Source organism: Psychrobacter sp. 1Y1 (genome assembly GCF_051847395.2).
In the GTDB taxonomy this organism is placed as follows: Bacteria; Pseudomonadota; Gammaproteobacteria; order Pseudomonadales; family Moraxellaceae; genus Psychrobacter.
In genome coordinates, this window is sequence record NZ_JBPYDF020000001.1 from 1,787,815 (window position 1) to 1,903,157 (window position 115,343).

Genomic DNA, 115,343 nt, shown 5'->3' on the forward strand with positions numbered 1-115,343 from the left:
CCCGCCAACGGCTACCGATCAGAGTCTGACGACCGATGAAGACACGGCAGTGCCGGTAGTGCTAATCGGCGATGATATTGATGGTGTGGTTGCCAGTGTCACCGTATTGCAAGTACCGCCTGCCAATCAAGGGGTACTGAGCTATGAAGATAATGGCCAAATGGTTGAACTCACGCCAGGTACTGTATTAACCGCTGACCAAATCACCAGCGTTATGTTCACTCCTGCGCCGAACTTCAACGGACGAGTCAGCAACATCCAATTCAGCACCACCGACGATGATGGTGCCATATCAGCGCCAGCCACCGTTGAGATCACGGTAACTCCTGTTGTTGACATCACTTATGTTGTTATCACGGGAGACGAAAATGTTATTGAAGGTGAAGAGGCTGAATACACAGTCAAGTTTTTAGATGAAAGTGGCAACCCTGTCGTGGTTACTCAAGCCACTGATGTTACCGTCACCTTTAACAATATCAGCACCCAAGACGCCGACACCAACTATAACAATGCCCAAACCATCACGGTTACCATACCTGCCGGACAATCGAGCGTAGCACTTGACGTTGACACCATCGATGACTATCTTGCAGACGATGGCGAAAACTACAGTCTCACCATCACCGGTGTTGGCGCTAACGAATTTGAAGCCGTCGACTTTAGTGACGAGGCGACCAACACCGTCACCACCACCATCGACAGCAATAATGCAGGCGACAGCGCGAATGAGGGCGGACTTGATAGCAATGATGTTGTCTATGTCAAACTAACTGGCGATGACAGCCAAGTAGAAGCAGACGATGCTGTACTGACGCATACCTTATCGCTTGTGGATGCTGATGGTCAGCCTGTTGAAATACCAGTAAGTGGCAGCGTAGTGGTTAATTTATCTTATCTTAACGATGAGACCACTGCGGCTGATTTTGATGCGAGTAGCAAGCTGACTACGGTCACGTTTAATGCCAATACTGGTAATCAAATTATACTGACCAATACGGTGTTAAATGATCGATTAAAAGAAGGCAACGAGAATTATCAACTAGCAATAAGCTCTGTTGATGGTACCAATAGTGGCTTTGAGTCTGTCCAAATTGATACTGAAAATAGCGTCACAGGCGAGATCGTCGATGACGTTGATCTCAAACCTGATGTCAATACTGTACAAGAAGATGGCGTTTTAACCGCGACAGGTAATGTATTAGCTAATGACGAAGTCGGTACCGAAACATCCGTCAGCTTGCAGAGTCAGCCTAGCGATGCAAATGATTATGGCGCGCTGACGCTAAATAATGACGGCTCGTACACCTATGTTCTAAATAATAACAGCTCTACCGTACAAGCCCTTGCCAGAGGGGAGGTAGTTGAACAAGTATTTACTTATAGAGTAGGTGATGATACTCAAACCTTAACCATCACTGTAACTGGTACCAACGACGCGCCAACCTTGGATGTCTCTGGTAATAGTAATACCACTGTCAATTATACAACAGCTTACCAAGAGGGTGATGTCCCTGTTGCTATCAGTGACAGTAGTACCATTGCCGATATTGATAATAACGATACGATTGGTAGTGCATTTATTGTATTAACAAACTCACAAACAGGCGACTTAATTGCTATTGATGAAGGTGATCTACCAGCAGGTATTTCAGCCACATTGTTAGGAAATAGCCGCATTGAGTTGAGCGGGAGTGCAAGCTTAGCTGACTACCAAACCGCTATCGATGCCATCACTTTTGCCAACACCTCTGCTACCCCTAGCGAAATAGACCGTATCATTGAAGTGACAGTCACTGATATAAATAATGCTAATAGTAATACAACAACGACAGTTATCAGTGTGGATGCGACGCCGCAAGCAGTCGATGATTCTGCTCAGGTCACTGAAGGCGGTAAAACTATATCGTCGAATACCACGTCCCTAAACTTACTAACCAACGATGATTTGGGTACGGCAAACACAACCATTACGTCATTCACATACTTAGATGAGAATGGCGATAGTCAAACAGTAGCAGCAGGCTCTGTAGTTGATACTCAATACGGCTCGCTAACTATCAACGCAAATGGCACGTGGACATACACATCGGATGATACATCGGACAATATGGATGGCATTATCGATAGTATCTCTTATACGATTACAGACGCCGATGGTGATACCAGTACCGCTGATTTTAATATCACAGTGGATGACACGCAGCCCACGGCACTTATTCCTGAAGTTACGCTGAATGAAGATGATCTAACTGGCGGTACCGATACGGCGCCTGATGCGCTACGAACGACGCGTAACCTTGGTATCACTAAGGCTGCAGATGACATCAGCGATGTGGTATTCACTGGTGTTACCACAGCAGGGCTAGAGGCCTTAGCGCTTGAGTCCAATGGTGAGCCGTTGACTTACCAGGTGAGCAATGGCGGTCATACAGTGGTTGCTAGTAGTGCCACAGGTAATAGTGTGTTTGCCATTACTTTGACCAGTCCCACGGATAGCACTGGAGATACGCAAGCATTTGTATTTGAGCTACAAGGTCAGCTAGATCACACCGATGGCTTTGATGAAATAACCTTGCCTATCAAATATGAACTTCAAGATACAGATAGCACTAGTGTGCAACAATTTAATGTCTTTATCAAAGATGATGATGTTGAGGCTAAAGATGATACACCTGTAAGTGTGGTGGAAGGCTCGTACATTGATGGTGATGATAGTACATTGCTTACGGGTAATGTGATTGATAACGATAAAGGTGCAGATGCGGATTTAAAAATCAATACCTTTACTTATTTAGATAAAGATGGAAATACGGTTGAAGATTCTACCGAGTTTGGGGTGAGTCTAGAAACGCCAACAGGTACTCTAACGGTTAATGAAGATGGCAGCTGGACGTTTGCCGCTAATAAAGCGATTGATAATCGTGTTCCTGCGCCGCCTCTACCTGATCCACAAGAAGATGGATCATTTAGTTACACACTAATCGACGCCGATGGTGACGTATCGAGCACTGCTAGGCAGCCTATAAGCGTGACAGACACTGCGCCCGTCATTGAAAGCGATGAAAGCGTCATCTTAAAAGAAGACGAATTGTTCCCTAATTCGGGTACTGCTAGCACTTATGTGGTCAAAGTCGATTCCGCATTTACGGTCACTGGCAATGAGGATAATATCTCTGATATTTACTTTACCATGGGTGATGGCGATCTAATAAACGGTCGTTTCCAGAGCAGTGGGCTACCGCTTTATTATCGCTATGCTGAGGTCGATGGCGTAATAGATTATAGCACCCTATATGTGTCGACTACCCAGCGCGGCGAACTGGTTGCGGATACAGTCGATAATCCTAACAACAACGTCATATTCAAAGTGGAAATCAACCCTGAGGGATTGCCTTATACCAGTGCAGATGCCCTGACTTATACTGCCACCCTCTATGATACGATCAGGCACGACAATATTGATGCCGATAATGACGGCAGATTAGACAATATTATATTTGATCTCGATTACGCGGTTGTCGATGAAGATGGCTCGATAACTGAAGATCAATTCGATGTCGAAGTGGAAAATAGACTATTTAATAAAGATCTTGATTTCACTATCAATGAAGGAGACTTTGCGGATATTACTGGGGATGAAAACATCGCTCCAAATGGCAAGAATGCCCTGTTAATCAATGCTGCTGAAAACTTCGATGGCGGTGTAGTCACCATATTGAATTATGATTTATCGTCATCGAGAGTTCTGCAAAGTGGCCAATCTATTTATATTGATGTAAACGGTAATGCCATTGCTACCGATGATCAGGATAACCCAGCCATCGTCGGTAGTTTGAAGAATATCGGTAATGGGCAAATCGAGTTTAATCCAGAAGAGAACTACTCCTCTATCGCGACGCCAAATGATAGAAATGTAGGCACGGCGGAAGCGCCTACAGGTTATGAGCAGACACCTGATTCGTTTGATCCTAATTATAGTGTGATGTTTAACATTCGTCTGCAAGATGGGGGGCAAACTCTAACTAGTAGAATAAATATCGAAGTAGACCCTGTTGCTGATGCGCCTATTATCGTTATTGACGCGGCTGAAGTTGATATCGTTGATGGTGTTTATACAAACGATGTTAAAGAAGATTCATCGACTCAGCTTGGCTTTATAGCACCAATCATTGGTGATAATGGCGGTGAGGCCAGTACGGATTTAAGTATCTATGATGATCCAGTTTATGGTGATGATTATATTAATGGCACTAAGAGCGAGAATGATGACAATACAAACGGTGGATCTGTTGATCGTAGCGAACGTTTTGGGGCGATTACATTAAGCGGATTTCCTGATGGTGTTCAGCTATTTTACACTGATGTCAATGGCGTTCAGGACATCAGTGATAGAATTGGAGAAGATGGTACGATCACGTTTAAACTCACCGATGGTACTCACATTAACAATGAGTTTACGGCTGATGTTGAGAATATGACAAGTGCTGATTTTGAATCATTAATCGTCTCTAACCCAGATCAAAATGCCACTAACTTTACAGTAACCATGAGTGTCACTGAGTATGAAGTTGATGAAAATGGCATCCCTTATCCGCTAGAGCCTAATGACTCCAGTAGTGCTGATCCTGATGGTAGCTTGATAGGAGAAACCACGTCAGTAGATATACTCATCGATGTGCAAGCGGTGACAGATGCATCGATTATTGATTTAGTAGAGCCTGATACACCGCTCCCGCCTGGTACAACTTCTATCACTCTATCAGACGACCCCAACAATGGCATTGATAAAAACGATACGATCAATGCGGTTATCGACGAAGACAGCAGTCTAGATTTGCAGTCTATATTGAATGAAACATTTATAGATGACGATGGTTCAGAGGAGTATTGGTATTCTATTGAAGGGTTCGTTGATGCGCTAAATGGTCAGGTGGTGACGATTAATGGTAACAGCTATACCATAGCTGATGGCACAGTCACTCTTCCAAAAGCGCGAGTGACGGCTAGTGATTTGGACCCAAGCTTTACGTTTACGCCTCCGAAAGATTTTGCGGGTGTGATTAATGCAACACTTACGCTAAATACGCAAGACACCGATGCTGATTCTGTAGGTATCGCCCCTGCCATTCAGACCGCCTCTGTGCAATTGAATATAACGGTCAATCCTACCATCGATGTGACAGCTGTGAATCCACAGGCGGGGGCTGAGGATACAGCGATTGCATTATTTACAACAAATGCTGTTGGCGATTCAGTTTTTACCATTACTGATCAAAATGGTAGTGGAGAATTCTCCAAAGAAGAATTCTCTAAAATAGGTATCTCGCAATCTTCACTAGATGCTAGTGGCGGGACGGTATTGAATGAAAACAATCAAATAGTTGACTTGACTACGCTTGCAACTGAGACGATAGATGGCGATATTTACTATATCTTTGGGAATAATCCAAGTGACGTCGCAGGTTTTACCATTAAGCCGCCAGCGCATAGTAGTACTGATATCAGCTTAACCTATTTTGTAGAGACTACTGATGGTTCAGTCGATAGTGCTAACCCTATTACTGAAAATGAAACCTTTGATGTCACTATTAAGGTCACTCCAGTGGCTGAGAGGGCTGATATCGATAGCGATGGTGACAATAGCAATGATGTCACTCTCAACCCAGACCATACCTATAGCGCACTAGTATTTGAAGACGGAGATGCAGACGGTATTAGCAGTACAGCCCCTGTTTGGTACGATCTATCGACTGATCCGAGTGATACCAACTTTGATTTACTTGATGGTTGGTCAAATGAAGATGATACCAACGACAACAACATTTATACCAAGTCAGAAGAGACCTTTGCCCGTCTGATCGTCCAGATTAGAGCTGAGAACGGTGACTGGGTCAACGCTTCCGGGGCTCAATTCCGTTATGACAGTGCCGGTGAGACGCAGACTGTCACAGCAGGTAAAAATGGCATAGACATACCTGTAGCAGGGCTTAGCAGCTTGGCATTTATTCCGCCTAATAATTATTCAGGCGAACTACGTATTCAAGAGCAAGCGGTCACCATCGACTATGATGAAGATGATGATACCGCAACAGATAAAGTCGTATCTGGCGAGTCTTTTCTTTACCTAACTGTGACGCCTGTTGCTGATGATGTACTGCTTAGCGTGCAACCTGCTAAAGGAGAGGAAGATGCAGGTAGATCTAATGGCAATCCAACCGATGAAGACAGCTATACACCAGATGACACTATTGACAACCCTGAGGGAGGCATTGCGCTTAAGATAAAGGCACAGTCCAAAGATAAAGACGGTTCTGAAACCTTTAATGTCACTATTGATGCGATACCGGATGGTGCCTACCTTTATGTGTGGGATGCTGATAATGGCGCAAATGGTGGCTATGTCTTGATTGACCAAAACTATGGTGCAGTCAATGATGTTACCACAGTAGATAATGCTGATGATACATGGTCGGTCACGTTGACTGATTATCAAAGTGATAAAGTACCATCGTTTATACCGCCACTGAATAGTAATGATAACTATACGCTACAAGTCACTGGTGTATCAGTAGATGGCACGGACACCAGTGAGCCTAGTGCGTCATTGGCATTGCCTATCAAGATTGACACGATTGCGGATAAAATCCTCAATGACGAATTGAATAAAGTTACCTTTGATTATGGTGGGCAAACCTCTGATAACTACGCGGTTATCCTTGAAGAAAGCGCATTGGATGCCGCTAACAGTGAGATAGCCTTTAGGTCTATTTTTAAGACGCCAGAAGATATCCGATCTTACGATGATGATGGATCTGAAATCGTGACCTACGTCATTACTGGTCTCGATGACAGGTTTGCGATGCAGGGAGCAGATGTAACCTTTATCGGTGGTGAAGGCACTGCTAGGCAGTGGGTTGTGACTGATGAAGCGATTAATAATGGCGAGATAATACTCAAAACCGCAGACAACTTCGCAGGCGAAATTAACTTTAATATCAAAGGCGTCAGTACGGAGAAAACAGGCGGTAGTGAGGCAAGTCAAAACCTCCAGCCTGTGCAAATTTTTGTTAAGCCGGATGCGCTTGATAATGATGTGGTTAATCCTACTGCTGAGCAGAATGAAAACGATTCTGTCACGTTAGACTTTGAGCGCGCCTTTAGACGTACGGATAATCCAGATGATTGGACATCAGGTGTTGAAGAGCTAAAGAGTGTGGCTATTAGCGTCACTGACCTTGAGGCACTAGGCGTTCAGCTCACTGTCGGTGTCGGTGTCAATAGCGTTGTTATCACAAGTGCTAACCTCGAAGTTGCTGATGCTGGGTTTTATACCATCGAGCGCGATTCAGAGGGTGCGTTACCTAAGGCTAGTATCATTGCTATTCCAGCTGAGCCTGCCAGTTCTGAGTCTGGTTTTGTCAATTATCAATCAGGCAATGATGTCTATGACTTTGGCATTAAATATACAGTGACTGATACTGTCAGAGCTACGAATAATGAGACGGCAGATATCGTCTATCAAACATCACAAACCCGTGAGACGACATTTGTTGTAGATGTCCTGCCTACTACTAATGTGCCATCATTGGTCAATCTTGCTGAGATTGAGACTTCAGAGACTATTGATATCGATAACGCCGATGTGGCTGATGATGAGGTGATTAAAACGGTCACTCTCACCTCACCAGACCTAGATGGTTCAGAGGTGTTTACACGAGTGCAAGTAGACGGTGTGCCTGATGGTATTTTGGTACAAGTGGATGCTAATGGTGATGGCACCTTCGTTGACGCGGTCAAAGCGGGTGATACCTGGTATGTCGACTTTGATGATGAAACCATAGACACATTTATTACGGCGAGTGTGGACATCAAGTTCAGTGTAAAAGCAGGATATGACGTAGATAATGCAGATGGCTTGACTATCACCGTAACTGCCTATAACCAAGATGCACCTGACGTTGAGAAATCAGCTGACGCAACCTTTGAGTTGACGCTTATTACGGGTATGGACGGTGGTGTGGAAGAGCCTCCTGAGTTGGTAGCAGATCTCATCGTGAAGTCCATAACCTTGACTGAGGATGGAGCCGGTCAATCTTTAGATAACTTTATCATTGGCTCACTTAATCAGGTGGCTTATGACAACCAGACGTCTGCACCGATATCATTCACCATTGCTAACTTGCCTGATGATGTGGTGTTACAAGCGTCTAACGGGGTCTCGTTATCCAAACAAGGCAATACATGGTTGATCAGTGGTAATGTCACCAGTGATAGTGATATTGCTGATTTACTGTCTAATATTAGTATTATTCCCACCAGTGATTACAGTACAAACAACCAAAGTGAGGCAGTTGCTTTAGATATCTCATTTACAGCGACTGACAGTAATGGTGACTCTGAGACTGTGACAGCAGACGATCCAGCGTTTCCAATAGGTGATCCAGACACTAATGACAGCACATTGATTGTGCTGCCCATTACCGATTACTTCGGTTTCCATGAAGAAGATCCTACAGCAGCACAGAATGACGATAATATCGTGATAGCAGAAGATGAGACTAGGACATTAACCTTAGATCTGACCAAAACTGCTGATGTAGGTAATGTCGAAATTATTGGTGGTAATGTCTATCTTCAGTTCGCTGACAATGCTTCCGTTAATGGTACGCTTGAGGACTCTAACGGCGTGCCTTTAGCTACAGTCTCTAATCCTGCAGGATTGCCTATAGGAGAGTATTTTGTGTTGCCAGTAGGCGCAAACAATCCTACGTCTGCTAACTTCAATTTCATTCCTGAACGGAACGAAGATGGCGCGACTGTGATTGAGACGTATGTAGTGCATAAGGAAACGACAGATATCCCAGATCATGACATAACCACGCTAGTATCACGCAAAGACTTTGAAGTCACTGTGGAAAAAGGCGCAGATCCTTTGCTGTTCGTCGTCAATGAGGCCGCGTCAAACTTAACTGTAGATGAAGATCAGGGCGAGATCGGTGACACTACTGACGTCAATGTCGTTAGTATTGTGTATGACACCGTACAAACTGATGAAGATGAAGGTGATAACGATCAGCCTGCTTCCTTCATAATCAACAATATCAATGATAACTTTACCGTATACTATGTCAATGATAGTGGAGATATCGTCATAGCCAACAAAACAGGGACAGGGTCGTGGAGCTTGCCAAGTACCGAGACAAATCCGACGCCCGAGATATTTATCCAAGCACCAGAGAATTATAGTGGTACGAGTAGCGCAGTTATTTCAGTATTAAGTACAGACGGCCTACAGGGTGACACCACGACCGTAGATCTAGTATTTAACCCAATAGCTGATGGTGTTGAGTTAACCCCGCAAAACTCAGCTGGCAAGGCCTATACATGGGTCGAGTTAAATACCAATGCTAAGATGGAAGACACCGATGGCAATGATACTGGTGAAGGAGGCAGTGAGACATTAACATTGACGATTACTCCTGAAGATGGCAAACCCTTCGACGAGTCCATGCTATTTAGGATTGGCGACACAGGAGAGGTCATCGGCTTACGTAATGCCGATAACGATGGCGATGAGGTATCTGTTGAATTTGTAGCGGGTAGCTATGTATTAAGTGGCGTGCCTAGCAGTAGTATTAACGATATACAGATTCTGTATCAATCGTATAACGGCACTATCACTTATACAGGCAAAACTGTCGAGACCTCAGGCCCTGAACAAGTCTTTTCTAGCGAAGAGAACAAAACTGCGGATCTGAACCTGAGTGATTCTGTCGCTATCGAAACAGGGGAACAGAACGATACCATTGCCACCACCAATAGTAGTACTACTGTAAACTCTGGTGCAGGCGATGATCGCATCACTGGCGGTGCTGGTGATGACTTCCTCGATGGCGGTACTGGTGTCAATACACTAATAGGCGGCGCTGGGAATGATAAGTTAGTATTCTCTTTTGATAATTCTTTAATGGATGGCGGTGACGGTATCGATACTCTATTGATCAATGTGGCTAATACCACTATCGATTTTGGTGGCTTTGATAGTGGCGTGATTGAGAACATAGAGATGATTGACCTAACTGGGAACGATGCGCAGTCATTAATTAACATCGGTACCAATGACGTTATTACCATGACCGAAAGCAATAATGAGCTATTTATTAATGGTGATGACGAGGATAAGATATCTTTGACCGCGGAGTTTGTCGAGCAAGAAGTATCTGATCAAGCAGATTACATCCAGTATCAAAGCACAATAGATTCAACGGTTAACTTATACGTCCATGAAGATATCACCATACTATAAGTAGGGTAGTTCAGAGTCGATGCTTTTAGATTACTTTCTTAGGAAAGTGTTAGTAGCTTGCAAAGGCGTCTAAGAGAAGAGGGTACTTCTTTTAAAGCGTTGCTATTGGAAGTTTGAAAAAAGTTAGCTTATAAATACTTAATAGAGCAAAGGTTATCAGCTACAGATACGGCATTTTTACTTGGTTATCATTCTAATAGTCAGTTTTTTGGTGCTTTTAAAAGTTGGTTTGGGATGACGCCAAATAGTTCGGCAGATTATGGCCTGCATTGGGAATTGCCTACCAACTGGCAACAAGCAGACTTTGATGACTCTAGTTGGCCGAACGCTACTACCTATAGTAACCAAACCATTGGGGTAAACAATAAAGCAGCTTATACCAATTTCATAGATGTTTTTGATAATGAAAAATCAGATGCTGAATTTATTTGGTCAACCAATGTCGTACTCGATAATGAAGTTATCGTACGCTATACAGTCAATGGATTATAGAATTTTATTTAGATTGGTCAGCCTTTATGAAAGCTACTAAGCAATAAAGTTTTAGCTATTAAACGCCTATGTTAATAACATTGTCTAGTAAAACTGAACTTTATGTCTGAGTACTTTATACTTGTAGCTAATAGTGATCAGACATTCTTTGCTCTGATTAAAGCGAAGTCGACATATATGATTATTATCGACAAACACTCTCATTCATCTTTGCTTATTCACATCAAAAACAAGCTTATTACTCAGCAGTAGTAAGCCTGTTTTTGATGTAATGATTCTCGCAAATGCGCTACAAGCAGTTTCAACTTTTGGTCCGGTTGCCGTGCCTTGGGGTAAACCGCATACATACCCATTTTCTTTCGTGTAAAGCGCTGCAAAATCTGAGTAAGCGTGTTTTGCTGCATTTCTTCATAAACAAGTGCTTGTGGTAAAAAGGCGATACCTAGGTCGCTGAGAGTCGCTTGTTTAATCGCATTAAGATGATTGCTATGAAACCGACCCTGTACAGGAAGCAGTTGCTCCGTGCCATCTATATATAGCGGCCATATACCATTCGCCGTATGATCAAACTTATAGACCAAACACTCATGACTCCGTAATTGTTCAGGGGTTTGAGGTGTGCCATGTCGCTCTAAATAGTCTGGTGTCGCACATATGACCCACTGGCTATCTATAAGACGTCTTGCAATGAGTGATGAGTCTTCAAGCTCTGCTGTCCTTATCGCCAGATCAAACCCTTCTTCTATCAAATCAACCAATCGATTGGTAATCTGTAAATCTACTGATATTTCTGGGTGTTGTTTACAGAATTCGGCAATGGATTCGCTCAATATTAGATTTGCAGAGACCGCTGGCATAGTTATACGTATGTTGCCTTTCATGTCCTCACCATAGCCTGTTACGGCATTTTCAGCTTCTTGAAAGGCAAATTTAGCGATTTTAGCTTTGTTATAAAGCGTCCTTCCTGCATCGGTTAAGCTTAACTTTCTGGTTGTCCTATAAAGCAGCTGTGCGTTTAAGCTCTCTTCTAATCTTGCAATGCGTTTGCTTACCACTGAATTCGTTAATGACAGCTTTTCAGCGACCCGAGAAAATGAGCCTTCATCAACCACTTGGACGAATAAAACCATATCGTCAGCTTTGCCCATACTTGTTCCCCAATTGGTGTAATACGTTTTGGATTATAGCAAAAAAAGAAAATAACATTGTCCTTTGATGCAATATATCAATGTATTGACAAGGCGTAGAATATTTTAGGTAATTTTGAGCATTTGTTTATTTAACCATTCTATTAATCATGTCACTGACAGAGATTGTCTTCGGCTTCGTCTGACCGACAGCGTGAAGTTATAAAAACAAATGCTTAAATGAAGTTGTTCAAGGAAGATTACACGATAAAAAAAGGACTATGATTTTGAATCAAACAATATATGGACTGTTGGCATTACTGCCAATCGTTCTCTGTGGTATTTTTTTGATAGGGTTGCAATGGTCAGCCAAAAGAACCATGCCAATCGTTCTGGCTGTTACTGCCGCGCTTGCCCTCTTTGTATGGGATATGACGCTTAATCGCGTGTCTTCATCTATTATTCAGGGAATGGTCATTACGGTTTCAGTATTGTGGATCGTATTTGGGGCTATTTTCTTATTGAATACGTTGAAGCATACGGGTGCCATTGCCGTTATCCGTGCTGGGTTTACCAATGTATCGCCAGATAGGCGGGTGCAAGCCATTATTATTGCTTGGTGCTTTGGTTGCTTTCTTGAGGGAGCGGCTGGTTTTGGTACAGCGGCCGCTATTGCCGCGCCTTTACTCGTCGCAATAGGATTTCCAGCGCTGGGTGCTGTGTTGATGGGAATGATGAGCCTGTATCGTTTGGGGCAGTCGGTACGCCTATCGTTATTGGAGTAAACAAGGGGTTAGATACAGTAGCCATTAGCGCCCAACTGGCACAACAAGGACTAGAGTGGGGCGATTTTTTACAACTAATTACCAGCCAAGTAGCCATTATGCACGGTGTCATTGGTACATTTATGCCACTTTTTATGGTGATGATGCTCACGCGTTTTTTTGGTAAAAATAAAAGCTGGAGAGAAGGCTTCGCTATTTGGCCATTTGCTATTTTTGCGGGTTTGGCATTCACAGTCCCTTATACCCTAACAGGTATTTTTTTAGGGCCAGAGTTTCCATCATTGGTCGGCGGTTTGGTCAGTATCACTATCGTTGTTAATGCGGCAAAACATGGATTTTTAGTACCAAAAACCACATGGGATTTTGAACCGAAAAAAAGCTGGCCAAGTGAATGGCTTGGTAAGCTAGTGGTCAGCAAAGAAGACATCACTCCTGCGTTGAGTGATAAAAAGATGTCCACGGTCATGGCATGGTTCCCTTATTTATTGGTTGCCCTTTTATTGGTGTGTTCTAGAGTATTAACAGGCTTTCAGTCTTTGCTGAACAGCGCGACAGTAGACCTAACCTCGATTTTAAGTGAGGTAGATATCAGTGCCAGCTTTAGTCCTTTATACTTACCAGGCGGCTTGTTATTAATCAGCGCCTTGGTTGCTGCCGCTTTTCAAACCAAAAGACCTGCCAGTGCACTAAACAATGCATTTAAAGAATCAGGCAAAACTGTACTAGGGGCCGGATTTGTCCTTATTTTCACGATTCCAATGGTTAGGATTTTTATTAATTCAGGCGTAAACTTATCAGATGTGGCGAGTATGCCTGTCGCCAGTGCAGAGTTGTTTGCGGGTACTTTTGGTAGTGTTTTCCCTCTGATTAGTGCAACCATTGGTGCGTTAGGTGCTTTTATCGCGGGGTCTAATACCGTATCCAACATGATGTTCAGTCAATTCCAATATGAAGCCGCCATGAGCTTACATATTTCACCTTCTCTAATCATCGCGGCTCAAGCAGTTGGTGCCGCTGCTGGTAATATGATTGCAGTACATAATGTTGTGGCTGCATCGGCAACGGTAGGCCTACTCGGTATGGAGGGCGCCACACTTAGACGTACTATTTTACCTACTTTATACTATGTATTGTTCTGCGGAATAATCGTTATGGCTACCATTTACATTTTCGGTTTTCAAGGTCCTTTAGCACCATAAAGCACATGTAACCTCCAAGATAAAGAGATTGATATGCATTCATCAAACCTTTTCTCATCAAATATGCCTTCTCAAGACATCATTAGCCCTGATCAAGTGTTAGACAAGCTGACGAACGTATTAGGTGCTAGCAATGTACAAGCAGATCCAGAGAAAAACGAACACTATAGAATGGGGTGGCGCTCTGGTGGCGGCAGCGCTTTGGCTGTTTTGTTTCCGCAAACGTTGCTGGAGATTTGGCGTAGTTTAGAAATATGTGTGGAAGGCGACTGCATTATTATCATGCAAGCAGCAAAAACGGGACTGACTGAAGGCTCAACCCCGAGCGGTAACGACTACGATAGACCAGTGGTTGTGATCAATACCCTTGCAATGAATCAGTTGTATTTGGTGAATGATAACGAGCAAGTGATTAGCTTACCTGGCGCCACGTTGCACCAGTTGCAAAGTCAGCTTAAAGTCGTAAATAGGGCGCCTCACTCCGTCATCGGGTCCTCGACATTGGGTGCGTCTATTATTGGTGGTATTTCTAACAACTCCGGCGGTGCGCTGGTTAAAAGAGGTCCTGCTTATACCGAGCTGGCATTGTTTGCCCAAATAGACAAGCACGGTCAGCTAGTACTGGTTAACCACCTAGACGTAGAATTGGGCGACACCCCAGAAGAAATACTCACTAATCTGCAAACAGGTAATTTTGATAAAAGAGAATTACCTAACACTGGCAAGATGGCATCTGACAAAGAATACATCGCCAGAGTAAAAGACGTTAATGCAAGCACACCAAGTCGTTTTAATGCGGATAAGCGAAGACTGTATGAAGCAAGCGGCTGTGCTGGCAAGCTGGCGGTATTTGCAGTACGTCTTGACACTTATCCAACGGCCGTAAAAGAGAAAACCTTTTATATAGGCACCAATAGTGTGAGTGAGCTTGCACAGCTCAGAAGACAGATATTATCAAGCTTCGATAATATCCCTGAAGTTGGTGAGTATATGCATCGTGATATATTTGATGTATCTGCTAAATACGGAAAAGACACGTTCCTGAGTATTAAGCATCTCGGTACCAATGCTTTACCTCGACTATTTTCTATCAAAGGCGCTATGGATGCAAAACTCCATAAATGGTCATGGATGCCAAAGCATTTCACTGACAAAGTCATGCAGTTCATCGCCAATATATTTCCAAAGCATTTACCGAAGCGAATGCTAGAGTACCGCGACCAATATGAGCATCATCTCATTTTAAAAATGAGTGATGAAGGTATAGCTGAAGCACAGGATTTTCTGAAGGTGTTTTTCGACGCTTCAAATACGGGTAACTATTTTGAATGTAGTCAAGAAGAATCAGAAAGCGCTTTTTTACATCGCTTTGCCGCTGCAGGTGCCGCACTAAGATATGAAGTCATACATGAAAAAGACGTCGGCGATATATTGGCATTGGATATTGCTATACCACGTAACGAATTAGAATGGCTCGAAACCCTACCTAAAGACATTGAACAGCATTTGGAAAAGAAACTCTATTATGGACACTTCTTTTGTTATGTATTTCATCAAGACTATATTCTGAAGAAGGGTAGTGATGCACATCTTGTTAAAAAAATGATGCTAGAGCTACTGAGCGCACGCGGAGCCAAATATCCTGCTGAGCATAATGTCGGACACCTATACGAAGCGGAACCTGATTTGCAGAACTTTTATAAAAGTCTAGACCCAACCAATACCTTTAATCCGGGTATTGGTAAAATGTCGAAAACCAAACGCAATTGCTCGTGTTGTCTATAACTGACCTCTATAACTGATATTTAAAACTGGCCATGGGCTGATTATTTATCAGTAGCTAAGTAGCTAAGTAGCTAAATAGTTCAGTGTTTGTCCATTATAAATTGTTCGATACACCCTCAGAAGCACTGCCAATGGGTAGTGCTTTTTTATTATTTCTCGGTAAATGTATCAGTGGCCTCGAGTTCAGAAGCATATTTATTCAAAATGATTTTGTTATCTATTGTTAAATACCAGTCGATGCTATGTATAATGCAGCACTAGCATAGCTTTCACTTAGTATGGCTTTCACTCATATGCCTTTAATAAGAAGATTACATTATGTCAAACAAGCGTCCTTTATATATTCCTGTTGCTGGACCCGCTCTTTTAGAGACACCTTTATTGAATAAAGGTAGTGCTTTTTCATCAGAAGAACGTAGTAGTTTTAATTTAACGGGGCTATTACCTCATAATATTGAAACGATTGAGGAGCAATCATTACGTGCTTATCATCAACTAAGCTCATTCACTGATGCGATGGATAAGCATATTTACTTGCGTAACATCCAAGATACCAATGAAACCTTATTTCATCATCTAATTGAGCAGCATATCGAAGAAGTCATGCCGCTCATTTATACCCCAACCGTTGGTCAGGCGTGTGAAAAATTCTCGCAAATTTATCGTCGTAAACGTGGCTTGTTTATCTCATATCCTGAGCGTCACAAAATCGACGATATGCTACAAAATGCCACCAAACAAAACGTCAAAGTGATCGTTGTTACTGACGGTGAACGTATCTTGGGCCTAGGGGATCAGGGTATTGGCGGTATGGGCATTCCAATCGGTAAGTTGTCTTTATACACGGCTTGTGGTGGTATTAGCCCAGCCTACTGTCTACCTATTTTGCTGGATGTCGGCACCAATAACCAACAGTTGCTTGATGATCCTATGTATATGGGCTGGAGAAATCCGCGCATCTCTGGCGATGAATATAATGAATTTGTGGACTTATTTATTCAAGCCGTTAAGCGCCGTTGGCCAGAAGTGTTATTGCAATTTGAAGATTTTGCTCAGGAAAACGCGACACCATTATTGAATAAATATCGTGATCAGCTATGCTGCTTTAATGATGATATTCAAGGGACTGCTGCGGTATCGGTTGGTACTCTGATTGCAGCGTGTCTAAATAAAGGTCAAAAACTTAGCCAACAGAATATCGCATTTTTAGGCGCAGGATCTGCAGGTTGCGGTATTGCTGAGCATATTATTCGCCAAATGCAACGTGAAGGATTGACTGAAGAGCAAGCTCGTAGTCAAGTGTTCATGGTTGATCGTTATGGCCTGCTAACAGATGGCATGACAGAGCTGCAAAAATTCCAAGAACCATTAGTACAAAAGGAATCAGCTATTGCAAGCTGGGATAAAAGTAAGAAACTCGGCTTAGCGCAAGTGGTTAAACAAGCAAAAATCACCGTATTATTTGGTGTTAGCGGACAAAAAGGTCTGTTCACCCAAGAAGTGATCGAGTCGCTATGTGCTAATACTGAGCACCCAATTGTACTACCACTTTCAAATCCAACGTCTCGTGTGGAAGCAACGCCGCAAGAAGTCATGAATTGGAGTAAAGGTAAGGCAATTGTTGCGACGGGTAGTCCGTTTCCTTATACCACTTATAACGGTCAGTCTTTTGAAGTGTCTCAGTGTAATAACAGCTATATTTTCCCTGGTATTGGTCTAGGTGTTTTAGCAGCACGTGCGTCAGGTATCAGCGATAATATGCTAACGGCAGCAAGCCAAGCCCTTGCAGATATATCAATGGAATACGAAAAAGCACCTGGTGCCATCTTACCGCCGATCAAAGTTATCAGAGAGATTAGTGAAAAAATAGCGTATGCAGTGGCATTACAAGCAGCTCAAGATAAGCTAGCATTACCTATCACATCGGAGAATTTACAACGCCGATTAAAAGCGAACTTCTGGTTACCTGAATATCGTAACTATCGCCGTACTTCTTTCTAAGTTAGACATTAGATAGTTAGCTATTATCAATATTGCAAACACTATAAAAAATCACCTTAACTTGAACAGTTAGGGTGATTTTTTTCTATGCCTTAATATAAAACTATAAGGTCTGTATGGTCGCTTAGCTTGTTTCAGTAATGTGTAAGTTAATGATTTTGACGGTATCTTATTTGTCGATATTGGTCGATACCGTCAAAAGTAACCAAGATATAATTTTATTATTCCTTACTAACCTTGCCTATTAACCCTTGAATATAAAAAACCCCTTGTAGCACAAGGCTTACAAGGGGTTTTTTATTACTTCTAATATTATTGGATGGTGCGCCCACCAAGACTCGAACTCGGATCGATCGCTTAGGAGGCAACTGCTCTATCCTGTTGAGCTATAGGCGCATTATGGAGTGACATTGTAGAAAAAAGCAGTCATAAAAGCAATCAACAAAAGACAAATAGAGACAATTTATCTTTACTCACCATTGCTAAGCGCGTCAGTGACATCTACAGCATGATCACCTGATGCATTTTTTGCCTGTGAGGTTGGTTTAAATAAGTCATTTACACTGTTCTTATAACCACTAATGTTCTCATAATCATATTTTTTTAGTATATCTTGACCTGTGCTCGATAGTAAAAAATTACGGAAGTTAATAGCAGTTGTATCGTCTGTCAGGATGACACCTTCAAGCGCCTGTTCATCTTTTAGCGCATAGTTAAAGGGGTTTAGAGTGTGTATCTTTTTATCTTTATCATGCGTACTATTATCACTATTTTTATCAGATGCATTACTTATATCACTGGCCTCAGTACTTTTCTGACTTTGACCATTTCTATCTTGTGCCTGTTGCAATTCTGACTGTAGGAGTGATACTCGTTCTGTAGATAGGCTATCGTCATTGGTAATAATCATATCTGTATCAAAGACAAAGAGTTTGTCTTTGGTAGAACCACTACTTGGTACTGTAAGAAGGTCGTTAGAGAAGACATAGCTCGCTAACACTTGTACGTGCGGATAACGAGATTCAAAACTCACAATGATATCGTCCAAAGGTATCTGTAACTTCTCCTCTGCTCGAATGTATAAAACACTGTCAGCAATCTCTCTTGATTCATCACCTTTCGTACTAGAGTCTGCTTCACTTTCACTTGCCATGATTGGCAATGGGTCTGTGTTTTTGCGATTACTGGTCCACAACCAAATGAAGACCGCGATAAAGATTGTGAGCAGTAGCAAGATTAGCCCAGCCAGCAGTAGTTTGTAGTCTTTCATATATTACTGCTCTTTTATTATTAGTTGATTCATAGCAACGTTTATATACAGGGTAGTATCTATTTTTTAAAGCTTTTGTTCTAGTACTTCATCGGTTAATTCAGCCAACATGTCTGCAAAGATATCCGTGTCTGCAGAAGGGGTAGATACTTGTTCTTCATTAACCTCACCACTTTCATCAGTATGGCCATTGGTTTGGCAATCTGTTAGAGGATCAGATTGGTCGTTTAATACCTTGGCAGCAGGTGTAGTAGTTTGATGCGCTGCTAACGGCGATTCACCGGTTAATAGTCTGTCTTTTAACCATCTAAACCCATGTGCCTCCCACCATGCTTCAAAACGTGGCAACGTGCTACCACGTACCGCTACAGGTAGATCTAGCGTTCTCAATTTCTGCGCAAGGATAGGGTTGCTGATAGCTTGATGGATGCTCAAATAAAGTGAGCTACTATCATCGGTATAGGGTCGTCTGTTTTGCCATGATCTCTCATCGATTTTCATACGTGGCAGTTGCCACAACTCACCGCGATAATACACGACGTATAAGCGTTGTTTTGGATGGACAAAAATAGCATCAATGGGACGCAATGGCATAATATTAAGTAATCCCGTCAATAGAAAGTGTTATTTAGATACAGGTTGTAAAGGCCAATTTAAAAACCGCAATGAGATTATTTCATTGTAAATATGAATGATAGTATAAAACGACACTAAGTGTCGCAAGCTTATTATAATATCGGCATCTACACTAGTAAACGATAACCATCAATGGCACACTGATAGCAAATTTGGCATGTCAACGTTATCAATGGATATGTAGAATTTGCTACTATGGTTGTTTTTGTTTAGGGCCCTCATGCTAGCAGAAATGCATCATAGTAACGACCATCAAACATGGATTGATGAGTATCGATTTTTGTTTTGTCTGGATGTTGTATAGCGATTTTGACATTGGATACAGACATCTCATCTATAAGTGAAGCCTTCTTTATTAATCCTAATACCTCACCTTTATTGCAATCAGATTATTGTCTATGTTCACTATTATTCAGTCGCACCGTACCGAAAACCTCGTTGATCAATTGCTCGTACAATATCAGTCCAAGGATCAGCCTGTTTTTGAGCCTTTTATTGTCATTGTACCGTCAATGGTATTGGGTGATTGGTTGGATAAAACTATTGCTAGCCGTGCTGGTATTAGTACCTTGGTGCGTACTAAATTTTGGGGCCAGTATCAATGGACGTTGATGCAAGATGTATTGACCCGCCATAATGCATACTTACTGGCGCAAAACCCTGAAGCGACAACTCTAAATGTACCCGAAGTGGCGGTGTTGTCACCGACAGTAATGCAGTGGCGATTGTTTGGGTATTTGACTTATTATCAAGAGACAATCGTTGCAGATGAAAAGCATCCAGTTCATCCATTGTTAGCGTCTTTGATTGATGACCCACAGGCAAGCGCTCAACAAGACAGCTTACAACAGGATAAGGCGCAACAAGATGCCCGTATTTGGCAGCTGGCAAGCGATTTGGCTAGGGTGTTTAACCGCTATTTGACTCATCGTGAGGATTGGTTGGCATTATGGTCGCAAAACAAGCCGTTGAACGTAAGTGAGTTGATAGCGGATAAAGACGCCTTATCACTGCGCTTTGATAAGTATGCGCGCGGCACACCTGAGTGGTTGGTCGAGCATTATGTTGAGTTAGAAATCGCCCAACGATTCTTGTGGTCGCATTTGTTTGCCGATGTTCATCTACACCGTGTGGCACTAGAGCGTGCGTTTTGGTCAGCTTTAAAAGGTAACAAGGCGAATGAGCGTGACCAATTGCCCAAAGTACTGCGTATATTTACCATACAGCAACTGCCACAGACCGAGCTCGACTTTCTACAGCGCCTGTCGCAATACATGAATATCACGCTATTGCACTACAATCCATCAAAGCTGTTTTGGGCGGATATCGTCGATAAGTCTTGGTTACAGCGTCAGCAGATTATCAACCCTGAGAGTGTCTTTTTACGTGATTATGGTCATAGTTTGCTGTCGCGTCTCGGTAAGCAGTCGCGCGATGCGTTTGCCATGCTTGCCAATTTATCAGGTAATGAGCAATACGACGATGCGCTAGTCGAATGGCAAGATAACTTTGATAATGGTGTAGATGATGCGCTCGTTCATGGCATGTATGAAAGTGTCGTCCCTGCTGAAGACGCTGTCAGTACTCAAGATGCGCAAGGTAACCTGAGCTTATTAAAACGTTTGCAAAATGATGTGTTGATGCTTGATGAGCAATCGACCCAGCAGGCGACAGCCGCTACAGTCTCACAAGCGATAAGTAAGCAGATAGAGTCAAGTCTTGATGAAGAAAAGCCAGCAACGGCTTGGTATGAAGATGAAGCGTTAGAGAATAAGCGTTTTGAGAAAGACCGTTTTTGGGCAATCTCTTCCCAAGATAATAGCCTAAGCATTCATTCGTGTCATAGTTTGCAGCGTCAGCTTGAAGTGCTGCGTATTATGATTGGTCGTTGGCTAAATGAACCTATCAAACTAGGTGAAAAGAAACGCCATATCTCCGACATTGTTGTACTGCTACCTGATGTTGAACGTCATCATGCATTGATTGGGTCTATCTTCGTCAATGGTAAAGGTCAAGACGGCTTGACTTTGCCTGCTAAAGTGACTGGTGTTGTTGATGCCGACATTCGCCAGTTATGGGAAGCCATTATCGGTTTTTACAAACTATTGGGTAGCCATAGTGCCCGTTTTGAAGCAGCTGAAGTCTTAGACTGGCTCATGTTACCGCCTTTATTTGAAAGCTTTGGGTTGACTCATGAGCAAATGAGCCGTGGCTGTGATTTGTTGGTAGAGGCGGGCTTTATTCGCGGTTTTGACGAGCTGCATCTTAAGCAAACGTTGGACGGTAATGATTACGACTATCGCTTTAGCTTTGCACAGGCATTAGACAGATTAACTTTAGGTCTGGTCATGCCAGAGGCTGAATTGAGCGACTGCTTATATGATCTAAATGACGATGAATGGCCAAGCACTGCGTTACCAGAAATGACCTTACCGTTACCACAAGTGAGCCTAAATGATGCGCTGATCGTTGAAGCGCTTTGTCGTATTTACACGGGCTTAGTTGCGCGTCGTGATGATCATACACAAAAAATGAAAGCGGAAGATTGGCTCGACCAGATTGAGACACAAGTTATCCATCGCTACTTTGGCGATGTGGATCAAACGCGTACCATGCGCGCCATCTACAATGCGATGAATGGCTTTAAATCAAGTCTGCGAGCCAATCGTCACTATAGGCAGTACGCTAGTGGTGATGTCGATAACAGAGAAGTGGAGCAGAAGCTGGCGGGTGTGGAGCAATTGCCGCTCAAGCTGAGCTTTATGCTAGACAGTATCGAAAACGAGCTTGAAAGTCAGCAGGTCAGTGCGGAGCCGACGGGTGTGATTACCTTTGGTCGATTCGGTGCACTAAGAAACGTGCCATTTGAGCTAGTGGTGATGCTCAATATGGATCTCTCTGAGTTTCCTGGGCGTGACCGTGACAACCGCTATGATTTGATGAAAGCGACCAATGCACGCCGCGGTGACAGAGTTAGTGAAGATGATGACAACGGTGCATTTTTAGATGCGCTACTGTGTGCGCGCAGTGCTTGCTGGATGTTCTATAACGGTCAAAGCTTGACGGACACCCACGAGCATTTGCCAGCCAACCCAGTGAGTGAGCTATTACAGTTCTTGCAAGGCGAGGTGCAATGGCAGGTGAACTCGCTTGAAACATTGCCTGAGAATATTGATCCCACTACCGAGAGTCTCAAGCGCTACTTACCTAAATTGATTAAGCAGTGGCTAGTGACTGAGCATCCTGCACTACCTTTTCATGAAAGTCTGTTTGAAACGGCAATCGAAGGCATTGATGTTTTTGAGCAAGTGTCTCTTGATATTGATGGCAATGCTAATGCCAACGTTAATAGCAATGTTCAGGATACCAGCCCTGTCGATATGATTGACGAGCTGGATGCTTTATTAAATTCAGCCATGCGCAGAACCAAGCTGGCTCAGAAAAAGCAGTTTCCGCCTGCGCCGCTTTGGCAAGCGGTGTTTGACACATTAAAAGGTCGAGTATCTAGTGAGCATAAAGAGTTGGTGGGCTTACCCACGAAGGCGCAGTATGAGTCAATCGCTCAGGTGCTTGGTCAAGGCTTGGGTCAGCTAGGTCAAGTAGACAATCAAACCTTGTTTGCATTGGTCGAACTATTGGCGCTAGATATAGCTGTTGATGCTAGCGACGTCAGTGGTATGACAGAGGCATTATCTGATAGCATATTTAATGTTAGTGAGATAGATATTGAAGGGGCATTGGCTTACCAAGTACGCCATCCTGCCAAAGCGTTCTTACGGTCTCAAAAGGTGCATGTGGTGCAAGGTGAAGAAGCACTGTCGCAGCAAGAGCCGCTATTCTTGGACAGTCTGACTACCTATCAAATCAAAGATCATTTGATTAAACAATTGGTTACTGATGAGAATAAGAAAAATGATAGTAATGCAGCGGATGAAACTACCACTCCAACTCTAATGTATCAAAAAATTATGCCTGCTGGTGTCGCTCGCCAAACCACGCTACCCAATCAACAAAAGAAACTGCAACAGCAATGCTTGGAATTCAAAGAGCAATTAATGGCTAATGGCTTTGATGAAAGCAGTATTCTCAACGAGAGTAAGGCAGATAGCAGCAGTGTATTGCAGCTACTGACGCCAACCGCTGAGTATCCCGTTCAGATAGAGCTAAAAAATATACTTAGTAGCACTGACAACGAATCAAGCAATCAGACAGATATAGAGGGTATAGAAACACTGCTTAAGCTGTTGCCAAAAATCATTAAGATCAAAGGTTCAGTACCAATATTAGCACCCATATCAATTATTCAGGCGGGCGTGCCTTATGCTCAGCAATCACCCAAGCAGTGGTTAAATATATTGCCCAATTCTGCCAGCCCTAGGCATTTACTCAAGTTTTGGTTGTCACATTTGTATTGGCAAGTGGCTAGACGTACCACTGCCGAGCAAGTAGTATTAAATGATGGCGTGAGTATTTGGCGCTTTAATAAGCCCAGCTCACAAGTCAAAAAGTATGACAAGGTCATTACATTCAAACTGAGCCCGATTGTGTATGAAGATGCTGTGATTGAGCTGATAAAATGGGCTGTTTTTGGTAAGTTAACGGGTCAAGTGCCTATTACGTTATTACCAGAATATGCACTTAACTACCTTGATAAGTATCTAAAGCATGAAGAAGGTGACAGCAACCGCTACTGGCCAAAACGAGCCGACTTCTCAGACTGGTTAAGACCTAACTACAACTCAGACACGGTATACGATACTTGCTCGCAGCATGCTATTTGGCAGTACGTACTACGAGACCAAGATGCATTCAAAGCGCTATCGGCAGCGTTGACTACATTAGCCCAACCACTGTATGAGCCGATGTTTAATGCGTTAACTAACTTAGATAGTTAGCCAGTTATTTAGAACAGCCTCTAATTAGTTTTTGCTATTTTGTTTTGATAAATAATAATTAAAAGTATGCGCCCATATGACAGACCTTAGCGATCCAACCAGTACCATTGACTTGTCTACACAACCGAATTTATTTGATGAATATTCAGATGAACTGACTTTATCTGCTGTGCCTGAGCGTAAAAATGATGTCATACCGGCAGTTGAGGTTGATCTAACGGGTAAACACCTGATTGAAGCCTCAGCGGGCACGGGCAAAACTTGGACGTTGACCGGTATCGTGCTGCGCCTACTGATCGAAGCGCGACGTGCACCAGAGCAAATCATTGCCACGACTTTTACACGAGCCGCCGCTGCCGAAATGCGTCAGCGTATCCATGATCGTTTGGTAGATTTTTATCAATTATTACAATGGGTTAATAGCCTAAGTGCCGATACTAGCAATAAAGAGAGTCTCTATCCCAATATATTGCAAGTCTTGCCTGAAAGTAATAAAGACACACAGGCAGGCAATGGTTCAAGTACTAATGCAGACGCTGAAACAGATATTGACGATTTAAATCAAGACCTTGCTACTGATAAGCAAGCGGCGGCAGAGAAACGTAAACAAGCAAAAAAAGACCGCGAAGATTGGCTGGTTAATCAGGCCAAATATGTGCGCTTAGATGGCATCATGCAAGATCCTATTAACTTGCATCTCGTCGGCTATTTGCTAGATCACGTGTACAGTTACCCCATGGCGGAAGCTATTAGGCGTACGGCACTGGTACTAACCACATTGGATAAGCTGTTTGTAGGTACGCTCGATAGTTTGGCGCAAAAATGGTTGACGGAGTACAGTAGCGAAACTGGTCACCAGCAGGGTATGGGGATTATTGAAGACAGCAGTATTGAACAGGTAACTGACAGTATTATCCATGATGAGCTGCGTCAGTTTCAGAGCCGCTTATACTATGAGCAGCCTAAGCTTTACGCGCTAATGGATCAGCAAGGCAAACTGTCTGCAGTGGGCGATCATAAGAAATATGTAACGCGCTCGCTTAATTTTATCTCTGCGCCGATTGATGAAATAAGACTTGATAAAAGCTTTGACTTTGATGCATACGAAAAGCTAATCAATGAGTTCTCTCAGTTAGATTTAGCTGATATCCAGCCTTATTTAAATCCTGATTATAGAAAGTCTCAAGGGTTTCGTGGTGGTTCTAATTTAACCAAACAGTTTAATGCCATTATCGAGGTGCATCAAAAGATATCGCAGTATCAGATGACATTTAATAGCTATTTAAATGAGAGCGAAAACAAGATTCTGACATCATTGCAGGATTCTAGATATCCCGATGAAGATGGCAAAATTAAGAACTTTAATAAGAATAAAGAAAAAGAGCATCAGACGCTTTTTGAGTTAGAGACTATTAGTAAGTTAATGGCTATCTTAGAGATGCTTGATAGTTTGAATCAGCATATTTTGTTGGTATTAGCCAATCTTAACCGTCATATTGTGCTGGCTGTGCGTAATAGACTACCAGTAATTTTAGAAGAGCGCGGCGAGACGACCTTTAGTTTGCAGATGGTACGCTTAAACCAAGCATTGACTGGCCGCCAAGGAGATAAGCTGGCGCGTTATATTCGTCATCATTATCCTGTGGCATTGATTGATGAGTCGCAAGATATCAATGGCGAGCAAGCCATTATGATTGAAAGCATTTATTTGCCAAAGAATAAGCGTAAACAGTCGGACAATGACAAGCAGTCAACCACTAAAAAAGCCAATAATGAGTTTTTGCTATTGGTTGGTGACCCCAAGCAAGCTATTTATGGGTTTCGTGGTGGCGATGTGGCCAACTATAACTATATGAAAGCCCAGTTTGATAAAAGCGCCCTTTGGACGCTTGATATCAACCGACGTTCTAATGCCGGTGTGATTAACGCATTGAACTGTTGGTTTGGTATGGCTGATGCCACAACTGCTGAGAATAAATTAGCTCAATTAGGCACAGGTATTTATTACCAACATATCAAAGCGGCAAAACCAGAATATGAGCTGTCTTGGTTTAATGAGTCAAATAGTCTGGATGATGTGCTGGTGACAGAGGTGCTTTCTGCTCAGCCAGTGAGCTTATTGCACCTGCCTTATGATAAGGACAAAGAGTTTGATTATGATGAGCATGAAATAACAGCTCGCCATATAGCCACTTTGCTTAATAGTGGTCAGACACTTAAAGGTAAGCCGATTCAGCCGAGTGATATTGGGGTGCTAGCACGTGCCAAAAAAGATCTGAAAAGAGTCGAAGACGAGCTAGTAAAACTCAATGTGCCGACCTTGACCACCAGTGATGTCAGCATATTTGAGACTATCATGGCAGAAGATGTAGCGGCGCTACTGAGTGCTATGCTATATCCGTATCGTCATGACATGATTAATCGGGTATTGACCAGCCATCTATATGGACTAAGTATCAAAAACATCAAAGCCATGATGACGGATCATGAGTCAGGCATTACCGAGGGTAGCAGTACACCAAGCGCCCGTTCAAATAAGTCTAATTCGAAAGAATTCTCAGCGAATGAAGCTGCTGATACTAAGAAAAGCTATCAAGACTTTATTACCTATCTAAAAGAAGGGGCACAGCGTTGGCAGCACTTTGGCATCTTATCAGCGCTACATTATTTATTAGATAAAAGTCCCGTGCAGCCGCAAGGCGTTTGGCAGGCCCTAGCTGCTCATCCAGAAGGTGACCGTCATATCATGGACTTGCGTCATGTGATGGACATCTTGGCGCAGTATGGTCTAGGTATGGGTGAGTATGAGTTGCTGGCGTGGTTCAGGCAGCAGATAGATAAAGCGCCTAATAGTGATTGGGCTAAGCAATATCCGCTACCGACAGAGTCTGGCGTGCAACTGATGACCATTCATAAGTCAAAAGGGCTTGAATTCCCTATTGTCTATGTATTGGGAATGGGTGATGCCAGTAGGAAGTCTGGTAATAAAGAAGACTATGGGCTGTATTTATACAACGCGCAACAAGCGCCCTCAGCGCTAGTGCGGCAGCCGATAGACAGTCAATCGACGGGAAATCAGCGCCGCTTCTCACCACTGCAAGGCTCTGCCACGGTTGAGGATTACTATACTGATATCGAAACACAAGAAGGTTTTGATGAGATAAGGCGGCTTGGTTATGTGGCATTTACTCGGGCCAGTGAGCAGCTTTATGTGGTGCTGCGAGATCCGAGTAACAAGACAGGGTTTGAGCTAAAGCCAGTGTTTTATTGGTTTGAATCGTCAGAAGCAAAGTTCGAGCTACCTGATAGGCTCAAAGGCATTGTAGGCATGCTCAGAGGGCATAAGGTTAATGAGTTCTATGACAATAATTACGCAAGCAATGGTGCTAGCTCAGCAGGTATAAATGACAAAGTTCATATGGCTGCTACCAAGTCAAATGCTCATAAGCCTACGACAGAAGCTATTGAGTACGCGCCTTTTGCAGAGGTGATGAAAACCAATTATTTTTATGGTTGGGCTAAGACCAGCTTCACCGCTTTGGCGCGTCAGCTAGATGAATCTACACAAGCAATGGCGATAGTGGATGAGCGTATTGATGATGCGATAGACATTGATATGACAGAGTCTTCTGTTTCAGACCTTTCTTCACTGAATAGCAAAGAGTCTCTCGAACAAGACAGTGAACTAAGCCTCAAGTCAGAAGAGGATATCCGCTTTACCTTTGTAAAAGGTGCCAATGCCGGTACGTTTTTGCATGAGATATTTGAACAAATCGATTTCACTAATAAAGCCCAGTGGCATCAGGTTATTGATAGAGCGATTAATAGCTATCAGTTACCGCTGATATATAGTAGTGCTGAACAGCAGAGCCGCAGATCACAAGGAAGGAAGAAAGGAATCAACGGTGTCATTGATTTCGATTCAATAGATACAACCAAGCATGAGGCATTAATCAATTGGATTGAAGAAGTGTTGCATGCGCCACTGTTGGCTTCCAATCAACCCTTGATTGCTCTTGATAAAGGTAAGCGATTTGCCGAGTTAGAGTTCAACATGGGATTGTCAGAGAATTTCAAAGCACAGGATATTAGTCAACTTTTTCAACGGTATTTACCTGACGAGACAGATAAACACGTTACTCTAGTGCCACAAAATAAAGCACATCTATATCGTTATTTGCGTGGTGAGATTGACTTGGTGTATGAGCATGCTGGCAAGTATTATGTGGTCGATTATAAGAGTAACTTTCTAGGAAATAGCCTAAGCGATTACAATGAAGATACGCTCAAGAAAGCAATGTCCAAGGCGGGGTACTGGCTACAAGCAGCAATCTATCAAGTAGCATTGCATCGGTTCCTTGCTATGAGGATCAGTGATTATACGGGTAACGAAGATAAATATTTAGGCGCTGTAGAGTACGTATTTTTACGCGGTGTGTATGACCCGAATGCTCAGGCAGCTACTATGCCTACATCGCAAGATGTGGTTCAGTCTAATCACGATAACTTGAGCAGTAATAGTTGCTATGGACTGGTTACTTGGGATATTCCCATCGCATTCATTAAAGGTCTAGATGCCTTGTTTGGCCTGCCTGATTAATAAACCTTATATAGCAATTAGATAGATAAAAATTGTTATAGCAGTTAATCAGATTAAAAAGAGATAAATATACGATGAGTAATGATAACAATAAGAGCAAGTCAGCCATTAGCTTACAAGAGAGCTGGGCTAGTAACATCAGCGATTATATCTTGTTGCGTCGTCAGCAAACACATGTAGCATATGACGCGGTAGATGCAAAGACAAACGATAAAAACAGAAGAATCGATAAGTCAAAAGATAGCGATTTATTTACGGCTCTATTCGTTATTTTAGCGGCTCATTTGGAAGAAGGGCATACTGTATTAACCATTAATGCAGCCGATCATGAAGCTCCCATGCAAGGGCAAATTAATGGGGAAGTGGTCACGTTATACGCATGGCAGCAGCAATTATTGGGGATACTGGCAACACCAATTTTTGCACTGATTGATACTCAGATGAAAACGCAACTAGACACGCAACCAAACACGCAACTAGACGATGATACTACAACGGAGACATCGCTATTTGTATTACTGGACACTTTGTTTGGTCAGCGAGATTACCTGTGGGCGCAGCTAGCACTTAGTAACCATGAAAAAGAGACGTTGATCAAACGTTTTGATGCGATAACTACGTTATACCAGCGCTTGAAAAATAGCGACTTAAATACTTTCGTTCATTCAATCCATGAGCATGCTTTATTTGCTAATGTTAAGGCGAACAGTAATTGTAACAACAATCAAAATAGCCTAAGCAAAGATAATCAACCAATTATTTATAACATAACTAAGAATAAAGAGACCCAAAGTTCAAAAATCACATTTTGGCTACACCGCACATGGCAAGCAGAATTTAACTTAGCACAGCATATCAATCATATTTTGAATCAGCAGATAGTGCCTTTAGACATAGCCATGCCTGAGAACTTAAATGACCAACAGATAGCCGCTATCAATGTGGCGAACAATAATGCATTTAGTATCATTACTGGTGGCCCAGGGACAGGTAAAACCTACACTGTTGCTCAATTGGTTATCGCGTTACAACAGGCGACAGAGAATAGGGGAGATGAGTCTGAACATATTAGGTTTAGCACAGACAGTGCTAGTCTAGCATTAGCAGCGCCAACGGGTAAGGCGGCCCAACGTATGCAGGAGTCTCTACAGGCGGCTTTAGACGACGCAAATGTAGAGCTACAGTTGCAAGAGGCAAAAACCATCCATCGTCTGCTAGGTATCGGTCGAACGGGTAGACCGCGCTACGATGCCAACAACCCACTCGGTGAAGATATTATCATCGTTGATGAAGCATCTATGCTCGGAGTTGAGTTAGCCAATTATCTTGTGAGCGCAGTAAAGCCAGGTGCTAGGATAATACTATTAGGCGATGCTAATCAGTTAGCAGCCGTCGATGCAGGAGCAGTATTGGCTGATCTCTGTCGCATTCCGCTACTGCAACCCATACATGCAGAACTAACCGAGAGCCGCCGATTTAGCGCCGAGTCAGGTATCGGTAAACTGGCCACTCAAATCAATAAAGCAGAGACAAATCTTCAAGCTATTTGGCAATTATTAAGGCAAGACGCTGCTTTGAGTTTTCAATATGTTAACTTGTTACAAGCAGAGTCTATATTAAATAATAATATAGAAAATAGCCTAAGCAAAGAAAAAGCTATTTCAAAAATCTCCAATAATTACCAATCATACATAAGTAAAATTAGAAATTTACTAAAGAATCCAATAGAAAAATCCGTGCCAGAATCAGTTAAAAATACTACCTCTTCGTTAATGGAAGTATTTAATCAATTTAGAATCCTCACTGCTGGCCATAATGGTGAATGGGGCGACCACTATATCAATAACTACCTCACTCAATGGCATCTTGCTGAGTTAAAGTTACCATTGGGACAAAACACGTGGTTCCATGGACGTCCTGTTATGGTGCTACAAAACAACTATGAGCTTGGGCTATTTAATGGGGATATCGGTTTCTGCTTACAAACATCAGATGAAAGGAGCCAATTAGAAGTATTCTTTGAAAATAAGACACAAGGGATAGCTGTTAATTTGCTAAATGAAGAGGTGATAGCCACAGCGTATGCAATGACTATTCATAAGTCACAAGGATCTGAATTTAATCATGTTGCTATTACTTTTGATAATAGTCATGCAAGATTGCTGAGCAAAGAGCTTATCTATACGGCAGTGACTCGTGCTAAGAAGCAGGTAACGATATATAGTACCAAGCACGCCTTAGAAAAAGCAGTTCAAACACCAACTGAGCGGCATACTGGTTTGGCATTACAGTTTTAACGATTCATTCAAGTTGTTGTCGGCACAATAAATCAGCACAATAAAAAAGCATCCAATTTGGATGCTTTTTTAGGACTTAACTATTTTAATCAATTAAGTCTAGAATTAAACTTTGTCTTCTTTGATTGCATAGATACCTGGCAGGTGACGCAAGTAACCATGGAAATCCATACCACAACCGTAAACATAGCGATCTGCAACATCAATACCCACAAAATCTACATCAAAATCTGAAACTTTGCGATCATGTTGTTTGTTAAGCAAGACACAAGACTCAAGTGATAGAGGCTTTTCTTTGCTTAATTCTTCAACAACTGCTTTTAGGGTAATACCTTCGTCAAAGATGTCGTCGATTAACAATACGTGCTCACCTTCGATACTAACATCAGGCTTGAATTTCCAATCAAGCTCATTAGTACCTTCGTTATCGCGATAACGAGTCGCATGGATATAATGCATGCGATGGTAGAACGTAAGATGTGTCAGTAGCTGACCAGCTGGGATCAAGCCGCCGTTCATCACGACCATAACAATTGGGTTTAGACCAGCATAATGTAGATTGAGCTGAGCGGCCAAACGCTCATAAGCAGCAGCTACTTCGATACTGCTAATAAGGCACTCTGAGTTGCGTAAGGTTTTTTCAATTTCTTGGTTACTGATTTGGGTCATCGGGTGCGCCTTGGGTAAAAAGTGCCGCTTATTTTAGCAAATTTTAGTGAATTTGCCCAACGTCATATGACTTTTGGGACAAAATTAATCCAACTTTTGGGGTTATTCTGGCTTTTCTATAATAAATGGACGGTAATAATTGGCCAATCTATTCAATGAGTCATTTGGTAGGTCAGGTAATAGCTTATTAAGTGCCATACTCATGCCTTTATCAATTGCGGATTTGGCAACTGGAACTGACTTACGCTTGATCATGCCTAGCTTTAATGTCTCGGCATAACGACTGATAAAGTGGGTCAAAGTTTCTTCGTTCATGGTTTCGAGTGCTGTTTTAAATTTGGCTCTATCCACATGTTCAGGCGTGATAGCAGCAAACCCTTCAGTGATGGTATCGGCATCTTTTTCTGACAGTTTAAAGCCGACACGTTTAACACCTTCATTATCAATAAAGGTTGCGTGATCTCTTAGAAAATGAAAACTTGGTAATACGTCTTTGTTGTTTTCTTTACCTAGTAAGATATTGAGTAGAGTATCTGTTGCGCGTTCAATCGTTCCAACAATTTTACGCATAGAGGCTTGGCGCTCAGGGTTAGGAATAATATCTACCAAACCAACCAATAAATTATCAGTAAGATCGCGTGCTGTCTGATGCGTAAGAGCATCGCGATAAGGGTAGTACTCTACATTCTCATTTGAAGCAACGACTTGTTCGGCCTCACTGATTAAAGCTTTTAGTTTATCTGAGGGTACGAATCCAAAATAATGTGCCATTGCACTTCCTTTATTTGTTGTTTTTTATGTCTTACTTACGTTACATTTATCACCAAATCGGTTATTATTCAAACAAAGTTTCAGTCTCAGGCTCATCAAACCAAATGCTGATTAGTGACATGCCCTAGTTATAAGATAAATGACTTTGTTGATTGGTAATAATTTTGCAAATTGCTAGAATTTACCTAAACGATAGATGAGCTGAGTCACTCATCGCACACTAATTTAGCATATTTTTCATATTTTAATTCAAAAAGCTTGAACTTATAAGGCTATTGACTACTTGTCTAGGGAGAGATGAGATGAATAGTGCTATCGTACTACTATTCGCCGTTGCCGCTATGCTTTGCGGCTACGTGTTTTATTCAAAATTTATCGCCACCAAAATTTTAGCATTGGACAACAGCCGTCCTACACCCGCACATACGATGAAAGATGGGATCGATTATGTTCCCACCAATAAGTATGTATTGTGGGGGCATCACTTCACGTCAGTGGCAGGGGCTGCACCAATTATCGGTCCTGCCATTGCGGTTATTTGGGGCTGGGTGCCTGCTATTATTTGGGTAGTGGTAGGTACTATCTTTATGGCTGGTGTACATGATATGTCTGCTATTTGGGCAAGTATGCGTAATAGAGGGCAGTCGATTGGCTCTATCGCTGGTACTGTCATGGGCACACGTGTCCGCAGCTTGATGATGGTTGTTATCTTCTTATTACTACTGATGGTCAATGCTGTATTTGGCGTAGCTATTGCCAATATGATGATCAAGACGCCATCTGCGGTATTGCCAGTTTGGGGTGCCTTAGTGGTTGCCTTTATCATCGGGCAGTGTATCTATCGCTACAATATGAATTTGGTCTGGGTTTCCATTATCGGGGTAACGGCCTTGTACGGGCTTATCTATCTTGGCCCTATGTTCCCGATTGTGTTACCTGAAACCGTCATGGGTTTGCCTGATAACGCAGTATGGATCTTGATCTTGTTCGCCTATGCGGCGATTGCATCGTTGTTGCCTGTATGGATGCTACTTCAACCTCGTGATTATATTAATGGCTTACAGTTATTTGTCGGTTTGATTTTATTATATGCCGCTATTTTTATCGGCACGCCTAATATTGTCGCGCCAGCCGTTAACACTGCATTACCAGCGGATACACCGTCACTTCTACCATTATTGTTTGTGACAATTGCTTGTGGTGCCATATCAGGTTTCCATGGTTTGGTTGCAACAGGGACCACTTCTAAGCAGATTGATAAAGAAGAAGACGTTCGTTTCGTTGGTTACTTCGGTGCATTGGGTGAGGGTATGCTAGCGCTTGGAGCAATCCTTGCAGCAACCGCAGGTTTTGCGACTCTTGGTGATTGGCAAGCGGTCTACCAAAAGTTCGGTGATGGCTCTATCGGTGCGTTCATCGACGGCGGTGCGACCATATTAAATGCCGGTGTTGGTATCGATATGGTGCTATCACAGACCATGCTTACGGTAATGGCTGCATTGTTTGCTGGTACTACGATGGATACTGGCGTACGTTTACAACGTTATATCTTCCAAGAATTTGGTGAATTTTATAATTTGCCCGTATTGAATAAGAGTGTCGTTGCAACGTTACTTGCTGTCGGAAGCTGTTTGTTATTAGCGTTCGGTGCTGGTGGTATCGATGGCGCGGGCGGTATGATCATTTGGCCGCTATTTGGTACAACCAACCAGTTAATGGCTGCCTTAACCTTGATGATCGTTACCATCATCTTATTACGTAAGGGCAAGCCAGTTTGGTACACCTTGGCACCATTGTCGTTCTTGTTGGTTATGACTGTCTTTGCACTATTGATTCAGCTCAAAACCTTCTTTACTGATGGTAATTGGCTACTTATTATTATGGATATTATTATCTTAATCGCGACCATTTTGGTGACGTTTGAGAGTTTGTCTGTACTACGAAAAGAGTGGTCACTACATAAAGGTAAAAGCGGTGAGGTTTAAACATTAAACCATATTGAGTATCTGTTTAATAAAAAACGCTAGCAGCAATTGCTGGCGTTTTTTGTATCATATAGGCATGATAGATCATAAGAATTAAGTAAAATACGAGCACATTATGGGAAATGAAAACACATCGAATGATATAGAAAATGTTCAACCATTAGAGAGCACTCAACCATGGTGGCAACGGTTTAAGAGTGGATTAAATGAGTTTTATCATGCGCCTTATCGTCAGACAATGGCACGCGCGGCACGTGATGAAGAAGACTTTTTTATGTTGCTTATGTTTGCTGAGAGTTTGGGTATTGATAATCCCGCCAGCTTTTATACATTAGAGCTACAGCCATTATTTTTAGAGAACTTTCATGAGTGGCATACACGTATGGGGATGGATAGATGTCCATTTGACCACGTTGGGTGCTGCTAACAGTAGTGGATTGACTATATAAAAAAGTAGCTAAGCATTTATTAGATAATGAGACAAAATACGAGATAACAATATGGCATTACACCCTTTACATGGATTGGTAGAGCAGTTGGAGACACAGCCGATTATATTTATCGGCGGCAAAGGTGGTGTAGGGAAGACTACCACTGCAGCAGCCCTAGCCAGCTACTATGCAAGCCAGCAGCAAAAAACCTTAATTGTCTCAACCGATCCGGCACATAGTTTGGGCGATGTACTAAATACCCAGCTCAATAACGCAAAAACAGTAATATCACCTTATCTAGATGCGATTGAGTTAAATCCTGATGTGATTGTCGATGAACATTTTGCTCAAGTTGAACGTACAATTAGAGCTTATGCCAACCCAGATATGATGCCAAAAATTCGTGAGCATCTGAGGCTATCTAAGTCGGCACCTGGCGCCCAAGAAGCTGCGATGCTCGAATCCATGTGCCACCATTTAGTCGAAGTGGCAGATGCTGGGTATGAACACATTATCTTTGATACTGCGCCGACAGGTCATACTTTGCGATTGTTGGTATTACCAGAAATGATGGGGGCGTGGACAGATGGGCTGCTTGCACAGCAGCGGCGACAGGCCAAATTACGTTCGGTGGCGACGCATTTGGACAGTCACAATCAGAAAAACAGCGCTCAAAAGAACGATGTAGCCAATCCGTTTGCCGCAAAGAAATCAGATCGCTGGGAACAAGCCGTCTCAGTATTAGAAAAGCGCAAGCAATTGTTCCGCCAGGCAGGGTTGCTACTACATGACCGTACACAAACAGCGATTGTGTTGGTGATGACCGCTGACGTCTTACCATTGGCTGAGACCAAGCGCGCTATCGAGCAATTGGAAGATAGTAAGCTCATGCCAGCAGCAATCGTCGTTAATCAGCTGATATCAACAACGCAGTCGGATGATTTTTGGCGCCGCCGCGCTGAGCGTCAGCAGCATTTGCTGCAGGATATCGAACAAAGCTTTACCAAGTATCCGCTGTATCCGATTTACCTGCAACAGACAGATGTACGCGGTACTGATGCATTAAGTGCGTTGTTAAGTGTATAGAGTGCATAGATAGTTCGCTGGTAATTTATGACTTACGCTTATACGACTGTAACTTACCTGACAGAGACCATGCCATGTCTGTACGTAACAACTGAGCTTGTTCGGACTTACCGCTACTAAGCGACGACCATTGTGGTTTACCACGCGCTTTTTTGAGTTCACTTGGTAATTTATGAGCTGGCCAGACAGTAATTGGATTATTGTCTTCATCTGCATGATCACTGTCGTCAGTTAACGACGTTCCAAGACTGTTTTTTTCGCCCTTATATAATAACTGAGTGGCATCTGTAGCAGCATGACCACGATGGCGTAATGCAGTAAGTAAGTCTAATGCTCGTGTTGCTAATAGCGTCAATGTTGCAGGATCGATATATAAGCGTTTTACCCCAGTAATCCTATCGGCAATACTGCTGGTATTCGATAGCAGCCCGCCTGCAATACCACCTATTGCGGCACCCAATCCCAGTGTCGTACCTAAGGCTGCTGCATCGATACCTAGTCCTAGAAGCGCACCAGCTGCTGCACCAGAAGTGGTACGAATGCCGTAGCTTTTGAGAAGTTCAGGGTCGAATGGGTCTTGTTGATAGGCTTGTAGTTCAAGCGGCGTTGCAGCGACGGCATTGTCATAAAACTTATAAAGGTTAAGTAAGTTGTGCTGCATCGCACGCTCACTTTGTCTAACGGCTTCTTGCATTTGCTGTAACACAGGCAGTGGGTCGTCATCTTCATTGATCTCGCGTACAAAGGCAGCAACATTCAATAAAAAATCAGCGATGATGATATTGGCCTCATCATACAGCTGCGCCCAATCCTCAGTCCGTCGTTGCATCAGCTGCTCAAGCATCTCAGAGTGGGTGAGCATAGTGGCCAGGTTTTTCCATAGACGCATCTCATCTTCAAACTCAAACGCGACCGAATCGAAACGCGTTGAAATATGCAGATTGCGTCTTGCCAGCATCGTTTGCCAGTCGTCGATATTGGCATTCTGACTGTCGGTAAAATTAAAAACAGGCATCACAGGAATCGCAGCCCAAGACAAAATCGCTAGCTCGTCTTTATATTTACCCAATACAGGCTCACGAGCATCTACCACGTAAATGGCCATATCACTTGTCAGCAGCTGACGAATTACTTTGGCTTCTTGACTATAATCATAGGGCAAGTCATAGCTGTCTGCACCTTGAGCGACATCCGCCGCCAAAAACTGTTGCAAGCGCTCAATACCATCACGGCGACTGGCAGTGTTGTCCTCTAGCCAATCCATAAGCCCTGAAGCATCTTCCAGACCGGGTGTATCGTATAATGCCACTAGCACATCACCAGTGCGACTGTCTGTCAGCTGTGCTTGCTCGACGTGACGTGTAGTTGCAGCTTCGTTTTTGACTTCACCAAAATATACGTCACGCAATAACGTGCGCAGTATAGAGGTTTTACCTGTATTGGTATGACCAACGACCGCCAATTTAAGCGGTTCACCACTAGCGATGGTTTTCTTTGTCATCTTTGACACTGGTGCTGTCGTTGCTGATGCTTCGGTTGATACAGGTTGATTATCCTGAGTAGCTATTGACTGAGCTACTGTGAATTTTAAGGTGTTGTCTGAAGGAGTACTTGAGACATCAGGGGTCGGCTCATAGGCCTTATCCGCAAAGAGACCTGCAGGCTTATTATTCTCATGATTATTTTTATTGTCATTATTCATAGTAACGTCTTATATTTATTGATGGCAAAAACACACAGTAGCCATTTATTGTAAAACAAATCTGATTGAGTATCGGTTATGAATGCGTATTGTCATATCATAAATCGTAGTCCACGCATTTGTAATCATGCTCTAGTCGGTTCAATATACTTTGGCTACAAGGAAGACGAGTGAAAGCACTACAAATAGTAGGCTAAGCGAGACTGACACCGTATCCAATGTATAGAGAATTGACTATATTAGACAGCACTAGGTGGACGCAGCAGTACCTTTAGCTTTTTCTTAACACCTTTAGCACGAAAAAACCGCTGCCACATACGGTAAAAGACGCCAAATATTAGGCTGATGATATTGTCATGACTGGTTTCACCAACGGCACCATATTTGACGGGGTTATTGATGGTATCTTCTTCTACATAAGTACCAAACCAGCGATCAAAAATAATGAGAACACCGCCGTAATTTTGATCAATGTATTCGTCGTTGGTGCCATGATGGGCGCGGTGATTGGATGGGGTATCAAAAACATACTCAACCCATTTTGGAAATTTTCCGACTGTTTCGGTATGGATAAAGAATTGATAAATCAAATCTAAGGCGTAAAAGAAAAATACCCACACAGGATGTACGCCCAACATCATCAGCGGAACAAAAAACAACCACCAACCCGTCACTGAGTACAGCAGGCTTTGACGCATGGCAGTGGACAGATTCATAAGATCGTCTGAATGATGCACGACATGCGCTGACCAAAACCAATTCATACGGTGTGACGCGCGATGGAACCAATAATAGCTAAACTCAACCGCGACGAATATAGGGATGGCGGTAAGCCATGTCACCTCAATAGTAAATAAGCGATATTGATATAACCATAAGCAGATAGGTATGACGATAAGCGCTTGGACAATCAATTCAAACCCTAGATAAGAGCCGCCCAAACTAAAATTGGTCATCGCACGGCGCCAACTAAAGCTTTTACTATTGCCACGCTTGGACTGATACAGCCATTCTGCTAAAAATAACAAGAAAAATGGGCCACCAGCCAGCGGTAGCAGCCACTCCTGCCAATACGCGGGTAGAATGCTTGCCAGCATTGGCTGCCACGACTCTGGCGCAGCCGTTAAGATACTTTGGTTTAATGCCTCTTTGTAACCATCCAATAGTTGACCATATTGACCTAGGGTCATAAGGGGGCTGTTTAAAGAGTTATCTGCTGCCATCTTGGGCTCCTAGCCACTATAAAACATCCTTGTCGTCTTGATATGACGTCACAGCCATTAAAACGTATCTTAACAACTGTTATATCAATAAGTCTTTAGACCTGCTTAAGGTGATAGACCTATAATATTTATTTATTGTATATCATGCGAGTCATAACGATAAGTTCATACTTGAGTAACAGATTAAAAATTAAAATGTGTTAAGTAGCTATATCAACCAAGCCAATTTTTCGTGCAGAGAGCGCCGTTTGCCACTGCTGATAACGAACCGCTTGTTTGTCTAATGGCTCATCATCGGTACGTGCGTTAGTCAATCCTGTAGAAACGCTTTTATTACCTAGCAGTTGTACGATAAGCCCATCTTTGGCGTGAGCAGCGATTTGATCAAGTTTACGTAGCGTACCGCGGTCTGGCAATGCATTGCTATGAATCCCAAGCAAGACCTGTACAGGATGCGCATCTAAGTAATTTTTGAGCCGTGCCATATCATCACGGTCATCGACGATACCAAAATTCTCAACCTCGCTTGATTGTTCAAAACCATGATGACTGCCATCAAGCCCTGACTGCCACCATTTATCCTGATCTGCAGGGTATTCAAGCAGCACAACTAACTTCTTGCCCGCACTGACTGTCGCTTTTGGTGCGATAGGGGCTGGCGCCTCAGTAAAATCATCAGCATCAACCACATGCCGCTGCCAAAAATTTAGGATTTTTTGATAATAGGGTTGTTTGATATCCAAACGCATTTTTTTGCGGCGGAATATCAATGCACAAAATGCCCATGCTATCGCTCGCGGTACAATGCCGTACATCAGCAAGCTACCAACTAGTAACCCTGCCCATTGCCGTGCAACAGACAGCGGCATGGCTTCGGTGACAAGCCTGCTCTGTGCGATCGCTGTACTGTCTGGCACACCAAATCCCACCATACTAGGTAGCCAACCTAATATCTGAGTCAGGCTCACAAGCGCCTGATCAGAGAGTAAGGTTGACTCCCAGCTAAAGCTATACTGACGCACAATCAGTAAAAATATAATTGCAAGTAGCATACCGGTCAATGTCGCGAGCCACAACTGATGGCTAAACCGCCCCAAATACCAACGCATACCGCTGTGCTGTAACTGGCGCTCATACAGATCGACGGCCGCCTTGGTCACATCGTCCTTACCGCGTATGAGATAACTTGGACTGACAAAGCTCGCAAACCAACTGGGCGATTGTTGATCTCGATTGACAAGGGTCATGGCAAGCCAGCCACCAAGCATAATGGTATGAAAGCCAAGCAGACAGACCAACACATAAAAGAAATTCACAACATTAGACTGCAATAACGTAAATAACCCCAAAAACCCTGAGATACACCACACCACGCTCATAACGATCATAATACCCTTTATGCGACCATCAATCTTGCCTAGCACACGCTCAAGCGCCCCGTTACTATCTATACGTGACGCCCGTCGATGCAGCTTTTGAATAGGCGTGCCATCCTCGCCCTGTAGTTTTTCCGTGATTAATAACGGGTCAGTGGCAAAGACGTGCTGATCGGTCTCTAAGGCTCGTACCAGCTCGGTCAGTTGATCTTGGGGTGATAGCATAATGCGATAATATCCGTATGAAGGCGTCAATATAAGAAATAGGAAGCAAAAAATGCGCGTTCTAATCGTTATAGATTATTGTAGCGTATATAGAATGAGGATGACTTTTATTATTTTTATCATAGTAAACGCTTATAAAGTCAGCCAAAATGAATAAATGAAACCCAATCGTGTCAAAAAGCGTATAAAAGAGACATATCAAAAAAAGGAAGGTGCCATATGAATAACGAAATGAATAATAAAACCTATCTTATCATCGGTGGAACAGGCGGCATTGGTCAAGCCATGATACAGCAGCTAATACAAAAAACGACTGTGAGTCAGACGGACAGTCAATCTCATCAAAGCCATCGCACACAAGTATTTGCTACTTATCATCGAAATGAGCCAAACATTGAAGCAGAAAACCTGCATTGGCTGCCAATGAACGTCAGTAATGAGGACAGCATCAAAAAAGCTGCCGATACCATCAAACAGACAGTCGGTCATGTGGATTGGGTAATCAACTGTGTGGGATTACTACATACAGAGACAGCGCAGCCAGAAAAGGCCTTGCGACAGATGGAAACGGAGTTCTTTTTGCAAAATATGCAAATCAATGCGCTAGCCAGTTTGCTGATAGCCAAACACATCAAACCGTTGCTCGCCAAGGCTAATCGCAGCGCCAATCATCCTGCTATTTTTGCGACCGTATCAGCCCGCGTCGGTAGTATCACTGACAATCAGCTAGGCGGCTGGTATAGCTATAGAATGAGCAAGGCGGCGTTAAACATGGGGATGAAAAACTTGAGTATCGAATGGAGCAGATCACTTAAAGATGTATGCGTGGTAGTTATGCAACCAGGCACCGTCAATACCCAACTATCCGCGCCGTTTCAAGGCAATGTTGCTGATGGACATCTGTTCTCGCCAGCGTATAGTGCGGAATGCTTATTGGAGGTGCTCTCAGAGATGACTGCTACCCAGTCAGGCAGTTTTGTCGATTGGGCTGGAGAGTCAATACCTTGGTAGCCGTCAGGAGACTGGCGCTAGCGTACGTAGTAATGATCCATGAATCTAATACGCTTCAAACAGCGACATAAACTCATTAACCGGCGTCTGCTCTAGCCTTTCTTGATCGTCGCATAACTCAATGATCTGCTGACAGCGACTTTCGATAAAACGAGTGGCTAGACTGGCATGGAACTTGGCTTCCAGTACAGGGATACCTTCGGCACGTCGACGTTTGTGCCCGATGGGATATTCAACAGCCACTTGTTCCGTACTGCTACCATCGTTAAAGAAAACTTGAATGGCATTGGCAATAGAGCGCTTACTAGGGTCGTGGTAGTCTTTTGAATACTGCTCGTTTTCTTCTACAACCATCTTGCTGCGCAGCTCATCGATTGACAAATGTTGTTCGTGATAGTCGTCTTCATAGTTCTCTGCCATCAGATCGCCTGTCAGCAGCGGCACAGCCACCATATACTGCAAGCAGTGATCTCTATCTGCTGGATTGGCAAGCGTTCCTTCTTTTGAGATAATTCGAATTGCTGAGTCATGGGTAGTTAGGACAATTCTTTCTATATCGTCGATTCTACCTTTCACATGTGGGTGCAAAATGACTGCGGCTTCACAGGCAGTTTGCGCATGAAATTCAGCAGGAAAACTTATTTTAAATAAGATATTTTCCATCACGTAACTACCGAAATCACGCTGGAATTTAAAGCGACGTTCGCCTTCAGGCTTGGTCACTAGATCCTTATTGGTATGGCTAAATAGCACATCATAGAATCCCCACTGCGGTGCGGTTAATGCGCCAGGGATACCCATTTCACCACGTACCGTTATATCGACCAGACGTACCGCACGACTGGTCGCATCACCTGCTGCCCATGATTTTCGGCTGCCAGCATTGGGTGCATGCCGATAGGTGCGCAGTGCCTGACCATCGACGATGGCTTGTGAGATGGCTGCCATGATGCGCTCACGTGGTAGCTGATAAAGTTTTGCGACGACGGCTGTTGATGCCAACTTGACCAAAAACACATGATCAAGACCCACACGGTTGAATGAGTTTTCGAGCGCCAGTACGCCTTGAATCTCATGCGCCATGATCATGGCTTCAAGCACTGCTCTCATGGTTAATGGTGCTTGTCCTTGGCTGATATTTTTTTGACTAATATAGTCGGCGACTGCCAAGATACCACCCAGATTATCAGAAGGATGGCCCCATTCAGCAGCAAGCCACGTATCGTTATAGTCAAGCCAGCGCACCATGCAGCCAATATCAAAAGCGGCTTTGATAGGATCTAGTTTATAGGAGGTGCCAGGGACGCGAGCGCCATGCGGCGTTATTTGATCGGGGCAATCAGGCCCCAAGTGCTTGGTGCACTCAGGGAAGCGCAACGCCAATAGACCGCAGCCAAGCGTGTCCATCAGACAGTGGCGCGCGGTATTCCACGCATCAGTAGGGTTTGGGGATTGCCTATCTATTGAATAGTTGAGAACGTAATCGGCAATTTTTTGAATTTCATCGTCATATTCTGGACGGATGTTGCTCTCTACCGTCGCATCATTTTTATTTGAATTGGCTATATCTACATTGGCTGTATTTGAATGGTTATCTAAGTGATTATTTGACATGGTTGGTTCCTCATCCTGAGTGTGCTACTTCCTTGGCTGATTATCTCAGCCATCCTTTTAAATGAATCATTATTTGAAAGTAGCATACTCAATACGGAACAACCAATTTGAATTATGTTAAGAATTAAGATGTTAGCAGCGATCTAAATCATTAAGTACAACAGACCTAAAACAAACAAAGCGGCCATGATAAATAGCAGGAAACTTAACACTTTGGTCGTAGTTGACGCAGTATCCGTGCTCTCTTTTTTGATTTTGTTTTTCTTAGCAACGTATAGCACCATCTTTACATGCTCGATATTGTCCTCGAGATAATGCTCGCCTTCAGGTACAAAACCTAACGACTCATAAAAACTCAGTAAGTAAACCTGTGCCGAGATGATAATCGGGCGCTTTTTACCATACTTTTTGCGGCACTGTGCAATAGCCTGATTCATCATTTGCCGTGCTAGGCCATCACCTCTATGCTCCGATAGCACAAGCACTCTACCGATAGCAGGCATCGCGGTGTGGTTGGTCTTAATCGCAGGATCAGCTACTGATAGATTGGATTTTAGCTTATTAAACTCAGGTGGAATGATACGGCAATAGCCCACCAGTGCTGCATTTTGATGAGCGATTAGGTGCAAGCAATCAAAATCCACTTCATCCATATCTTGATAAGCACAGTTTTGTTCGACGACGAACACTTGCGAGCGTGCCTTTAGGATATGGTAAAGATCAACTGAGGTCAGCTCGTCAAAGGTTTTTAAGGAAAATTCACAAGTCATAATAGTCTAGCTTCTGGCGATAGGCGGTAAAATAGAGGCATTATAACGATTTAGGTACACATTAACCATTCCTAACCGTTTAGGGTCTGGCTGATTTTGTCTAAGTTTAGGCTATCAGACATGGCGCTAAAGATTTCAAAATATTTGCCGCGCTGGGCATAAAGTGCCTCGTGCGTACCTGTCTCAACCACTTCGCCATTTTCTATCACCACGAGATCATCCGCATCGATGATTTGGGCAATATTGTGCGAGACCATAATGACGGTACGGTCTTTTTTGATCAGATCTAGGCTTTTTTTGACTTGTTGGCTAGCAATGGCATCGAGGCTGGCTGTCGGCTCGTCCAAAAACACAATAGGCGGGTCTTTTAAAAACATCCTTGCCAGCGCGATACGCTGCTGTTGACCACCTGATAAGGATTTGGCAGTACTCTCATAGCCATCAGCTAACCCTATGATCTGCTCGTGGATAGAGGCTTTTTTTGCCGCCACGATGATGTCATTTTCGCTGGCATTCATATCACCATAGCGGATATTTTCACTGATCGTACCCGAAAAAATATGATTGCTCTGTAGTACTAGGCCGATGCGCTGGCGCAACTCGTGGGTATCACAGTCGGCCAAATCATGCCCATCTAGGCAGATCGTGCCAGCGTCTGGGGCATAGAACTTGACCAATAGATTGATAATCGTGCTCTTGCCTGCGCCAGAGAGGCCAACCAGCGCCGTGATACGGTTGGGCTTAATAGTGAAGCTGACGTCTTTGAGCGCTTGCGTCCCATTCGGATAAGTAAAATCGACATGTTTAAGCTCGATATGACCTTTTAAGTTGTCGCTACTGATACCAGCGATGCTCTCGACTTGGCTGTCATCTTCTAAAATATCAAAAAAACCTTCGGCATAGGTCAATGCATTATTTATCTGGTCGTAGATGCGGTGTAATTGACGGATAGGGGCGGCGACATTTTGAAACAGCATGACATGAAACAAAATCATACCAATGGTCATCTCACCTTGTAGGACAAAATAAGCGGTGAGAAGGATGATAACCACCACACCAATCTGCTCGATAAAGGTTTTGATGGCATCATAAATAAAGCCAATACTACGAATGCGTAGTTGATTGTCGGTCATTTCCTTTTGAATGGCTAAGTGCTTCTCAGCCTCGATGGACTCACGGACAAAGGATTTCACCACGCTGATTGAATTAATCAAAGAGATCACTAAACCGCTTTTGGCTTCTCGAAACCCGCGCATCTGCCGACGAAAACCTTGTAGACGCCGTGCTTGCTTTTGGCTAATAACAAAGTAAATGGGTATGATAATAAGACCCACCATGCCAACCCAAAAATTGGTCGAAAACATGATGATAAGTGCCACAATCGCATTGGCAAATAACGGCAGCATGTCGATAAAGAAGTTTTGCACGAGGCTGGTTAAACTACTAACACCATAGTCAATACGGGTTTGCAGTTTACCACTGTCATTTTCACTACTGGTATAAAACGCCATGCGATAGGTAAGGATGCGCTCAATGATTTTTTGGGACAAGTCACGAGATAAGTTGATACGAATCTTTTCACCAAAAAAACGCTGACCAAAAGAGATGAATATCGACAGGATCTCTTTGGTCAGCAAGACCGCGCTAATAATACCTAACATACGCAGACCTGCTTGCCATGGCTCGGCAAGCGTAGCAATTTCGGTCAAGGTATCAACGGTATAACGTAGTACAAACGCATTGACCTGCGCGGTAAAGGAGCCTAAGACGGTCAGCACTAAAGTAGCAATGATAAGCAGGCGATAAGGTTTAGCAAATACTGCCAGTTTTTTTAGAATATCCCACAGTAGCGCCCGCCGTTCTTTCTTTTCGACGGGAGGCTTTTTGTCTAATTGTACGCGGCGGGATTGGGGAGATGTTGGCATAAGATCTTATTAAAAATTAAAATAAGCCGTGTCTACGCTTAAAACGCATCCGCTGGCACAAAAACTTCGCCAACCATGATACGCCTTGCTGAGCGACTCATCGACACTTTTTTGGCTTGCCAGCGCCCATCGACCAGTTCGGTTTTTCCGCCAACGAGCAATGTACCTGATGGATGGCCAAAACGCACCTCTGTCAGCTCACCAGCGCCTGCTGCTTGATTGACGAGCGTGCCTTGTGTGGTTGCCGCAGCGGCGATAGCGACTGCTGCTGTACCCATCATAGCGTGATGCAGTTGACCCATACTCATAGCACGTACCACTAAATCAATCTCTTCTACATCGACCGACTTACCACTAGAGGCGGTATAGCTCTGTGCTGCGCCAACCCAAGCGACTTTAGGAATGTGTTGGCTAGTCTGTGCTTCAGAGACATCTTGGAAAAATCCCATAGCAACACCGCCTGTGGCACGGATTTTCTCAAGCTTGGCAAGTAGCTCACCGTCGCTATTGATGTCGCCTTGTAGCTCAGTACCCGTAAAACCTAAATCTTCTGCTTTCATAAAGATGGTTGGGATACCAGCGCTAATAAAGGTCGCTTTGACGCTATCGGTATTTAAACCGCAGCCAGTAACATCGAAGTCATCGACCAAGTTGCCAGTAGGGAACATGTCGCTGGTGGCATCTACAGGATCAATAAACTCAATTTTAACTTCAGCCGCTGGAAAGGTTACACCATCTAATTCAAAGTTGCCCGTTTCTTGAACTTGTACTTTATCATTCGCGTCTTTATAGACTGGAATATGCGCAATAATCGTTTTACCGATATTTTCTTGCCAGATACGCACTTCACAAATCCCGCTTTCAGCATTGTCATCGATACTATTAGCAATTTTGTCGGCATCAACTAGACCCATATTAATGGCACAGGCACCGACGGCTGCAGTTAAGTTACCACAGTTACCCGCCCAATCAATCATAGGCTTTGCGATATTGACCTGCCCGAACAGATAGTTCACGTCATGATCTGGTCTGTCAGAGGCCGATAAAATAACCGTTTTTGATGTGCTAGAGCTGCCATTGCCGAGACCGTCAATTTGCTTACCGTAAGGATCAGGGCTACCGATGACACGTAATAGGAAGTTATCCCGCGCAGAGCCTGCGACTTGGCAACGCTCAGGTAAATCAGACAGTTTAAAGAATGTCCCCTTTGAAGTACCACCGCGCATATGAGTAGCGGGGACAGATAGTTGTGGGGCGAATGTATTTTTATTATTTGACACCTTAAAGTCCTTTTAAATATTTTGTGATGGAAATATTGATTTTAAATAAGGTCTTCGCTCATAAATCATGTTTGTTGAATGAAGATACGATTAACATAGGTTTACCCTCAATGAGCGGGCTAGTTTCTTGAACATTCAATTTTTCAACAGATTCTATAAAGTCTGTTGAAAAACTATTGCTATAAAGTGTTACAGACAAAATATCATACCAGTTTGCAGTTTCAGCATTTGAGTAGAATAAGGACTTGTTTTTCATATTAAGCCCTATGCTTTTCTGATTCATGGCATTATTGGTCTCCATAATATGGATATTTTGTCCTTTAATAGTTTCAAATAATTTCAACCATTCTTTGTCTAGCTCAGGGAATGTTGCTAATTTAGCCAGTTCGTTTAAAGCCAATACAGCATCTTTTTTTAAGCGGACAGTTTTTACGCTTTTACTCCAACCAGCAGAATTAAGGTATTCCAAAGTGCTTAAGTCAATGGTTTCAGGCATTGTTTGTATGATACGACAAGCATTAGCAAACTGCTGATAATAAAAGAGCCATTGGTAGGGGGAAGAAATATGGTCTAACGTTAAGAAACTGACACTATCGTACTTGAAAAGTTCAACTATTAAGCTCTGATATAAAAGGTCAGCAATCGTTTTTGACTCCCAATCACTGAAAGTAAGAAAATCACAATTGTTAGCAGCGATTCTTAAGATAAGCGATAAATTGTCTTCTGGAATATAGCAATACGACATAGTTAACAGCCTTTTTGTCAGGTGAGCTATAAAAAGATATAAACGTTGCATCAATAAACGCTTTTACTATCTAGCTATATTCGCCCCACCAGTAGAATTGACAGATACGATCTCAAGCCCCGTTAGTGTTTTTTTTATACTCAATATTTCATGGGTTTTGCTGCTGATTGAACCCAATGTGCCCATTTTGACATTATTGATTTCATCAAAACTGGCACGGGCTTTTTGCCAAGGGAAGCTTGTAGTCACTTCCATGTTTTCAAAATACCCTGAAGTACTGGCTTGCGTCACGACCAACGCGGCTTGGGATTGTTTCATATAGCCGCATAGCTCATCCTTACCGCCCTCGACTTCCTATGTACCTTGAAGCGTATTATGATTAATCATTACTGTCACATCATCACTATAATTGTCACAAGCAGCAACAGGATCGTTCATAGCAAGCGCATTATTATGCGCTAAGAATTGCTCGACATGATCTGATGACAGTAAATAATAGCTTTGACCCAAATATAATACGATCACTGCAATGAATAGTTTGAACCAGCCCATAAATTTCTCAACAAATAGTAATAATAAATAGAAGCGTTATTATGCATAAAATATTGATAAATGTTGAGTAAAGTATAAGGCTACTTGCTTGGTTAATAATGATAGCGACAAGAGATAATCGTCAGATAATTATCATCGACGGCATATACCAATCGATTGGCGTCATCGATGCGTCTTGACCAAAATCCAGATAGGTTTTCTTTTAAAGGTTCAGGTTTACCAATCCCTTCAAACGGATTACGCTTACAGTCGGTGATAAGTTTATTAATACGCTTGAGTGTTTTTTTGTCTTGGGTTTGCCAGTACAGATAGTCTTTCCACGCAGCGTCTGTCCATGCTAGTTGTTCACTCATTGTTAGACCCTTTGGATTGATTAAAGCCTTTGAGTTCAAGCACTCTCAATATCGCCATCCGTATGTTCATTATTATCGCTGCTACCATCACCTTTATCACTATCTTCTGCCGTATCAATTAGCTCACGCGTAACCGTCTTGCCAGCTTTATATTGGGCAATAGAGTCCGCTAAGTGCGCCGCATTGGCAGGAGATTTTAGCAGATAGACGGTTTCCATCAGGCTATTGTAGTAATCAAGTGACATCACAACGGCATCATCAGCGTCACGGCGGGTTACGATAGTGGCATTGGCATCATCGTTTACCGTATCTAGGACAGATTTTAGGTGCTTTCTGGCTTCTGAAAAACTAACGACTCTCATGGTTTACTCCTTTCATAATACGCTTCATGACTTGTACAATATATGGTACATATTACGCCATTGGTTAAGCAAATTCAATATTTAGCTGCTATCTAGTACTTAGGAGTAAGTAACAAAACTCAGTGTATAGAACGCAAAAGCAAATAAAAGCCGACGTCATATAAGGTTATACAACATCGGCAACTTTTATTCTTTATTGCTTATCACACTAAAACCTAAGGATAGCCCTAGACAATATCCAGCGTACCCTCTATAAACTCTTTAGCAAAGCGTTGTAGCATGCCGCCAGCATTGTACATTTTGACTTCATCAGCCGTATCTAAGCGGCAGATAATAGGCGTCTCAGTGGTACTACCATCGGTACGATGAATCACTAGAGTCATCAACCCGCCAGCAGAGACTTCACCTGTGACATCAAAGGTTTCCGTACCATTGATATTTAGCGTATGGCGAGTCGTACCTTCTTCGAACTGTAAAGGTAGCGCGCCCATGCCAACTAAGTTTTGACGATGAATACGCTCAAAGTCTTCAGCAACGACGGCTTCTACGCCGGCGAGACGCACGCCTTTGGCAGCCCAGTCACGGCTCGAGCCTTGACCATAGCCATCACCTGCGATGATGATCAGCGGCTGCTCACGGTTCATGTAGGTTTCAATCGCTTCCCACATGCGCATGACTTGACCTTCTGGTTCGACGCGCGCCAGTGAGCCTTGGACAACTTCGCCATCTTCATCGCGTACCATTTCGTTTAATAGCTTAGGGTTGGCAAAGGTGGCACGTTGCGCGGTTAAATGGTCGCCGCGATGGGTCGCGTATGAGTTATAGTCCTCAGCAGGCAAGCCCATAGTATCGAGATACTCGCCAGCTGCTGATGAGCCCAGAATAGCGTTTGATGGTGACATATGGTCGGTTGTGATGTTATCACCCAATACTGCTAATGGACGCATACCTTTTAGTTTGTTCATCGCTGCCATTTGACCTTCCCAATACGGTGGACGGCGAATATACGTGGTCATTTCACGCCAGTCGTACAGTGGGCTTAACGCTTTGCCCGTGTCTTTTTTGGCTTCATCAAACATTGGGATATATACGGCATTGAATTGCTCAGGCTTAACAGCAGCTGCAACAATGGCATCCACTTCTTCATCATCAAACCAGATGTCTTTTAGATAGACGTCATTGCCGTCTTGGTCTTTACCCAATGAGTCTTTTTCAATATCAAAACGGATGTTACCAGCGATGGCATAAGCGATAACCAGTGGCGGCGATGCTAAAAATGCTTGCTTGGCATACGGATGGATACGACCGTCAAAGTTACGGTTACCAGATAGCACTGCCGTAGTGAACAAATCATTGTCGATGATTTCTTTTTCGATATCAGGGTCTAGCGCACCGCTCATACCGTTACACGTGGTACAGGCAAAGCCGACTACATCAAAGCCAATCTCTTGCAATTCTGGCATCAGCCCTGCTTCTTCTAGATACATTTTAACGGTCTTTGAGCCTGGTGCTAATGATGACTTCACCCAAGGTTTACGTAATAAGCCTTTGGCATTCGCATTACGAGCGACAAGACCTGCTGCCACCATGTTGCGTGGGTTTGAAGTATTGGTACAGCTGGTAATAGCAGCGATAATCACCGCGCCATCTGGCATCAGGCCATCTTTTGGTTCAGGCAGTTTTTCGTCAGCGCCATGAGCGATACCTTTGGCAACCAAGTCGGTAGTCGATACACGGGCATGGGGACGCGACGGGCCTGCCATATTACGTACGACTGATGACAAATCAAACTCAAGGACGCGTGCGTATTCGGCTTTTTCCATGCCGTCAGCCCATAGGCCCGTTTGCTTGGCGTATTGCTCAACCAGTTTAATCTGTTCCTCAGAGCGCCCCGTCAGACGTAGATAGTCAATGGTTTGCTCATCGATATAGAACATCGCGGCAGTGGCACCATATTCAGGCGTCATGTTGGAGATAGAAGCGCGGTCACCGACACTTAGCTGGCGTGCACCGTCACCAAAGAATTCGATATAGGTAGAGACCACACCTGCGTCGCGTAAGAACTCAGTCATTGCCAGTACAAGATCCGTACCAGTGATGCCTTTTTGCAATTTTCCCGTTAATTTGACACCCACATAATCAGGTAGGCGCATATATGATGGGTTACCTAGCATGACGCTTTCGGCTTCTAGACCGCCCACACCGATTGAGATCACACCTAGGGCATCGACCATCGGCGTGTGACTATCCGTACCGACCAACGTATCGGCAAACGCGACTTCTTCACCCGCTTTATTGTGTACGACTTGTACAACAGGTGACATTTTCTCTAAGTTAATCTGATGCATGATGCCGTTACCAGGCGGTACGACGTTTACATTGTCAAAGGCATACTGGCACCAGTTGATAAAGTGAAAACGGTCATCGTTGCGGCGCTCTTCAATCGCGCGGTTTTTCTCAAACGCGTCGTCTTCGAAGCCTGCATGCTCAACGGCCAATGAATGGTCAACGATAAGCTGAGTTGGCACGATAGGGTTTACCTTAGACGGATCACCGCCTTGCTCAGCGATGGCATCACGCAAACCTGCCAAATCAACAAAGGCCGTCTGACCCAAGATATCATGACAAACGACGCGGGCAGGGTACCAAGGAAAGTCTAGATCTTGCTTGCCTTCGATATGCTGCTTTAGCGCATCGGTTAACTCTTCTGGTGGGCAACGGCGTACTAGGTTTTCACACAATACTTTTGAGCAAAATGGTAGCTTGTCATACGCGCCAGCTTCGATGCTCTCGACGGCCTCACGGGTGTCAAAATAATACAAATCAGTACCGGGAAGTGGCTTTTTAAATTCATCGTTCATTGGTTGTACTAGGGCGTTGTCCATAAGTCACCTTTGGCTGTTGGCTAATTATAATAAGTAGTTAAGCGTTGATATCGGGTAAAAATTCATTCCTTTAGCAAAATCATCGTTCGTTATTATAGGCTTTGCTAAAGAAGCGATATTGAAAATTAAAAGGGCATAGTTTATAAAAAAGATAGTGTATGACGATTAAACCTGAAAAACTCATAGCAAGGCTCAATCATCATACCTGTATCAGCTAGCACTGCCGCTAGCTGATAAGATTACTTAGCAAAAATCATCTTAATAATTGATAAATAACAGCCGTTTAACGAGCACTCATATCTGGTACTGGACGCAGATCTTCACCAGTGTATTCTGCGCTTGGGCGAATGATACGGTTATTAGCACGTTGCTCAAACACGTGAGCAGCCCAACCAGTCAAACGTGAGCAGACAAAGATTGGTGTGAATAGCTTGGTCGGGATACCCATGAAGTGATAGGCAGATGCATGGAAAAAGTCAGCATTACAAAACAGTTTCTTCTCACGCCACATCACTTCTTCACAGCGTACCGAGACGGGGTATAACACTTCATCACCAACATCAGCAGCCAGCTTCTCAGCCCAGCCTTTAATCACCACGTTACGCGGATCTGATTCGCTATAGATTGCGTGACCAAAGCCCATAATTTTGTCTTTACGAGCCAGCATACCCATCATTTCTTCTTCAGCCTCATCAGGTGAACTAAAACCTTCAATCATATCCATCGCTGCTTCATTCGCTCCGCCATGCAATGGACCGCGTAGTGAACCGATTGCACCAGTGATACAAGAATGAATATCAGATAAGGTAGATGCACACACACGAGCGGTAAAGGTCGACGCGTTAAACTCATGCTCTGCATAAAGGATAAGCGAGACGTTCATTACTTTTTCGTGTAGCTCGTTTGGTTTTTCGCCTTTGAGTAAATGCAAGAAATGACCGCCAATCGTGGCATCATCTGTATCGGTCTCGATACGTACATTATCGTGGGTAAAACGATACCAATAGTTGATAATCGATGGAAAGGCCGCTAGCATACGGTCAGTTTGATCGTTTTGCTGAGCAAAATCAGTTTCGGTCTCAAGGTTGCCAAGCATAGAGCAGCCCGTACGTAGCACGTCCATTGGATGCGCATCAGCTGGGATACGTTCAAGTACGTCTTTTAATGCTTGTGGTAAGCCACGCAAGCTTTTGAGTTTGGCTTGATAGGCATCAAGCTCGCTTTGAGTAGGCAAGTTGCCATATAGCAGTAAATACGCCACTTCTTCAAAAATACACTTATCTGCCAGCTCTGATACATCATAACCGCGATAGGTCAGACCAGAGCCTGATTTGCCAACGGTAGATAGAGAGGTTTTACCAGCGACTTGTCCACGTAGACCTGCGCCTGAAAGTTCTTTCTGTGCTGCCATGTTTACATTCCTTTTGTTGGTAGCTTTTTTGAGTGAAAACGGTGTTTCTGATAATAAATTTATTGGTTAATGACTGACTATAGCGCCAGTCTAGCGTTACGCAGGCTGTTCAGGCTGTGGACCGTCTAAATCGACGTTACAACGCTCAAATTCAGCTTCAATAGGGCCATTTAAGACTTCCATTGCACTGCCTTCGCCTTCTGCGTTATTGATCTTCATATATTTGGCACCCAGTGGTGACTCCATAAATGTCTGAATCTCAGTCATTTCTTCTGGGGTAGGGTCAGCCATTGGCGTTGCTACTTCTTCGCCATTCATGACACGCAATTGCTCATTGCCAAAAGCAAGCAGTTTTTTACCCACATCCGACGTATAAAAGTCATCTAATTCTTTTAACTCTGCATCAGTAAACTGACTCTTATAAAAACGATCGACTTCCGCTTTACCCAAGTCTTTGTCACGTGACTCGAGGCAGCTGACTTGCTCTTCACTGAGCGCGCCGCTATTGATAATTGGTGCAAACAATAGGCTGTTGACGGTATCTAATGTAATCGTCGTCATGATCAAGTCATTTTGAGCATCAGTCTCTGAAGGTGCAGCTTCGCTTTCGCTAACCACAGTCTCGCTCGTATCACTGGTAGTATCGTCAACGGTTTCTGGTGTTTTATCACAGCCTGTCATGAATAACAGCGCCGCAAGCGTGCTACTAAGTAGTGAGGATTTGACAACCGTATGAGCAGTAAAAAATGACATAAATAACCTAAAGGTAAATAAAGACGGATTTTGAAACGATAAAGCACACAGAGGTGGTTTATCGTTTCGGCGTTGCTACTTGGCAGTTATTAGTTATTAACTACTTATTATCAGCAAATAGCTTGTCTAGTGTCTGCTCAAACTCATGATAATTCAAGAAATCGTAGAGCTCCATACGGGTCTGCATAGTATCGACGACTTTGTCTTGAGTGCCATCATCTAATAAATGCTGATAAACGTTCAATGCCGCTTTGTTCATAGCGCGGAAAGCGGATAGTGGATATAGCACCATCTCGACACCCACACTATACAACTGATCAGTGGTATATAGATCTGTCTGACCAAACTCTGTCATGTTTGCCAGTACTGGAATATCGAGTACATCAGTGAACTTACGATACATCTCGATATCGGTTAGCGCTTCTGCAAAGATCATGTCTGCACCCGCTTCTTGGAAGGCAACGGCACGTTCAACAGCAGCATCCAGACCTTCTACTGACAGGGCGTCTGTACGAGCCATCACTACAAAGTCAGGGTCAGTCTTGGCATCCAATGCCGCTTTTAGACGATCAACCATCTCTGAGATACTAACGATTTCTTTATTAGGGCGATGACCACAACGTTTTTGTGCCACTTGATCTTCGATATGTACTGCCGCGACGCCTGCTTTTTCCATCTTTCTGATGGTTTGAGCGATGTTAAACGCGCCACCAAAGCCCGTATCGATATCGACAAGCAGCGGGGTATCGACTGCATCAGTAATACGGCGTGCATCTTCTAGTACGTTATCAAGGCTGGTCATACCTAGATCAGGCAAACCAAATGAGGCATTGGCCACGCCAGCACCAGAGAGGTACAACGCTTGATGACCAACTTGGGTCGCCATCATCGCTGTATAGGCATTGATAGCGCCTGCAATCTGTAATGGTTGGTTGTTATCATTTTTTTGAGTGAGGGCACTGCGAAAGCGCGCGCCTGCTGAAGATGAAGTCATATGGTGATCCTTACTTAGAGGGAAAATATTCTAATTGTTGTATCTGATTATACTCAATTATTCATGCCTGAAAAGTTTGGGTTCTTAATTAATATTTAATTTAAATAATAATTAAATGTAGTATATTTAATAGTATTTATAATTCAAATAGCATTATGCAGTTATTGGTAATTTCCTATGATAAGTATTCATATTGCTTAAAATTACAGCTTTTAAAACCTTCTATTTTTTACATTTAGTTACAATTACTAAGTTTGCTACTTCATGATTACTGTTTTATTAATTTAACGACAATCATCAAAAAGCCCCAACAGCTAGGCTATTAGGGCTTTATTCCATTCAAATAGAATGATTAAGCAATGAGTCTTATATTAATCAAAGGTTAAGCAAATAAACCTGCCATATTGGCCAAGAACAATAACGCGAAACCTGCTAAGAATATCAAGCCTGCGATAGACAGGGCGTTCATACCTGCTGACAGTTTCTTATGCTTTTTAACCAATGAGTAGTTTAACCAACCAAAAATAGGCGCAGAGACGAACGCCGATATCATGGCAAACTTAAGCATAGCGCCTAATTGTCCTGTGAAGAAAGTGATAATTACTAGACCACCACCGATGGCATAGGTCGTCCAAAAAGCGATCTGCTTTTTATTGATTTCGCTTTCACCTTTTAGCAGGCGCCAGCATTCAGCATTAGCGCGTCCATAGCCATCAGCACAGGTAATGGTCGTGCCGAACATACACATAAAGGCGACGAAAGCGACCAGCAGTCTCGACCATTCACCAATGGTTGCGGTATACATATTGATCAACTGGTTGATATAAGCACCGCCGACCAATTCAATCTCTTGTCCTGATCCGTACTGGACAAACACACCTAACGATAAGAAGAACAACGCCAATATCGCTGAGACTGCATAGCCAACATTAAAATCTAACAAGCCTTGGCTATGCGTGGTGTGATCTGCTTTGACTTTGGCAGAGGTCCACATAGAGGTAATCGCTGCAAACTCTAGCGGTGCTGGCATCCAGCCCATGAGTGCTACGATGAAGCCCAACGTGGCTAGGTTCCAAGGAGAGGCGGCAACAAAATCTACTGCCATAACCGTTGGCTTACCAGCGGCAATAACGACCGCTGCTACCGTTGCTGTGGTAAGCGCAATCATAATCCACTTGGTCACGCCATCGAGCAATTTATAATGCCCTGCAATCAAAAAGAACCAAGAGACCGCGACGATAATGAGAGATAACGCCATCGTCGACAGACCGAATGAGGCGGGTAGCATAAAGCCTAAGATCACAGCGGCAATGAGTGAGACCGCACCCGTACTAATAACGGCTGACAAGATAGATAGAATGAAATACACCCAAAGATATACCTTTGAGCGTTTGGCATAGCCTGCAATCAAACTCTCGCCCGTATCATAAACATAATCGGTTGCGAATCGAAAAAACGGATACTTAAACACGTTGGCCAATACAATCATAATAGCCAACTGCCAGCCATAGATAGCACCGGCCTGTGTTGATGAAATCAGATGTGAGCCACCAATGGCAGCAGTCGCCATCAAAATACCTGGGCCAAAGATGCGCCAGCTAAAGCCCTCTTGTTGCGAGGCAACGCTATCGTCAGGGGCGCTTGGGTTATTGAGTTGTTGTGTGGACATGAATACCTCGAAATGGTTAAAACAGCAAATTATCACTTACCTGTGTCAGCTTGCCAATGATCAGAAAAGAACGTCCTATAAATCGCCTAAATATAAAACGATTTACATCGTATCGACTTTATCACACCAACACTGTCTAGGAGAATGATTATTCTAGTTATTATTACTATTTGTTTGCATTGCTATTCTTGTTAGTTAGCATACTTATAAAATAATATCAATATTTAAAATGAATTATTTTTGGCGGTTCTTTATAACACAATATTCAACGGATATCTGCCCATTTAGGCCTGTGACACAAAATTTTGCTGCCGATAAGTGATGCCGCGCTGTTCGTAGACGTGATAAATGGCTGTGAGCAAGTCAGGTATTTTTGGGTGTACAAAGTCTTTGAGGGTGTGTAAATAAATAGGGGAGGTGACATTTTCATGAACCAAACGTTGGTAGATGATCTGTTCCGTACGTACGGTTTGCAGGCTGGCAGGCACCAATGTAATGCCTTCGCCTGCCGCGACCAGCCCCAATGCGACCTGCAAATCGCTGACTGTCGTGGTCATGAAAGGTGAGATGCCATACTGGGCAAATAGATGTAGTAAAGGCTCAGTAATAGGATCGCTAGACGCTGCTTCATGAGTAGCAGCACGGTTGACTCTATTTGTAGACAGCTTATCGTTCGCTTGGGTCACTACCTCTGTCGTCACCGTGGACGATACTGGCAAATGTGTTTGATGATATAAAATTAAGCGATTGTTCGCTAGGTCTATCAAGCGCTGCTTACGTACATTGGCAAGCGGATGTGATTTTGGCAATGCCACCACGTAGCGTTCATGACGTAGCAGAATCTGCTGAATCCATGGGTCTTGATGGGCAAATCGGCCAAAACCAATATCAATCTCACCAGACTTCAGGGCATCCATTTGTTGATATGAGCTAATGTCTTTTAAATTAACATCGATATCAGGGCTGAACTGTTTAAGCGTGGCAATGATTTCAGGCAGTAGGCCATATAGCACTGAGGGCACAAAACCTATATTTAAAACGCTGCTTGGTGCTGATAGACGCTGAGTCATACTGGTCACCGTATCAATCTCGGTCAGTATGGTGCTTATTTTATCGTAGAAAAAACTACCCGCTTCAGTCAGATGTAGTGGTCTGTGGTAGCGATCAATAAGCACCACGCCCATGTCAGTCTCTAACTGTTTTAGCAAGCGACTCAGGCTCGGCTGTGACAGTCCTGTTTTGGTGGCGGCAGCGCTAAAGCTGCGCAAGTCGGCAACCGCGATAAATGCATTGAGCTGTTTTAAATCCATACTATTGAGCCTGTCATAGTCTATGCTATCTCTACATAGAACAGTTCTTAAGGTTGATTTATCATATTATTTAGAATAGTTCTTATCAATATTAGCGTTATCCCATAAATTGTGCTTGAAGATAATAGGTTGAGCAACTATATTGGTGGCTAATAACACTGTTACACTATAGTAAGAAAATTCATTCTAGCAATCATTTAACACCAGTAGAAAAAACTGGTTTGGTATTATTCTATGAGCGACGAAAAAAAAGACGCTGGCACCGATTTTGATGAAAAATTGGCTAGAATTATTGACCAAAAGTCGCGTAAGCGTAATAACAACGACATCTATGAACGCTTTATTAATCGAGTTCATGGTTCTGAAGAGAACGATCAGGCTGAATTTGAAACACTAGAGAGTGCAAAGAACCTTGCCGCTTTCGAACCTTTGAGCACAGAAGAGTTGCAACTGTTTGAAGATCAAAGCAGTGAGCAAGAATTATTGCTAGAAACAGAAAATGCTACAGCAGCAAACACTACCTCTGAAGCTTCAGATACAAATGTAGTATTTGAAAATATATCTGAAAATAATGTGCTGAATATCGCTAACGATAGCGACAGCATTAGTATCGATGTCAATGATGTCAGTTCAGATACAGAAGCCTCAGAATATATAGATCGCAACAATATGGATAGTAGCAATCAAACAGAGTCATCCTCTACGATTGACTATAGTGAATCTAACATAAATGAGATATCGGTTGATGATTCTTTAGACGTCTCTTTAAACATAGAGAATGTGTCTGAATCAGTTATCGAAGAGCCAGTCATAGACAATAAAGTGATCAAAAGCAAGAAATCTCTCATGATGGCTATGGCGATTGGTTTAATCGTATTGGTTGCTATTGCATTAATGCTTGTATTTTCAGGAGTCTTATCTACTTCTGCGGTTGATAGTATAGACAACAGCACTGATGGTAATGTAGAGATAGACAGTACACCAGCTGTTAGTGCTGATCCAGTACTGTCTACTGACAGTCAAACAACTACGGATGGCGTTGACCCTGTAAGTACTGTAAGTACGCAACCAGCCACTACTCAGCAAGATGCTTTGGACAACAATAGACAGGACCTGCCAGCTGCTAATGAGTCAGAGTCAACTTCTAAAGATCCTACACCAGAAGATGATGCCACTGTTATAGCTACTGAGGAAGCTGCCATAACTTATGAGGACTTTAGACAAGAGTCGCAGACTACCTTGTACCGCGAAACCAATGATTAAAGGGGCTATGTTTTATACCATTTCAAACAGTTAAATAACCGCCTATCAATTTATTCGAGACGTTCGTACTAGAAATTGTTGCAATACAATATAAAATTCGTATCATTATGTAAAAGGCACAGTTGTTTGCCGTTGATGATATAAATTAGATGGTACGTAACTATGAATGAATCAGAAAACGTGAATAATGATATCGAGCCAAAAAGCATCAGACCTCGTAGTCTTGTTTTTGCTATTATCAGTGTCATCTGTATTGTTCTAATATCCGCCTTCTATATGTCTAACCGTATCTCTTCCACGCTATCTCAAGCGTCGACGACTAATAACGGTTTAACAGTCAGCAACATTACTAAAGAGGCTAATGCTAATCAGGCTGCACAGCAGCATTCGAATAGCCAAAACCAGCCTAGCAGACCTATAGTTATTGACGGTCATGAAGATGACACTGTCATTAGCTATCATGACTTCAAGCAAGAAGCGCAAAATGTGCTATTCCGTGAGGAAGAAAAGATCATACAAGCCAAGTACAGTGCACATGGTATAACGCCTGCTGTCAGCGCTGAAGACTTTAGAATAGAAGCACATAAAACCTTATATCGTGAATCCAGTTATTAGGGCTGCTATTAGCACTATAAGATTATGATAACTATAAGTCAGTAAGTGAATAATATTAAGCCCCATTTCTCTTCTCTCATGTTTAGAGAGGAGAAATGGGGCTTTTTTTGTGGGCTCAGTGCTCCATGCTTTAGCGTGGTGTTATTTGTGAAAGGTCGTACATCTGCTTGATAGAGCGCTTGTATTTTTCATAAGGGAACATGAAGGGAAGCAGCTTAGAGTCATCAACAGACACCGAGGCCAAGTACTGATGCTGTTGCTCTTGCTATTTATATTACAATCACAGCATCCGTTAGCTTGCAGGTCGTGTTAAGCCAGTTGCTTTTTAAGCGTTCTTAAGCGACTTTTAAATTCTGAGCGGTCAACATAACAGCCTTTGAGACGACGCTCACCGACGTTTTCATCAAATGCGTTACGCCCATGTAGGACTCGGCGGTTATCAAAAACGACCATTTGACCAGCCGCTAGCTTTAACTCAATCTTATAGCGACTGTCTTTTAATCAAGCCATCAGCTCTCGATAAGCAAGGTAGTAGTCGTACATAATATCGCTCGGCAAATCAAAAACATCTGCAAGATGCGCGTTGTATTTGATTTCCACAATATTGCCAAAGTTGTCTAGATTGATGACGGGGTGGTGCTCACGGATATCATGGGCGCTGTCATGAAAACGAAAGGGGATGGCATATTCGGCAAGCAAGCGAAAATACTCAGGCTGCTCTTTTCGTAACCCTTCTAACACCTTTAACCCATCTACGAAAGTAGATTCGCCACCTATGCTTTCATTACTCAAAAAATGCAAAAATTGATAGCCTGGAGGCAACTCCTGATTTGGCAAGTCGGTATGCAAAGGTAATGAGAGTGACGTATAAGCCAAATTAATCGGCGATTTTTCTGATATCACATCAAAGGTCATACCGAAATTAGTCTGCCGTAAATAGTCGACTCGCATGGCTGTCTGCACACCCGCATCAGCGTCATCTGGCATATTATCAATGATAGTAAGCCCATATTTATCCAGCGCACTCATCCACTCATATAAAGCGCTGTCACTGGTCATGATGCTCTGCTGGTCATACATGGGGATGTGGTCAATTCACCTAATAGGCAATATCAATCAACGCAGTACTAAACTGCGATTGATATCTGGCGAGATATTTTTTGAAGGGTTTTGAATAATATTAAGGCTTCGCAAACGAAGCCTTAATATTTGCGACAATTGGTATAAGCTTTTTATTTATCCGAAAGCTACTTATCGAAAAGCTACCCTAACCAGTATTACGTAAACCCGCTGCCAATGCATTGATACTACGGATTAATGGGTCTTCTACATTAAGGTCGTCATGTGCCGCATCGTTCAGGGTGTCCTGTTGTCTGGCACGCTTTAACAGTTCAATCTGGATATAGTTAATAGGATCTAGATAAGCGTCTCGCCACTGCAGGGATGAAGCAAGATTCTGCTGATTGGACAATAAAGAATCTTGCTCAAGCAGAGAGTTTAATCCTGAATTGGTCAGCATGTATTCATCGGTGACCGCTGTCATGATTTTTTCGCGTAACGGCTCATCATCACATAGTTGGCTATAAGCCTCGGCAATATTCATATTGGCTTTGGTAAAAGCCATCTCGATATTACTGATAAACACACTGAAAAATGGCCAGTGCTTATTCATCTCTTTCATCAATGCTTCGTCTTTTTTGACGCTATCTAGCGCACTACCAACGCCATACCAAGCAGGTAGGGTAAAGCGTGCCAATGACCAGCCAAATACCCAAGGAATCGCTCGCAAGGTGGTCTTACTTGGTAGGCCTTTTTTGCGATGAGCAGGACGTGAGCCAATGTTTAACAGAGAGATCTCTTGTACTGGGGTGACCTCGGAGTAGAATTTATAAAACCCTTCGGTATGATCGGTCAGCTCGCGATAGCGTTGTTCACCTGCGTCTGCTAAGCGTGCAAACAGCGCTTCATACTCTGGCAACTCAGTCGGTTGTACCACAAACCTTGTCGAGCAGGCTTTGAGTGTGCCTGTGATCGCCATGGTCAGCTCAAATACAGCGGTATCTGTATTGGCATACTTGGCATAGAGCACTTCGCCTTGCTCAGTTACTTTAATCTGACCATGTAGCGTGCCAGCTGGCTGTGCCGCAATGGCTTTGTGCGTTGATCCACCACCACGGCTCACAGAACCGCCACGACCATGGAACAAGCGTGTTTTTATGCCATATTTCTCAGCAATGTTATTAATGGTTTGCTGTGCACTATAAAGCTGCCAAGCAGAGGTGATAATACCGCCGTCTTTTGATGAGTCTGAATAACCTAGCATAATCTCTTGCGTGTTGTCCGTGTTCTGTAGCAGTCCACGATACAGCGGATTGTCTAACACGGCAGGCAAGATTTTATCGATATTTTTGAGATCTTCGATGGTTTCAAACAACGGTGCGACAGGTAGGTCAGCAGACAACTGACCTTCGTCATCAATTCTGCATAAGCCTGCAAACCGCATGAGCAGCAATACTTCTAGTAGCTGGCTAGCATTATTGGTCATCGAGATCACATAGCTACCAAAAGTAGCCTGTCCCACCAGTTTGCGTAGAGTAGCGACCGAATTCATCAGTGACAATTGCTCACGCGTTTTGTCTGTCAGGTTGTCAGTATAAATGAGCGGCGTGCCAGGTTTTTCTAGCAAGCGTGTGAGCCACTCTTGACGTTCGGTTTCGCTTAACGTCTGATAATCAGGCAGGTTGGAGGCACTAGCAAAGATATCGGCAATCACTTCGCCATGGTATGACGACTCTTGACGGATATCGAGCGCCGCCAAATGAAAGCCGCAAGTTTTGACCAAACGAATGACATCTAGTAGTAATCCTTCTGCGTGTGCTGTATCGTGTGTATTGACACTTTGACGGATAATGCGCAGGTCTTCTAGTAATTCTTCTGGATTGGCATAGGCATCTTTTTCAGCTTCGATGTCCGTGCCTTTGCTTTGGATACGGCGATTGGTGGCTTTGACTTTAGTCAGAATGATAGAGAGCAGGCGACGATATGGCTCATTGCCATAGTCATCGAGGTTATAGTCGAACACTCGCTGATCGAGCTCATCATAACTTTTGATTTTGGCATATACGTCAGGTGAAACGGTGACAATAGTGTCACTATGAATCAGCTGTCGGCGCAGTTTTTTGAGTAGTACTTGATAGTGACGCAGCACGGTATCAGCATGCATCAATACAGCAAGTTCTGTGGTCTCAAAAGTCACAAAAGGATTACCATCTCTATCGCCGCCAATCCATGAGCCAAAGCTCATAAATGCGGGTAGTGGATAGTCTGTGAGCTCTGGATAGATATCGACAATGGCTTTTTTGATATTACGATATACTTTAGGAATCGCATTGAACAAACTGGCATTAAAGTAATGTAGACCATTGTTAATTTCATCATATACCAATGGCTTACGAGTGCGCACTTCATCTGATGACCATAACAGATCAATCGTTTGTGCAGTTTGCTCTTTGGCTTGCTCGTAAGCAAAGCTGTTTTCAGTTAGGTCATTTAAAGCATCGCTGTGAGTGAATAGACTTTGTAAGATATTCATCGTTGTACGGCGACGCGCTTCGGTAGGATGTGCGGTAAACACAGGCGTAAACTTTAGCTGGTCGATGAGCTCTTGCATTTGAGCAGGCTCGATATTGCGCTCACGACACTCGAGCAACGTACGACGAAATGATCCTTCCCAGCTTTGCTCAGATTGCATACGCTGCGCATGACGCTGCTCACGCAAATAATTCTCTTCACTTAGATTGGCTAGGAAAAAATAGATAGAAAAGCCGCGTATGACATTTTTTAAGGTTTGATTGTCCAAAGAAGCAATAAAATCGATAAGCTGCTGTTTGTGTGCCTCATTCGGCTCACGACGCTGTTGAATAAATCCCTTACGTAGCTTCTCAATCGTATCTAGCGTTTGTTCACCAGATTGGCGAGAAATAGCATCGCCTAGCAATGAACCTAACAAGCTGGTGCGTTTACGTAGTACGTTGTTATCTAGTGTCATCTTCAACCTTCCTATCAAATGAATGGATACAATACTATGGCTATCTGATACATAATATCCTTATAGTTTTTTGCAATTTAACATAAATAGGTGAGGCCTGCTTGATGTTGATAACAACTTTTTTTGCTAATCAACCTTTATGACACTATTACTAATATATGGCGAAGTCTGTTTTTCAGCAGTTATTAGAAAAAACTTATTTAGATTATTTCTCTAACGACTCCGAAGATTATCTATATAATCTGCCCAATCTTGCATCATCTGTACCCTAGTGTCGATTTCATCAAGTCTATTGTAAGCCCCGCCATGTGTGTCTTTGATTCGATGACCTAGCTGTAACTCTGTGACGATGTCAGAATAGCGTAGCTCAGGCTGTTCCATGAGCAAAGTTTTAGCCGATGCTCGAAATCCATGCGCACATTGCACGTCTTTATATCCAAGTCGGTGAAATATCTGCACCAACGTCGCCTTACTGATATAGGCATTGCTTGAACCGCGCATCGACGCAAATACATGCTCTTTATGCCCAGTAATTGACTGAATGTTTCGTAATCGCGAAATTACTTGCGTGGCTAAGGGAACAACTAAGTGCGAGACCATATCGTCACGACCTTCGCCTTTGGTCGGGGAGAATGCCCATGTATTATTGTCCCAATCGATGTCATCCCAACGCATCGAGCGTAGATCGATGCTACGTACAAACACGTAAGGTAATAAGTTCATTGCCTCTAATGTGATCTTACTTGCGCCTTTAAAATTGGACATATCCTTTAAGAGAGTCGCAAATTGATCTGGTTTGGTGATGGCTGGCAAGTGATTGCCTGAATTGGCAGGTGCAAGCTCACCACGGGTATCAATCGCCACATTTCTATCACATAATCCTCGAGCAACAGCGAATGAAAACACTTTTTCAGTATACAAACGAGTGCTTGCACCAACGAAAGTTGCTTGATTTTCATTGTTTTGGATAGACTCACACACACTCAGTATCATCTCACTGGTGATATCGTCCATTCTTAAATCACCAATTTCTTGGCACATATATCCTAGACATAAATCCCAAAACTTGAGGGTTGACTCACTGTATGACGGTTTTTTAGATTTACTTTGATTGCGACCTGCTGTTTTGTGTTCTCGCCATGCTTGAGCAATGTCAGAAAATGGCGCGTTTTTTAGATGAGTATATTTATTGGTTTGCTCTTTTTGTTGGATAGCTTTTGGGTCAGAACCTTTGGCGACCATATCAAGAATGGTGTCTGCTTTATACTTAACCTCATGGAGACTGACATCCTCAATCTTACCCAACATCATCCTAGGTCGTTTGCCCTCGATATGCGGATGGGAATAACGTAAGTAGTATTCCTTTTTACCATTTGGATAAATACGAAGACTTAGGCCAGCCACACCTGAGATACTGACAGAATAATCTTGGTCTCGGTATTCGAGCTTGTTGATATCGTTTGCAGTGTCGATAGCCATAATGTATATCCGTAATATGATAATTAAGGTTGATGATAGGTTTATGATTGATGACTTATAAAAAGTCTATTCTGTAGAAAAACATAGAATATTGGACACTATCATGGACACTGGTATTCGTTAGTGTTGTTAGTAAAGCCTTTTAGATAATAGTTTTTAAGACGTAATTATCCCCAAGGTTCACTTGGGGATAATTATAGCATAGTGACCAAATAGTGAGTAGGCCATACGCTGAGAGGGTTACATGGCATTTCTACCAGTTATTTCGGTACATAGTTAAATGCGATTATCGTTTCCATGATTGATTCGGCAAGGAGTTGAGCATATTTTCTACAAAGCATATGCTCCTGTACTCGCACAGAATATAAAAATCAGGGTCATAGTACTGTTCTGTGCAAATTTAGAATGCACCAATTTTGAGGGGTTTATAGAAAATATATAACGAAAGGCTGAATATATTAAAAAATATCAATAGATAGCTCATTCATCTTAAAAATAGCTTGGTAACAATAAATAGAGGGCTACTGTTTATAGGTAGATAAAATTCATCATTCTGCAAGAATAAATAGCGTCAGTTCTAATGATTTAACAGTCTGTCTATGATTTAAATTTAAAAGGTTATACGTGATGACTTGGGTATAGCGTTTGAAGGCTAGATAAGATTAGAAATATTCGAAGGAGTTATATCGTTTGGCTGAGTTTTTGCAATTTAATCTATTTTGGCAATATTAGAAGATATCTAACCATACAAATGATGGTTATCAAAAATAGGCTATTAGCATATCTATATTAAAGACTTAGCCGGTGGACACGGATAATAAATAAGCTATCGCAGACGAATAGCCATGATCATATCGAAGAAAAAGCTAATGATGGGTTTGGATGTAGCCATTCGTATTATCGCAAATCATAAAATATTAATAACCAGTCATACAGAGCATTCAAACCTTAACGTCTAATAAAACGTTAAATGATTGACGTAATAATATACCTGTCAGAGATGTTTAGAAGTAAAACTGATCAAGCGTGAACTATCATCCAAAAGATTCGGTTGAATTAACAGGACAGAGTTAGTCGGTGAGAGCTAAATAGTTTGGTAGGATGTTTATACCTAGCAGTATCAGAAATGTATGATCGTCATGATTCTATAGTTAGTAAGGCTTAAACCTACGATCTAATAGACTTCATTTAACATAATATACATTATGCGAAAACAAACCAACGGTTTTAGTAGTTAGGCGAAAAACCATTTATACCATGTCATTCTGATACCTTAACTCGGATTTGATATTAGTTATAGACTTTTACTAACGACAAGTTTCAAGCAAATGCTGACGTAACGTTTTGTCATCCTGATCTAAAACCACATCTGCAACTTGGCAATTTTTATCATTATCGTCACATGACAGCTCATAATAAATATCGCTACCTTGTGCCAAGCTAACCTGAACCAATCCTTGAGCAGTTATTGAAAACTTCTTGTCTTGCGTATAGTCAGGATCTTGCGAGTTCCAAAGCACATCGTAATCTATATTGCAGGACGTCTGAGTTTTATCAAAATATTCTTGCTCAAGTTGCATGGCTGCTTGCAAGTCAGCATCTGCATATTGCTGCAGCACTACAGGATTACTCATACCTTGGTCATCAATATCTTGTTGGTACATTTTCGTGATAGTCGCAATCTTTATATCAGCCATGGCATTTTGTTTCTGATCTACTTTTGATACATCCGCTATAGCGTGACCGACAGGCATCAGTCCTATGGTCAATAGTAATGTCAGCGATTTATATGTTGGCATCTTATTCTCTGCGAGCTTTTATCCTATAAGTGTTACTGACTATTACATCATACCTATATTCGGACTCTGCTGTATTATCGTATCATTCAGGTTTACTTACCAAAATATCGATTACATAGTGCTTTTATGGTATTTTTTACCAGTTCCCATGACAATTTATAGTGATGTTTCTTTCGCTAATAACTGTGCTAAGGATGATTTTATGATGATATTACCTACTTTTTTTAAGGAAAAATCTGCGACATTAGCCTCTAGCAGCCTTCTGTTATTTACGCTAGCTGTGACGGGTTGTCAGTCTGCTTCTGAGTCCAGTGAAGCCATTGTATCTCAGCCAACCAGTAGCTCATCAACACCTAGTAATGCTGATATCAGCCAGCAAACCCTTAGACAGCAAGCGTTACGTATACAGCGCGCACTGGCAAATAAGGATTTTTCTCGAATCACTAATGATATCCATCCAACACGTGGTGTTCGTTTTTCGATGTACACTTATGTACGGCCTGAGTCAGATAAAGTCTTTAGCCGCGGGCAATTTGCACAGTATTTACAGCAGTCCAACATTCAGTTTACTTGGGGCGAAAAAGACGGTACTGGCGATCTTTTGGTCACACCGTTGCCTACTTATTTGGATACTTGGGTGGATGGCAAAAAGTTCAATAATGCTAGCATCAATGTTAATGAATTCAAAAATAATGGTAATTCTATCAATAACTTAAAAAATATATACCAAACATCAGATGTTGTAGAATTTTATTATAAAGGCACGGATGAGTATGATGGTATGGACTGGCGGGTATTACGCTTAGTATTTGATGAGTATCAAGGCAAGCGATATCTGGTGGCTATCATTAATGATCAATGGACGGTTTAAGGTGTAGAGAAAGATTGCTCGACAACTTTTATAAGGCTTGTTTAAACTGACTGGCTGCTCTATCTGGTTATAAATGCCATATATATTCAAATAAATATATATATCGCAACTTGTGTTAAATAGTTTTTGGTATGGTTTTTAATGACAAGCTTTGTCAGTTTTAAACTCGGGACTTTGTGCGGTTTTTTTGATTAATTTTAGCGCTTGTTGTAGCTCGCTTGAGTTTTTATAGAAGCGCTGTTGATTGAGCGTATAGCCTTGTACTAAGTATTTACGTAGTCGCTGCGTTGCCCAACGCCTAAATTGCACGTCTTGAGGAGATTTGATTCGTTAGCCTACTGATATAACCACATCTAAGTCATAAAAAATCACCGGATGGTTTGAATTTGCAATATGCATTTTTTGTATATTGCTTTTTTCAGCGATTTCTTTATCTTTTATGGCATTGGCGATATGACGAGAAATTACTGATTGATCACGACCAAACAACTCAGTCATTTGTGCTTATGACAGCCAGACAGTCTACTGCTCGAAACGTACATCTACTTGCGCCTTTCCATCAGCACTTTCATAGATTTCTGCTTTTGCCACATTATCACTTATAGCGTTAGTCATTTCAGCTTCCCTAATTCTAATATGCTTATGCTGTCTTAAATACAGCTTACTATCACCATCCCTATAAATATCACTTATAACGGCGTCTGACGAAAAAATTTCACCATAATCTCATAAATATCCGGATAAGCATCAACTAGCTTTTGTGGGGTCTCAAAAAACACTTCACTGAGAACGGCAAAAAATTCTGCAGGATTGGTTGCGCCATACCGATCAAGCCCTGACTTGCGATGTGTTTGAAAATCTTCAAAATCGCGACTCATAATCTGAGTCCAGTTTGCAGGATCTATATCAGGTTGCATCGGTGGAAAACCATTGGCGCGGCCGTTCATCATATCGAGCTTATGTACAAATTCATGAATGACAACGTTGTGTCCGTCACGTTCGCCTGAGTACTTAGCGTCCTTCCATGAGAGAATGACAGGCCCTCGCAGCCATGCTTCTCCGCTACGGTGCTGAGTGCCCTCATGGACGATACCAAACTCATCCACCGTGGTGCTAGCACTCTTGTACGAGCCAGGATAAATGATGATGGATGACCAACCAGCATACCAATCAAGGCCTAAGTTCAAGATCGGCAAACACGCTTGCAGTGCAATCGATTGTCTGACAGTATTGGTAATCTCAAAACCTTGTGCACCAGTGATAGATTTATCAGCTAAAAATAATGTTGCGAGCTCAAACAGATGTGATAGCTCATCGGTACTTAATCGATCCAATATGACAATACGTTCGGCTGCCTTTTTCCAGTCAGCATGGCTAAATTCACTATTATCTAGTATGCGCTGTTCACGCCAGTCTTTTATGATGCCAAACATAATTTGCTATCCTTAAACCTTAAGACATTGAAATAACTCAGCCTAGCATGCATCACCTGCCACAAATATACCAATATCATTATTAAGAAGACTTTATGGCATCTAGCTGTACTCCAACTACACGAAGTGCCATCGTCTTCCAATCTAGATCCAGTTCATCAGCGAACACTACATGGTGACTAATACTGACGTACCCATGTACGATTGCCCAGATATCTAACGCTATTTGCCGACGTTGCGTCACGCTAGCATCTTCTGGTAAATAAGAACCTGCGACCCGAACCAACTTTGAAAACGCGCTGTCTCTTGCTGCAATGGCCTCGGTTGAGGGCTGATATCCTGCATCAGACTCCCCAAAAATCAACCGATAATGCGCTTCATATTTCTCGCCTACATTAAGATACCCTAGGCACGCCTCTAGCACTTGCTCTTTGTTTGCTCTACCCTCTGGAATGACATCCATGGCTTCACGGACAAGATTAAACCCTTCTATGTACAGCGCATCTAGTATGCCTTGCTTACCTTGGAAGTGACTGTATATACCGATGGTGGACAGTCCTGCCCGCTTGGATATAGCGCGTACACTCAAGGCGTCCCCACCCCCTTCTAAGAAAAGCTCAGATGCAGCGTTTAGTATTTTGGTTCTGGCACCCATTAGATTCTCACTATGTCTTGACAATTATAACAGTGTTATTCTAGTATATAACACTGTTATACACAAACAATTATGAATTGATTGTGTTGATAGTAACTCAACTTAGAGTAAGGACACTATGAGTATTCAACAGCTAGAAACGGATTATCTAATCATTGGTAGTGGCGCGGTGGGCATGGCTTTTGCCGATGTGCTGCTCACAGAAACAGATGCTAATATTATTATCATCGATAAACATCATAAGCCAGGTGGTCATTGGAACGATGCCTATTCGTTTGTCACCTTACATCAGCCGTCATCTTTTTATGGCGTTAGCTCACGTGAGCTTTGCGGCGGTATGGTAGACGAGATTGGCTTAAACAAAGGCTTGTCTGAGCTAGCATCAGGGGCAGAAATCATGGCCTACTTTGATAAAGTCATGAAGCACACATTTTTACCAAGTGGCCGCGTGAAATACTTCCCGATGTGTGACTACAAAGGCGACGGTAAGTTTTCATCATTACTGTCTGATACCAGCTATGAGGTTGAGGTCAATAAGAAAATCATTGATGGTACTTATTTCAAAACTTCAGTACCAGCAACCCATACCCCAAACTTTGAGATTGCTGAAGGTGTTAAATTTGGCCCATTAAATGACTTGCCGAGTCTAACCAAACCCCGTGATGGTTACGTGATTATCGGCGGCGGAAAAACAGGTATAGATGCGGTTTTATGGCTACTAGAGAATCAAATTGACCCAGACAATATCACGTGGATTATGCCAAGAGATGCTTGGCTGATCGATCGTAAAAACACCCAACCCTCTCGTGATTTTTTCACCCATACTATTGGAGCACAGGCTACTCAAGCAGAAGCGATTGCTGAGGCAGAAAACATCGAAGACCTGTTTGATCGTTTAGAAAAAGGTGGCGTATTAATGCGCATTGATCCAAATGTGCGCCCGCAAATGTTCCATGGCGCTACCATTAGCAGTGAAGAGCTCAAGCAGTTACGCCGTGTTAAAAACATTGTGCGTAAAGGGCGCGTGACTCGCTTAGATACTGATAAAATTTATTTTGGTAAGGACAGCATTTCTACCACCCCCAACACCATGCATATCGATTGCTCTGCACGGGCAGTACCAGTGACAGAGACGTACGATGTGTTCAAAGGTGATACTGTGGTGGTACAAACCGTACGTACCTATCAGCCTGTGTTCAGTGCCGCATTTATCGCCCACATCGAGGCCAATTACGATGATGAAACCATCAAAAATGAGTTATGCCAAGTGGTGCCAATCCCAAATCATGATACGGACTTTTTGGTTGGGCTTGTTAAACAAATGCAGAATCAGATGCGTTGGTCAAAAGAGCCTGCGCTACGTGAATGGATGATTAACAATCGATTAGATGGCTTCACCAAATTGGTACGAGCCAGCGAAGACACCCCGCCTGAAGAGCTTGCTATTCTTAAGCATTTAAAAGAAGCAGGACCAAAAGCCGCTGCAAACATGCCCAAGCTCATGGGTGAAGTCATGCAAATTACGGCAGCGCGTCAAGTCAAAACTGCTAATGCTTAACCTGATGACCATAAAGTAAAATAAAAAAGGAAATAACTATGCAAGAATTTCAGACCAATAAAGCAAACCTAACTCAAGCTCGTCTGCAAGAGACGCCTATACACACTCTTAGTGATGGCGAAGTACGTGTCAAAGTTGATCGCTTTGCTTTTACTGCAAATAATATTACTTATGCAGTCATGGGTGATCAATTACGCTATTGGCAGTTTTTTCCGCCAAATGGTGACGAGCCTGAGAAATGGGGCATTATTCCAGTATGGGGCTTTGGTGATGTGATCGAATCAAATAGCGATGCACTACCTGTTGGTGAGCGCTTATTCGGTTACTTCCCGCCCGCCAATGAATTAATCATAACACCCAAGCGAGTCACCCAAACCAGCCTGCTGGATGGCAGCGCTCATCGTGCCGAACTACCACCCGGTTATAACCTATATCAGCGCGTTAACCATGAACGGGGCTATGATCGCGCTCATGACGATCAGCGCATGCTGTTGTTCGTATTGCACCTGACCTCATTCTGTTTACATGACCTATTGAAGAGTAATGACTGGTTTGGTGCAGAGCAAGTAGTGATTATTAGTGCCTCTAGTAAGACCAGTATTGGCTTAGCATACGGCTTAGTTGATGATAAGGATGCACCGTACGTTATCGGTCTCACATCAAACCGTCATGTAGATTTTGTTCAGTCAATTGACGCTTATGACAGTGTGCTTAGCTATGACACCCTTGAACAGATTGATGCAACTAAGCCGACGGTTATTGTCGATATGTCGGCCAATACTGACGTGCTCAGCCGTCTACATAAGCACTTAGGCGATAACATGCGTTACACCAGCAATGTCGGCCTTACGCACTGGGACGAACCACGTCATACCGAAGGTATCATTCAAGAACGTAGCCAGCAGTTTTTTGCACCAAGCCATGTACAGCAACGTATGAAAGAATGGGGCCCTGAAGAGTTCAATAAACGCTCTATGCGTTACATCATGAATAGCACTGCAAAAACTAGTGCGTGGTTAAAGATTCAAGAGCTTGATGGAGTCAATGGCTTACTAGAGGTTTATGAAGACATTTGCGAAGGTAAGATAGCTGCTGATGAAGGTTTAGTAGTCGTCATGGGTGACAATGAAAAAGACTAGACTATAAAACTGGCTATAAAATTTATCGACTATTTGTCATTAGCAAAATTAAAAAGCAGAGAGTCTAGTCAATAAACTCTCTGCTTTTTTGTGCGTTATACACTGACTACAGACATACGCCCTACTCATAATTTTTAAACTTAAAAGCTGTGGTTTACACTGTAGTTTACATTGCGGTTTAATGCACCCACCCTTCATCTTTTAGATAATCATGCAACCCTTCAGCGAACTGTCTATAGCCCGCAGCATTGGCATGAATTTTATCAGATTTCAATGCATCATCTGACAGTACAGTTGACCAGCCATCAGAATACAGAGGTATGCCTTCAGCTTCCGCAATATCTTCATACAGTGGATTATCACTGGCCTTACCAAACAAAGCACTGGTACTGAGATGCGGCTCAGCGATTAGGACAACATCAATATTATTGGATTGTAAGGTGTCGATAGTCGCGATGATATTAGCACGAGTGGTATCAGGCGCAATGCGCTGCAATACATCATTACCACCCACACCCAGTAAGACCAAATCAGGGTTTTGCTCAGTGACCTCATTCACTCGAGTAAGCACATCTGCAGAAGTATCACCATTGACCCCCGCATTGACGACGTTCCATTTACTTAGCTCTGCTAGCACCGTAGGATACGCTGTTTTAGGGTTTGCGCCGTAACCATAGGTCAATGAGTCCCCAAGTGCAACCACTGTGCTACCAGCAGGCAGGGCCGTCTGTGTCGGTTCGCTACCACAGCCAGTCACACTGATAGTCGCTGACAACCCTATACCTGCCAGCATTAAGAACCTACCACCTAGCTTCATGTCTTCTCTTCTCCTGTTTCTATTGAGTTAAACTTATTAGAATTAGGTTCAAGTTTTTAAAAATCTATTATTTAACTCTTGTTGTATATTGCTCAGTAACCGTTGTATAGTCCATACAGGAGATAGACTACCTGTTGGGCGCAGTACAAGTGCTACTCTACTTAGCATAGACAGTGTATTCATCATAAAGTATAACTTTACCAAGGATACGTGAGGTATTTATGAATAAAACAGCATCTCAAAGTCAGTCTAAGGATGGAAACCCAGACAAAGAAAAATCTGCAAATCAAAGTCAGAGTCAGAGTCAGTCCATTAAAGCAACCAGAACCGATACCACAAGTCCTCATTCAACGACGGTCACAGACACCTTAGCAAATCCTGAGAAAAAACCACAAAGCTTCGATGAGCTACAGATAAGTAAGGGTAAGTATCGCCCAGTGGCACAAGCTGTTGGTCATTGGCTTGATAATATCAACATGGATGCCCTCAATTATTTAAACGAACAAGCAGAAAATATTTTTTACCGTAAAGGGGTCACCTTTACCGTCTATAGCGATGCCAAAAACATCGAGCGTATGATTCCGTTTGATATTATTCCACGCATTATTGCAGCAAGCGAATGGCAACAAATAGAAGCAGGCTGTAAACAGCGTATCACCGCTCTCAATGCATTCTTACATGATATCTACCATGACCAAGCCATCATGAAGGCAGATATTGTCCCTGCCAGCTATGTCTATGCCAGTGGCTGCTATGAGCCATGGATGATGGGCATTGAGCTCGATAAACCTGTCTATTCGCACATCAGCGGTATTGATTTGATTCGAGACGAGACAGGTAAGTTTTGTGTGTTAGAGGATAACCTGCGTACCCCATCAGGCGTCTCATATATGCTTGAGAGTCGCAATATATCAGAGACACTATTAGCTGATATATTTACTGAAACGCCTATTATGGGTATTAGTGATTATCCTAGCCGTCTCAAGGCCTGTCTTGCCAGCTCAACATCCAAATATGATCCACAAGTCGTCATTTTAACGCCAGGTCGTTTTAATAGTGCCTATTATGAGCATGCCTTCTTAGCGCATGAGATGAATGTGCCACTCGTCCATGGGTATGATTTGGTCGTTGAGGACAGCAAAGTCTATATGCAAGGTATTCGTGGCAAGGTACAAGTCGATGTGATCTACCGCCGCATTGATGATCCCTATATTGATCCGTTAGCTTTCAAATCTGATTCCATATTGGGTGTGTCAGGGCTAATGAGTGCTTATCGTGCTGGAAACGTGGTGATTGTTAACGCTCCAGGTACAGGCGTGGCCGATGATAAGAGTTTATATCCTTTTGTACCAGATATGATCAAATTCTACTTAAATGAAGAGCCCATCCTACCTAATATCGAGACATACCAGTGCCGTAAGCCCGACGATCTCAAATATGTACTCGACAATCTAGACAAGCTGGTGGTAAAAGAAACACAGGGCTCAGGCGGATACGGAATGCTCATTGGTCCGACATCAACCAAAAAAGAAATCGAAGAATATCGCCTGCGTCTGCTTGAAAACCCAGCCGGTTTTATTGCCCAACCGACTATCTCATTATCTACCAATCCCACTGCCGTAAGCGACGGTATCGCACCGCGTCATATTGACTTGCGTCCCTTTATCCTCAGTCATGGTGATGGCACAGTAGATATTGTACCTGGTGGTCTGACACGAGTGGCCATGGTTGAAGGCTCTTTGGTCGTCAATTCATCCCAAGGCGGCGGTATCAAAGACACTTGGATTATTGATGATAGTGATTTAGACAGCCAGCAGACCGACAAGTGCTCGCCTTTATCATCAATAGGTGTCAATGCTTCAGGGCACGCGAACTACTATGATCGCGTCCAGCCCTTAGAAACAGGTTACGAGAGTTTAGATGATGCGCCCATGATACTGCTACTCTCTACCGCCAGCCACTTGATATGGCTAGGCCGATATAGTGAGCGTCTGTATTACTACGACGATGTTATGAAACAACTTATCAAAGGCGATCTCAAAAAATCACAGATCAGACATCTAATTAGTCATTTAGGGTTTGCCGTTGATGGTGAAGTGTCACTGACCACCATGAAAGCACAAATGATGGCTGATTTGGAACAAAACATCATACCCAATATCGTGCAATCGATTGAGGATAATGTCCAAGAGGCCAAAGGTGTCATTGGTAAAGATACTGCTGAGTTATACAACTTGATCAAGCGTTTATCGAGTGCTGGCACGTATCGAGCAGCGACCTTGCAGCTACACGCGTGTAACGCTGCGATGAAACAAGAGAATCCGACAGTGACTTGCTTCTGGCAATTGGGGCGTCACTTTGAGCAGCTTGAGCGTGCCGTCTTGTTGGGAGAGGATTCAACAGAGATCAGTTTTGAATTCAGACATTGGATTAATGAGTTGCCGGAGAATACGCGCTGGCGTGAGCTTATCCGCTTGACCAACCAGATGATCAGGTCAAAGAAATTTAGTGATTTTGCGCTGATTAGCAAGGAGTTCAATCTCATACTGCGTCAAGGTGTATAGAAGGTGTCTAGCCAAAAACCAATAGCAATGGCTCATGAGACATATGGAATAAACAGAAAGTAGAAAGATGCTATAAGGAAAATGCCATGAAACTTCAAATCAGTCACCAAACCAACTATTATTACGATGAGCTAGCGCAGCGCAGTGTACAGTATATACGCATGACCCCCATGCAAATGCCGCATCAGACCATTCATAAATGGGATGTCATGCTCCCTAAAGTGGCGACTAACCAAAAGGATGGCTTTGGTAATGCATGGCTCACGCTCAGTCGTAACGAGGCACATAACAACTTACAAATGCAGGCGTCGGGTATCGTTGAGATCAACACCGAAACCGAACGTTTAGAGGATATGGATCATGTCCCCTACCTGCTATTTACCGTACAAACCCCTTTGACCAAATGCTCACAAGAGATGCGAGAATTTGCAGCACCATATCTGAAAACCCCTACTCATGACAGCTTAAAGGCGATGGCGAATGCCCTTATTATGAAAATGCCTTTTGTTAAAGACGTCACACATGTGGGCACAACTGCTGCTGAGGCGTTTGCGACAAGTGCCGGTGTGTGCCAAGACCATACGCATGTATTTTTAGGTATCTTGCGCGATCAACAGATTCCAGCGCGTTATGTGTCCGGTTATCTGTATGACGATACCGAAAATCACATGGCCAGTCACGCATGGGCTGAGGTTTGGCTGGATGGTTACTGGTATACTTTTGATATCTCAAATCAGGCGTTTACCCCAAACTCACATGTGTATGTGGCTATTGGGCGAGATTATCTAGATACGGCGCCTGTTCGCGGCGTGCGTATGGGCGGCGGTTACGAAAATCTTTACAGTTTGGTATTAGTCAAAAAGCTATCATAGCGTTTGCTATTTTTTATTACGTTTATTCATCAAGGGTATTTTATGACTTATTGTGCTGCCATTCGTCTAAAAGACGGTATGGTCTTTGCCAGTGACACGCGCACGAATGCCGGTGTTGATCACATATCGACATTCAGAAAGTTGTATCAATACGGCGTTGAAGGCGAGCGCTTTATGGTGCTACAGACAGCTGGTAGCTTAGCGACATCGCAGGCAGTGTTCAATAAACTACAAAGCGACATTGACCAGCGTGCTGAGAGTAACCTCAATACAGTAGCGACGTTGTTTGATGCCGCGCAAATGGTTGGTGAATGTATGCGTGATGTTATGAACCATGCAAAAGCAGTCGCTAACTCTACTCGCGATGGTGCATTTACCAGCTCGTTTATGCTTGGTGGTCAAATAAAAGGACAGCCACCTGAGCTATACCTGATTTATCCTGAAGGCAATTGCATCAAAGCCACTGAAGATACGCCCTTCTTTCAGTTAGGTGAAAGCAAATATGGCAAACCTATTTTGGATCGTTCTGTCAGCTACAACACGGATGTAAGGCACGCGGCACGTGCGTTGATGCTGTCATTTGATTCCACGATTCACTCAAACCTATCAGTCGGTATGCCGATAGATTTTGTACTTTATAACAATGACAGCCTAGCTCTGCCAAACGGCCGACGTATTGATGAGCGTGACGAGTACTTTAATACGATTCGTCATCAATGGTCAGATGCGTTACGTCGCACTTTGGTTGAATTGCCTAAATGTCCTGATGGTTATTGGGGATAAATAGCTCCGTATAAAATCATATTTTTGTACTGAAAAGCCCTTTGTGACAGACAAAGGGCTTTTTTATTATCAACTAATAATCAGGCAATAAAAAACCGGAGTAGCGCTGAATAAACAGCCCTACTCCGGTTTTGCTCTAAAGGCCTTGAATGCCATCATTCAATTGTTGTGTAATCTACCTCATGACCTGGTACATGGAAGACTCACTGGACTGCACCTAGATAAAGGCCCTAGTGCATTAGCTCAATCACGATTGCGTGATTGCGCCAGCGAGCTAATGACACTAGGGCCTTTATCTAGGTATTAGCAGGACTGAAACAGTCTTCCTTGGGTAAAATGTAATGGCTTGACTCGTGGACGACGCAACGTCGCCCCTCACCGTAAACGGTGAAACGCTAAATCTCACAACTCGTTAAGTTTGCCTCATAACAATTATTATTGTCAATATATAATTGCAAATAAAATCGTGCGCGACGCTATATGTCGCAGCCCATATATTTCCTTACAAAAGTCCTTGATATCTTCTGTGAAACGCGCTTTTATGGTGCTACAAAATTACGCGCACTGACAAAATAAAAATTAAGGCAAATTTCTATGAGTCTGTCATTTTCACAAATTCAGCAAGCTTGGCAAGTCCAAGATCCAAGTTTGGTCGATAAATTATGTACATTGGCAACTCAAGCTGTTGCGATTCCTGAAACACCCATCCCTGAGCATGAGCTTACTTTTGATCGGTTTTTAGATAAGATGTTTAGTCATCAGTTTCGGGAGCAACACCCCGAAGTACAGTTTGCAGAGCGTGTGGCAATGATTGCCAAACTGGAAGCAGACGAAGGCGTTTACCCCCTCCCAGATCGCTACAAAATCCATATAATACTGACCGCACTGTGGGAGGATGGCAGCGCGTATTCTAGAACTATTTTAAAACGAGCCATTACGGATTTGCCAGTCAGCTATGGTGTGTGGAAGGGTTTAAAGCGTATTTATAAGCAAGCTGAATTTTCTCAAGATTATGAGATATTTGGACAAATAGCTGCCAAGATTGATTTACAGCGTTTCAATCAAACCGCCAACTCTGCGGTCAGCCTAGCCACCAAAACCTATATGAGCCTCAGAGCCTGGCGTTATTTGCGCCAGCTAGGACAGCAAATGCCAATTGGCTACATTGATGCCGCCGTCTCTGTACTCGCCAGCTATGACGAAACCATGACGGCAGGCAGCCTTGAACAAACGAACAGCTGGGTACTTAATCATATCTGTTTCCATAACAGTCTTGATTATGGCGTCAATCGATTCAGCAGTCGCTCACTTCGCAAGCTCTTTGATGCCAAAGGTCGCGCGTTTTCTGAGGCGTGGCAACGAGACCCTGAACCACTTATTCAGCTATTGGCCATCGCCAAAAACGAGGCTGTCAGACAGTTTGCAACCGATAGCCTAAAACACGACTTTAAGACCCAATTACGTGATGTGAGTGGTGAAACGCTACAATATTTATCTGCCGGACAAGCACATAGCAAAGCGCGTGATGAGATGATTGTTTGGCTATTAGAAAACGCACCGCATTTTGAAAAGTCTAAATTTCAAACATTGGGCTTGCATCAAGTGGTGCTACAACTACTCCATTCACACTATCCTGCCGCCTATCAATATGCGATTGGCTATGCCAAAAGCTATGCTCAAGACTTATCGCTCACTGAGCTGATGTTACTGGCCATGTCAGATTATGAACCTGTTAGAGAATTTGCCATCAATAGTATCCTGAGTCGTGACCCTGTTGCTGATATTGGTGTCAACGGTTGGTGTCAGCTATTAGATACCGAACATCACTATCAAACCGCGAGCAAACAACTTAGCAAACACTTTACGAGGCGCGATTTAACCCCTGAATGGTTTTTTGAACGATTGACTAGCGGCAAAACACACAGCGTAAAATTTGCCATAAAAAAACTACCTGAGCTCTATAGTGCCAAAGAGCTAGGGACTGAATACTTTATTCGCATTGCCCAGCAGTTAGATATACCAGAGCAACAGGACTTCTCTGCTCATAATGACAGTTACTGCATGGACTTTGCGTTGGACCAGCTCAGACGTTTGGATTTGAGCCAAGTAAACGCTGACGTATGGCAAATACTGCTATTACATCCACTATCGCAAGCGACTATTACCGATTGGTTTGATGAAGATGTACTGTCAACTGCGACGCTTGATATGAGCTATTGGCATGCACTTGCCTATGAGCCTGATTGGCAAGTGAGTGAATATATTGAACAATTAAAATCTGCTGACACTCCTATTAAAAACTGGCAAAAGCACTTGGCCTTTGATGAGTACTTAGCAGAAAACGTGCGGGATTGGCTGTCTGATGTGCGTCGGTTTGCGCCGATAGATTTAGGTTTCGACTGGCTTATGAATCTTGCGCATAGCGAACAAGCACTCTATCGTGAATTTGCGATTGAACGCATTAACAAAGGGTTCTTGCCTGCCGACTTTGTCGCATATCTTGACAGCAATGAAGGCGACTCTACTGACAACGCTTCCAGTAATGGCACTGACAATAAAGACTCAAATAGCGATGCTGCTACTGAAGTAGATTTAACCGGCCAACGCTATTTATTCACGGGCAAGATGCAAAGCATGACTCGTGGCGAGGCCGAAAAAGTTGTGAAAGCGGCTAATGGTGCTATTAGCAGCGCCGTCAACGGCAAGTTAGATTACTTGGTCATCGGTGATGATGGTTCACCGTTATACGGTAATGGCCGTAAAGGTAGCAAGCAAGTTAAAGCCGAAAGCTTAATCGCCGATGGTGCGCCGCTAAAGATTATTTCCGAAACCGCCTTTTTACAGATGCTGAGCGGTCAATCGAGAGATGTGTCTGAAGACGATACTTTTGCAGGTGCCAATGCACTGTGGCATATGGCAACAGATGACGCGACTGCACCTATCAGTGAGCTTGCGATCAGCTACCTCAGTCATCATCATGAACAGATTTGCATGGCATTGACAGACAGACCAGTCGATCCCGATGCGATTATTCCTTCTTCGTTTTTTGATGCGGAGCGTGTCATTCCTTTGTTGCAACACCGTAGCAGCCAGCTGCGAGCATTTGGCTTGTTACTGAGTGAGTATGAGATGGCGACATGGCAACCAACGCCAGCCCTATGGCTGATGATGGCAGAATCTCCCTATACGGATATCACGCAACTGCTGAAGCGTGCGCTATTGGATAAGCCATCCGTTGCCAATCGACGTTATCACGTTCAGTCAGCACAATTGAATGCTGGCATGCTGAATGCGTTGATTGAAAGCAAAGCGCGAGTCGCTCGCCAAATCGGTATCACCCTACTACAGCGTCATGCCAGTTTCCAAGATATGCAGTCTTTATATCGATTGACCCAAAGCACAGACCGAGAAGTACGCTATGCTGCTGTGACCATGCTATGGAAACACTACAAGGCGCGTCACGTGTCTCCAAACTGGCAACCAGCCAGTACCGATAGTAAAGATAAAAAAGATGCTGCACGAGATAAAGACAACAGCGCTCAACCAGTCTTAACAGAGCAGTCAGATAAACGTTTGGCAAGCTTGCCTGCAGAAGTTGATCAGCTACTAATGCTGCTACGCCGTGGTCTCTTTGAGCTACCACCTGGTCGTCTAGGCGGTTCGCAAGAGCCAAGTACTAGTGACAGTAATAAGCAAAAATATCAACGCTATTCAGATAAGCGCTCATCATCACAGTCATACGAAGTAGCTGAGTCAGATAGCAATATCACGCTAAAACCCATATCTGCGAGTCGTGCCAAATTGGCGTTGATTGAAACGTTCCGTGATGTAGCATTGGCTGACAGTACCTTTGCAGCGCTCATTATGTCCACACTGTTCACCTTTACGCACTCGGCAGGCAAGATGGAGCGTCATGCGTGCTTAGTTGCCGTCACACGGTTATTGCATCGCTATCCTGAGCTATCTAAAAACCTGCAGCCAGTGGTCTCTGCTTGACGGCTTTGGCAAACAGATATAGATAAAAGATACTTAAAAAAATATGACGTCACCTCAACTGAGATAACACCATGAAAACAATAACACTCCCCTATTGGGGTCAAATTATTGGCTTAGTCAGTAAGGCCAACAGCACCCAAGCGGCAACTCAAAAGACAAGCAAGCAAGATGGGCGCAGTCTTTTTATTACTCGCCAGCAGCGAGCATCTGCTACGGTCTTATACGTCCTTGATCAACAAGGTGAGCAATTTAGCCTATCGACAACTGCGCTGCCTTGTGCGATGCAAGCGATCACCAAAATAGATGACAGCACTATTGTTATGATTGGTGATGATGGTCATCTTTATCAAACGGATTGGCAAGCAAAGAAAGTTAAGAAGACCAGTGCTACATCCTTGTTCGATGCACCTAAAAATAATAACGATGATATAGGCCGTGCCGTAGCAATGGCACAACTACAAGATGCCTTGGCTATCTTATATCCAAAATACATTGTGGTATGGCCTTATCAGGACAGTCAAGCCAGCAGTACTGTCATCGTTGAGCCTTACTCGTCTTCTATAGCAGCATCAAGTAAGGAGTCTGCATTAACAGCGCTAGCAACCTCAAGTGATGGTTCGTGGTTAGTCGTGGCAGATAAAACGGGAGATGTTAGTAGCTATCAATGGACCTCAGATGGTGTCCAGCTCAATCTAAGTAGCCGCAAACAGCTCCACCAAGGTAAAGTGAACGCGCTTTGTTTTGAGCCAGTCGGGCAGCACTTCTTCTCAGCAGGCGCAGATAAGTGCTTATACCGTACTCATGTCCAAGGCGATCTGCACCCTGTTGATAGAGCCAAGTCTAGCCAACACAGCGAAATGATCACGGCGCTTTGTGTCTCAGACACACGGTTGTTCACTGCCGCTGATGACAAGAGTGTTAAATCATGGGCATTTGATAAAGGTCAGCCAAACAGCTGTAAAGAGGATCTAACCAAGGCTCGACAGATCGTCTTATCTTCTTATGCTGAACAACCAACGCTCATCGTCGTAAGTGCCGATCAGAGCTTACGTTTCATACCTATTGACCATACTAAAAGCCCGTCACAGAATAGTACGTCACAAAACAGCAAGCTGCTGCCAGTCACTTATATCATCAAAGACGGCTATCAAAGAATCGGCCAATTACTGACAGATACTTCAAACAATAATGATGTGTCGTTTAAAGAAGGTCTAGCGCTGCTACAGGCGCAAGCCGATAACCAAACATTAGAGCTGGTTAAAAAATTACTTGCAGATAGCGACACACTCACGGCCAACCAAGCATTGCAATTGGTACAGTGGGTTGCTACTACTAATCTTGATAAAACTGCACAGGTTTTAGAGCAGCAACTAAGCTCGGCGCACAGTGCAAAAGTACGTCTTGCTGCTTTTCATGCCTTGGCCGACCGTGCAAGTACGGCGAAGCGCCCGCTGCATTATCTAGAAGAAGCCTTTAAAAATCGTTACTACGAAGAAATGGTGGCTTCTGCATTACAAGGTTACCTAAAGGTTGCGATGAAGGATGCTGCGAGCCAGCGCAGAATTTTACCTGTTTTAAGAGAGGCGTTGTCACACAGTTTTGCAAATATTCGCAAGCAAGCATTGGCCTCCCTTGAGACCTTATTGTCAGATAACAGCCCTCAAGCAGATTTGATGGCATTAGACTGCAATCAGTCAGACATTGTCCAATCAGGGCTGATTCGTCTGTATCAGCGCGGCATGCTAAATCACCTTGAAGTCTCGCGTCAATTGATGCTGCTACAGAACCATCGTAATACAGAGATTAGGCAAACGGCGTTTTACGTCTCATTGCTTTCTCAGCCCAAGTTAATAGAGGCGTTGAAACAGCAAGGTGACACGCAAACATTGCGTACCCTATCTGATTTTGATGACTTTCGCTTACTGCGCGGCACGCTACTAGATAATGCTAGCAGCACAGCGGCAAATGATAAGAGTGTTAAACAATCAGAATCCGATGAGGCGATCCGTTTAACCTTATCTACGCAAGATTTTATCTCGCAAGCAGATAGTACCCAAGCATCTAAGTCTAAAAGTAAGGCTAAAACGGCCAAATCCAAGAAGCCTGTTGCTGAATCTATAAAGCTAAGCAATGACACGTTAGAGCCATTATTACAAAGCTTAAGCAATAGTCACGAAGATATCAGTTTCCGAGCGGCTTATACGCTGGCTTGCCTACAAGACAAACGAGCGTTTGGCACCCTGATTAGTCTAATGAGCCATGATGACAGCGCCATCATCCGTGCTGGTGTGGCCACCGCGCTTGGTCATTTAAATATAGAAGACGGCAAAGCAGTCCTACCGACATTACTAGATGATAAGGACGCTGGCGTGCGCCAAGTCGCCATGCAAGCCTATGGCAAGTTAGCAGACAATGCACTGTCTTGGGCAGCGACGGGTTTTGCTTCTAAACATCAAGACATTCACGAGCAGTCTTTAGCACTGTTTTTAAAGCATGTTGCAGCAGATAGCGCAAATAGTAGTGATAGCAGTGATAAAAGCACTCAGATGTCGTCAGAGATGACAGACATACTGCTACAGGCATTGAATAATCCTTTTACCAGTATTCGATTAGAAGTGGTTAAAGTTCTATTAAACCGCCAATTTAAGCAGTCATCTGACACTATTTCTAAAAATTTTTCTGACAGTGCTATCGTTGACATTATTGAGCTATTGCAGCAAAGCCTCTTTGAAGACGTGCATCAAGTGGCGATAGAAGAATGGCAACGACTGCTGCTAGCGATGAATTCGAAGCATAAAACGAATAAAGCCAATAACACTGAAGAAACGAATCACCAAAAGACCAATCAAGCCGTCTTAACCTTGTTTTTTGCAGATACGTTTGCCGCTATCCGTAAGCAAGCCTTTGACATCGCACTTAAGCAAAGCAAGCATTTAGGGTTTGCTGACGTAATGCTGAATGCGCTTGCCAGCCCTTATGCTGATACCAAGCAACTGGCCTTTACGACAGTGCAAGCCAGAGCGAATACGACTCAGCTGACACAACTGATGCCAGCTCTAGTGGCCATGTTCGCTGATGACAGTATTGAGCTGCGTAAACAAGCCTTGGCGGTCGCTTTGGCGCTGACAGACTTACAGCCTACTATTTTAGCGGATTACAGTAGCTTAGATGATAGTAGTACCGATGATCAATCGAATCATCATGAAGCATTGATTGCCGCAGCCTTAAACAGCCCTTATCCTGACATCCAGCTAACAGTCGCGCAACTACTGGCCAGCCAATCACGCCTATATGCTGACGAAGAACAGGCACAGCGAAGTGATGAACAAGCGTATCAAGTCTTTAAACACTATCTAGAGCTGCCTATGCCCCCTCAAGGCAAGAAAAGTGACAGCTATACCCAGTGGCACAGTCATATAAGCCAAGCGCTGTATGGCTTGTCTAAACTGGCATACCCATCAAAGCATGATGCGCTAGGTTGGTATGCTAAATATCTACATCACCCTGATGCTGATTTTAAACCTCTTGCACCAAAACTCACGCAAATAGTCTCTCTTGAAGACGTTGATCTACTGGTGAAATGGCAAAAAGATGAGCGCGACATTATCAATCAATCAGCCAGTTTGTGTTTGGCTATTTTGGGTGATGCTCGCGGGCAGTATTTCCTTACTCATGACATAAGAGACGAAACAGACAATCTGAGTACGCTTGTTGCACCGATGACGCCTATTCATTGGCTTCAAGCGCAGCACGGTTTAGGTATTACACATGCACGGCAATTACAGCCTTTGTTTGAGTCAGAGTCCTATGCCGTAGCAGCCAGACTGTTATTAATATTTAACGACTTAAAAGTTGGCTTGCAAGGTGGCAGGCAAGTTCCTGAAACGACCGCTACTAGCACTGGTCGACCTAACCGACTGATAGAAGCATTAAGCTTTGCTGATAATGACACGGCAGTAGTCTACGCCAATATACTCGCTCGTTACCCGAATGACGTACAACAACGCAATAACCAGCAAGCACTATCGTCAACGTGGCAGTACCTAAGTGATTATTTGTCACGTCAATTAGGCAGTATTTTATCCGCTCACTCTGAAGTCATTACGATGATGATAGATGCCATGCCAAACACGGCAGATAAAGGTGGTGTTAAAGGACAGTCGCATAATACATCCTCTATCCGAGCAAGTATCCTGACAACCGTCAGTACCGAAAACTTACAACAGCTCGCCAACCTCAGTCGACATCAGCAGCCATTGGTACGCGCACAAACCATTAGTGTCATTTGCCACTTATCTGAATTACTCGCTCATGATTATTATGACGATGAGGACGATGTTTTTGAGACACTACAAAAATGGCAACGCAGTTTACAGGCCTTGTTAAGTGCTCACCCCGTTACGGCCACCGTTAATGAGGTAGCAGGCGATGCACAAACAGTCGATAGCTCGCCTACTGACAAACAAGACTGTCAGGAAGTGCATTATCCATACCAGTCCCTTGCTTTTGGCGCTTGGATTGGCGTCATACGCGCAGGCGATGATTATTATGCTAATAGCAGCACCACAGACCAAGCCATTCGAGGGCTAATGTGGCTTGCTACTCAATCATCGCAGCTTAACACTAATAACGATGAGGACTGGCGAGACAGTACCAGTCGCGTGTTGTTGCCACTACTCAACCACAGTAGTTTTGACACTCGTGAGTTGGCTTGGGCATGCTTGTATAAGCTAAACATGCCTGCCAAAAAGCTGGCTGACTATGCCATGAGCACGCCCTACCGTGACATGGTCAAACGCGGCTTGGATCTATTGTTAGATACCGCAAATAACAATGCCGTACGGCAGCAAAGCAAACCATCAGATACAGCGACTGTCAGTAGTAGCACTGATCAACAACTCATTGATTTGTTAAAAACCAATAATCACACCTTAGCAGAAGAGACCTATCAGCTGCTAAAAAGCCGACTAGGCCATCTGCCAGCCAGCTTGCTTGGGCTACAGACTTATTGCCAGTCGTTACTGCCTCAGATCGTTGCTGAATGGAAACAAGTCATCGTCACGCCCTTTGCAAACAGTCAGTCGCCGTCAGTGCAACGTCAAGACAAACTGACGTTTTTGCTGCATGCTGTGAAGAGTGATGATTGGAATGCAAAATATCAAGCACTGAGTCAACTGGTCGAGTTTCATGACGTACTCTTTGCAGACAGCACGCTATTTGAGAGCTTATTTGATTTTGCTGAAGATGCTCAAGCGAGTAATGAGAAATACCGTAGCTGGAATTTGCTTGTCGATGCACTCACCTCGTACCAATTCATCAATAAGAACACTTTAGAGGGTCGTTTAAATAGCAGCTTTAATATTGCGACTGCTGAACAGGTCGCCAATGAGGCGCACTTACGATTACTAGCCTTACTCGATGATCCACATATCAACAAACCTAAGCAGTTTATTTATAGTGATATCGCTGACCTGCGTAACACAAATCTCGTGGCGCCATTGCTACAACGTTTAGAAAGTCTGTTTGAGCACACGCCGCAAAAAAATAAAGAAGAGCGTAAATATTTATTTGATACCTTAGTAAAAATCAGCGGTTACGATCAAAACATCGATGACTATCTAGATGAGCGTGAAGACACGCGTTGGTTACAACGTCAGCACCCTAGGGACTCGCAAATCTTGTTGTCACTGTTTACGACCCTTATGAATCATAGTGATTATGCGCTTGCCGCACAGCTATTACCGTCACTGGCATGGGTACAATCGGACGACAGCGATTTATCCTCGCGCATTGATAGCGCTTTGGCGCTAGCCTACGAGCAGATGCCAGCTAAATATATCTTTAAGTTGGTTGAAGCACTGGCATATCGTGCCAAAAGACGACACGGCAGCATTGCCTCATTACAAAACGCCCTGCGTAATAAAGACGCTGATGTGCAATTTGCCGCGGCTGAAGGACTGGCTAAGTGCGGTCACGCTGATGGAGTCAACATCTTGATGGCCACGATCGATTACAACCCTGATGCTGAGTTCCGCAGCTGCAGTGTATTAGCCATTGGCGAGTTGCTAGGCAGCAATAACAATCAGAATGCTGACTCGCCTAATGCTAGCTCGCCTGTGGACAATGCTGATAACAACTTACAGGTTCATACCTTATACAAAGCCTATGATAAGTTAATCAAACTGGCCGAGGACGACGAGCACTACTTACAAGACGTGGCCAGTGAAGCTTTAGGTCGCCTTGCACAAGGTGGTGACTTTGAGCATAGTCCGCATATTTTTGAGCTATTAAAATCGCACTTGTCAGACCCCGCAGTCCATTTCACCAATCCCGCCATTGTCCATTGGTTAAATGGACTGCGCTGGCTTAACACAACGCCTGCTTGGGAACAAATCCGCAGCTATATCCGCACTCATATCGATAAAGCCATATTCTTCCGTCCACAAAGGCATGCGGTATGGCTACTGCAGATGAATGATAACGATGCCAATAAAGCATTAATTTTAGATATCTTAAAGCAAAACAACCTAGATCGTGCTGTGCTCATGGTGGCTTATACTGCGGCACAGAAAACCTGGGGCAGACTCGCGTCGCAGATTTATCCTTATGATTGGGCAGCCATCCAAAGCCATAATGATGACTTTATAGAAGAGACGGAGCGTTTGAGCCTAAAGCGTATTATTGATAATAGCAGCATCGATGAGCTGGCAACATTTATCACGCAGCATGGTACGCAGTTGCCAGCCGATACCTTGATGGCACTGCAAAATGCCATTATGGCCAAGCAAGATATGCCAACATCACAGCTTACCGCGTTGATTAGTAGTAGTAATCCCCTGACACAGCATATTGGACTGTGCTATCTGACCCAGTATCCAACCAGCTATCTTGATAAAGAGATGGTTGCGACGTTGCAGCAGCGTTTTGAAACCGCCAGCGAGCAATGGCATACGCTGATCGATACCATCAACCGAAGTCCGACTACTATCAGAAACAACCAGTGGATTGATATGGTTGAGCAAGTATGTACTACCATCTCGCAACTGGTGTGGTTAATCATACGTCATATAGCCATTACAACTGCTAAAGGTGCTATCGATAAAGCGGCTACTAAGCAAATCGCGGCAATGCTTGATTGGCTCAATGGTGTTCGTCAATCATTGACCATCACCTCTATTCCACTGCTCTCTACGACTGTTAGCGGTTGGTGGCAGCAAGCGCTGTTGGCACTACTGGCCAGACCAGTCGCTGAAGATAAAGTGCTATCAAGTATCTTGCCAACGTTGAGCGTTGTCTCGACAGCAACTCAATCGCAGCTCACTTACGACAGCCAAGCCTTGCTAGGAACTGTGATTACTCGTATTGAACAAAGCGGTACATCTACCCAAAAATCCATAATAACGGTAGTAAAGAATGCGCTGAAACATAAGGGCTCGTCTACCGAGATACCAATCAATCAACAGCTGCTACAGTGGATCAGAGCCAAAGACGCTGACGCACTCTATCATTGTGCAAGTAATGACAACATGGAGCTGACGGTTCGTATCCGTGCTATCGAAGCGCTTGGACAGCTACATGATCCAAATATTGAACAATGGCTGACGACGCTCATGGCACATGAAAATTCAGACATTCAGAAGCTTGCTTATAAAGTACTACGCCGCTGGCGGCGTGCCATGATACGAGCACAGCAAAAGCGTCCGTTGGCATATAGTCAGGACAGCAGTCAAAGAAGCAATCAGGGTGAAGGAGACAGTCAATGACTATAGATAATCAATTAGACCAAGCATCAGAAACAGAGTCAGAAGTAGCAAACACTGATGGCCTGATGATGCAGTTGGACTACGCCGCACCCAGCCAAATCAGTCAAGTTAACGAATCGTCAGACTCACTGTCGGAGGCGCAAACGACCGAACACACTCAGCATGTGGCACTATTTGCTCAGCTGAATCGATCGGAGGTTAACTTCCACGGTAAGGTAAAGTCTCCTCTTGTCTTTCGTGACAGTTTGCTAGCCTTATTTGATGTGGTCAGTAGTGATTATCGCTATGTGCCAAAAGACCGCTCAGCGTACACGGTATTTATGCAGATGCGCCGTGCCAGCAGCAATAAAAACCTGTTTACTGCGCAGCGTGATTATTTCACGTGGCTATTCAATAACGACCCACTGGCTTTTTGTATTTTGGACCCGATTATTCAGGTGCATGAGCAAGGTGTCAGCTTTGAGGTGTTTAGCCGTGATGAAGGCTGCTATGCCCAACTGACATTGACCAATGAAATTTTTGAGCAAAGTGCCGAAGCTACCCTTGGTACCACCAGTATTGATTACAGTACGGCTTTGTTTAACGGTATTGAGAAAATACGAGATCATCAACAAACGATATTAGATATCGGTCATGAAGCGGTCGGCTTACAGTTACTCGAGACTATGCCAGAGACGGCTGAAGCAAATACTGACAGCGCAGTAACTACGCCCACCGTAAAAAAACAGATCATAGAAAAGCGCATCAATGTGCCCAAAAGTTGGATCAGAGCACTGCTGCAAGTACAGTCTGCAGGTCAATTACCGCAAGACACCATCTATCTTGATCCAATCGCACTGTATAACGTGCTGTTTGAGCTGCGTATGCATGCTGATATCAAAGGCAAGCGCCGCGGACTGCTGATTGAGCTTAGACCTCAGCAGCTGCCGGTGATTATATTAGAGCCTTTTGACATCACTGTCACAAGCCAAGTCAGCCAACAGCAAAAGCCCTATCAAGGGAAACAAGCAAAGCTCATTCGCTTATGGGGTCGCCGTCGTCTGAGTCTATTGAAACGCCTGTTGCCACATACTGACAGCATTTCGGTATCGCTACTGGGTCAAGGCATGCCAAGCTACTGGACACTAAAAGGCAAAGGCTTTCATTTTACCTTTGCTATGACAGGCTTTAGCCAAGCCAACTGGTCACAGTCATTAAACTTTGACTTGTTACTACCCAAGCGCCCACAGCATAATACATTGGCTACCAATGAAAGCTTGTCAGACAGTAGTAAAGCAACCTTAGATGACAGCAATAATGATAGTAACGATGAGCATAATGGCTTGTCTGTATTAATTAAGACACTGGCAAATACTCCTAGTACTTTGAAAGGTTTGGTAAAGTCGTTATCAGCAGATGTTTCATTAACGTCTGTGCCTGTTTCTCGCCAACAAATCCAGCAATGGTTACTGTCAGGTACTCAGCAAGGCTTAATTCGCTATGAGATGGCGACGCAGCTGTATCACTACAGACCTTTGAGCCAAGTGCCGCTTGATATGGCACAGTTCGCTTATCACAATGAGGCAGAAAAGCAGGCTTTTGATTTGATGAGCCGTACGGATGCCGTGCAGAAATTCTCTGTTGAGACAGTCGCTGTCAAAGGTATTACCATTCGTGCAGATATTCATGTCGAAGAAGACAGACGCACTTATCACAGCCAGTTGCAATTAGGCGATGAAGGGCTAGTCACTAAGGCGGAATGCAGCTGTCCGCAGTACTTGCAACATCGTCTCACTCATGGTGTGTGCGCGCATCTTATTGCGCTACGACTTAGATATAATCAATACGACCCAAATAACACCGGCAATGACAGCTGGCATGACACTCGTGTCTTGAGTAAACGCGTACCGAGTAAGCGCTTTAATCAGCCTAAGAATAAAAAAGAAAGCGTACAAGTAGCATCCAATAGCTCGTTGATGACATTACCTTCTGCACCGACGCTTGATTTAACGGTCTTAGCCCAACCAGCTGCTCAGATACACGCGACTACAAGCGATAAGACACAAGCGTTAACCGCACAAGAGACCGCTATTGCTTATGTTTACATCACCATTGCCCATAAGAAGATTACCATTGAACAAACAATAGGTGACAAGGATACGCGCCAGCAGCTGGTGTTCAATCAGCCTGCCCAAGCCAAAGCCGCTTTTTTACAACATATTGCCAGATTTGAAGCCAAAGGCTTTATCGAAAACCAAGGGATGTAAGGTATGACCACACACACAGCCAACAATAACGATTACATCAGCCCTGAGCCAGTACCCACTCCTTTTGAGCGTCAGTGGCAGCAACTATGGCAAGATATTGAGCTAGCAGGCGGACGTTACCAATATGTTCAGCAGCAGCTGGTCAGTCAAGGCTTTATGGTCGAGCGTCAACCTGTCGATAACATGAGCCCAAAAGAACGGGATCGCTATAAAAAAGCCTTAAAAAAGGAAGCAGCTGAAGAAAAAAGTCTCAAAAAAGCTGCTTGGCAAGCATACAAAGCGCATCACATGGTTTACCTTGGTCGTCATGTATATTGGACGGACGATACCAGTATCGATAAGTGGGACGTAAAAGACGCGGCCAATCGGCTGATTGAAAACAAGCTGCCACTGCTGCGTAAACATAATGAGTTAGCAGAAGCGGTTAACCTTTCCATTCCGCAGTTAAAAGGATTGTGCTATCAAAGAGAAGTTGCCACCAATCTGTCTTATTCGCATTTTACTATTGCCAAACGCAATGGGACAGCACGTCAAATATGGTCGCCGATACCACGTTTGAAGTTTGTACAACGCTGGATTTTGCACAATATTTTGAATAACTTAACGACGCATGGTGCCGCCCATGGCTTTGTACGCGGAAAATCCATCGTGACCAACGCGGCAGTACATAGCAATAGTGAGCTGCTTATTAAGCTAGATGTCAAAGATTTCTTTCCTAGCGTGAGCTGGCGCCGTGTCAAAGGGGTCTTTCGTCATGCTGGCTACCCAGAGCAAATTTCGACATTACTAGCATTACTCTGTACGGAGTCCCCTAGGCAAGTGGTACAGCAAGATGGCGTTACCTACTATGTGTCATTGGGCGATAGAGCTTTACCGCAAGGCGCGCCTACCAGTCCGGCATTAACGAACATTGTTTGCTTAAATCTGGACCACCGCTTGACAGGGTTAGCAGAAAAATTGGGGCTACGTTATAGTCGTTACGCCGATGACTTGACCTTTAGTGTTCCTGCTATTGAAGACATCAAACCCAAATCGAAGGCTAAAACAACGATTAAAGCCACGACCAGCACCGCAAAGAAACAAGCCGATGCGCAGCACAACAGGCTAATCGGGCAACTGCTCGGCTCAGTCCATAAGATATTACGCGAAGAAGGTTTTGCGTTAAATAACGATAAGACACGTGTGATTCGTAAAGGCAATCAGCAACAAGTGACAGGCATGGTGGTCAATGGACAAGGCATACCTAGGGTATCTCGTCAGATTAAGCGCATGTTGCGTGCGGCCGTCCATAACCTAGAGACAGACGGCAAATTACGCGCAGATGAGACTTTAAATACGCTGTCAGGATACGCCGCTTGGATAGCCTCGGCAGAGCCAGAGCTAGGACACAGTTATTTAGCTAGAATTGAGCGTTTGCAAGTACAGCAAGAGACACCTGTATAGACATTTATTTATATTTATAAAAAATGAGTATTAGAAAATCCTATTTCTAATACTCATTCAAGTAAAGCATGTTAGCTCGGAACTATATTTTAATTAAACCGATAAGAACGCTGCAGTACGACTGTCTTTTGATTGGGCAACGTCATATGGCGTACCTTGTGCGACAATAACCCCACCCGCATCGCCCGCCCCTGGCCCAATATCTATAATCCAGTCACTATTGCTCGCCACCTGCATATCATGCTCAACCATGATGACGGTATTGCCCGCATCGACGAGACCGTTCAGCTGCGTCATAAGCATAGACACGTCAGCAGGGTGTAGGCCAGTGGTTGGTTCATCCAATATGTATAGCGTGTCGCCTCGCTGCGTGCGTTGCAGCTCGGTGGCAAGTTTAATACGCTGTGCTTCACCGCCTGATAACTCAGTGGCAGGCTGACCCAGACGTAAGTAACCAAGTCCAACTTGTAGCAACGCCTCTAATGCACGCAAAATAGGTGCCTCATCAGCAAAAAATTCGTGAGCCTTTTCAACTGTTAAGTTTAATACTTCAGCGATATTTTTATCTCGATAAGTGATTGCTAGCGTTTCTTCGTCATAGCGTTGACCATGACAAACCTGACAAGGCGCATAGACGCTTGGCAGAAATAACAGCTCAACACTGACAAACCCTAAGCCTTCGCAATTTGGGCAGCGACCTTTGGTCGTATTAAACGAGAACCTGCCTGCATCATAGCCATGAGATTTTGCTTGCTTAGTCGCCGCAAAAATCTTCCGCACATCGTCAAACAAACCCGTATAGGTTGCCAAATTAGAGCGCGGTGTACGACCAATTGCTTTTTGATTGATATTAATAAGGCGACGGACGTGCTCCATGCCAGCGATGATTTCACCGCCAGTTACTGACTCAAGCTCCTGCTCAAGTAAATCCGCTTCCCCAACAGGCGCTTCTGTGACTGTCTTCTGCCCCAACGCTTCATTGATAAGCTCTACCAATGCTTGGCTGACGAGACTTGATTTGCCTGAGCCCGAGACCCCTGTGACACTGGTCATGACCCCAAGCGGAAACTCAACGTTTAATCCTGTGATGTTATTTCGCTCGATGTTAGCAAGCTTAAGCCACTCTGTCGGCTGCCTTGTACTAGATTTTGACTGAGCGTGAGACGTAGCATTGGCAAAGAGATATTGGCTAGTATGCGACTGTTCAATCTCACGAAGTCCATCTATAGGGCCACTATAGACAATCTCGCCGCCATGCGTGCCCGCCTTTGGCCCAACATCGACTATCCAATCAGCATGCCTAATGACACTCACATCATGCTCAACAACAAACACTGAATTCCCAGCTGCGATTAGCTCATCCAATGCACCTAGTAATGCTTGAGTATCAGCGGGATGCAGACCTGCTGATGGCTCATCAAGGACATAGACCACGCCAAACAGCTGCGAGCGAATTTGAGTAGCTAAGCGCAACCGCTGTAGCTCACCAGGAGAGAGTGTCGGTGTGGTACGCTCAAGCGAGAGATAGCCTAACCCTAACCTTGTCAGCGCTTCAACACGAGAGAGAATATCACTGGCGATACGCTGGGCAACGATGGCTTTTTCACGGTTTGGTGTCTCATTAGCTACCTTGGTACGAGCAGTTGCCTTTAATTTTTCCGCCATTTCAGTTAGCGTTAGCTGTGACAGTTCACCGATATCGAGTCCGGCAAACTTAACCGATAGCGATTCTTTCTTTAATTTTTTGCCGTGACATTCAGGGCACTCAGATATCTGCATAAACTGCGAGACGCGTTTTTTAGTTCGCGGGCTCTGAGTGGTGGCAAAAGAGTGCAAAATGAAATTTTTAGCACTGGTAAAAGTACCCATGTAGTTTGGCTTTTCGCCCTTTTTGATCGCATCACGCGTTTGTTCAATATTGTATTCAGGATAGACAGGCACTGTTGGCGTATCATCCGTAAACAAGATCCAATCACGCGTCTTTTTCGGCAATGTATGCCATGGTTTATCAATATCGAAACCCAATGTGGTCAATATACGACTAAGGTTTTGACCTTGCCACGCTGGTGGCCATGCTGCAATCGCACGCTCACGGATGGTCTTGGTATTGTCTGGCACCAGCAACTCTTCAGTGACCTCAAATACGCGGCCAATACCTGAACAAGTTGGGCAAGCACCATCTGGCGTATTGGGAGAGAATGCATCGGCATATAGTATTCCTTGATCTGCCGGATATTCTCCTGCTCGTGAGTACAGCATGCGCAGGCCATTGGATATCGTCGTAACGCTACCCACAGACGAGCGCACTGAAGGCGTACCTCGCTTCTGCTGTAAAGCGACTGCTGGTGGTAACCCTTCTATAGAATCAACGTCTGGCTCATCGACCTGATCAATGAGTCGTCTGGCATAAGGCGATACAGAATCAAGATAACGGCGTTGTGACTCGGCAAATAGTGTACCGAATGCTAATGACGACTTGCCTGAGCCTGAGATACCAGTAAAGACCACCAAGGCATTACGAGGTAAGTCAACATCAACGTTCTTCAAATTGTGTACGCGCGCACCTCTGACCTGAATATTATCTTGGTCAGGGTTATAAAGGGTATTTCTCACTGTGCTTGTTTTACTTGTTTTTTCTTCTAATTTTTCTGAATTTGCCATAGCGTTATTGTTCCTATCGAATCGTTGTTTATTCCTAACGTGCTTAGTTTTCTTTACTTGATTAGTTGTCTTTATTTAATTAGCAGAAAGGTTAACACGTACTCATGTGTGGCCATGGCTAGGCTTACATATCAATAGCATAGATAGACAAAACGATAACTCAAGTCACCCAATCATTAATAATAAAAAACCCGCATCAAGGCGGGTTTTGTTTAGCAAGAACTGAAAATTTAGACATTAAGACACAACCAAGCGCATCAATTGGGTGCTGATATAACCACCAAATGTCCCTACTGCGTAACCTAAAATACCCAAGAACACGCCAACAGGCGCTAGCGATGGATGAAAAGCTGTGGCGACAATCGGTGCAGAAGAAGCACCGCCCGTATTGGCATTAGAGCCAACTGCCAAAAAGAAGAACGGTGCTCGAATGATTCTAGCAACGGCAAATATGATAACGACATGGATGCTCATCCATAGTAAACCGATAAGCAATAGTCGCCACTGTGAGACGATTCCAGCCAGATTGATTTGCATACCGATCGCAGCGATTAATACAAAGATAAATACCGTGCCGATTTTTGATGCGCCAACATGATCTAACCTACGTATCTTAGTAAACGAAAATATAACACCTATTACCGTAATAATTACCACCATCCAAAAGAACGAGCTGGCAAAGCTATATTGAACGGCCCAACTATAAGGCGCAAAGAACTCTGCAATCTGGCCACCGACAAAGTGCGCCACTCCGACCATCGCAAAGCATAAGCCAAACATCACCATCAAATCATTGATGGTTGCTGGGCGGGCATGATCACGCTCATAGCTCTCGACTGCTTTGACTACTTTATCAATACTACTCGTATCAGCTCGCAAAAAGCGGTCTATCTTGTCGCTATGTTTTGCCATGACCAAAATAGCCAGCAGCCACAATGAGGCATTGGTGGTATCGACCAAAATCATCATACCAAACAAATCATCACTGACCCCAAATAGCTCCTTCATTGCCGCTTGGTTGGCTGCGCCGCCGATCCAACTGCCCGCTACGGCCGAGAACCCACGCCATAACGTATCATCGGTAAACATCGCAGGCGATATCCACTTAGCGACTCCCAAACTGATCGGGCCACTGATGACGATAGCAATACTGGCAGCAAAAAACATCGCGATTGCTTTCCAGCCTAAGCCCAGTATTTTAGGCACATCCATGGACAAGGTCATCAACAGCAAACTTGCTGGCAGTAAGTAAGTGGCAGTAAAACCATAAATCTGCGAACCAATACCATCGGCAAACACGCCTAAGCTATTTAGAGTAGCTGGTATAAAGCAGCAAAGCACAATACCAGGCAATATGGCATAAAATCGACGCCAAAATTTACCCGGTAAGCCTTGGGTATAAAAAACCAGACCAATAATGGCCATGATGATGCCAAAGGCTAATGGCAAATTATCAATTGCTAAGTTTGAGGTGGCAGGCATCAAGGCGCTCCAAGAGTTACAACGGGCAAAAGTAAATCAGTATAGACAAGGCAAAAAACTCCTGCAAGCAGCCATCGACTATTAGCTAGGATTTGCCGAGTAGTATTTGACGGAATAAATAGCAAGGTAACGGTTAGGCAAGTAAGGGCATAAAGTAATCATGGCGCAATATAAAACAGGTAAACACAAAAAAGCCAGATAACAAGTATCTGGCTTTTTCAATGCTATCTTTAGACGATTAATGAATCAATGATTTTAATCGTCAAATATAGCTGTATTACGAGTTGTTACCACGGTTGCCGCCGTTTGGACGACCTTGGCCACGGCTGTCAGAACGACCAGCTGGACGACCTTGGCTGCCGCTTGGACGACCGCGACCAGTTGCAGCACGCTCACCACGTGGAACGCCATTGCTATCACCGCGGCTTGGGCCACCAGTGCGCTTGCCTTGATACGGCTTGCCACCTGAACGCTCATTTGGTTTGCCTGACGTGTCACGTGGCTTACCTTGATAACCGCTGTCATTGCTAGCGCGTTGACCAGTTGGAGCGCTGTCGCTTGAACGACCACGACCTTGACCACCACCGCTAGATTTACCAGCATAGCCACCGCCTGAACGACCACGGCCTTGACCGCCACCGCCGTTAGAACGACCACGACCACGGCCACGACCATTACCTTTGTTTTCGCTAGGTACGTAAGTTTTCTTAGGCTCCATACCTTCGATGATACATACTTCCATTTTGCGATCTAGATAACGGTTGATAGCGTTAAGCTGTGGACGATCATCCATGCTACATAGGCTGATAGCAACACCAGTACGACCAGCACGACCACAACGACCGATACGATGGACGTAATCTTCAGTCTGACGCGGCAAGTCATAGTTGATAACGTGCGAGATAGCTGGGATATCTAGACCACGAGCAGCAACGTCAGTCGCTACTAGGATTTTTACTTTACCATTACGCAAGTCTTGAACGATACGGTTACGCTTGCTCTGTGGCAAGTCACCATGTAGGAAGCTTGCTTTATGGCCCGCTTCTTGTAGCTGCTTAGCCAGTTTTTCAGTGCTACGTTTGGTAGCAGCAAAGATAATGGTTTGTTCCATATCTTGCTGGCAAACGATTTTATCAAGTAAACGGTTTTTGTGATCAAAATCATCACAGTAGTACACTTTTTCTTCGATGTGTGCAGATTCTACTTTGATTGATACGCGCTCAGGGTTCTTAGTGAAGCTGGCAGCGATTTTACCTACTGGGCCATCCCAAGTTGCTGAACACATGATCGTTTGACGATCGATTGGCGCTGCACGAAGGATGTCACTGATGTCATCAGCAAAACCCATGTCTAGCATACGGTCAGCTTCGTCAAGTACCAATACTTCTAGGTTTGACAAATCAACGCGACCTGCATTGATATGGTCAAGTAGACGACCAGGAGTTGCAACGATTACTTGAACGCCCTTTTTCAAAGCAGTGATCTGACCGTTGTATGGTGCGCCGCCAACTAGTGGTACACAAAATAGACCGCGCATATCTTTAGAATAAGTGCGAACGCTGTCATGTACTTGCTGAGCAAGTTCACGCGTTGGCGTTAGGATAAGTGCTTTGGTTAGTTTGTCAAAGCTAGTGGCACGGCTCAAACGGTCAAGTACAGGGATAACGAAAGCCGCTGTTTTACCACTACCCGTTTGCGCTGACAATAAAAGGTCACGACCTGCTAGAGCAAAAGGAATGGCTTGTTCTTGAATAGGGGTTGGATTGGTATAGCCACTGCGATCAAGCGCAGTAAGAATTGGCTTAGCAATGCCAAGATCAGTAAAGGTGATTTTGTTTTCTTCAGTGGCGTCAGTAGCAGCCGCTTGAGTATTATTATCAGTATTTGGAGTGTCAGTGCTTTCGATGATGCCGTTTTCAGCGGCGATTGCAGATAAGATGTCAGTCATAAGAATCCTTGGTAAGTATAAGTTGCTGTAAATTCAGCAAACTTGATGCATACCACTGATAACCGTTCACCACGCTGCTCTTATTAGCATTACCGAGCAATATAAAATTGTCGATAATTAGAAACCAAGCCAATAGAGCTTAGCGTCTTTATAATAAATGCGTTCGTGCTGTCTGACGTATTTTGGTGGTAGTGCCGAGTGTCTTATCCTTGCTTGATATACGCTCATTATCAATGCTTTGTCCAAAGCAGATAAAGGCAAACAGCAACCAATCTAGACCCTAGTTATAGGCCAGTAGATAAGATATGAGTCAAAAATAACTGATATTTTTAAAAGGTTATTTAAGTACACAAAATCATCGGCAACAATTACTTATGGTCATCCTAGACCCAAAATCGCAGGCGATGTTATCAATCTCATAATTCACGAAAGCCTAAGCTAACGTGGCGACGCAGTATAGCACAATAAAAAAATATATGTACCTATTTCTTCAATTACTGAGTAAATAAGCACTAACAGTGTTGATAATAAACAAATTTAGGTAGTTTATTTAATAACTACAGCAGAATTGAATAACTAAAGCAAATGAGCTACTCACTATTTATCTATCGTACTACTTTGACTTCTGTGACATAGGTAGGTAGCTGCCATGCCCCGCCCGCCTCGATTAAGCGGCAAAGTCCAGTGGTGCTTTCATGACTTTTTTCAAATGCACGGCCCGTCCATAGCCAATCGGTTTTGCTCATGCAATCACCGATGCCGCGCCCTTTTTGTACAGAGGTAAGCTTACCTTTATCGTAGCCAGTAGCATTGGTCGTTACCAACGTTGGCTTATAAGGTTTACTATCATTGATCACCCAAACCCCTGCTCCAGCGTTATAAGCGCCTGTCCAGCACTCATGCTGTGCCAACAGCTGAGAGCCATTTAGACGACTGATACGCCAAGGTGATTTGTCTGAAAGATTGGGACAAACGCTGTCTGCATCTTTCATTGTGCCTTTTACCAACGATGCCAACTGAGAGGACCTCATCACAAACTTTTTGTCATTACCATCGTCCGCTTTGGCACTTGGCACAACGAACCGCAGTACTGGCGCTGCTTTGGGAGGTAATATACCGCCACTAGATTTAACAGCATCGTCATTTTTAATAAAAGCACTGGATGTACCAACGCGACCTTGGAACTCATCGGCTTTTAGCATGGCAGCGCTAGCACCTTTGTCAGAGAGCTGCCAACGTGAATTGCGCAAGGCCAACGTAATCTTGCTAGATTTGGTCAACGCCTCTAACAGTGCAGTTACTTGCGCTTGAGTAAGCTCAGCGTTACCTGCAGCGGCTGAATATGGCTTCGTCTCACCATAATCCTTGTCATTAATAAACAACGAGATGCGATGACGATTACCAAGCTGCATTAAGGCTTTAGACGAGCTGTCCTTTGCTCCGCCAAGCTTTACTTTACCATCCACGCCAGCATTTGCACCTGCACGGCGTACGAGCAATATAGAAACCGGAAACTCACTGTTATTCTCTGCTTGATACCCTGCCAGCCGGCACGTACGCGTATTATCACAAGCGACTTGCCAGTCTTGACTAGTAAACTCAGTCGATGTATTGGCCATACTGGTGGTACTAAATAAAGCGGTACTAAGCGCTGCAAGTACAGGCAGTAATATTTTATTTTTTATCATATAGGTGGATTGTTCTTTTATTTTTTTAGGTATGTTTTCTGAATAATACTCTACAGTGATGTTTTTGGGATTTTTATTAGACTGGGCACTGTTTTTATAGCTATTGTCATCATACTTATTATCGTCATAGATAATGCCTGACCTACTAACACCAGTTAAATCAGCGCCTCTTGATAGCGACATATCGTTTATATAATTATTGTCTTTCATAATCATCACCTTTCAGTAGAAGAAGTATAAACACCTGTCTATTGTAATGGTGCTCGGCTATCTTAACGCACTAGTGTTTCTATCTGTTGTACTAATGTATCATTGTGTAAAGACAAAGGGAAGGCCTAGCATACATTATATTCATTTTTATGAATATAAGTAAAAAGGCTGATAAGCTATTTGCTTATCAGCCTTGCTGCTGTGTTTAAGGTTTATTTATGCTTAAAATGTACTGTTAGATCTAAACTGTATTGAGTACTTAGTTTAGTCGATTGGTTTTAGCTCTAGCGCTACTGCACGTTTAACCGCAGGACGTTCAGCGATTTTCTTAGCCCAACGCTGCAAGTGTTTATAGTCTTCTACTTGTAAAAATTCTGCTGCGTCATAGAGCTTACCTAGTGCCAACTGGCCATACCAAGACCAGACAATCATATCCGCAATGTTGTAATCAGATTCATCATTGCCGCATAAGTACTCATTATCTTTTAGATGCGTGTCTAATACATCAAGCTGACGCTTGGTTTCCATCGTATAGCGGTTGATTGGATACTCTAGAGGTTCAGGCGCATACGCATAAAAGTGCCCAAAGCCGCCACCTAAGAAAGGCGCGCTACCCATTTGCCACATAATCCAAGACAGACAATATGCTCGCGCTTTGCCAGTAGTCAGTGGCAGAAACTTATCAAACTTTTCTGCTAGATACATTAAGATTGCGCCCGACTCAAACAGTGCTATCGGCCCCTCTGCTGTATCAGTAGAATGATCGACCAAAGCTGGAATCTTTGAATTAGGGTTTATCTCTACGAACCCTGAGCCAAACTGCTCACCTTTAGAAATATCGATTTTATAGGCATCATATGCTGCCCCATCAATACCAAGCTCTGCCAGCTCTTCTAATAGTATGTTTACCTTGACACCATTTGGTGTATTTAACGAGTACAGCTGTAACGGAGCATCACCAACGGGCAGCTCTTTATCATAGCGAGCTCCAGACGTTGGACTATTAATACTAGCAAACTTACCGCCGTTGTCTTTATCTTGCGTCCAAACTTTTGGTGGTACGTATTTATTATTATCTTGACTCATAATTTATCCTCGGTTTGTATTTATGACTGCCGCGAAGGTTTACTATAACGAGAACTCATAACGATATTAAAGTCTGAACCGCCCCGACTATATCGGAGAGTGGATTGCTTGAGTCAGGCAGCTTTGTCTGACTCAGTAAGACTATCATAGTATCGTCTCTCAAACTCAAAAGGCGACACATAACCAATCGTACTATGAATGCGAGTTTTGTTAAACCAATCGACCCATTCAAGGGTTGCTAATTCAACATCATTCACACCTTGCCACTGCTGTTTTAAATATTCAATCACCTCTGTTTTATAAAGCCCGTTAACCGTTTCAGCCAATGCATTATCGTATGAATCACCGGTTGTACCAACAGATGCAATAACGCCAGAATCAGCCATCTTATCAATATAGCGAATGGATAAGTACTGAACGCCGCGATCACTATGATGAATCACATCTTTTGGGTTATTTCTGTCTGCAATGGCTTGATTTAACGCTGCCATCACCATATCCGTGTTCATACGATCTGATACTTTCCAACCAACGATAGCGCGAGCAAACACATCAATGATAAAAGCAGTATATACCCAACCACTCAATGTCTTTATATAGGTAAAATCAGCTACCCATAGTTGGTTAGGGCGATGGGCGTTAAAGTTACGATTAACTAAATCATCAGCACGCTTTTGATCATCACGAGACTTAGTCGTTATCTTACCTTTACCTCGCCAAACACCTTGCATACCATGCTGACGCATTAACCGCTCTATAGTGCAGCGTGCAGGATGTATACCCTCTGCTTTCAACTGTTGCCAAACTTTACGAGCACCGTATCGGCATTTGCTGTTCTTCCAGATACGTTTAATCTCATTAAGGTAGAAATCGTCATGCTGACTACGCTGTGAACGCTTTTCAGGATTTTCTTCTAGTTCTTTAGCACGATAGTATGTGGATGGAGCAATCGGTAATACTCTACAGATTGGCTCGACTCCATATTGTTGTTTATGATCTTCAATAAAATCAACCATTACTTGGGTTTGCGGTCGAGCTCCGCCTGGGCGAAAAAAGCTGCAGCTTTCTTTATAATCTCATTGGCTTGCTTTAACTCTCTGTTCTCACGTTCAAGCTCTTTGATACGCTCCGCTTGGCTTTGAGCTTGAATGTTTGCAGGAATGGTTTTATCAATGTGCTTTTTATGCCATGATCGTAGGGTCTCAGGCGTGCAACCTATCTTTGGCGCTATGGCTTTGATGGCTGACCAGGTGGATGGGTAATCGTCTTTAGCTGCAATCAGCATACGGACGGCGCTCTCTTTCATTTCAGGGGTATAATTTCGTGTTTTCATTGTCATATTCTCTCAGAAAATTGAGTCTCCGACAATCCCGGGGCGGTTCAGTCCTCTCTTGTAATCAATGTTGTGTTTCTACTGCTAAAATAAAGATAGGTACGCTATTAGCACTGAGCAATTTCTTTGTCTTATTTCGCCTCTTTGCCTTTTTATTAGCTACCCTTCGCATCGTTGCTCTTATATAAGTTATCTTATATCAGTTACTTTGAGTCACTTTTATTATGAGCCAGGCTTTCTTATACTACTCAGCTTGCATAGTGATCTGCTCGCAAATCCGCTATTTTCTTAATTCATAACGAGACGTTCAATGGGACTCACATGGTAACGCTCACCCCGACTCAAGATAAATACCTGCCTTATGTACTAGCGGTAGCGCTATTTATGCAAATTTTAGACGCTACTATTTTGAACACGTCCTTACCGCAAATGGCGCAAGCACTGGGTGAGTCGCCACTAAAGATGCAGTGGGCAGTCATTAGCTATGCATTGACCCTAGCGATCTTTATCCCTATCAGTGGTTTTTTAGCGGATAAATATGGCACACGCCGCGTATTTTTATCAGCGGTCATCATTTTTTGTGTTGGCTCATTACTGTGTGCGGCGTCGCAAACACTAGATTTTTTGGTTGCTTCACGCGTGGTACAGGGTATCGGCGGTGCCATGATGACGCCTGTCGCTCGTTTGATATTGGTCAAGTCTTATCCGCGCAATAAGCTACTCACTGTGATGAATTTCGCTGTGATACCAGCATTGGTTGCACCACTAGTCGGTCCGGTATTGGGCGGCTATATCGTGCAGTATGCCAGCTGGCATTGGATATTCTTGATCAATATACCGATGGGCGTGGCAGGTTTTATCATGGGCAAAAAACTGGTGCCAGCGCTATTTGAAGACACTAAGCGTCTTGACTGGACAGGGTTTGTATTGTTTGCCGCTGCTGCTTGCGGATTCACACTGGCTGTCGAGTTTGGTTCACAGACTGGTCGCGGGGTTTATGGGCTATTACTCGGGTTAGGCGCAAGTCTATTGATCGGTGCGTACATCTGGCATGCCAAACGGCGAGCAGCTCCCCTGTTTCCACTGAGCTTGTTTGATATTCGCACCTTTCGAATCGGTATTACAGGCAATTTGTTTACGCGGCTTGGTATCAGTGCAGTGCCATTTTTGCTGCCCTTATTACTACAGGTGGTATTTGAGTACTCACCTTCGCAGGCAGGTTGGCTACTTGCCCCAATTGCGGTGGGTGCTATAGGTATCAAACCTTGGGTTAGCAAGATTATTCAACGGTTTAGCTATCGTAAAGTACTGGTCTACAATACCTTGTTTATGGGTTCGCTTATCATTGTACTAGCGCAGTTTAACGATGCGTCGCAGTGGCTATGGTTTATACCTATCTTGACCATCATGGGTGCCTGCAACTCTATGCAGTTTAGTGCGATGAATACGATTACGATTGGCGATTTACAGGGCACACAGACTAGTAGCGGTAATAGCTTAATGGCGGTCAATCAGCAATTAGCGATTAGCTTTGGTATTGCGTTCGGTGCTGCTGTGTTGAATCTACTACGTGAGCGTCTACAGATGGATACACTAGTGGCGTTCCAAACCACTTATTGGATATTGGGCATTTTGACCATTCTCTCGGGGCTGTATTTCTTACGTCTAAAACCTGAAGATGGCCGCGGTTTATACTAGGGCGTGTCTTCAATCAAGACAAGCTTTCTAGTGAGTGAGACTTTACATACGACACATCTCTATTCTGTATATCCGAAACGTTTAAGATAGCTTATCTATAGACAGAAAAAAGCCAGTATACGATTGTGTTATCAATCTTATACTGGCTTTTTTATTACGACTTACCTCAATAATAAGTACTATTATGCGTCATCATCATTCATCTGTGATTGGATGTAGCGCTCTACACCAATACTTTCAATCAAGTCCTGCTGCGTCTCTAACCAATCTTCATACTCTTCATTACCATCTTTTAGCGTGACTAATAGCTGGCGAGAGACATAGTCAGACTTTGTCTCACATAAAGTGACGGCATCAGTAATAATATCGAACTTTTGTCTCTCAAGACGTAGATTGCACTCAATGATTTCTGGTACATCTTCGCCAACCAATACCTTGCCCAGTTCCTGCAAGTTTGGCAAGCCGCCCAACAGTAAAATACGAGCGATCAGGTCGTCTGACCATTTCATCTCAGCAATAGATTGCTTATATAATGAGTCATTAAGCGCTTCTAGCCCCCAATGACGTGCAATACGTGCATGCAAAAAATACTGGTTGATGGCAATCAGTGACTGCCCAAGTACTTTATTTAACGCGCGAATAACTTCTTTATCCCCTGTCATTACCTTTCTCCCTTAATCTCTGTTATTTATGCTAAATACTGTGAATGCTATTCATACGTAGGATGATATCAGACAATATTAGGAGTGACTTCAGCCATTTGGCTTTGTAGGTAATTCGGTAGACCAATCATGTCGATGAGACGGAGCTGCTGCTCAAGCCAATGCGCATGATCTTCTTCGGTGTCTTTCAGTTGCTCGACCAACATCTCACGCGTGACATAGTCATGCTCTGCTTCGCAAAGTGCAATACCTTCTTTTAGATGCTTTTGTACTTGATACTCTAAATCTAGGTCAAACTGCAACATCTCAGGGACAGTCGCACCAATATGGATAGCATCGACAGACATCTTTGGCGTGCCACTCAACATCAAGATACGGCGAATGATATTCTGTGCGTGTAGCGTTTCGTCTTCCATTTCATGATGGATACGGTCGTATAACTTGCCATAGTGCCACTCAGCATACATCTCTGAATGGATAAAATATTGGTCACGAGCGGCAAGCTCACCACCTAGTAAGAAATTCAAATAATCAATGACTTTCTGGCTACCTATCATAACGCGTACTCCCCTATTTATTTTTACCGATCACCATATATCCACAATTTATTATATAAGGATAGCATAATTGGCAAACTGATCAGTAAAATCAAAATCAATAAAATGGCTTCTAATCTTAGGTAAATATAGTAGCATACAGGCGCAGTATAGGGTGTAACGTTATGAACTAAGAATAAGATGCTAATTGAGAATCATAATTAGCTACAACTAGTATTGATATGTGTTATGTAACATGTTGGCGTTTGAGTGAGATTATATGGACGCTTGCACCCGACCCTTTAGGTATAATAAAGTTAGATGCAGAATATTGAATATATTTTATCGTATTATATTACAAGGTATATAATTGATAATATTTAAACAGCGTATGCTAGATTGTCGAGTTTTGCATGGTGTTCGTCTAGGTAGTCATTGACCATCGGCTCACAACAGCCACAGCACGTTGCTACATCGAGCGTATCTTTTAGACCATCGAGCGTATCAACACCTGCAGCAATAGCTGCTTTGATTTGCTTTTCTTTTACGTTGTTGCAGATACATACGTACATGGATTGGCTCCTCGGAATACCACTATTCGATAATGACAGCATACGACACTTATATAAAAACCTTTGTGATAAGTGTCATTGATAAAAGGATAATTTACTGTTTTTTAGCAATGAAAACTTAGTCGTTGAAATCACGTTTATCGCTTGCAGTATAATAACGATAATTATTATCATTTTCAATCACATTCGATATATTTATTCGTTGAGACAGTATCCTTGTATTACAGGCATTTCATTTATGTAAGCGGATATAAGTGTGCGTGTAACCGAATATTGTCAAAGGTAGTGAATTGACGATGAACTGTAAATTTGCTTATTTTTTAATCGATTTTGTAGATAACTGCTGTTATATTGAACCCCTATTAACGAAGCCCATTGGAATTCTCCTATGTCTGATAATAATTTTACGATACGACCTATCGATTTATTCAAAGTCCTATCTGATCCGACACGTCTAAAAATATTTCAAATTCTTTTTAAAAAAGAAGCACGTTGCGTGGGTGATTTGGTAGATATGCTTGACCAGCCACAACCAACAATATCACGCCACCTAAACCATTTGAAAAAATTGGGTATTTTGAGCTGTGTGCGTGATGGTACTTGGATGTGGTATGAGGTCGCTGATGATTTACCAGATTGGTGTCAAGATATCTTAGACATCACCTACGAGCAAATCACTCCTAGCGGCACTAGTAGAGATGTATCGGATCTTGCTTAGATACTATTGTCCGCTTGTGTCCGCTTAGATTTTTGGTTCTTTGACTGTGCTTTATAAAAAGCGTTTAAGACAATAAATCTGCAGCAATGCTCCAGACCAAAAAAGACCTACTTTCGTAGGTCTTTTTTTTGCTCAGCTATTGATAATTTGACTTAAATTGCGCTAGGTCAAATACTTATACAAGATCTAAGAAATCGCTGATAAAGGCGTTGGCTGGCTGGTGTATCAACTCCTCTGACGTGCCTACCTGCTCTACTCGGCCCTGATTCATCACGACGATCTCATCTGATACCGCACGGGCTTCTTCTTGATCATGCGTTACCATGATACTGGTGATACCAAGCTCGTGATGGATGTTTTTTAGCCATGTGCGCAGCTCTTTACGGACTTTGGCATCTAGTGCACCAAACGGCTCATCTAGCAGCAGTAGCTTCGGTTTAACAGCAAGTGCACGTGCTAGCGCAATGCGTTGGCGCTGACCACCTGATAGCTGATGTGGATAAGCATTGGCAACTTGTGGTAGCTGTACGAGGTCTAAGAGCTCTGCCACACGCTTATTGATATCAGCTTTGCTCGGGCGTTCGTTTTTTGGCAACAAGGTCAATCCAAAGGCCACATTGTCCGCGATGTTCTTATGGCGAAACAGCGCATAATGCTGAAACATAAAGCCAATATGGCGCTTTTGGACTGGGGTATTGGTCACATCCAGCTCATCAAACAATACCTGTCCTGAGTCAGCATATTCCAGACCCGCGATAATACGTAGCAAAGTGGTCTTACCGCAGCCTGACGGGCCTAGTAACGTCGTCAGTTTGCCAGTCGGCACCGTGATGTTAATATTGTCTAAAGCGGTAAAATTGCCGAATTTTTTATTAACGTTGCGAATCTCAATGCTCATAATCGTATCTCTTATTATATCTTTTGTCGTATCGTGGCAAGTAGCTGAGTAGCGACTGCATCCGTAGTATTAACATCATTTATCAGATAATGGCAGTTATACCTTACCAGTACTGTCCGCACTCGTCGATTCAGTGACGGCAGTGGCGTTAGCACTCACTGGCAGTTCAGGTGCACTGGCGAGCCGCTCAGACTTGGCAAATTTACGCTCTTGTATCTTGGTCATGACTTGCTGAATCAGTAGCGTCACTAAGGCTAATGCAGCCAATATGCTTGATAAGGCAAATGCAGCGGTAAAGTTATAATCGTTATAGGCAATCTCAACCAATAGCGGCATGGTATTGGTCTCGCCGCGAATGTGACCGGAAACCACACTCACTGCACCAAACTCACCCATCGCGCGCGCATTAGTCAAAATCAAACCATATAGCAGCGCCCATTTGATATTAGGCAGTGTCACATGCCAGAATGTTTGCCAACCAGTCGCGCCTAAGGTTAACGCTGCTTGCTCTTCAGAGTCGCCTTGAGTCTGCATCAATGGGATCAGCTCACGTGCAACAAAAGGAAAGGTCACAAACAACGTTGCCAAAATGATACCAGGCACTGCATATATCACTTGGAAACCCATACTCTCAAGCCAGCCGCCGATAGTAGAGTTCAGTCCAAACAGCAGCACAAACATCAAACCTGCAACCACTGGTGATACCGAAAATGGCAAATCTAGTAAAGTGGTGACCAGCTGCTTACCTTTAAACTGATAGCGCGTGACCAACCATGCAATTGCGATGCCCATTACCATATTAATTGGTAAGACAATCGCCGCTGTGATCAATGTCAGTTTGATCGCTTGCAAAGCTTCAGGGTCTACTAATGAAGCAATATACAACTGCCAACCATTTTTAAAGGCTTCGTAAAACACTGCCAGTAATGGAATGACCAACATGACAATCATGAATAACACTGCAATGGCAATAAAGGTACGGCGTATCCATGGCGTATCTTTGGTCGCGGCGTTGCTTTGGTAGTCGTAGCTATTAGATATTTGCATATTAGCGAGCTCCTACACGGCGCGACAGTTTCCACTGCATGATATTAATGGTAAGCAAGATAACAAATGATATGAGTAGCATAAATAGTGCAACCGCAGAAGCCCCTTGAATATCAAATTGCTCAAGTTTACTGATGATGATGAGCGGCAAAATCTCAGACTGCATCGGAATATTGCCCGCGATAAAGATAACTGAGCCATACTCGCCTGTGGCACGAGCAAACATCATACCTGCACCCATCAGCAAGGCTGGCAATAACTCCGGCAAAATTACCTTACGAAAGGTCGTTAAACGATTGGCACCCAATACCGCCGCCGCTTCTTCGAATTCAACGGACAATTCTGCAAGCACTGGCTGCACCGCACGGACGATAAACGGAAAGCTGACGACCACTAAAGCTAGCCAAATACCTATTGGCGTAAAGGCAACCTGAATATCGAACTTGGCAAACCATTGACCGATCAAGCCATTAGGCGCATATAAAGTGGCAAGCGAGATACCTGTAACGGCGGTTGGTAGTGCAAATGGTAAATCAACCAAGGCATTAATCAGTGACTTGCCCCAAAACTCATAGCGGACAAGTACCCATGCGACCAACGTACCAAATACCATATTGGTCAGCATCGCCAAAAACGACATCCATAAGCTCAGCTTGATAGCGGCAGTGACTTGCGGCTGGGTAATGGTTTCCCAAAAGCCCGTCCAACCCATCTGCGTCGTGGTATAGGCCATCATGGCAAACGGTAGCACCACCAATAACGACAAGCTAAAGACAGTAATACCCATGCTCAGACCGAACCCGGGTAGCACATTGCGCTGACGCAAACGGGTCAGCCAACCTTTTTTATTGCCGGGCTTACTGGCAGAAGAAGATGTTGCACTCATAGTGATGTCCTATTGCCTAACTGATGGTACTTAGCGAGGGTGCTCACTGTAAGACCATTATTACCATTGTTATCAAAATTATTATTGGTCGGCTTATGATATAAAGGACATAGTGCGTACGACCATGTCCTTTATGGGGTGCTTCATGACTGACTATACGATTAACTGAATTAATCCGTTTCAGTGGTTAGCGCAGTAGCTGCTCTAAGTACTTAGCAAGTGATTACTGAGGCGCGTTAATTGCCAATTGGTCAAATACACCGCCATCGCTGAAGTAAGTGCTCATGATCTCATCCCACGTACCAAAGGCATCATTCGGGCGGAAAGTCTCAACTGGCGGTAATTTGTCACCGTTTTTGTCAAGAACGCTCTTAACGCTAGGACGTAGATATAGATTGGCCGCTAGCTGCTGAGCAGGCTCACTCCATAAGTAATCAAGGTACGCTTTGGCAGCGTCTGTAGTGCCTTTTTTATCTGTTACCGTCTTCACAACTGCTACAGGGCTTTCTGATTTAATTGAGTATTTTGGATAAACGATGTCTACTTGACCTGCGCCAAAATCAGTCGCTGCAAGGTTGGCTTCGTTTTCAAAAGTAACCAATACATCACCAATACCGCGCTGTACGAAAGTCGTTGTCGCGGCACGTCCGCCGTTTTCATAGACTTTGACATTTTTTAGCATGTCTTTTACGTAGCCTTTAGCTTTTGTTTCATCTTCATTAAAAGCATGTAGACCATAACCATAAGCACCCAAGAACGCATAACGACCGTTACCTGTCACTTTTGGATTGGCCATGACAATCTCAACACCGTCTTTGGTCAAATCTTCCCAGTCTTTGATGTTTTTTGGATTGTCTTTACGTACCAAAAATACGATCGTACTGGTAAACGGCACTGCGTTGTCTGGGAATTTGCTTTCCCAATCTGACTCAACCAAGCCTTTTTTCTCAAGCAGCTCAATATCAGAGCCTTGGTTCATGGTAGCAACATCGGCTTGTAGACCGTTGGCAACAGACAATGCTTGCTTACTTGAGCCGCCATGTGATTGTTTGATTAAGATATTGCTGTTTGGGTTCTCAGCTTTGTAGTGCTCAACAAACAACGGGTTGTAGTCTTTGTAGAAATCACGTGCCACATCGTATGAGACATTAAGTAGCTCGATATTTTGCCCTTCATTCGTCGCTGAACCATCAGCTGCGGCCTCAGTAGTTTCACTGTTGCTACAACCAGCTAGACCCAATGTCAAAGCAACGCCAGCAATACTCAAGGCACTAAGAGTTTTACTTTTCTGTTGATAACGAGCTACGTCTGTCATAAATACCTCAAAGATGTCTGTTGTGTAATGCAAGTATGCTAACAGCGCCATCTTATTATGTTTAATGATGAATATGCGTATGTTATTGCCAAAAGGGAATAACCAGTAAACAAAGCCAGATATATCAATAAGTTGTTAAAAGAATCTATATGTATAACTGACTGTTTGTTTATTGATGGTTTGAATGCTGACATGCGCCCTATCTATCTTGTCCGCGTTTCATTGAAAGCAGCTAAGATAGATAGTTCTATAAACTAAGAATTAACCACTACTTCGTGGTTGCCAGCTGATCAAAACGGCCGCCATCGACAAAGAAAGCATCCATAATATCTGCCCATGAGCCAAACACAGCCACAGGTTCAAACGTCTCAATATCAGGCAAGGTATCTTTATGAGCAGCTAGGATTTGCTCATCACTTGGACGCATGTACATTTTTGCCATGAGCTCTTGGGCAGGCTTATCCCATAAACCTTTCAGATAAGCATTTGCCGCTTCCGTCTTACCAGATTTTTCAGTCACTGCCGTTACGACTGCTACTGGGTTGGCAATCGTAATCGAATAACTCGGATATACGATGTCAACGTTACCCTTTGCAAATTGTTGGGCAGTCAAATGTGCTTCGTTTTCAGTCGTGATCAACACATCACCTAGACCACGCTGGGTAAAGCTAGTCGTCGCAGCGCGTGCGCCATTGTCATAAGTGACGACATTGGCCAGCAACTTTTTGATAAAGTCATTGGTTTTTACAGGGTTTTCATTACTGCTTTCTTTGAATTGGTGCAAGCCGTAGCCATAAGCACCCAAGAAAGCATAACGCGCTGTACCACTGGTTTTCGGGTTTGGGATGACCACATCGATATCATTACGGGCCAAATCTGACCAGTCTTTGATATTTTTTGGATTACCAGCGCGAACCAGTAGCACCATGGTGCTGGTGTACGGCACGGCATTATTTGGTAGTGCTTGCTGCCAGTCAGCAGCGACCAAACCTTTCTCCACCAATAGATTCATATCGCTCTCTTGGTTAAAAGTCACTACATCCGCTTGCAAACCGTTGGCGACAGAAAGCGCTTGCTTACTAGAGCCGCCATGCGACTGATTGATATTTACTTTGCTATTTGGGTGATTCTTCTGGTAGTCGGTACTGAATAAAGTATTGTAGTCTTTATAAAAGTCGCGCGACACATCATAGGAGACGTTGAGTAGATTGACATCTTGCGTCCCGCCACTGGCACTATTTGCCGCGTCATCTTGCGTCGCTTCGGTTGGACTGCAGCCTGTCATTATCATCGCTGCTGCGAGCATGCCGCTGGTGGCAAGTACACGCGCTTTTACAGGCTTATTATTAGTTGATTGAATGCTAGCAATGCTGATTTGTTGGAATTTTTTTTGCATGATGCTCTCGATAAAAGTATTAGAAGCGTGTTGTCAAAATCTTGACCATCATCACAGGGCCTACAATCTTTTGAGTTCGGTTGTCGGGATGATGCAAGCTATGCTAGCAGCATAAATAGCAAACGCTTAGTGACGAATTAGCTTATCGACTAGTGAAGTTGGCATAAGTGATAGGAGCAATCGTTTTGCATTATTTTGCATCGTTAAGAATAAAATGGGTTGAGTAGTTGCTGGCAGGTTTATTAAGTAGACTATGATTTGGGTAGGCTGTACCATTATTTGTACGTCATAAAGTTTGCTGTATTAATGATACTTTCATTATCCTGATGCTATGCGAACCTTACTTTTCTACTTGACCAAAGGCCCTTATATGACTCTTTTATACCGTCAATTTCATTCTATTGTAGGGCTGATAATAATGACCTCTACCCTAGCTGCTTTAACAGGCTGTAATAGTATGTCGCCCACTGTGAACAGCGATAGCCACAGCAAGGTCAAATCAGTTGCCAGTACAACATCTACTTTGCCAGCTATTCAAAATAATGATTTGGGTGACAATGTCTCAGCAGACAAATTTTCAACAGACAAGGTTTCAGCGGATTACGCTACTGCCGACTACGATAAACGAGCACAAGGCTATGATTGGGTTGGCGTGATGGTACGAGCAGATGATGATCGACAGATTGACATTAAAGTTCGCTCACGCAGCGATATCAAAAAACCTACTTGTTACTTCGATGGTAAGGCGACATTGATGGGCCAAGATACTGCTCACGGTACGATTTTTCAGGCAAAAGTAAATGACAGTACGGCTTTTTTTCAATTTAAGGATGACAAGCTCATCATCGACAGCCCAGACAAGTATGCACTGAACTATTTTTGCTCAGGTGGTGGCTCACTTGCTGGAGAATATAAAAAGCTGGCAGTAGGTTTGGAGATTTAATAGTCATCGCTAGCATGTGTTAGGACGTGTTTTTCATTTTAAAATAATGATAAAAACAGAAAGGTGCCAGACCATAAGTCTGACACCTTTTTTACGACTGGCTTAGTACAAGTTTTTTATACTGATGATCTGCCCTTATACCGCAGATGCACCCGTTAATTTAACCTCAGCACGCTCTTCTTTTGCGATACCAGCATAGTAGTCACGCAAAATTTGTAGTACTTCTGGACGGCTAAAGTTATCTGGTACATCTTCGTCTTCTGATAGTGCTTTACGCAGCTTAGTACCTGACACTTTAACGTGCTCAGAGGCGTCATGCGGGCAAGTCTTATCAGAGGCCATCGCATTACAAGCGTTACACCAGAACGTCCAGCCAATTTTGAGCGGCTGAGTGATAAGGTCGTCTTTACCAACATGTTCAAAAA

General features: G+C 43.5%; 71 protein-coding genes, 1 tRNA gene, 4 pseudogenes and 1 other annotated feature (2 of these 77 only partly in view). Of the genes and pseudogenes, 28 read left to right on the forward strand and 48 right to left on the reverse strand.

What is annotated here, in order from left to right; genetic code table 11:
• From ACS8FA_RS21465 to ACS8FA_RS21475, 3 genes and pseudogenes are all read left to right on the forward strand, one after another.
• Positions 1-10,306, forward strand: partial view of a tandem-95 repeat protein gene (locus ACS8FA_RS21465; RefSeq protein ID WP_522901993.1) — the 3' portion only. 8,945 nt of this gene lie to the left of the window's left edge; only the last 10,306 of its 19,251 coding nucleotides appear in the window; the start codon falls outside the window, past its left edge; the stop codon is at positions 10,304-10,306.
• A gap of 138 nt (positions 10,307-10,444) precedes the next feature.
• A pseudogene (locus tag ACS8FA_RS21470) lies at positions 10,445-10,540 on the forward strand (hypothetical protein); the annotation flags it as partial.
• Positions 10,541-10,798, forward strand: a complete 258-nt coding sequence (locus tag ACS8FA_RS21475) for a hypothetical protein (protein WP_439265497.1) — start codon at positions 10,541-10,543, stop codon at positions 10,796-10,798.
• Between the two features lie 242 nt (positions 10,799-11,040).
• Here ACS8FA_RS21475 and ACS8FA_RS21480 read toward each other — a convergent pair whose 3' ends face one another.
• Positions 11,041-11,946, reverse strand: a complete 906-nt coding sequence (locus ACS8FA_RS21480; RefSeq protein WP_057760117.1) for a LysR family transcriptional regulator — start codon at positions 11,944-11,946, stop codon at positions 11,041-11,043.
• A gap of 260 nt (positions 11,947-12,206) precedes the next feature.
• On the opposite strand from ACS8FA_RS21480, the pseudogene ACS8FA_RS21485 reads away from it, so the two are divergent.
• The 3 genes and pseudogenes from ACS8FA_RS21485 to ACS8FA_RS21495 all read left to right on the forward strand — a co-directional run bounded on the left by ACS8FA_RS21485 (position 12,207) and on the right by ACS8FA_RS21495 (position 17,695).
• Positions 12,207-13,909: pseudogene (locus ACS8FA_RS21485) on the forward strand (L-lactate permease).
• Positions 13,910-13,942: 33 nt separating this feature from the next.
• On the forward strand, positions 13,943-15,694 hold the full coding sequence (dld, locus tag ACS8FA_RS21490) for a D-lactate dehydrogenase (RefSeq protein WP_439265499.1): 1,752 nt from the start codon (positions 13,943-13,945) through the stop codon (positions 15,692-15,694).
• A gap of 318 nt (positions 15,695-16,012) precedes the next feature.
• A complete protein-coding gene (locus tag ACS8FA_RS21495) occupies positions 16,013-17,695 on the forward strand; it encodes an NAD-dependent malic enzyme (protein ID WP_439265501.1) in 1,683 nt (560 codons plus the stop codon).
• 320 nt (positions 17,696-18,015) lie between these two features.
• Here the strand turns inward: ACS8FA_RS21495 and ACS8FA_RS21500 are convergent.
• From ACS8FA_RS21500 to ACS8FA_RS21510, 3 genes are all read right to left on the reverse strand, one after another.
• Positions 18,016-18,091, reverse strand: a tRNA-Arg gene (locus tag ACS8FA_RS21500).
• Between the two features lie 73 nt (positions 18,092-18,164).
• Positions 18,165-18,965 (reverse strand): hypothetical protein, encoded by an 801-nt coding sequence (locus ACS8FA_RS21505; protein WP_201607084.1) that lies wholly within the window; start codon positions 18,963-18,965, stop codon positions 18,165-18,167.
• A gap of 66 nt (positions 18,966-19,031) precedes the next feature.
• The gene (locus tag ACS8FA_RS21510) at positions 19,032-19,559 is read right to left on the reverse strand and encodes a hypothetical protein (protein ID WP_101205851.1); all 528 of its coding nucleotides are present in this window, start codon (positions 19,557-19,559) and stop codon (positions 19,032-19,034) included.
• Positions 19,560-19,999: 440 nt separating this feature from the next.
• Here ACS8FA_RS21510 and ACS8FA_RS21515 point away from each other — a divergent pair, with 440 nt between their 5' ends.
• From ACS8FA_RS21515 to recD, 3 genes are all read left to right on the forward strand, one after another.
• A complete protein-coding gene (locus tag ACS8FA_RS21515; protein WP_439265504.1) occupies positions 20,000-24,496 on the forward strand; it encodes an exodeoxyribonuclease V subunit gamma in 4,497 nt (1,498 codons plus the stop codon).
• A 76-nt stretch (positions 24,497-24,572) separates the two neighbouring features.
• On the forward strand, positions 24,573-29,096 hold the full coding sequence (locus ACS8FA_RS21520) for a UvrD-helicase domain-containing protein (RefSeq protein ID WP_439265506.1): 4,524 nt from the start codon (positions 24,573-24,575) through the stop codon (positions 29,094-29,096).
• Positions 29,097-29,170: 74 nt separating this feature from the next.
• Positions 29,171-31,393: an exodeoxyribonuclease V subunit alpha gene (gene recD, locus ACS8FA_RS21525; protein ID WP_439265508.1), complete on the forward strand. Its 2,223-nt coding sequence runs from the start codon at positions 29,171-29,173 to the stop codon at positions 31,391-31,393.
• Positions 31,394-31,498: 105 nt separating this feature from the next.
• Here the strand turns inward: recD and ACS8FA_RS21530 are convergent, their stop codons facing one another.
• Entirely contained in the window at positions 31,499-32,062 is a 564-nt protein-coding gene (locus tag ACS8FA_RS21530; RefSeq protein WP_439265510.1) for a hypoxanthine-guanine phosphoribosyltransferase, read from the reverse strand.
• 102 nt (positions 32,063-32,164) lie between these two features.
• Entirely contained in the window at positions 32,165-32,833 is a 669-nt protein-coding gene (locus ACS8FA_RS21535) for a hypothetical protein (RefSeq protein WP_439265512.1), read from the reverse strand.
• A 302-nt stretch (positions 32,834-33,135) separates the two neighbouring features.
• Between ACS8FA_RS21535 and ACS8FA_RS21540 the strand changes: the two genes are divergently transcribed.
• The 3 genes from ACS8FA_RS21540 (at position 33,136) to ACS8FA_RS21550 (ending at position 36,335) form a co-directional block, all read left to right on the forward strand.
• Positions 33,136-34,818, forward strand: coding sequence for a carbon starvation CstA family protein (locus tag ACS8FA_RS21540; RefSeq protein WP_057760164.1), 1,683 nt, complete (start codon positions 33,136-33,138; stop codon positions 34,816-34,818).
• A 115-nt stretch (positions 34,819-34,933) separates the two neighbouring features.
• Positions 34,934-35,245 carry a cory-CC-star protein gene (locus ACS8FA_RS21545; protein ID WP_439265514.1) on the forward strand — a complete coding sequence of 104 codons (312 nt, stop codon included), beginning with the start codon at positions 34,934-34,936 and terminating at the stop codon, positions 35,243-35,245.
• Positions 35,246-35,318: 73 nt separating this feature from the next.
• Positions 35,319-36,335, forward strand: a complete 1,017-nt coding sequence (locus ACS8FA_RS21550) for an ArsA family ATPase (protein WP_439265516.1) — start codon at positions 35,319-35,321, stop codon at positions 36,333-36,335.
• A 25-nt stretch (positions 36,336-36,360) separates the two neighbouring features.
• Here ACS8FA_RS21550 and ACS8FA_RS21555 read toward each other — a convergent pair whose 3' ends face one another.
• The 3 genes from ACS8FA_RS21555 to ACS8FA_RS21565 form a co-directional block, all read right to left on the reverse strand.
• Entirely contained in the window at positions 36,361-38,037 is a 1,677-nt protein-coding gene (locus tag ACS8FA_RS21555) for a GTPase/DUF3482 domain-containing protein (protein WP_439265518.1), read from the reverse strand.
• A gap of 239 nt (positions 38,038-38,276) precedes the next feature.
• Positions 38,277-39,260 (reverse strand): sterol desaturase family protein, encoded by a 984-nt coding sequence (locus tag ACS8FA_RS21560; RefSeq protein ID WP_439265520.1) that lies wholly within the window; start codon positions 39,258-39,260, stop codon positions 38,277-38,279.
• 200 nt (positions 39,261-39,460) lie between these two features.
• Entirely contained in the window at positions 39,461-40,861 is a 1,401-nt protein-coding gene (locus ACS8FA_RS21565) for a DUF2868 domain-containing protein (RefSeq protein WP_427620078.1), read from the reverse strand.
• Between the two features lie 219 nt (positions 40,862-41,080).
• Between ACS8FA_RS21565 and ACS8FA_RS21570 the strand changes: the two genes are divergently transcribed.
• The gene (locus ACS8FA_RS21570) at positions 41,081-41,872 is read left to right on the forward strand and encodes an SDR family oxidoreductase (protein ID WP_439265522.1); all 792 of its coding nucleotides are present in this window, start codon (positions 41,081-41,083) and stop codon (positions 41,870-41,872) included.
• Positions 41,873-41,917: 45 nt separating this feature from the next.
• Here ACS8FA_RS21570 and ACS8FA_RS21575 read toward each other — a convergent pair whose 3' ends face one another.
• From ACS8FA_RS21575 to ACS8FA_RS21645, 15 genes and pseudogenes are all read right to left on the reverse strand, one after another.
• A complete protein-coding gene (locus tag ACS8FA_RS21575; protein ID WP_439265523.1) occupies positions 41,918-43,486 on the reverse strand; it encodes a bifunctional 2-methylcitrate dehydratase/aconitate hydratase in 1,569 nt (522 codons plus the stop codon).
• 143 nt (positions 43,487-43,629) lie between these two features.
• The gene (locus ACS8FA_RS21580; protein WP_057760177.1) at positions 43,630-44,256 is read right to left on the reverse strand and encodes a GNAT family N-acetyltransferase; all 627 of its coding nucleotides are present in this window, start codon (positions 44,254-44,256) and stop codon (positions 43,630-43,632) included.
• 71 nt (positions 44,257-44,327) lie between these two features.
• On the reverse strand, positions 44,328-46,181 hold the full coding sequence (locus ACS8FA_RS21585) for an ABC transporter ATP-binding protein (RefSeq protein WP_439265525.1): 1,854 nt from the start codon (positions 46,179-46,181) through the stop codon (positions 44,328-44,330).
• 38 nt (positions 46,182-46,219) lie between these two features.
• On the reverse strand, positions 46,220-47,461 hold the full coding sequence (prpF, locus tag ACS8FA_RS21590) for a 2-methylaconitate cis-trans isomerase PrpF (RefSeq protein WP_439265527.1): 1,242 nt from the start codon (positions 47,459-47,461) through the stop codon (positions 46,220-46,222).
• Positions 47,462-47,519: 58 nt separating this feature from the next.
• Complete coding sequence (locus ACS8FA_RS21595; RefSeq protein WP_439265529.1) at positions 47,520-48,257, reverse strand: hypothetical protein; 738 nt, start codon at positions 48,255-48,257, stop codon at positions 47,520-47,522.
• 15 nt (positions 48,258-48,272) lie between these two features.
• Entirely contained in the window at positions 48,273-48,524 is a 252-nt protein-coding gene (locus ACS8FA_RS21600; protein ID WP_439265531.1) for a hypothetical protein, read from the reverse strand.
• 36 nt (positions 48,525-48,560) lie between these two features.
• Complete coding sequence (locus tag ACS8FA_RS21605) at positions 48,561-48,758, reverse strand: hypothetical protein (protein WP_439265533.1); 198 nt, start codon at positions 48,756-48,758, stop codon at positions 48,561-48,563.
• Positions 48,759-48,850: 92 nt separating this feature from the next.
• Complete coding sequence (locus ACS8FA_RS21610) at positions 48,851-49,111, reverse strand: Txe/YoeB family addiction module toxin (RefSeq protein ID WP_075107120.1); 261 nt, start codon at positions 49,109-49,111, stop codon at positions 48,851-48,853.
• A 101-nt stretch (positions 49,112-49,212) separates the two neighbouring features.
• Positions 49,213-49,473: pseudogene (locus tag ACS8FA_RS21615) on the reverse strand (type II toxin-antitoxin system Phd/YefM family antitoxin); the annotation flags it as partial.
• Positions 49,474-49,700: 227 nt separating this feature from the next.
• A complete protein-coding gene (gene acnD / locus ACS8FA_RS21620) occupies positions 49,701-52,334 on the reverse strand; it encodes a Fe/S-dependent 2-methylisocitrate dehydratase AcnD (protein ID WP_439265578.1) in 2,634 nt (877 codons plus the stop codon).
• Positions 52,335-52,641: 307 nt separating this feature from the next.
• Complete coding sequence (gene prpC / locus ACS8FA_RS21625; protein WP_298809825.1) at positions 52,642-53,769, reverse strand: bifunctional 2-methylcitrate synthase/citrate synthase; 1,128 nt, start codon at positions 53,767-53,769, stop codon at positions 52,642-52,644.
• Positions 53,770-53,865: 96 nt separating this feature from the next.
• Complete coding sequence (locus tag ACS8FA_RS21630; protein WP_439265535.1) at positions 53,866-54,522, reverse strand: DUF2059 domain-containing protein; 657 nt, start codon at positions 54,520-54,522, stop codon at positions 53,866-53,868.
• A gap of 100 nt (positions 54,523-54,622) precedes the next feature.
• A complete protein-coding gene (gene prpB / locus ACS8FA_RS21635) occupies positions 54,623-55,516 on the reverse strand; it encodes a methylisocitrate lyase (protein ID WP_114700000.1) in 894 nt (297 codons plus the stop codon).
• Between the two features lie 382 nt (positions 55,517-55,898).
• Entirely contained in the window at positions 55,899-57,185 is a 1,287-nt protein-coding gene (locus ACS8FA_RS21640) for an NRAMP family divalent metal transporter (protein ID WP_371547042.1), read from the reverse strand.
• A 284-nt stretch (positions 57,186-57,469) separates the two neighbouring features.
• A complete protein-coding gene (locus ACS8FA_RS21645; RefSeq protein ID WP_439265537.1) occupies positions 57,470-58,495 on the reverse strand; it encodes a LysR family transcriptional regulator in 1,026 nt (341 codons plus the stop codon).
• Positions 58,496-58,729: 234 nt separating this feature from the next.
• Here ACS8FA_RS21645 and ACS8FA_RS21650 point away from each other — a divergent pair, with 234 nt between their 5' ends.
• Together ACS8FA_RS21650 and ACS8FA_RS21655 are read left to right on the forward strand one after the other, a co-directional pair.
• The gene (locus ACS8FA_RS21650; protein ID WP_439265539.1) at positions 58,730-59,758 is read left to right on the forward strand and encodes a hypothetical protein; all 1,029 of its coding nucleotides are present in this window, start codon (positions 58,730-58,732) and stop codon (positions 59,756-59,758) included.
• A gap of 162 nt (positions 59,759-59,920) precedes the next feature.
• A complete protein-coding gene (locus ACS8FA_RS21655) occupies positions 59,921-60,373 on the forward strand; it encodes a hypothetical protein (RefSeq protein ID WP_439265540.1) in 453 nt (150 codons plus the stop codon).
• A 309-nt stretch (positions 60,374-60,682) separates the two neighbouring features.
• Here the strand turns inward: ACS8FA_RS21655 and ACS8FA_RS21660 are convergent.
• From ACS8FA_RS21660 to ACS8FA_RS21675, 4 genes and pseudogenes are all read right to left on the reverse strand, one after another.
• Positions 60,683-61,453: pseudogene (locus ACS8FA_RS21660) on the reverse strand (TauD/TfdA family dioxygenase).
• A 187-nt stretch (positions 61,454-61,640) separates the two neighbouring features.
• Positions 61,641-64,421 (reverse strand): phosphoenolpyruvate carboxylase, encoded by a 2,781-nt coding sequence (gene ppc, locus ACS8FA_RS21665; RefSeq protein ID WP_439265542.1) that lies wholly within the window; start codon positions 64,419-64,421, stop codon positions 61,641-61,643.
• Positions 64,422-64,634: 213 nt separating this feature from the next.
• A complete protein-coding gene (locus tag ACS8FA_RS21670; protein ID WP_439265544.1) occupies positions 64,635-65,900 on the reverse strand; it encodes a tyrosine-type recombinase/integrase in 1,266 nt (421 codons plus the stop codon).
• Between the two features lie 1,307 nt (positions 65,901-67,207).
• On the reverse strand, positions 67,208-67,699 hold the full coding sequence (locus ACS8FA_RS21675) for a hypothetical protein (RefSeq protein ID WP_439265545.1): 492 nt from the start codon (positions 67,697-67,699) through the stop codon (positions 67,208-67,210).
• A 202-nt stretch (positions 67,700-67,901) separates the two neighbouring features.
• On the opposite strand from ACS8FA_RS21675, the gene ACS8FA_RS21680 reads away from it, so the two are divergent.
• The gene (locus tag ACS8FA_RS21680; protein WP_439265547.1) at positions 67,902-68,570 is read left to right on the forward strand and encodes a hypothetical protein; all 669 of its coding nucleotides are present in this window, start codon (positions 67,902-67,904) and stop codon (positions 68,568-68,570) included.
• Positions 68,571-68,708: 138 nt separating this feature from the next.
• Here the strand turns inward: ACS8FA_RS21680 and rhuM are convergent, their stop codons facing one another.
• The 4 genes from rhuM to ACS8FA_RS21700 form a co-directional block, all read right to left on the reverse strand.
• Positions 68,709-68,897: a RhuM family protein gene (gene rhuM, locus ACS8FA_RS21685; protein WP_439265580.1), complete on the reverse strand. Its 189-nt coding sequence runs from the start codon at positions 68,895-68,897 to the stop codon at positions 68,709-68,711.
• Positions 68,898-68,900: 3 nt separating this feature from the next.
• Complete coding sequence (locus ACS8FA_RS21690) at positions 68,901-69,068, reverse strand: virulence RhuM family protein (protein WP_439265549.1); 168 nt, start codon at positions 69,066-69,068, stop codon at positions 68,901-68,903.
• Positions 69,069-69,259: 191 nt separating this feature from the next.
• Positions 69,260-70,003 (reverse strand): M90 family metallopeptidase, encoded by a 744-nt coding sequence (locus tag ACS8FA_RS21695; RefSeq protein WP_424510234.1) that lies wholly within the window; start codon positions 70,001-70,003, stop codon positions 69,260-69,262.
• A gap of 82 nt (positions 70,004-70,085) precedes the next feature.
• Entirely contained in the window at positions 70,086-70,658 is a 573-nt protein-coding gene (locus ACS8FA_RS21700) for a TetR/AcrR family transcriptional regulator (RefSeq protein ID WP_424510233.1), read from the reverse strand.
• Between the two features lie 118 nt (positions 70,659-70,776).
• Between ACS8FA_RS21700 and ACS8FA_RS21705 the strand changes: the two genes are divergently transcribed.
• Together ACS8FA_RS21705 and ACS8FA_RS21710 are read left to right on the forward strand one after the other, a co-directional pair.
• Positions 70,777-72,216 (forward strand): NAD(P)-binding protein, encoded by a 1,440-nt coding sequence (locus ACS8FA_RS21705; RefSeq protein WP_439265552.1) that lies wholly within the window; start codon positions 70,777-70,779, stop codon positions 72,214-72,216.
• A gap of 38 nt (positions 72,217-72,254) precedes the next feature.
• Positions 72,255-73,355: a DUF2855 family protein gene (locus ACS8FA_RS21710; protein ID WP_439265554.1), complete on the forward strand. Its 1,101-nt coding sequence runs from the start codon at positions 72,255-72,257 to the stop codon at positions 73,353-73,355.
• A 178-nt stretch (positions 73,356-73,533) separates the two neighbouring features.
• On the opposite strand, the gene ACS8FA_RS21715 is transcribed toward ACS8FA_RS21710, so the two are convergent.
• Entirely contained in the window at positions 73,534-74,172 is a 639-nt protein-coding gene (locus ACS8FA_RS21715; protein ID WP_439265556.1) for a GDSL-type esterase/lipase family protein, read from the reverse strand.
• A gap of 221 nt (positions 74,173-74,393) precedes the next feature.
• Here ACS8FA_RS21715 and ACS8FA_RS21720 point away from each other — a divergent pair, with 221 nt between their 5' ends.
• The 7 genes from ACS8FA_RS21720 (at position 74,394) to ACS8FA_RS21750 (ending at position 93,839) form a co-directional block, all read left to right on the forward strand.
• Entirely contained in the window at positions 74,394-76,736 is a 2,343-nt protein-coding gene (locus tag ACS8FA_RS21720; RefSeq protein ID WP_439265558.1) for a circularly permuted type 2 ATP-grasp protein, read from the forward strand.
• A gap of 86 nt (positions 76,737-76,822) precedes the next feature.
• Positions 76,823-77,608 (forward strand): transglutaminase family protein, encoded by a 786-nt coding sequence (locus ACS8FA_RS21725; RefSeq protein WP_101205892.1) that lies wholly within the window; start codon positions 76,823-76,825, stop codon positions 77,606-77,608.
• A 42-nt stretch (positions 77,609-77,650) separates the two neighbouring features.
• A complete protein-coding gene (locus tag ACS8FA_RS21730; RefSeq protein ID WP_179799172.1) occupies positions 77,651-78,391 on the forward strand; it encodes a proteasome-type protease in 741 nt (246 codons plus the stop codon).
• Between the two features lie 594 nt (positions 78,392-78,985).
• A complete protein-coding gene (locus ACS8FA_RS21735) occupies positions 78,986-82,387 on the forward strand; it encodes a BRCT domain-containing protein (protein ID WP_439265560.1) in 3,402 nt (1,133 codons plus the stop codon).
• A 71-nt stretch (positions 82,388-82,458) separates the two neighbouring features.
• Positions 82,459-90,150 carry a HEAT repeat domain-containing protein gene (locus ACS8FA_RS21740; protein ID WP_439265562.1) on the forward strand — a complete coding sequence of 2,564 codons (7,692 nt, stop codon included), beginning with the start codon at positions 82,459-82,461 and terminating at the stop codon, positions 90,148-90,150.
• Positions 90,147-92,396 (forward strand): hypothetical protein, encoded by a 2,250-nt coding sequence (locus ACS8FA_RS21745; RefSeq protein WP_439265564.1) that lies wholly within the window; start codon positions 90,147-90,149, stop codon positions 92,394-92,396. Before ACS8FA_RS21740 ends, ACS8FA_RS21745 begins: the two co-directional genes overlap by 4 nt.
• Positions 92,397-92,399: 3 nt before the next feature.
• Positions 92,400-93,839: a reverse transcriptase family protein gene (locus ACS8FA_RS21750; RefSeq protein WP_439265566.1), complete on the forward strand. Its 1,440-nt coding sequence runs from the start codon at positions 92,400-92,402 to the stop codon at positions 93,837-93,839.
• A gap of 93 nt (positions 93,840-93,932) precedes the next feature.
• On the opposite strand, the gene uvrA is transcribed toward ACS8FA_RS21750, so the two are convergent.
• The 6 genes from uvrA to ACS8FA_RS21780 form a co-directional block, all read right to left on the reverse strand.
• A complete protein-coding gene (gene uvrA, locus ACS8FA_RS21755) occupies positions 93,933-96,500 on the reverse strand; it encodes an excinuclease ABC subunit UvrA (protein ID WP_439265568.1) in 2,568 nt (855 codons plus the stop codon).
• Positions 96,501-96,737: 237 nt separating this feature from the next.
• Positions 96,738-97,982, reverse strand: a complete 1,245-nt coding sequence (locus tag ACS8FA_RS21760) for a DUF819 family protein (RefSeq protein ID WP_439265570.1) — start codon at positions 97,980-97,982, stop codon at positions 96,738-96,740.
• A gap of 277 nt (positions 97,983-98,259) precedes the next feature.
• Positions 98,260-99,930 (reverse strand): DEAD/DEAH box helicase CsdA, encoded by a 1,671-nt coding sequence (csdA, locus tag ACS8FA_RS21765; protein WP_439265572.1) that lies wholly within the window; start codon positions 99,928-99,930, stop codon positions 98,260-98,262.
• Between the two features lie 605 nt (positions 99,931-100,535).
• Positions 100,536-101,828: a DUF1176 domain-containing protein gene (locus tag ACS8FA_RS21770; RefSeq protein ID WP_439265574.1), complete on the reverse strand. Its 1,293-nt coding sequence runs from the start codon at positions 101,826-101,828 to the stop codon at positions 100,536-100,538.
• A 264-nt stretch (positions 101,829-102,092) separates the two neighbouring features.
• Positions 102,093-102,914 (reverse strand): glutathione-dependent disulfide-bond oxidoreductase, encoded by an 822-nt coding sequence (gene yghU, locus ACS8FA_RS21775; RefSeq protein WP_439265576.1) that lies wholly within the window; start codon positions 102,912-102,914, stop codon positions 102,093-102,095.
• A 113-nt stretch (positions 102,915-103,027) separates the two neighbouring features.
• Positions 103,028-104,247, reverse strand: a protein-coding gene (locus ACS8FA_RS21780) for an IS3 family transposase (protein ID WP_439267503.1) whose coding sequence is annotated in 2 segments (ribosomal slippage) — positions 103,028-103,971 and positions 103,971-104,247 — 1,221 coding nt in all. Because the reading frame shifts where the segments join, the coding sequence is not laid out codon by codon here.
• Positions 103,856-103,972: a sequence feature (AL1L pseudoknot), on the reverse strand. It overlaps the preceding gene by 117 nt.
• Positions 104,248-104,568: 321 nt before the next feature.
• Here ACS8FA_RS21780 and ACS8FA_RS21785 point away from each other — a divergent pair.
• Complete coding sequence (locus tag ACS8FA_RS21785; protein ID WP_439267183.1) at positions 104,569-105,945, forward strand: DHA2 family efflux MFS transporter permease subunit; 1,377 nt, start codon at positions 104,569-104,571, stop codon at positions 105,943-105,945.
• A gap of 182 nt (positions 105,946-106,127) precedes the next feature.
• Here ACS8FA_RS21785 and bfr (ACS8FA_RS21790) read toward each other — a convergent pair whose 3' ends face one another.
• The 3 genes from bfr (ACS8FA_RS21790) to ACS8FA_RS21800 all read right to left on the reverse strand — a co-directional run bounded on the left by bfr (ACS8FA_RS21790) (position 106,128) and on the right by ACS8FA_RS21800 (position 107,715).
• Positions 106,128-106,607 carry a bacterioferritin gene (gene bfr, locus ACS8FA_RS21790; protein WP_101205899.1) on the reverse strand — a complete coding sequence of 160 codons (480 nt, stop codon included), beginning with the start codon at positions 106,605-106,607 and terminating at the stop codon, positions 106,128-106,130.
• Positions 106,608-106,675: 68 nt separating this feature from the next.
• On the reverse strand, positions 106,676-107,164 hold the full coding sequence (gene bfr, locus ACS8FA_RS21795) for a bacterioferritin (protein WP_057760257.1): 489 nt from the start codon (positions 107,162-107,164) through the stop codon (positions 106,676-106,678).
• 359 nt (positions 107,165-107,523) lie between these two features.
• Positions 107,524-107,715: a (2Fe-2S)-binding protein gene (locus tag ACS8FA_RS21800; RefSeq protein WP_101205900.1), complete on the reverse strand. Its 192-nt coding sequence runs from the start codon at positions 107,713-107,715 to the stop codon at positions 107,524-107,526.
• A 388-nt stretch (positions 107,716-108,103) separates the two neighbouring features.
• Between ACS8FA_RS21800 and ACS8FA_RS21805 the strand changes: the two genes are divergently transcribed.
• Complete coding sequence (locus ACS8FA_RS21805; protein ID WP_102090733.1) at positions 108,104-108,433, forward strand: ArsR/SmtB family transcription factor; 330 nt, start codon at positions 108,104-108,106, stop codon at positions 108,431-108,433.
• A gap of 175 nt (positions 108,434-108,608) precedes the next feature.
• Here ACS8FA_RS21805 and ACS8FA_RS21810 read toward each other — a convergent pair whose 3' ends face one another.
• The 5 genes from ACS8FA_RS21810 to ACS8FA_RS21830 form a co-directional block, all read right to left on the reverse strand.
• Positions 108,609-109,331: a sulfate/molybdate ABC transporter ATP-binding protein gene (locus tag ACS8FA_RS21810; RefSeq protein ID WP_082624600.1), complete on the reverse strand. Its 723-nt coding sequence runs from the start codon at positions 109,329-109,331 to the stop codon at positions 108,609-108,611.
• 96 nt (positions 109,332-109,427) lie between these two features.
• Entirely contained in the window at positions 109,428-110,378 is a 951-nt protein-coding gene (gene cysW, locus ACS8FA_RS21815) for a sulfate ABC transporter permease subunit CysW (protein ID WP_102090734.1), read from the reverse strand.
• Between the two features lies 1 nt (position 110,379).
• Positions 110,380-111,264 carry a sulfate ABC transporter permease subunit CysT gene (gene cysT, locus ACS8FA_RS21820; RefSeq protein ID WP_057760265.1) on the reverse strand — a complete coding sequence of 295 codons (885 nt, stop codon included), beginning with the start codon at positions 111,262-111,264 and terminating at the stop codon, positions 110,380-110,382.
• Positions 111,265-111,487: 223 nt separating this feature from the next.
• A complete protein-coding gene (locus ACS8FA_RS21825) occupies positions 111,488-112,579 on the reverse strand; it encodes a sulfate ABC transporter substrate-binding protein (RefSeq protein ID WP_439267187.1) in 1,092 nt (363 codons plus the stop codon).
• Between the two features lie 268 nt (positions 112,580-112,847).
• Positions 112,848-113,975 (reverse strand): sulfate ABC transporter substrate-binding protein, encoded by a 1,128-nt coding sequence (locus ACS8FA_RS21830; RefSeq protein WP_439267189.1) that lies wholly within the window; start codon positions 113,973-113,975, stop codon positions 112,848-112,850.
• Positions 113,976-114,393: 418 nt separating this feature from the next.
• On the opposite strand from ACS8FA_RS21830, the gene ACS8FA_RS21835 reads away from it, so the two are divergent.
• On the forward strand, positions 114,394-114,918 hold the full coding sequence (locus ACS8FA_RS21835) for a hypothetical protein (protein ID WP_439267191.1): 525 nt from the start codon (positions 114,394-114,396) through the stop codon (positions 114,916-114,918).
• A 135-nt stretch (positions 114,919-115,053) separates the two neighbouring features.
• Here ACS8FA_RS21835 and sat read toward each other — a convergent pair whose 3' ends face one another.
• On the reverse strand, positions 115,054-115,343 hold the 3' portion of the coding sequence (gene sat / locus ACS8FA_RS21840; protein WP_439267193.1) for a sulfate adenylyltransferase. Its footprint extends 973 nt past the window's final position; only the last 290 of its 1,263 coding nucleotides appear in the window; its start codon lies off the right edge, out of view — the gene reads right to left on this strand; it ends in the stop codon at positions 115,054-115,056.

What these genes read in the sequence shown, in the direction of transcription:
- ACS8FA_RS21475 (WP_439265497.1), top strand. Translation starts at nt 10,541, where the DNA reads ATGACGCCAAATAGTTCGGCAGATTATGGCCTGCATTGGGAATTGCCT.
- ACS8FA_RS21480 (WP_057760117.1), bottom strand. Translation starts at nt 11,946, where the DNA reads ATGGGCAAAGCTGACGATATGGTTTTATTCGTCCAAGTGGTTGATGAA.
- dld (WP_439265499.1), top strand. Translation starts at nt 13,943, where the DNA reads ATGCATTCATCAAACCTTTTCTCATCAAATATGCCTTCTCAAGACATC.
- ACS8FA_RS21495 (WP_439265501.1), top strand. Translation starts at nt 16,013, where the DNA reads ATGTCAAACAAGCGTCCTTTATATATTCCTGTTGCTGGACCCGCTCTT.
- ACS8FA_RS21505 (WP_201607084.1), bottom strand. Translation starts at nt 18,965, where the DNA reads ATGAAAGACTACAAACTACTGCTGGCTGGGCTAATCTTGCTACTGCTC.
- ACS8FA_RS21510 (WP_101205851.1), bottom strand. Translation starts at nt 19,559, where the DNA reads ATGCCATTGCGTCCCATTGATGCTATTTTTGTCCATCCAAAACAACGC.
- ACS8FA_RS21515 (WP_439265504.1), top strand. Translation starts at nt 20,000, where the DNA reads ATGTTCACTATTATTCAGTCGCACCGTACCGAAAACCTCGTTGATCAA.
- ACS8FA_RS21520 (WP_439265506.1), top strand. Translation starts at nt 24,573, where the DNA reads ATGACAGACCTTAGCGATCCAACCAGTACCATTGACTTGTCTACACAA.
- recD (WP_439265508.1), top strand. Translation starts at nt 29,171, where the DNA reads ATGAGTAATGATAACAATAAGAGCAAGTCAGCCATTAGCTTACAAGAG.
- ACS8FA_RS21530 (WP_439265510.1), bottom strand. Translation starts at nt 32,062, where the DNA reads ATGACCCAAATCAGTAACCAAGAAATTGAAAAAACCTTACGCAACTCA.
- ACS8FA_RS21535 (WP_439265512.1), bottom strand. Translation starts at nt 32,833, where the DNA reads ATGGCACATTATTTTGGATTCGTACCCTCAGATAAACTAAAAGCTTTA.
- ACS8FA_RS21540 (WP_057760164.1), top strand. Translation starts at nt 33,136, where the DNA reads ATGAATAGTGCTATCGTACTACTATTCGCCGTTGCCGCTATGCTTTGC.
- ACS8FA_RS21545 (WP_439265514.1), top strand. Translation starts at nt 34,934, where the DNA reads ATGGGAAATGAAAACACATCGAATGATATAGAAAATGTTCAACCATTA.
- ACS8FA_RS21550 (WP_439265516.1), top strand. Translation starts at nt 35,319, where the DNA reads ATGGCATTACACCCTTTACATGGATTGGTAGAGCAGTTGGAGACACAG.
- ACS8FA_RS21555 (WP_439265518.1), bottom strand. Translation starts at nt 38,037, where the DNA reads ATGAATAATGACAATAAAAATAATCATGAGAATAATAAGCCTGCAGGT.
- ACS8FA_RS21560 (WP_439265520.1), bottom strand. Translation starts at nt 39,260, where the DNA reads ATGGCAGCAGATAACTCTTTAAACAGCCCCCTTATGACCCTAGGTCAA.
- ACS8FA_RS21565 (WP_427620078.1), bottom strand. Translation starts at nt 40,861, where the DNA reads ATGCTATCACCCCAAGATCAACTGACCGAGCTGGTACGAGCCTTAGAG.
- ACS8FA_RS21570 (WP_439265522.1), top strand. Translation starts at nt 41,081, where the DNA reads ATGAATAACGAAATGAATAATAAAACCTATCTTATCATCGGTGGAACA.
- ACS8FA_RS21575 (WP_439265523.1), bottom strand. Translation starts at nt 43,486, where the DNA reads ATGTCAAATAATCACTTAGATAACCATTCAAATACAGCCAATGTAGAT.
- ACS8FA_RS21580 (WP_057760177.1), bottom strand. Translation starts at nt 44,256, where the DNA reads ATGACTTGTGAATTTTCCTTAAAAACCTTTGACGAGCTGACCTCAGTT.
- ACS8FA_RS21585 (WP_439265525.1), bottom strand. Translation starts at nt 46,181, where the DNA reads ATGCCAACATCTCCCCAATCCCGCCGCGTACAATTAGACAAAAAGCCT.
- ACS8FA_RS21595 (WP_439265529.1), bottom strand. Translation starts at nt 48,257, where the DNA reads ATGCAACGTTTATATCTTTTTATAGCTCACCTGACAAAAAGGCTGTTA.
- ACS8FA_RS21600 (WP_439265531.1), bottom strand. Translation starts at nt 48,524, where the DNA reads ATGAAACAATCCCAAGCCGCGTTGGTCGTGACGCAAGCCAGTACTTCA.
- ACS8FA_RS21605 (WP_439265533.1), bottom strand. Translation starts at nt 48,758, where the DNA reads ATGGGCTGGTTCAAACTATTCATTGCAGTGATCGTATTATATTTGGGT.
- ACS8FA_RS21610 (WP_075107120.1), bottom strand. Translation starts at nt 49,111, where the DNA reads ATGAGTGAACAACTAGCATGGACAGACGCTGCGTGGAAAGACTATCTG.
- acnD (WP_439265578.1), bottom strand. Translation starts at nt 52,334, where the DNA reads ATGAACGATGAATTTAAAAAGCCACTTCCCGGTACTGATTTGTATTAT.
- prpC (WP_298809825.1), bottom strand. Translation starts at nt 53,769, where the DNA reads ATGGCAGCACAGAAAGAACTTTCAGGCGCAGGTCTACGTGGACAAGTC.
- ACS8FA_RS21630 (WP_439265535.1), bottom strand. Translation starts at nt 54,522, where the DNA reads ATGTCATTTTTTACTGCTCATACGGTTGTCAAATCCTCACTACTTAGT.
- prpB (WP_114700000.1), bottom strand. Translation starts at nt 55,516, where the DNA reads ATGACTTCATCTTCAGCAGGCGCGCGCTTTCGCAGTGCCCTCACTCAA.
- ACS8FA_RS21640 (WP_371547042.1), bottom strand. Translation starts at nt 57,185, where the DNA reads ATGTCCACACAACAACTCAATAACCCAAGCGCCCCTGACGATAGCGTT.
- ACS8FA_RS21645 (WP_439265537.1), bottom strand. Translation starts at nt 58,495, where the DNA reads ATGGATTTAAAACAGCTCAATGCATTTATCGCGGTTGCCGACTTGCGC.
- ACS8FA_RS21650 (WP_439265539.1), top strand. Translation starts at nt 58,730, where the DNA reads ATGAGCGACGAAAAAAAAGACGCTGGCACCGATTTTGATGAAAAATTG.
- ACS8FA_RS21655 (WP_439265540.1), top strand. Translation starts at nt 59,921, where the DNA reads ATGAATGAATCAGAAAACGTGAATAATGATATCGAGCCAAAAAGCATC.
- ppc (WP_439265542.1), bottom strand. Translation starts at nt 64,421, where the DNA reads ATGACACTAGATAACAACGTACTACGTAAACGCACCAGCTTGTTAGGT.
- ACS8FA_RS21670 (WP_439265544.1), bottom strand. Translation starts at nt 65,900, where the DNA reads ATGGCTATCGACACTGCAAACGATATCAACAAGCTCGAATACCGAGAC.
- ACS8FA_RS21675 (WP_439265545.1), bottom strand. Translation starts at nt 67,699, where the DNA reads ATGCCAACATATAAATCGCTGACATTACTATTGACCATAGGACTGATG.
- ACS8FA_RS21680 (WP_439265547.1), top strand. Translation starts at nt 67,902, where the DNA reads ATGATGATATTACCTACTTTTTTTAAGGAAAAATCTGCGACATTAGCC.
- ACS8FA_RS21690 (WP_439265549.1), bottom strand. Translation starts at nt 69,068, where the DNA reads ATGACTGAGTTGTTTGGTCGTGATCAATCAGTAATTTCTCGTCATATC.
- ACS8FA_RS21695 (WP_424510234.1), bottom strand. Translation starts at nt 70,003, where the DNA reads ATGTTTGGCATCATAAAAGACTGGCGTGAACAGCGCATACTAGATAAT.
- ACS8FA_RS21700 (WP_424510233.1), bottom strand. Translation starts at nt 70,658, where the DNA reads ATGGGTGCCAGAACCAAAATACTAAACGCTGCATCTGAGCTTTTCTTA.
- ACS8FA_RS21705 (WP_439265552.1), top strand. Translation starts at nt 70,777, where the DNA reads ATGAGTATTCAACAGCTAGAAACGGATTATCTAATCATTGGTAGTGGC.
- ACS8FA_RS21710 (WP_439265554.1), top strand. Translation starts at nt 72,255, where the DNA reads ATGCAAGAATTTCAGACCAATAAAGCAAACCTAACTCAAGCTCGTCTG.
- ACS8FA_RS21715 (WP_439265556.1), bottom strand. Translation starts at nt 74,172, where the DNA reads ATGAAGCTAGGTGGTAGGTTCTTAATGCTGGCAGGTATAGGGTTGTCA.
- ACS8FA_RS21720 (WP_439265558.1), top strand. Translation starts at nt 74,394, where the DNA reads ATGAATAAAACAGCATCTCAAAGTCAGTCTAAGGATGGAAACCCAGAC.
- ACS8FA_RS21725 (WP_101205892.1), top strand. Translation starts at nt 76,823, where the DNA reads ATGAAACTTCAAATCAGTCACCAAACCAACTATTATTACGATGAGCTA.
- ACS8FA_RS21730 (WP_179799172.1), top strand. Translation starts at nt 77,651, where the DNA reads ATGACTTATTGTGCTGCCATTCGTCTAAAAGACGGTATGGTCTTTGCC.
- ACS8FA_RS21735 (WP_439265560.1), top strand. Translation starts at nt 78,986, where the DNA reads ATGAGTCTGTCATTTTCACAAATTCAGCAAGCTTGGCAAGTCCAAGAT.
- ACS8FA_RS21740 (WP_439265562.1), top strand. Translation starts at nt 82,459, where the DNA reads ATGAAAACAATAACACTCCCCTATTGGGGTCAAATTATTGGCTTAGTC.
- ACS8FA_RS21745 (WP_439265564.1), top strand. Translation starts at nt 90,147, where the DNA reads ATGACTATAGATAATCAATTAGACCAAGCATCAGAAACAGAGTCAGAA.
- ACS8FA_RS21750 (WP_439265566.1), top strand. Translation starts at nt 92,400, where the DNA reads ATGACCACACACACAGCCAACAATAACGATTACATCAGCCCTGAGCCA.
- uvrA (WP_439265568.1), bottom strand. Translation starts at nt 96,500, where the DNA reads ATGGCAAATTCAGAAAAATTAGAAGAAAAAACAAGTAAAACAAGCACA.
- ACS8FA_RS21760 (WP_439265570.1), bottom strand. Translation starts at nt 97,982, where the DNA reads ATGCCTGCCACCTCAAACTTAGCAATTGATAATTTGCCATTAGCCTTT.
- csdA (WP_439265572.1), bottom strand. Translation starts at nt 99,930, where the DNA reads ATGACTGACATCTTATCTGCAATCGCCGCTGAAAACGGCATCATCGAA.
- ACS8FA_RS21770 (WP_439265574.1), bottom strand. Translation starts at nt 101,828, where the DNA reads ATGAAAGACAATAATTATATAAACGATATGTCGCTATCAAGAGGCGCT.
- yghU (WP_439265576.1), bottom strand. Translation starts at nt 102,914, where the DNA reads ATGAGTCAAGATAATAATAAATACGTACCACCAAAAGTTTGGACGCAA.
- ACS8FA_RS21785 (WP_439267183.1), top strand. Translation starts at nt 104,569, where the DNA reads ATGGTAACGCTCACCCCGACTCAAGATAAATACCTGCCTTATGTACTA.
- bfr (WP_101205899.1), bottom strand. Translation starts at nt 106,607, where the DNA reads ATGACAGGGGATAAAGAAGTTATTCGCGCGTTAAATAAAGTACTTGGG.
- bfr (WP_057760257.1), bottom strand. Translation starts at nt 107,164, where the DNA reads ATGATAGGTAGCCAGAAAGTCATTGATTATTTGAATTTCTTACTAGGT.
- ACS8FA_RS21800 (WP_101205900.1), bottom strand. Translation starts at nt 107,715, where the DNA reads ATGTACGTATGTATCTGCAACAACGTAAAAGAAAAGCAAATCAAAGCA.
- ACS8FA_RS21805 (WP_102090733.1), top strand. Translation starts at nt 108,104, where the DNA reads ATGTCTGATAATAATTTTACGATACGACCTATCGATTTATTCAAAGTC.
- ACS8FA_RS21810 (WP_082624600.1), bottom strand. Translation starts at nt 109,331, where the DNA reads ATGAGCATTGAGATTCGCAACGTTAATAAAAAATTCGGCAATTTTACC.
- cysW (WP_102090734.1), bottom strand. Translation starts at nt 110,378, where the DNA reads ATGCAAATATCTAATAGCTACGACTACCAAAGCAACGCCGCGACCAAA.
- cysT (WP_057760265.1), bottom strand. Translation starts at nt 111,264, where the DNA reads ATGAGTGCAACATCTTCTTCTGCCAGTAAGCCCGGCAATAAAAAAGGT.
- ACS8FA_RS21825 (WP_439267187.1), bottom strand. Translation starts at nt 112,579, where the DNA reads ATGACAGACGTAGCTCGTTATCAACAGAAAAGTAAAACTCTTAGTGCC.
- ACS8FA_RS21830 (WP_439267189.1), bottom strand. Translation starts at nt 113,975, where the DNA reads ATGCAAAAAAAATTCCAACAAATCAGCATTGCTAGCATTCAATCAACT.
- ACS8FA_RS21835 (WP_439267191.1), top strand. Translation starts at nt 114,394, where the DNA reads ATGACCTCTACCCTAGCTGCTTTAACAGGCTGTAATAGTATGTCGCCC.